Source organism: Aureicoccus marinus, assembly GCF_002954325.1.
GTDB classification, from domain to species: Bacteria; Bacteroidota; Bacteroidia; order Flavobacteriales; family Flavobacteriaceae; genus Aureicoccus; species Aureicoccus marinus.
Genome location: NZ_MQVX01000001.1, coordinates 532,381 through 647,723 on the forward strand (window position 1 = coordinate 532,381; position 115,343 = coordinate 647,723).

Annotated in this window: 101 protein-coding genes, 8 pseudogenes and 1 riboswitch (2 of these 110 only partly in view); of the genes and pseudogenes, 42 read left to right on the forward strand and 67 right to left on the reverse strand. The window is 46.2% G+C overall.

Annotated elements, in window-relative coordinates; translation table 11 throughout:
* Positions 1-290: the 5' portion of a hypothetical protein gene (locus BST99_RS02525; protein ID WP_105000400.1), read on the reverse strand. The gene continues 85 nt to the left of window position 1, outside the view; the window shows 290 of its 375 coding nt (coding positions 1-290); its start codon is at positions 288-290; its stop codon lies off the left edge, out of view.
* Positions 291-332: 42 nt separating this feature from the next.
* Positions 333-942: pseudogene (locus BST99_RS02530) on the reverse strand (FMN-binding negative transcriptional regulator).
* A 127-nt stretch (positions 943-1,069) separates the two neighbouring features.
* On the opposite strand from BST99_RS02530, the gene BST99_RS02535 reads away from it, so the two are divergent.
* The 6 genes from BST99_RS02535 (at position 1,070) to BST99_RS02560 (ending at position 4,892) form a co-directional block, all read left to right on the forward strand.
* The gene (locus BST99_RS02535; RefSeq protein WP_105000401.1) at positions 1,070-1,702 is read left to right on the forward strand and encodes a tetratricopeptide repeat protein; all 633 of its coding nucleotides are present in this window, start codon (positions 1,070-1,072) and stop codon (positions 1,700-1,702) included.
* Positions 1,703-1,763: 61 nt separating this feature from the next.
* A complete protein-coding gene (locus BST99_RS02540) occupies positions 1,764-3,062 on the forward strand; it encodes a 2TM domain-containing protein (protein WP_105000402.1) in 1,299 nt (432 codons plus the stop codon).
* Positions 3,063-3,175: 113 nt separating this feature from the next.
* Positions 3,176-3,454: a 2TM domain-containing protein gene (locus BST99_RS02545; RefSeq protein ID WP_105000403.1), complete on the forward strand. Its 279-nt coding sequence runs from the start codon at positions 3,176-3,178 to the stop codon at positions 3,452-3,454.
* Between the two features lie 29 nt (positions 3,455-3,483).
* Positions 3,484-3,786 (forward strand): 2TM domain-containing protein, encoded by a 303-nt coding sequence (locus BST99_RS02550; protein ID WP_105000404.1) that lies wholly within the window; start codon positions 3,484-3,486, stop codon positions 3,784-3,786.
* Between the two features lie 2 nt (positions 3,787-3,788).
* Positions 3,789-4,118, forward strand: a complete 330-nt coding sequence (locus tag BST99_RS02555) for a 2TM domain-containing protein (RefSeq protein WP_105000405.1) — start codon at positions 3,789-3,791, stop codon at positions 4,116-4,118.
* 18 nt (positions 4,119-4,136) lie between these two features.
* Positions 4,137-4,892, forward strand: coding sequence for a LytR/AlgR family response regulator transcription factor (locus BST99_RS02560; RefSeq protein ID WP_105000406.1), 756 nt, complete (start codon positions 4,137-4,139; stop codon positions 4,890-4,892).
* Positions 4,893-4,968: 76 nt separating this feature from the next.
* On the opposite strand, the gene BST99_RS02565 is transcribed toward BST99_RS02560, so the two are convergent.
* From BST99_RS02565 to BST99_RS02600, 8 genes are all read right to left on the reverse strand, one after another.
* Positions 4,969-6,186: an LETM1-related biofilm-associated protein gene (locus BST99_RS02565; protein WP_105000407.1), complete on the reverse strand. Its 1,218-nt coding sequence runs from the start codon at positions 6,184-6,186 to the stop codon at positions 4,969-4,971.
* 65 nt (positions 6,187-6,251) lie between these two features.
* Positions 6,252-7,064, reverse strand: a complete 813-nt coding sequence (locus BST99_RS02570; RefSeq protein WP_105000408.1) for a DUF547 domain-containing protein — start codon at positions 7,062-7,064, stop codon at positions 6,252-6,254.
* 113 nt (positions 7,065-7,177) lie between these two features.
* Entirely contained in the window at positions 7,178-7,357 is a 180-nt protein-coding gene (locus tag BST99_RS02575; RefSeq protein WP_105000409.1) for a hypothetical protein, read from the reverse strand.
* Between the two features lie 20 nt (positions 7,358-7,377).
* The gene (locus tag BST99_RS02580) at positions 7,378-7,962 is read right to left on the reverse strand and encodes a cysteine hydrolase family protein (protein ID WP_105000410.1); all 585 of its coding nucleotides are present in this window, start codon (positions 7,960-7,962) and stop codon (positions 7,378-7,380) included.
* A gap of 67 nt (positions 7,963-8,029) precedes the next feature.
* A complete protein-coding gene (locus tag BST99_RS02585) occupies positions 8,030-8,533 on the reverse strand; it encodes a porin family protein (RefSeq protein ID WP_105000411.1) in 504 nt (167 codons plus the stop codon).
* 45 nt (positions 8,534-8,578) lie between these two features.
* Positions 8,579-9,799: a bifunctional alpha/beta hydrolase/OsmC family protein gene (locus tag BST99_RS02590; RefSeq protein ID WP_105000412.1), complete on the reverse strand. Its 1,221-nt coding sequence runs from the start codon at positions 9,797-9,799 to the stop codon at positions 8,579-8,581.
* A gap of 50 nt (positions 9,800-9,849) precedes the next feature.
* A complete protein-coding gene (locus tag BST99_RS02595) occupies positions 9,850-10,563 on the reverse strand; it encodes a DUF2490 domain-containing protein (RefSeq protein ID WP_105000413.1) in 714 nt (237 codons plus the stop codon).
* 3 nt (positions 10,564-10,566) lie between these two features.
* On the reverse strand, positions 10,567-13,755 hold the full coding sequence (locus BST99_RS02600) for a WD40/YVTN/BNR-like repeat-containing protein (protein WP_105000414.1): 3,189 nt from the start codon (positions 13,753-13,755) through the stop codon (positions 10,567-10,569).
* A gap of 86 nt (positions 13,756-13,841) precedes the next feature.
* Between BST99_RS02600 and BST99_RS02605 the strand changes: the two genes are divergently transcribed.
* Positions 13,842-17,252: a ThuA domain-containing protein gene (locus tag BST99_RS02605; protein WP_105002408.1), complete on the forward strand. Its 3,411-nt coding sequence runs from the start codon at positions 13,842-13,844 to the stop codon at positions 17,250-17,252.
* Positions 17,253-17,254: 2 nt separating this feature from the next.
* Here the strand turns inward: BST99_RS02605 and BST99_RS02610 are convergent, their stop codons facing one another.
* Genes BST99_RS02610 through BST99_RS02640 form a run of 8 tightly spaced genes read right to left on the reverse strand, consistent with a single transcriptional unit; the run spans position 17,255 to position 25,628 of the window.
* Complete coding sequence (locus tag BST99_RS02610) at positions 17,255-17,713, reverse strand: hypothetical protein (RefSeq protein ID WP_105000415.1); 459 nt, start codon at positions 17,711-17,713, stop codon at positions 17,255-17,257.
* 3 nt (positions 17,714-17,716) lie between these two features.
* Complete coding sequence (locus BST99_RS02615; RefSeq protein WP_105000416.1) at positions 17,717-19,375, reverse strand: M1 family metallopeptidase; 1,659 nt, start codon at positions 19,373-19,375, stop codon at positions 17,717-17,719.
* A 36-nt stretch (positions 19,376-19,411) separates the two neighbouring features.
* Positions 19,412-20,233, reverse strand: coding sequence for a dienelactone hydrolase family protein (locus tag BST99_RS02620; protein WP_105000417.1), 822 nt, complete (start codon positions 20,231-20,233; stop codon positions 19,412-19,414).
* 1 nt (position 20,234) lies between these two features.
* Positions 20,235-21,596 carry a M28 family peptidase gene (locus BST99_RS02625; protein WP_105000418.1) on the reverse strand — a complete coding sequence of 454 codons (1,362 nt, stop codon included), beginning with the start codon at positions 21,594-21,596 and terminating at the stop codon, positions 20,235-20,237.
* 18 nt (positions 21,597-21,614) lie between these two features.
* Positions 21,615-22,226 (reverse strand): TMEM175 family protein, encoded by a 612-nt coding sequence (locus BST99_RS02630; protein ID WP_105000419.1) that lies wholly within the window; start codon positions 22,224-22,226, stop codon positions 21,615-21,617.
* A 19-nt stretch (positions 22,227-22,245) separates the two neighbouring features.
* A complete protein-coding gene (locus BST99_RS02635) occupies positions 22,246-23,232 on the reverse strand; it encodes a nuclear transport factor 2 family protein (protein WP_219843803.1) in 987 nt (328 codons plus the stop codon).
* 7 nt (positions 23,233-23,239) lie between these two features.
* Positions 23,240-23,416, reverse strand: a complete 177-nt coding sequence (locus tag BST99_RS14270) for a hypothetical protein (RefSeq protein WP_181044133.1) — start codon at positions 23,414-23,416, stop codon at positions 23,240-23,242.
* Positions 23,409-25,628, reverse strand: coding sequence for a bifunctional alpha,alpha-trehalose-phosphate synthase (UDP-forming)/trehalose-phosphatase (locus tag BST99_RS02640; protein ID WP_105000420.1), 2,220 nt, complete (start codon positions 25,626-25,628; stop codon positions 23,409-23,411). The genes BST99_RS14270 and BST99_RS02640 overlap by 8 nt, the downstream gene beginning before the upstream one ends.
* A 98-nt stretch (positions 25,629-25,726) precedes the next feature.
* Here BST99_RS02640 and BST99_RS02645 point away from each other — a divergent pair.
* A pseudogene (locus tag BST99_RS02645) lies at positions 25,727-27,525 on the forward strand (glycoside hydrolase family 15 protein).
* On the opposite strand, the gene BST99_RS02650 reads toward BST99_RS02645, so the two are convergent.
* From BST99_RS02650 to BST99_RS02725, 16 genes and pseudogenes are all read right to left on the reverse strand, one after another.
* Complete coding sequence (locus tag BST99_RS02650) at positions 27,526-28,959, reverse strand: pyridoxal phosphate-dependent decarboxylase family protein (protein ID WP_105002410.1); 1,434 nt, start codon at positions 28,957-28,959, stop codon at positions 27,526-27,528.
* A gap of 91 nt (positions 28,960-29,050) precedes the next feature.
* The gene (locus tag BST99_RS02655) at positions 29,051-30,871 is read right to left on the reverse strand and encodes an acyl-CoA dehydrogenase family protein (RefSeq protein WP_105000421.1); all 1,821 of its coding nucleotides are present in this window, start codon (positions 30,869-30,871) and stop codon (positions 29,051-29,053) included.
* 47 nt (positions 30,872-30,918) lie between these two features.
* Positions 30,919-32,109 (reverse strand): acetyl-CoA C-acyltransferase, encoded by a 1,191-nt coding sequence (locus BST99_RS02660; RefSeq protein ID WP_105000422.1) that lies wholly within the window; start codon positions 32,107-32,109, stop codon positions 30,919-30,921.
* A gap of 26 nt (positions 32,110-32,135) precedes the next feature.
* Positions 32,136-34,541: a 3-hydroxyacyl-CoA dehydrogenase/enoyl-CoA hydratase family protein gene (locus BST99_RS02665; protein ID WP_105000423.1), complete on the reverse strand. Its 2,406-nt coding sequence runs from the start codon at positions 34,539-34,541 to the stop codon at positions 32,136-32,138.
* Between the two features lie 12 nt (positions 34,542-34,553).
* Positions 34,554-35,024, reverse strand: coding sequence for a MarR family winged helix-turn-helix transcriptional regulator (locus BST99_RS02670; RefSeq protein ID WP_105000424.1), 471 nt, complete (start codon positions 35,022-35,024; stop codon positions 34,554-34,556).
* Positions 35,025-35,122: 98 nt separating this feature from the next.
* On the reverse strand, positions 35,123-36,904 hold the full coding sequence (locus BST99_RS02675) for an AMP-dependent synthetase/ligase (protein ID WP_105000425.1): 1,782 nt from the start codon (positions 36,902-36,904) through the stop codon (positions 35,123-35,125).
* A 152-nt stretch (positions 36,905-37,056) separates the two neighbouring features.
* The gene (gene purL, locus BST99_RS02680; protein WP_105000426.1) at positions 37,057-40,734 is read right to left on the reverse strand and encodes a phosphoribosylformylglycinamidine synthase; all 3,678 of its coding nucleotides are present in this window, start codon (positions 40,732-40,734) and stop codon (positions 37,057-37,059) included.
* A 67-nt stretch (positions 40,735-40,801) separates the two neighbouring features.
* Positions 40,802-42,016 carry an RsmB/NOP family class I SAM-dependent RNA methyltransferase gene (locus tag BST99_RS02685; protein WP_105000427.1) on the reverse strand — a complete coding sequence of 405 codons (1,215 nt, stop codon included), beginning with the start codon at positions 42,014-42,016 and terminating at the stop codon, positions 40,802-40,804.
* A 106-nt stretch (positions 42,017-42,122) separates the two neighbouring features.
* Positions 42,123-42,473, reverse strand: a complete 351-nt coding sequence (locus tag BST99_RS02690) for a DUF6515 family protein (RefSeq protein ID WP_105000428.1) — start codon at positions 42,471-42,473, stop codon at positions 42,123-42,125.
* Between the two features lie 109 nt (positions 42,474-42,582).
* Complete coding sequence (locus tag BST99_RS02695) at positions 42,583-43,026, reverse strand: hypothetical protein (RefSeq protein WP_105000429.1); 444 nt, start codon at positions 43,024-43,026, stop codon at positions 42,583-42,585.
* Positions 43,010-43,519, reverse strand: coding sequence for a hypothetical protein (locus BST99_RS02700; RefSeq protein ID WP_105000430.1), 510 nt, complete (start codon positions 43,517-43,519; stop codon positions 43,010-43,012). The genes BST99_RS02695 and BST99_RS02700 overlap by 17 nt, the downstream gene beginning before the upstream one ends.
* Before the next feature lie 27 nt (positions 43,520-43,546).
* Positions 43,547-44,107: an RNA polymerase sigma factor gene (locus tag BST99_RS02705; protein ID WP_105000431.1), complete on the reverse strand. Its 561-nt coding sequence runs from the start codon at positions 44,105-44,107 to the stop codon at positions 43,547-43,549.
* Positions 44,108-44,198: 91 nt separating this feature from the next.
* A complete protein-coding gene (locus BST99_RS02710; protein ID WP_317046101.1) occupies positions 44,199-46,004 on the reverse strand; it encodes an ABC transporter ATP-binding protein in 1,806 nt (601 codons plus the stop codon).
* A 12-nt stretch (positions 46,005-46,016) separates the two neighbouring features.
* Positions 46,017-47,737: pseudogene (locus BST99_RS02715) on the reverse strand (phospho-sugar mutase).
* Between the two features lie 46 nt (positions 47,738-47,783).
* Positions 47,784-48,793: pseudogene (locus tag BST99_RS02720) on the reverse strand (glycosyltransferase family 2 protein).
* A 54-nt stretch (positions 48,794-48,847) separates the two neighbouring features.
* Positions 48,848-49,357, reverse strand: coding sequence for a DUF4199 domain-containing protein (locus BST99_RS02725; protein WP_105000432.1), 510 nt, complete (start codon positions 49,355-49,357; stop codon positions 48,848-48,850).
* Positions 49,358-49,514: 157 nt separating this feature from the next.
* Here BST99_RS02725 and BST99_RS02730 point away from each other — a divergent pair, with 157 nt between their 5' ends.
* From BST99_RS02730 to mtaB, 3 genes and pseudogenes are all read left to right on the forward strand, one after another.
* Positions 49,515-49,766, forward strand: coding sequence for a type B 50S ribosomal protein L31 (locus BST99_RS02730; protein ID WP_105000433.1), 252 nt, complete (start codon positions 49,515-49,517; stop codon positions 49,764-49,766).
* Between the two features lie 83 nt (positions 49,767-49,849).
* A complete protein-coding gene (locus BST99_RS02735) occupies positions 49,850-51,022 on the forward strand; it encodes a GlmU family protein (protein WP_105000434.1) in 1,173 nt (390 codons plus the stop codon).
* A gap of 8 nt (positions 51,023-51,030) precedes the next feature.
* Positions 51,031-52,379, forward strand: a pseudogene (mtaB, locus tag BST99_RS02740) (tRNA (N(6)-L-threonylcarbamoyladenosine(37)-C(2))-methylthiotransferase MtaB).
* Positions 52,380-52,446: 67 nt separating this feature from the next.
* Here the strand turns inward: mtaB and BST99_RS02745 are convergent.
* Entirely contained in the window at positions 52,447-52,740 is a 294-nt protein-coding gene (locus BST99_RS02745; protein WP_105002411.1) for a GNAT family N-acetyltransferase, read from the reverse strand.
* 160 nt (positions 52,741-52,900) lie between these two features.
* Between BST99_RS02745 and BST99_RS02750 the strand changes: the two genes are divergently transcribed.
* Positions 52,901-53,617, forward strand: coding sequence for an alpha/beta hydrolase (locus tag BST99_RS02750; RefSeq protein ID WP_105000435.1), 717 nt, complete (start codon positions 52,901-52,903; stop codon positions 53,615-53,617).
* A 52-nt stretch (positions 53,618-53,669) separates the two neighbouring features.
* Complete coding sequence (locus tag BST99_RS02755; RefSeq protein WP_105000436.1) at positions 53,670-54,635, forward strand: lytic transglycosylase domain-containing protein; 966 nt, start codon at positions 53,670-53,672, stop codon at positions 54,633-54,635.
* Here the strand turns inward: BST99_RS02755 and BST99_RS02760 are convergent.
* Complete coding sequence (locus BST99_RS02760) at positions 54,632-55,168, reverse strand: hypothetical protein (protein ID WP_105000437.1); 537 nt, start codon at positions 55,166-55,168, stop codon at positions 54,632-54,634. The two genes, BST99_RS02755 and BST99_RS02760, sit on opposite strands and share 4 nt — an antisense overlap.
* 46 nt (positions 55,169-55,214) lie before the next feature.
* Entirely contained in the window at positions 55,215-55,730 is a 516-nt protein-coding gene (locus BST99_RS02765) for a hypothetical protein (RefSeq protein WP_105000438.1), read from the reverse strand.
* A 177-nt stretch (positions 55,731-55,907) separates the two neighbouring features.
* Here BST99_RS02765 and rpmH point away from each other — a divergent pair.
* Positions 55,908-56,065, forward strand: a pseudogene (gene rpmH / locus BST99_RS02770) (50S ribosomal protein L34).
* Between the two features lie 123 nt (positions 56,066-56,188).
* A complete protein-coding gene (gene carB / locus BST99_RS02775) occupies positions 56,189-59,041 on the forward strand; it encodes a carbamoyl-phosphate synthase large subunit (RefSeq protein WP_105000439.1) in 2,853 nt (950 codons plus the stop codon).
* A 9-nt stretch (positions 59,042-59,050) separates the two neighbouring features.
* Here carB and BST99_RS02780 read toward each other — a convergent pair whose 3' ends face one another.
* The 3 genes from BST99_RS02780 to gndA form a co-directional block, all read right to left on the reverse strand.
* Complete coding sequence (locus tag BST99_RS02780; protein ID WP_105000440.1) at positions 59,051-59,998, reverse strand: hypothetical protein; 948 nt, start codon at positions 59,996-59,998, stop codon at positions 59,051-59,053.
* Positions 59,999-60,069: 71 nt separating this feature from the next.
* Complete coding sequence (locus BST99_RS14865) at positions 60,070-60,522, reverse strand: NADP(+)-dependent, decarboxylating phosphogluconate dehydrogenase (protein ID WP_317046102.1); 453 nt, start codon at positions 60,520-60,522, stop codon at positions 60,070-60,072.
* 5 nt (positions 60,523-60,527) lie between these two features.
* On the reverse strand, positions 60,528-61,484 hold the full coding sequence (gene gndA, locus BST99_RS02785) for an NADP-dependent phosphogluconate dehydrogenase (RefSeq protein WP_317046103.1): 957 nt from the start codon (positions 61,482-61,484) through the stop codon (positions 60,528-60,530).
* A 106-nt stretch (positions 61,485-61,590) separates the two neighbouring features.
* Between gndA and zwf the strand changes: the two genes are divergently transcribed.
* Both zwf and pgl read left to right on the forward strand, forming a co-directional pair.
* On the forward strand, positions 61,591-63,129 hold the full coding sequence (gene zwf / locus BST99_RS02790) for a glucose-6-phosphate dehydrogenase (RefSeq protein WP_394335600.1): 1,539 nt from the start codon (positions 61,591-61,593) through the stop codon (positions 63,127-63,129).
* Between the two features lie 7 nt (positions 63,130-63,136).
* Positions 63,137-63,859 carry a 6-phosphogluconolactonase gene (gene pgl / locus BST99_RS02795; RefSeq protein WP_105000441.1) on the forward strand — a complete coding sequence of 241 codons (723 nt, stop codon included), beginning with the start codon at positions 63,137-63,139 and terminating at the stop codon, positions 63,857-63,859.
* Here the strand turns inward: pgl and BST99_RS02800 are convergent.
* Genes BST99_RS02800 through BST99_RS02820 form a run of 5 tightly spaced genes read right to left on the reverse strand, consistent with a single transcriptional unit; the run spans position 63,856 to position 68,612 of the window.
* Complete coding sequence (locus BST99_RS02800) at positions 63,856-64,245, reverse strand: 6-phosphogluconate dehydrogenase (protein WP_105000442.1); 390 nt, start codon at positions 64,243-64,245, stop codon at positions 63,856-63,858. The genes pgl and BST99_RS02800 overlap by 4 nt on opposite strands.
* Positions 64,246-64,254: 9 nt before the next feature.
* Positions 64,255-65,619, reverse strand: a complete 1,365-nt coding sequence (rmuC, locus tag BST99_RS02805; RefSeq protein ID WP_105000443.1) for a DNA recombination protein RmuC — start codon at positions 65,617-65,619, stop codon at positions 64,255-64,257.
* 33 nt (positions 65,620-65,652) lie between these two features.
* Positions 65,653-66,414: an ABC transporter ATP-binding protein gene (locus BST99_RS02810; protein WP_105000444.1), complete on the reverse strand. Its 762-nt coding sequence runs from the start codon at positions 66,412-66,414 to the stop codon at positions 65,653-65,655.
* A gap of 24 nt (positions 66,415-66,438) precedes the next feature.
* Positions 66,439-67,461 (reverse strand): iron ABC transporter permease, encoded by a 1,023-nt coding sequence (locus tag BST99_RS02815; protein ID WP_105000445.1) that lies wholly within the window; start codon positions 67,459-67,461, stop codon positions 66,439-66,441.
* Entirely contained in the window at positions 67,458-68,612 is a 1,155-nt protein-coding gene (locus BST99_RS02820; protein WP_105000446.1) for an ABC transporter substrate-binding protein, read from the reverse strand. Before BST99_RS02820 ends, BST99_RS02815 begins: the two co-directional genes overlap by 4 nt.
* Before the next feature lie 46 nt (positions 68,613-68,658).
* Positions 68,659-68,871, forward strand: a riboswitch (cobalamin riboswitch).
* Positions 68,872-68,935: 64 nt separating this feature from the next.
* Between BST99_RS02820 and BST99_RS02825 the strand changes: the two genes are divergently transcribed.
* Positions 68,936-69,910, forward strand: a complete 975-nt coding sequence (locus BST99_RS02825; RefSeq protein ID WP_105000447.1) for a TonB-dependent receptor — start codon at positions 68,936-68,938, stop codon at positions 69,908-69,910.
* Positions 69,907-70,827, forward strand: a complete 921-nt coding sequence (locus tag BST99_RS02830; RefSeq protein WP_181044134.1) for a TonB-dependent receptor domain-containing protein — start codon at positions 69,907-69,909, stop codon at positions 70,825-70,827. The genes BST99_RS02825 and BST99_RS02830 overlap by 4 nt, the downstream gene beginning before the upstream one ends.
* Positions 70,828-70,858: 31 nt before the next feature.
* Here BST99_RS02830 and BST99_RS02835 read toward each other — a convergent pair whose 3' ends face one another.
* Positions 70,859-72,319, reverse strand: a complete 1,461-nt coding sequence (locus tag BST99_RS02835; RefSeq protein ID WP_105000448.1) for a S41 family peptidase — start codon at positions 72,317-72,319, stop codon at positions 70,859-70,861.
* A gap of 267 nt (positions 72,320-72,586) precedes the next feature.
* Between BST99_RS02835 and BST99_RS02845 the strand changes: the two genes are divergently transcribed.
* The 5 genes from BST99_RS02845 to BST99_RS02865 all read left to right on the forward strand — a co-directional run bounded on the left by BST99_RS02845 (position 72,587) and on the right by BST99_RS02865 (position 75,642).
* Positions 72,587-73,096 (forward strand): RNA polymerase sigma factor, encoded by a 510-nt coding sequence (locus BST99_RS02845; protein ID WP_105000450.1) that lies wholly within the window; start codon positions 72,587-72,589, stop codon positions 73,094-73,096.
* Positions 73,083-73,523: a hypothetical protein gene (locus tag BST99_RS02850; protein ID WP_105000451.1), complete on the forward strand. Its 441-nt coding sequence runs from the start codon at positions 73,083-73,085 to the stop codon at positions 73,521-73,523. The genes BST99_RS02845 and BST99_RS02850 overlap by 14 nt, the downstream gene beginning before the upstream one ends.
* A gap of 10 nt (positions 73,524-73,533) precedes the next feature.
* Positions 73,534-74,073 carry a DUF4252 domain-containing protein gene (locus tag BST99_RS02855; protein WP_105000452.1) on the forward strand — a complete coding sequence of 180 codons (540 nt, stop codon included), beginning with the start codon at positions 73,534-73,536 and terminating at the stop codon, positions 74,071-74,073.
* A gap of 101 nt (positions 74,074-74,174) precedes the next feature.
* On the forward strand, positions 74,175-74,714 hold the full coding sequence (locus BST99_RS02860) for a DUF4252 domain-containing protein (protein WP_105000453.1): 540 nt from the start codon (positions 74,175-74,177) through the stop codon (positions 74,712-74,714).
* A 112-nt stretch (positions 74,715-74,826) separates the two neighbouring features.
* Positions 74,827-75,642 carry a mechanosensitive ion channel family protein gene (locus tag BST99_RS02865; protein WP_105000454.1) on the forward strand — a complete coding sequence of 272 codons (816 nt, stop codon included), beginning with the start codon at positions 74,827-74,829 and terminating at the stop codon, positions 75,640-75,642.
* Between the two features lie 22 nt (positions 75,643-75,664).
* Here BST99_RS02865 and purB read toward each other — a convergent pair whose 3' ends face one another.
* Both purB and BST99_RS02875 read right to left on the reverse strand, forming a co-directional pair.
* Entirely contained in the window at positions 75,665-77,008 is a 1,344-nt protein-coding gene (gene purB / locus BST99_RS02870; protein WP_105000455.1) for an adenylosuccinate lyase, read from the reverse strand.
* A gap of 43 nt (positions 77,009-77,051) precedes the next feature.
* The gene (locus BST99_RS02875) at positions 77,052-77,426 is read right to left on the reverse strand and encodes a hypothetical protein (protein ID WP_105000456.1); all 375 of its coding nucleotides are present in this window, start codon (positions 77,424-77,426) and stop codon (positions 77,052-77,054) included.
* Between the two features lie 247 nt (positions 77,427-77,673).
* Between BST99_RS02875 and BST99_RS02880 the strand changes: the two genes are divergently transcribed.
* Positions 77,674-78,150: a heme-binding domain-containing protein gene (locus BST99_RS02880; protein ID WP_105000457.1), complete on the forward strand. Its 477-nt coding sequence runs from the start codon at positions 77,674-77,676 to the stop codon at positions 78,148-78,150.
* Positions 78,151-78,157: 7 nt separating this feature from the next.
* Here BST99_RS02880 and BST99_RS02885 read toward each other — a convergent pair whose 3' ends face one another.
* Complete coding sequence (locus BST99_RS02885) at positions 78,158-78,853, reverse strand: SIR2 family NAD-dependent protein deacylase (RefSeq protein WP_105000458.1); 696 nt, start codon at positions 78,851-78,853, stop codon at positions 78,158-78,160.
* Between the two features lie 47 nt (positions 78,854-78,900).
* On the opposite strand from BST99_RS02885, the gene BST99_RS02890 reads away from it, so the two are divergent.
* Complete coding sequence (locus BST99_RS02890) at positions 78,901-79,581, forward strand: TrmH family RNA methyltransferase (RefSeq protein ID WP_245916165.1); 681 nt, start codon at positions 78,901-78,903, stop codon at positions 79,579-79,581.
* 37 nt (positions 79,582-79,618) lie between these two features.
* Complete coding sequence (locus BST99_RS02895) at positions 79,619-80,146, forward strand: SRPBCC family protein (protein WP_105000459.1); 528 nt, start codon at positions 79,619-79,621, stop codon at positions 80,144-80,146.
* Position 80,147: 1 nt separating this feature from the next.
* Here the strand turns inward: BST99_RS02895 and BST99_RS02900 are convergent, their stop codons facing one another.
* The 4 genes from BST99_RS02900 to rdgB form a co-directional block, all read right to left on the reverse strand.
* Positions 80,148-81,863 (reverse strand): alpha-amylase family glycosyl hydrolase, encoded by a 1,716-nt coding sequence (locus BST99_RS02900; RefSeq protein ID WP_105000460.1) that lies wholly within the window; start codon positions 81,861-81,863, stop codon positions 80,148-80,150.
* Between the two features lie 76 nt (positions 81,864-81,939).
* On the reverse strand, positions 81,940-82,728 hold the full coding sequence (locus BST99_RS02905; protein ID WP_105000461.1) for a carboxypeptidase-like regulatory domain-containing protein: 789 nt from the start codon (positions 82,726-82,728) through the stop codon (positions 81,940-81,942).
* A gap of 66 nt (positions 82,729-82,794) precedes the next feature.
* The gene (locus BST99_RS02910; RefSeq protein WP_105000462.1) at positions 82,795-84,543 is read right to left on the reverse strand and encodes a DEAD/DEAH box helicase; all 1,749 of its coding nucleotides are present in this window, start codon (positions 84,541-84,543) and stop codon (positions 82,795-82,797) included.
* A gap of 66 nt (positions 84,544-84,609) precedes the next feature.
* Positions 84,610-85,191: an RdgB/HAM1 family non-canonical purine NTP pyrophosphatase gene (gene rdgB, locus BST99_RS02915; protein ID WP_105000463.1), complete on the reverse strand. Its 582-nt coding sequence runs from the start codon at positions 85,189-85,191 to the stop codon at positions 84,610-84,612.
* Positions 85,192-85,512: 321 nt separating this feature from the next.
* Here rdgB and BST99_RS02920 point away from each other — a divergent pair, with 321 nt between their 5' ends.
* The 3 genes from BST99_RS02920 (at position 85,513) to BST99_RS02930 (ending at position 89,977) form a co-directional block, all read left to right on the forward strand.
* Positions 85,513-86,868, forward strand: a complete 1,356-nt coding sequence (locus BST99_RS02920) for a coiled-coil domain-containing protein (protein WP_105000464.1) — start codon at positions 85,513-85,515, stop codon at positions 86,866-86,868.
* A 106-nt stretch (positions 86,869-86,974) separates the two neighbouring features.
* Entirely contained in the window at positions 86,975-88,858 is a 1,884-nt protein-coding gene (serA, locus tag BST99_RS02925) for a phosphoglycerate dehydrogenase (protein WP_105000465.1), read from the forward strand.
* A gap of 186 nt (positions 88,859-89,044) precedes the next feature.
* Positions 89,045-89,977 (forward strand): type IV pili methyl-accepting chemotaxis transducer N-terminal domain-containing protein, encoded by a 933-nt coding sequence (locus BST99_RS02930; RefSeq protein WP_181044135.1) that lies wholly within the window; start codon positions 89,045-89,047, stop codon positions 89,975-89,977.
* Here the strand turns inward: BST99_RS02930 and rlmH are convergent.
* Positions 89,946-90,416 (reverse strand): 23S rRNA (pseudouridine(1915)-N(3))-methyltransferase RlmH, encoded by a 471-nt coding sequence (rlmH, locus tag BST99_RS02935; RefSeq protein WP_105000467.1) that lies wholly within the window; start codon positions 90,414-90,416, stop codon positions 89,946-89,948. The two genes, BST99_RS02930 and rlmH, sit on opposite strands and share 32 nt — an antisense overlap.
* 90 nt (positions 90,417-90,506) lie before the next feature.
* Between rlmH and nadC the strand changes: the two genes are divergently transcribed.
* Genes nadC through priA form a run of 4 tightly spaced genes read left to right on the forward strand, consistent with a single transcriptional unit; the run spans position 90,507 to position 95,243 of the window.
* Positions 90,507-91,364 (forward strand): carboxylating nicotinate-nucleotide diphosphorylase, encoded by an 858-nt coding sequence (nadC, locus tag BST99_RS02940; RefSeq protein ID WP_105002415.1) that lies wholly within the window; start codon positions 90,507-90,509, stop codon positions 91,362-91,364.
* Positions 91,365-92,342: a YihY/virulence factor BrkB family protein gene (locus tag BST99_RS02945; RefSeq protein WP_105000468.1), complete on the forward strand. Its 978-nt coding sequence runs from the start codon at positions 91,365-91,367 to the stop codon at positions 92,340-92,342. It begins immediately after the preceding gene.
* Complete coding sequence (locus tag BST99_RS02950; protein ID WP_105000469.1) at positions 92,339-92,761, forward strand: DUF2147 domain-containing protein; 423 nt, start codon at positions 92,339-92,341, stop codon at positions 92,759-92,761. Before BST99_RS02945 ends, BST99_RS02950 begins: the two co-directional genes overlap by 4 nt.
* 13 nt (positions 92,762-92,774) lie before the next feature.
* On the forward strand, positions 92,775-95,243 hold the full coding sequence (gene priA, locus BST99_RS02955; protein WP_105000470.1) for a replication restart helicase PriA: 2,469 nt from the start codon (positions 92,775-92,777) through the stop codon (positions 95,241-95,243).
* Positions 95,244-95,282: 39 nt separating this feature from the next.
* Here the strand turns inward: priA and BST99_RS02960 are convergent, their stop codons facing one another.
* Positions 95,283-95,975 carry a LytR/AlgR family response regulator transcription factor gene (locus tag BST99_RS02960; RefSeq protein ID WP_105000471.1) on the reverse strand — a complete coding sequence of 231 codons (693 nt, stop codon included), beginning with the start codon at positions 95,973-95,975 and terminating at the stop codon, positions 95,283-95,285.
* 367 nt (positions 95,976-96,342) lie between these two features.
* Between BST99_RS02960 and rpsF the strand changes: the two genes are divergently transcribed.
* From rpsF to hisS, 5 genes are all read left to right on the forward strand, one after another.
* Positions 96,343-96,678 (forward strand): 30S ribosomal protein S6, encoded by a 336-nt coding sequence (gene rpsF / locus BST99_RS02965; protein ID WP_105000472.1) that lies wholly within the window; start codon positions 96,343-96,345, stop codon positions 96,676-96,678.
* On the forward strand, positions 96,679-96,975 hold the full coding sequence (gene rpsR, locus BST99_RS02970; RefSeq protein ID WP_105000473.1) for a 30S ribosomal protein S18: 297 nt from the start codon (positions 96,679-96,681) through the stop codon (positions 96,973-96,975).
* Between the two features lie 15 nt (positions 96,976-96,990).
* A complete protein-coding gene (rplI, locus tag BST99_RS02975; RefSeq protein ID WP_105000474.1) occupies positions 96,991-97,443 on the forward strand; it encodes a 50S ribosomal protein L9 in 453 nt (150 codons plus the stop codon).
* A gap of 72 nt (positions 97,444-97,515) precedes the next feature.
* Positions 97,516-97,986 carry a DUF6495 family protein gene (locus BST99_RS02980; RefSeq protein ID WP_105000475.1) on the forward strand — a complete coding sequence of 157 codons (471 nt, stop codon included), beginning with the start codon at positions 97,516-97,518 and terminating at the stop codon, positions 97,984-97,986.
* Positions 97,987-98,010: 24 nt separating this feature from the next.
* Positions 98,011-99,405, forward strand: coding sequence for a histidine--tRNA ligase (gene hisS / locus BST99_RS02985; RefSeq protein ID WP_105000476.1), 1,395 nt, complete (start codon positions 98,011-98,013; stop codon positions 99,403-99,405).
* On the opposite strand, the gene BST99_RS02990 is transcribed toward hisS, so the two are convergent.
* Entirely contained in the window at positions 99,383-99,940 is a 558-nt protein-coding gene (locus tag BST99_RS02990) for an NUDIX hydrolase (RefSeq protein WP_105000477.1), read from the reverse strand. The two genes, hisS and BST99_RS02990, sit on opposite strands and share 23 nt — an antisense overlap.
* A 12-nt stretch (positions 99,941-99,952) precedes the next feature.
* Positions 99,953-101,038 carry a M42 family metallopeptidase gene (locus BST99_RS02995; protein WP_245916166.1) on the reverse strand — a complete coding sequence of 362 codons (1,086 nt, stop codon included), beginning with the start codon at positions 101,036-101,038 and terminating at the stop codon, positions 99,953-99,955.
* Positions 101,039-101,154: 116 nt separating this feature from the next.
* Here BST99_RS02995 and BST99_RS03000 point away from each other — a divergent pair, with 116 nt between their 5' ends.
* Positions 101,155-101,835, forward strand: coding sequence for a DUF4294 domain-containing protein (locus tag BST99_RS03000; protein WP_105000478.1), 681 nt, complete (start codon positions 101,155-101,157; stop codon positions 101,833-101,835).
* Positions 101,836-101,852: 17 nt separating this feature from the next.
* Here the strand turns inward: BST99_RS03000 and BST99_RS03005 are convergent, their stop codons facing one another.
* Complete coding sequence (locus tag BST99_RS03005) at positions 101,853-102,080, reverse strand: DUF6095 family protein (RefSeq protein ID WP_105000479.1); 228 nt, start codon at positions 102,078-102,080, stop codon at positions 101,853-101,855.
* 50 nt (positions 102,081-102,130) lie between these two features.
* On the opposite strand from BST99_RS03005, the gene BST99_RS03010 reads away from it, so the two are divergent.
* Positions 102,131-103,483, forward strand: a complete 1,353-nt coding sequence (locus BST99_RS03010) for a GntP family permease (protein ID WP_105000480.1) — start codon at positions 102,131-102,133, stop codon at positions 103,481-103,483.
* On the opposite strand, the gene BST99_RS03015 is transcribed toward BST99_RS03010, so the two are convergent.
* The 9 genes and pseudogenes from BST99_RS03015 to BST99_RS03055 all read right to left on the reverse strand — a co-directional run bounded on the left by BST99_RS03015 (position 103,467) and on the right by BST99_RS03055 (position 114,868).
* A complete protein-coding gene (locus BST99_RS03015; protein WP_105000481.1) occupies positions 103,467-104,333 on the reverse strand; it encodes a DUF4249 family protein in 867 nt (288 codons plus the stop codon). The two genes, BST99_RS03010 and BST99_RS03015, sit on opposite strands and share 17 nt — an antisense overlap.
* Positions 104,334-104,336: 3 nt before the next feature.
* Positions 104,337-106,736 (reverse strand): TonB-dependent receptor, encoded by a 2,400-nt coding sequence (locus BST99_RS03020; RefSeq protein ID WP_394335601.1) that lies wholly within the window; start codon positions 106,734-106,736, stop codon positions 104,337-104,339.
* Positions 106,737-106,939: 203 nt separating this feature from the next.
* Positions 106,940-109,166: pseudogene (locus tag BST99_RS03025) on the reverse strand (NADP-dependent isocitrate dehydrogenase).
* Positions 109,167-109,598: 432 nt separating this feature from the next.
* Positions 109,599-109,949, reverse strand: a complete 351-nt coding sequence (gene rplS, locus BST99_RS03030) for a 50S ribosomal protein L19 (protein ID WP_105000483.1) — start codon at positions 109,947-109,949, stop codon at positions 109,599-109,601.
* Between the two features lie 98 nt (positions 109,950-110,047).
* A pseudogene (gene trmD / locus BST99_RS03035) lies at positions 110,048-110,727 on the reverse strand (tRNA (guanosine(37)-N1)-methyltransferase TrmD).
* A 20-nt stretch (positions 110,728-110,747) separates the two neighbouring features.
* Complete coding sequence (locus BST99_RS03040) at positions 110,748-111,200, reverse strand: GNAT family N-acetyltransferase (RefSeq protein WP_105000484.1); 453 nt, start codon at positions 111,198-111,200, stop codon at positions 110,748-110,750.
* 17 nt (positions 111,201-111,217) lie between these two features.
* Positions 111,218-111,820: a tRNA (guanine-N1)-methyltransferase gene (locus BST99_RS03045; RefSeq protein ID WP_146106183.1), complete on the reverse strand. Its 603-nt coding sequence runs from the start codon at positions 111,818-111,820 to the stop codon at positions 111,218-111,220.
* Between the two features lie 76 nt (positions 111,821-111,896).
* Positions 111,897-113,345, reverse strand: coding sequence for a glyceraldehyde-3-phosphate dehydrogenase (locus tag BST99_RS03050; protein WP_105000486.1), 1,449 nt, complete (start codon positions 113,343-113,345; stop codon positions 111,897-111,899).
* A 143-nt stretch (positions 113,346-113,488) separates the two neighbouring features.
* Positions 113,489-114,868 (reverse strand): trypsin-like peptidase domain-containing protein, encoded by a 1,380-nt coding sequence (locus tag BST99_RS03055; RefSeq protein WP_105000487.1) that lies wholly within the window; start codon positions 114,866-114,868, stop codon positions 113,489-113,491.
* 127 nt (positions 114,869-114,995) lie between these two features.
* Between BST99_RS03055 and dapF the strand changes: the two genes are divergently transcribed.
* Positions 114,996-115,343: the 5' portion of a diaminopimelate epimerase gene (gene dapF / locus BST99_RS03060; protein ID WP_105000488.1), read on the forward strand. Its footprint extends 459 nt past the window's final position; only the first 348 of its 807 coding nucleotides appear in the window; its start codon is at positions 114,996-114,998; the stop codon falls past the right edge of the window.

Sequence of the window (115,343 nt, forward strand, 5' to 3'; positions counted from 1 at the left end):
ACAATATAAATGATCCGCATATCGCTTTTCAGGTTGGTGTTTTGTATGGCGTGAGCCAAATAGAAGACGAGGCTGCTAATTGAAAGCAGGGCAACCAAAAGAATTGCAATAAAGAAAGGAGAAATCGTCGCGAGAACTTCCCGAGCAGTTGGCTCTGACCCAGAAGCTTCCCAAACTTCGGCACTGCCAATTAAATCATAGATAAAATAAAAATACCCTCCGAGCATGGCGAATAGGGCAATTAAAGGTGCGATGGCGAAAAAAGCTTGCCAAAATTTACTGTGTAACATGATTGGTTGTTTTTAATACATGTCGCGCTTAGGCAGATTTTGTTACGATTTGGATTGATTTCTGATGGCTTGGGCGATTTCCAAACTGTTTTGATCCTTTCTTTTTTCGAGCTGGCGTATGATTTCTGCCTGGTCTTTTTGGCGGGTCTGAGAGAGTTTGGAGACCGCCTGAATTTCATTGATTTCAATTTCAAAACCAATTACACCTCGGACTTGCCTCAGGGTACGGTCCGAAAACTGACTGAGGTCAATTGGTTTTTCTTCCCCTTGCTCGTGCCGCTCCACAAGGCGATGGAGGGAGGCCATGGTTTCTTCTTCAGTCAGGGTATTGAGTTGACCGTATAGATGGACGGCTTGGTAATCCCAGGTCGGAACCTCTTCTTCCTGGTACCAGGAAGAACTGATGTAGGTATGTGGCCCTTGAAAAATAACCAGTACATCGCGTGTCTCGGTCCACTGTTCGCCGATCGGGTTGGCTCGCGCGATATGACCGACCAGAAGATTTTTTCCATCTCTTTCTTCCCATTCAAAGGAGATGAACGGCCCAAAGCTTATTGAGCAGTTGATCGACGAGTATGCCAAAGGGGTACTGTTTTATCCAGGTTTTAATCTCTGCGGAATCTTTCTCGATATAGGCTTTTGGGATGTACATAGGGGTTTTGAGCTTGAATACTTGAAATTAACGATTCGGTAGCAGAAAGAGACAGTTCGGTCAGAAATCCTGGGTGCTCTTTAGTCATAGAACGACTTTTGCGCATCATCAATCAAAAAACAACAGCATGAAAAATCAATTCTATCTATTCTTCCTCCTGGCCACCTTGAGCCTAAGCCCTGTCCTCGCACAAACAGCCTATGACAAAGGCATGCAAAAAGCATTTACCCTTTGGCAAGAAGGGAAAGAGGTCGACGCGGCTAATCTCTTTGAGCGTATCGCCCAGGCCGAAATGGACAACTGGCTGCCTCATTATTATGTTTCGACCATCAACACCATTCATTCCTTTGGAATCAAGGACGAGAAACAATTGATGCAGCAACTCCAAAAAGCCCAGGAGTACTTAGATATTGCCAAGCGGCTTTCTCCGGACAACGCCGAAATCCTTGTACAGCAAGCCATGATCAATACGGCCTATATTGCCTATGACGGGCAAACCTATGGCATGACTCTATCCGGAAAGAATACCCAACTCTACAGCAAAGCGCTGCAATTGGACCCTGAAAACCCCCGGGTCATTCTTTCTAAGGCTGAATGGGATATGGGAAGTGCTCGCTATTTTGGGAAGGACACAGCGCCCTACTGCGCCGACGTCGAAAAGGCCATTGGACTTTTTAGTACTTTTAAACCAGCCGAAAAATACGCACCGTCTTATGGAGAAGAACGGGCCAAACAGGTTTTAGAAGCGTGTAAAAGTTAATATCGAGGCCGTGAATAGGAATACACGTTCATACCGTTTTATAAGATTACTGCTGACAGGAATGTTAGTCGGTATGGTGATAGGTGCTGTCTTCATTGGGCTTCGGTTAATCAATGGAGGGGAAATCGCCTTAAACGGAAAACTATTCCAAGAAATCGGATACTACATCTATTATTCCCTTATTCTTACAGTGATCAACAGTACTTATTTTGACTATGTAAACGAACAAGTGAAGTGGGGTAAATTAGCGAAATACCGACTTGTACTTTCTGCATTGGGTGGAATAGGGCTGACCATGATCGGTATTGTATTTGCGCGCACAACTATTCATCTTGTCTTTGAGGGTAGGAGCTGGCAAGCGTTTGTGGAGGGAGAAAGGGCTATCTTCTACGTTGTTGCCTTACTGATCACTTTTGTGGTTTCGCTCTTTTTCCATGCCATCTATTTTTACAAACGTTGGCAAGAGAAAAAAGTGAAGGAGCAGAAGATCATCGCGGGTTCTGCCTCCGCGCGTTTTGATGCCCTGAAGAATCAACTGGATCCTCATTTTTTGTTTAACAGCCTCAATGTGTTGACCAGCCTAATTGATGAAGATCCCAAACAAGCCCAGCGCTTTACTACCTCCCTTTCTAAAGTATACCGCTACGTACTGGAGCAAAAAAATAAAGACCTGGTGACTGTCGAGGAGGAGCTCGCTTTTGCCAGAACCTATGCGCGCTTACTTAAAATGCGCTTTGAGGACGGTCTGCATTTCGAAATCCCGGATAGTGTCAGTAATCCCGAGGCCAAAATTGTACCTCTTTCACTGCAATTACTATTAGAAAATGCAGTAAAACACAATGTGGTCACCTCTTCCAGACCTCTCTCCTTAAAGGTGTATGAAGAAGGAGATCTGCTGGTGGTTAGTAACAACCTGCAAGAGAAAGAAGTCGTGAAAAAAAGCAGTGGTGTTGGTCTGCAGAATATTCAGCAACGCTACCGCATCCTCTCTAATCGGGAAGTTTTAATTGATAAAAGTTCAAGTGATTTTAAAGTGCACTTACCTGTTTTAACACAGCAGATTAAGGTCGTTGAGAGTCAAGAAGAACATATTGAGGAAAAGCGCTACCTCAAAGCCAAGGAGCGCGTAGATGCCATCAAGGGATTCTATGGGAACTTGGCTTCCTACCTGGTGGTGATCCCTTTTCTTTGGTGGCTCAACAGTCGTACGACCTCATTTGTGTGGGCAATTTTCCCCACAATTGGTTGGGGAATGGGGCTTTTGGTACACGCTTTGGAAGCCTTTGATGCTCATCCACTTTGGGGTAAAAGATGGGAAGAGCGAAAGATTAAAGAGCTCATGGACAAAGAAGATTTTTAGGCCCTGAGACGCGCTATAACAATTGAATCCACATTTCCTACAGTTGGGTGAACTCTTTTCGAAATTATGAACTGTCTTTTGGACATTTGAAGTGTAATCAAAAAACAGAAATCATGGAAAACATAAACGACCTTCGTTACCGATCCGCTAAAGAGAGAGTGGAGTGCTTGCGATCTTTTTACGGCAGCTTGTTTTGGTACTGCCTTATCATTCCTCTACTGGCCTTTATCAACTACAGAACATCGAGCTTTATGTGGTTTGTCTTTCCGGCAATTGGCTGGGGGATCGGACTGGTAGCGCACGGCCTGAGAGCTTACGGATACAACCCCCTCTTTGGAAAGAACTGGGAAGAAAGAAAAATTAAAGAATTTATGAATAAAGACCGTTACTAGGGTCTTTCTCCTTTAGAATATCCACAACCATGGACAACAACAGAGAAAGTAAATTGATGCGCGCTAAGGAGCGTGTAGAGGAATTAAAGAAGTTTTACAGCCACCTGACCACCTATGTGCTGGTCATCTCCGGATTGGCCGCCCTGAACTATTGGACCAATGGGTTTGCCTATATGTGGTTCCTCTGGGCTGCTTTTGGCTGGGGAATTGGTATAGCGAGCCATGCCATAGGAACTTTTCGATTGAATCCCTTTTTCGGAAAGAACTGGGAGGAGCGCAAGATCAAGCAGTTTATGGACGAAGACAAGAACTCAACCGATAAGTGGAGCTAGTGATGGAGACAACCAACCAAAACAAAGTCTATGCTTACGCTCGGGCGCGCAAGCGCGTACAAGACATCAAAGAGTTTTACCACCATTTGTTCTTTTACCTGCTGTTCAATATGCCATTGCTGGTTTTTGCTGAGCAAATTGCGGACTTGTTGCGAGCAACCGTATTCGACGATCCCGAATTCGGGAAATGGATTGAGTTAAACATGTACATCACTCCCTTGTTTTGGGGTATTGGGCTGCTATTTCATGGGCTTTATACCTTTATCTTTAAGGGTAGAATCCTCAAAAATTGGGAGGAAAAGCAAATTCAGAAATACCTGGACCAAGAATAAACCTAGATACCTCAAGCTGTGAAAGCCATCATTATTGAAGACGAAAAGCCCGCGGCACGCCGTCTTAGCCGCCTTTTAGACGAACTGAATGTCGAAACCAGCGCCATGCTGCATTCTGTAGAAGAAAGTATTCGCTGGTTCCAGGACAACCCTCACCCGGATCTTATTTTTTTGGACATTCAGTTGTCGGATGGACTTTCCTTCGAAATCTTTGAGCATGTCGAAGTCAAAAGCCCAATCGTCTTTACCACGGCCTATGATGAATATGCTTTACAGGCTTTTAAACTCAACAGCATCGATTACTTGCTCAAACCGATAGATGATGAAGAATTGGAGGCTGCCGTCAAGCAATACAAGAACTACAACCAAAACACCAAGGGGATCGGTGTAGATTTCGAGGATATCAAGAAGCTTTTAGTCAATCCAGTAGAGCGAGAATACAAAAAACGCTTTACAGCCAAATTGGGGCAGCACATCAAAATTATTCAGACCGATGAGGTGAGTTGTTTTTACAGCGAAAACAAAGGAACCTATGCCGCAACCACCAGTGGACGTAACTATCTTTTGGACACCACATTAGAGCAATTGGAGGAGGAGCTCCAGCCGAAAACCTTTTTTCGGGTAAGTCGAAAATTTTATGTGCACATCGATCACATCGAAGACATCATTTCGTACACGAATTCGCGGCTTCAGCTCAAGCTAAGAGGCTTTAAAGAGCACGAAGTTATCGTAAGTAGAGAGCGTGTGAAGGATTTTAAGCTTTGGATTGAGTGAAAAATTCTAAGTGTCTGAAAAACAAATGCTTTAAAAAAAAATAAAAGCTGGTATAGAAATTTCTTATAGTGGCTTTTTAGGCTTCTGAGTCGCTTTTTTCTAGCGGCGGATCGTCCAATCTGTTTTCATCAAAAGCCGAGGGCAGTAATTTTGGAATAAGGCTGATTGCAATGGGCAATAAGACAGCCCCTCCTGGAAGGATAAAGATAGCAAAAGACGGGATGGTTTTAAAAATATCCAACAATTGTTCTTGTACCTTTTTCTTCTCTTCCACAGTCAATTCTCGTTGGGTGGATTGCCTCAATAAATCGATAAGCTCCCGACTTTCGAGAAGCTCTTTTTTAAGACGTTTAGAATTCCGCTTGAGCAGTCGGCGAACATTCTTAGTCACTCCTTCAAAAAAGTTAGAAGCCAGGTTTTTGGATTTCAGGTAGGGTACTTTGGCATAGTTTTCCTCGAAAAAGGTATTGACCTCCTGAAGACGTCGTGAGATTTCTTTTTCTGACTTAAGTAGTTCCCCTCCAATCCCGTGAATAAAGGCCGATTCCTGTTTTTCCAGGGTTTTGTCTTCCCATACGGTCAGACATGCCATATCAAACAGGTATTCCAATTCCCATTCTGAAAAGTTTTCCCGAATAAGCTCTTTGTAGCTCACATCCAGCTCTATAATATCCAGCTGAATAAAACTCAGAGAGGAAGACAGCATCTTGATCAACTTTAAATCGTGGTTTCCTACGTCCTTGGAGTAAAGAGCGTGGTAAGCCAGGTTGATACTGACATATTCCAGTAGTTGGGCATGAACCTGAACGGAGACTTCACCCCGCAGGTAGCCCATATAGATCAAAACATCAATGTAGAGTAGAGCATTGGTCAGGTTGTTACCAAAAGCTTTATTGAAGACATTCCCGCCCAGGTATATTCTGGAATCCAGTAATTTCTCGAGTTGTACTCCATCCTTGTGCCCATCTAGAATCTTCTGGGTTTGTTTTAAATTGGCGATCCCCATCTCCAGGTAAAAATCAAATAGAGAAGAAATAAATTCGTCGAGAGAGGTAGAATCCTCTGCCAGGGTAAAGCAGAAGTAGAGTGCTGCTAATAAATTGACCTTGGCCGTTTCATCTTCGGTCAGAGGATGGGAAGAAGCAATAAAGGGCAGGGGCGCGATATGCACCCCGTAAACAAAACCCGTTTTCTTCAATTCCTCGTACAGCGGGTCATACGACTCGTAGCGATCGGCTTGCTCAACCAGAATCTGGCCCAGCTTGGTTACCCATCCCGTTGCAGAAGGATTCATTGCTTTATTGAGGTTTTGCAGGCTGAAATTACAAGTATTTCGTTTGCAATGGAACTATTCCTCCCTTAATTCGGTAAAATATAGTTGTTGAGGTCCAGGGTCCAGTCGTAGTTTCGGTAACTGAGTTTAACCCTACTTTTTTGAGGAATGAGCTTTTGTTCTTTTAGGATTTTTCGAATACCATTCTTTCCACCAAAATCTCCGCGGAACCAGCTAAAGAGGGAGGTGACTTTGGCCGTGTTAGAAGCCTTGTCAAAAATTGTCGTTTTGGTCAGGTAGGCCCGGGTTTGTTCCTGTAGCTGGGTTTCCAGGGTTTCTGGGGTGTAAACGGCTACCGGAGGACAGTCCTTGGCTCCACAATTCAACGCAAAATGAGCTCTGTAATCCACTTGATTTACCCGGTTTTGGCGCTCAAAATTTTCCGGAAACCAGGTTCTGAAATACCCCAGTCCGTATTCCCATTGGGATTTGCGAATCAGGCCGTGTTCTACTTCGGCAAAACTCAATTGAAGCCCAGCGACCGAAATAAGTCTTTTCTTAAAAAAGTCAGAGCGGACGGCCGGTTCGTAGTATTCCGGATGCGCACGCAGCGCTGTGATGATATTGGCGTTATAGAGGTTGATCCAAAAGGCCATTTTTTTCTTATCGGTATCCAAATGAAGGTGCAGGGATTCCGCGTCTAGTTCCTCAAGGGAGCGCTGTAAATCCTGGCTGTTTTCATTTCTCAAGACGGCCAGCAGGAGTTCTTTACTCAATGTGTTGGGATTCACCTTTGCAGTATTCAAAAGGGAGGTATCGTCGGGGATTTCGGTTTTACAAGCGATGGTCGCTAGAACGACAAACAGAAGAAAAAGCAAATTCTTTAAGGTATTGAGCATAAACTAGGGATTGGTTTGAACCATTAGGGTATAGGTCGAAGCCGGGAACCATACCTTTCAAATGCTGAAAATCTCTTTGGTTTTAGTGGTGAAAATCCTTTCAAGAGATCACTTTATTTTTTCGGAGGCTTTTGCAAGCTTATACCCGAAAAGAAGAAAACGGCGCCCAGAATTCCGACGACGATCAATTTTTTAATCTCTTCGGTGTCGTTGATGATCATGACGGCCGTATAGATGAGGCCAACAATTCCAATAATGGCGAGGAATGCGCCGAATATTTTGGGTATATCCATGACCGAAAATTAATGAAATTTTATGTGTTGACCATAGGAAATTCCCCACGGTTTATTCCTTCTATAATCTCATCTGTTGTGCTTAATTCGGCAAACTCCCCCTTCAGGCTGGCCAAAGTAACCCGGTGTACAGTAGGGGCATCGATGGTTAGACCTTCTGCATCCACTTGGTCAAAAGCCGCAGTCGCATCGCTCACCAGGGTGCAGTGAAACCCTAAATTATTCGCCATTCGCACATTCGTAGAAACACAATGGTTGGCTGTAATTCCAGCGAAAACCAGTTTTTGAATCCCTTTCTCTTTTAAATCTTGTTCCAGGGGATTTTCAATAAAGCCCGAATGCACTGTTTTGAGGTAGACCGTTTCCTCAGGACTGGGTTCCACAGCGGAATGAGGTTTCTTGCCGTCTTTGGATTTGTGTAGAGGAGAAAGCGGGTTTTCGGAATGGTGGTGAATGTGGAACACAGGCCATCCCACTTGTCGCCAGGTCTTCAGGAGTCTTCCTGCATTGATTTCGGCTTGGGGGTTGTTGCGTTCCCCGCCATAGTAGGCCTTTTCAATAAAACCCTGTTGAATATCGATAAGAACCAGCGCTGGAAATTTCATAGCCTAAAAGTACACAAAGAAAAAGGAGACCTCCATGGGTCTCCTTTCTATAGCTGTTGTTGAGATTCTAGAACGAAAATGTTCCTCCTAGACCTAAGGTGCAGAGATTGGGATCATCCAAAACGATGGAAGTACGAGGTCCCAGACTGAAACTTTCGCAAATTTGGAAGTTGTACCCCGCCTCTAAATAAAGTCCGGCATAATCCGAATTATCAGCTGTCGCGAAGGTGTATCCTGCACGGCCAAAGACTTCACCATCGACGTTGTTAAAAATATCGGCTGGAATGTAGGCATCTAACGAAAAGGTCAGAAAGCTTTCTCCCTCAAAGGGCTCATTGTCTAAAATGGTGTGGTATTCGGCTCGGAACCCATAATCAAAGCCCTCAGAGTGGTTGATGCGGTATCCAATTCCGATTCCGTAGGAGAAATCAAAAAAATCTGCAAAGTCTCCCTGCAGGGTGTTAAAGCTGGCGTTTAAAAAGAGCGCATTGCGGTCTTCATAGGACACTTTTTCTTGTCCGTAGGCCGAAATTGCCAGCAGACACACGGCTGCGAATAAAAAATTCTTCATTTTCAATTGGTGTTTTGATTCCCCTGAAGATAAAGAAATTATCGCTTATTCATCTAAAGCTGACAGCACCTGAGTAGGGCTCAAGAGGGTTTTGTGGACCGGACAGCGGTCGGCTATCTCCAGGAGCCTCGACTTTTGTTCTTCACGGAGTGGCCCCCTTAAAATGATGCGTTTTTTAAACGTGTCGATTTTCGCCGAATCCTTTTCACAATCAGCACAATCCTGTGCGTGGTCTCGACCGTAAGAGGTGTGAACCTCCACATTTTCTAAAGGCCACCCTTTTCTTTTGGCGTACATCTGCAGCGTCATGACGGTACAAGCCGTAAGGCCAGCGGTCAACAGTTCGTAGGGAGAAGGGCCAAAATCATTCCCTCCGTAGTGTTCTGGTTCATCGGCGGTCAAGAAGTGGTTCCCTACTTTCATGGAGGTAGTAAAGCCATCTTCCGCCTCCAGGCTACCCACCACCTGTTCTTTCGTTTTGAGTGCGTCCGGTTTACTGTCTTCTATGCTCAGATAGCGCTGAGCCCAGCTGCCAATGACCTGTCCGGCGTAGAGCGAGTCTTTTTTGTTGTTGAGTAAGTGATCCGCACCATCCAGAGAAACAAAGCTCTTGGGGTGATGAGCGGCAACATAAATTTCTTCCGCGTTTTTGATGCCTACGGTATCGTCTTGCGGAGAGTGTAAAATCAACAAGGGCTTCCGAAGGGATTTGGCAGCCTCACCAAGGCTCTGTCTTTCGAGATCCTCCACAAACTGTTTCTTGATGGTGAAGGGTCTGCCTGCCAATCGGACCTCTGCCTTCCCTGAGGATTCAATTTCTTCTAAGCTGGATTGAAATAAGTGCTTGACATGAGTAGGGTGGGAAGGGGCGCCTATGGTGGCCAGAGCTTCCAGAGAAGGCAACTGAGCAGCGGCAAAAATAACCGCTGCCCCTCCCAGGGAATGTCCGACCAATAACTGAGGTGCTGTGTATTCCTGTTCTAGAAACCGGGCGGCCGCAAGGAGGTCTTCTACATTGCCCGAAAAATTCGTTTTGGCGAAGTCCCCTTCGCTTTCTCCCAATCCGGTGAAATCAAAACGCAAAACTCCGAAGCCTTTATCCGTGAGCGCTTTACAGATGTTGCGGACGGCCTGCAGATTCTTATTACAGGTGAAGCAATGCGCAAAGAGGGCAAAACTGTGCGGGTAGCGATCGGCAGGAAGCTCGAGGCGGCCGGATAAATCCTGGCTCGAGGCATTTTTAAAAACGACTTTTTGTACACTCATCCTTGGGTTCTTTTATCAATGGATAGGTAGTCGAACCAGCCGGGGTGAACTTACTTCTTGCGGAAATCCGGATTGAAGAAGAACCCAACCTGATAACGATCAAAATTGGCCCCACTAAAGTGATTTTTTAAGTAACCCAATTGCACACTGGCATTTTCAGTAATACGAATACCCAGTGCTCCGTAAAGGCGGTTTTGATCGAAAAGAGGTTCCTGCAAATTGACAAACACTTCGTCATAGAAATTTAAAAAGAAGGTGTTGGTCAAAGGCAGGGTCACCTGTAAACGATAACGCGCGCGGTGTTTGGTATCTGTGGTGTTCAAGTCGGTATTCTCAATAAATCGCTGCTCGAGACGGTAACGGTGTTCAAATAAGAATTCCCCCACCTTATTGGTTAAAATAAGCTGCTCAAAAATCCGGTGTTCCAGGATTTCGTTCCCGTTAAAGAAGCCGTCTTCCAACCCCTGCTCCATAAAGGTGGGATCCGTATCGATATAGGCATAACCTGCAGTCAGGATGGCATTCGGTTTGACGTGAAAGTTAATCCCGGTCCGAAGCAACATTTGGTTAAAGTTCCCTTCGGTTTGGTAATAGCGAAATTGGGCTTCTGTGTGCAGACTTATCTTGTCTGACAGCCGGTTCATTCCAAAGTACATATACCAAATTCCGTCTTCGGCCTGGGGGTCGGTTGCGCCTCCAATAGCTTGAGAAAATACGGATCCGGAAAAAAGTAAAGCGAGTAAGAGAGTAAGTTGGTTTTTCATGAATTACCAGGTGAATTTTTTGAGTTTAGTAAATGGGTTGATGTTCAGAGCTTCGATTGATTCGCGATAAACCGGCCATTTTTCCTTGTAAAAGCTACGTGTACTGTTTAAGGCTTTATCGACTGCCTCTTTGGCAAATTTCATCAAGCGCCTTTCGGTTTCTGTGATACCTTGTTGTCTTGACCCGATATAGCCCGAAGCTGTTCCAAGACGACGCACCACATTCATTTCTGGGTTTCGTGTAATTCCCTGGCGCTTATCGACCTTTCCGAGATAGAGCGCCATTTGTTCATCTATGGCCTTGACAATCTCTTTGCTCGATTTGATCTGCTCCTTATACTTCTCTTTGTCCAGTGCACTGAGTTGCTTTTGCAAGCTCTCTGCCGTTTTCTTGCTTTCGGCGAGCATACGGGTAACATCTGCGACTGTTTGGGTAAGCTCATCCAATTCTTTCCCGCTCTCGTAGATCTCTTTCAAGCCAGGAAGAGAGTGCTGAATTCTGGGATCCAGTGCAACCTCTACGCGGGTCTCCACTTCCTGATCACCATATTTCAGTTTCACGTTATAGGTGCCCGGCAGTACATCACGTCCGCGAGGTTCACGTGTACGTTTGCGGACAGTACGGGAAGGACGATCCGGTCCTTTTTCAGTCATATCCCAATAAACACGGTGGAAGCCTGCCTTCTTCGGAGTCTTGATTTTAAAGGATCGGATTTGCTTGTCTCCTTGATAAACCGTGAAGAAAAGAGAATCTTTTTTCACTTTCTTGGAACCCTCTTCTACCTTCTTATCCTTTTTCTTCCCGGCAGATTTAGCCGCTCCTTCTTTTAGGTAAAAGGTAATCATAGCTCCTCCGCGGCGGTTGGTTCCACTGTAGAGTGCATCCCCACCAAAGCGACTCCCTGTAGCCTGTTGGTAGGCCGAATGGTAAGCGGTCGGGCTAGGGAAGAGCGCAACCGATTCTTGGAGCATCTCTGGTCGTCCGGCTAAAGCCCGCAGAGGACGAATATCGTCTAGCACCCAAGCAGCTCGACCAAAAGTTCCAATAATAAGATCTTGTTCTCTCGGATGAATCACAAGGTCTTTCGTGGATACCGTTGGAAAGTCTTTATTCCACTTAGTCCAATTTTCGCCTGCGTTGAGCGATAAGTACAAGCCATCATCCGTACCGAGGAACATCAGGTTGGGATTCTCCGGGTCTTCGATAACCGAAAGGGTATAGCTTTCTACATCTTGCTCATCGACAATGCGTTCCCAGCTCTTCCCATAGTTTTTGGTTCGGTAAACATAGGGTGCATAGTTATAGCGACGGTAGTCATTGGCTACCAGCAGGGCTTCTCCTTGCTTGGTCGCTGACGCCTTGATTTGAGCTATCCAGCTGCCTTTTGGGAGGTCCTTTATGTTTTTGGTTACTTCTTTCCAGCTACCACCTCCATTTTGGGTGAGGTGTACGCGGCCATCATCCGTACCTACCCAGAGCATATTGCGCTCTACAGGAGAAGGTTCAATAACCAAAATGGTACAGTGGTTTTCTGCTCCGGTGGCATCCATAGTCAGTCCGCCACTTTCACTTTGCTTCAGCTTTTCAGGATTGTTGGTTGTAAGGTCAGGAGAGATCACTTCCCAGGTCAATCCTTTATCCGTACTCTTGTGTACAAATTGACTTCCGAAGTAAACCGTGTTGTTGCTGAATGGATCTTGTCCGATTCCAGCATTCCAGTTAAAACGAAGTTGGGTATCGGCATCCGGTGGAGTCGGGCGGACCGAATAGTTGTTTCCGGTTTGCCAGTCGTACCGTGAGACAAATCCTTGTTGGCTCATCGCGTACCCATAACGGGAATCGTCTTTGTCGGGAACCACGTCAAATCCATCTCCAAAAGCGATTTCTTGCCAGTAGCTGTTGCGGATGCCTTGGGCTCTCCACACATAGGCGGGTCCTCTCCAAGAACCGTTGTCTTGCATACCGCCATAGACATTGTATGGATATTCTTCATCCACGTTAATATGGTAAAACTGAGCCACAGGCAGGTTGCCGATAAAGCGCCAGGTTTTTCCACCATCCTTGGTGATGTTCATCCCTCCATCGTTTCCGTCAATCATGAACTTACCGTTCTCAGGGTGAATCCACCAGGCATGGTGATCCGGGTGAACCCCATTAGACACCCCATAGGCCGGCATGAGCTGTCGGAAGTTTTTACCCCCGTCTTCAGAGACATTGACATAGGTAAAGATGGAGTAGACCCTGTTTTCGTTTTGGGGGTCGACATAGATTTCTGAATAGTAGAAAGGGCGGTTCCCGATATCGCTCTTGTCGTTGATCTTAGACCACTTGAATCCGCCGTCAGTAGACTTGTACAAGGCATTTTTCTTGGCTTCTACCAAGGCGTAGACCACATTGGTTTCTCCTGGAGCAATAGCAATTCCGATACGTCCGAGATCACCCTTCGGCATGCCTTCTTTGACGGTGATTTTCTTCCAATTTTCACCTCCGTCATGGGTCATGTATAGACCACTGCCTGGACCTCCAGATTTAAAAAACCAAGGGTCCCTTTTGTGCTCCCAGAGGGCTGCAAATAGTTTATTTGGGTTGCTCGGGTCCATAACCAGATCCGCGACACCTGTACGGTTGTTGGCGAAGAGAACTTTTTTCCAGCTCTTTCCTCCATCCGTAGTCTTGTATACTCCACGTTCACTGTGCTCTCCCCAAGGAGAACCGATTGCACCTACATAAACAACATCAGGATTGGTCGGATCGATCACCACCCGATGAATGTGTCTCGTTTTTTCAAGTCCCATAGACTTCCAGCTTTTTCCGCCATCCAGGGATTTGTATATTCCATAACCTCCATTTAGACTGTTTCTGGGATTTCCCTCACCGGTTCCGACCCAGATGACAGAGGGGTTGGACTGTTGAATAGCCACTGCACCAATAGAGGCGGTAAGCTCGTAGTCAAAAACAGGTTCCCATTTGATACCGCCAGAGGTCGATTTCCAAAGACCTCCTGAAGCGGTTCCGACATACATGATATCCGGATTATCTAAAACCACATCGATGGCGGTTACACGACCGCTCATACCCGCGGGTCCGATATTCCGGGGCTTAATGTCTTGAAGTAATTGGGGATCAAAGGATTGAGCGCTCAGCCCAAGACAACAAAATAAGGCGATAAAAAAGAGGAATTTTTGTCTCATAGGTGTCGGATTCGTTAGCCTTTAAAGATAAGGCATTTCAAGGGATAGTTCAGTCGGGGGGAATTGAATATCTTCAGCCTATGAATATGCGCAAACACCTTCTGATTTTCCTGATTACTGTATTGATGTTAACCGGTATTTCGTGTTCCAATAAAAGGGATACACCACCAAGAATTTTGGTCTTTTCCAAAACCATGGGGTATCGGCATAATTCCATTGGAAGCGGAATAACAGCCTTGCAAAAAATAGCAGAAGAAAAAGGTTACAGCATTGATACCACTGAGAATGCGGATCGCTTCACGGAAGAAGAACTTGAAAAATACTCTGCAGTGGTCTTTCTCAACACCACCGGGAATACCCTTGATGCCAGGCAAGAAGCGGCCTTTGAGCGCTACATCCAAGCGGGTGGGGGGTTCGTAGGAGTGCATGCCGCCACCGATACCGAGTACGATTGGAAGTGGTACGGACGACTCGTTGGAGCTTATTTTGAGTCGCATCCGCCGGGCTTGTATAAGGCTCGTTTTGAAGTGGTCAATAGGAGCTTTGGGGCAACATCTCACTTCAAAGCAAAGAGCTGGGTAAAGGAAGACGAAATGTACAACTTCAAAGAAGTACAGGCCAACAATACTGTTTTGCTCAAGGTAGACGAAAGCTCCTATCAGGGTGGAAATATGCAGGGGGATCATCCGATGAGCTGGTACAAGGAATTCGACGGGGGGCGCAGTTTTTACACGGCGCTGGGCCATACGGAATCGAGTTATACCAATCCAGAATTTCTGGCTCACCTTACTGGCGGTTTGGAATACGCGATAGGGGAGAACAAAAAATTGGATTACAGCAAGAGCCGTACTGCTTTTCCTCCAGATGCTGATCGTTTTACCAAAAGAGTGTTGCACGAAGGCCAATTTTTTGAGCCTACTGAAATGGCTTTGTTGCCCGGAGGAGAGGTACTCATTGCACAACGTCGTGGAGAGATCATGCGCTATGATCCCGAAACCAGAGAGCTGACGGAACTAGCCAAGCTAAGTGTTTATAGCAAAAGCCTGGAGAATCCCAACGTCAATGTGGAGGAAGGATTAATGGGGCTTCAGCGAGATCCGGATTACATAGAGAATCACTGGATATATGTTTTTTATTCGCCTGCTGGGGCGGAGTCCGTGAACCGACTTTCGCGTTTTCAGTACAAGGAAGGGAACTTTGACCTGGATACAGAGCAGGTCATTCTGGATGTAGGAAGTGACCGAGAAGTCTGCTGCCACACGGGTGGATCCATCGCCTTTGGACCGGACGGATTACTGTACCTCTCTACCGGTGACAACAGTACTCCTTTTGATGAACCCAATGCGCCTTATGTCAACAACGGTTATGCTCCTTTGAATGATCTTCCGGGAAAGAGCCCTTATGATGCTCGACGCAGTTCAGGAAATACGAACGATTTGAGAGGAAAGATTCTTCGGATAAGAGTAGAGGAGGACGGTAGTTATTCGATTCCCAAAGGCAACCTTTTTGCCCAAGGAAACCCAAAGGCAAGGCCCGAGATCTACACCATGGGGCACCGCAATCCTTATCGCATTTCGGTGGATCCAGTGAATGGATTCGTCTATTGGGGAGAAGTCGGTCCGGACGCACCTAATGATAATCTCGCTGCTCGTGGACCTCGTGGTTATGACGAAATCAATCAGGCTCAGGCCCCTGGTAATTTTGGTTGGCCCTTGTTTATCGGAAACAACAAGCCTTATGTTGCCTATGACTACAGCAATGGGGAAAGCGGGGAGGCCTATAACGTCAGCGCCCCTAAAAACACTTCCCGAAACAATACGGGGCTACAAGACTTACCTGCCGCTCAACCCGCGATGATTTATTATCCGTATGCGGCTTCAGGGGATTTTCCTCAATTGGAAAATGGAGCACGGAATGCCATGGCGGGCCCAGTCTTTTACAGTAAAGTCTATCCAAATTCCACCAGTTTGCCCGACTACTTTGACGGAAAACTTTTGGTTTATGATTGGATGAGGGGCTGGGTATTTACGGTTCACTTTTTTGAGGATGGGAGTTTTAAGAAAATGGAACCCTTTGCTCCACAGATCAACGTGAATGGACTCATTGATATGGAATTGGATGAGAATGGACAGTTGTACTTCTTGGAATACGGGAATGGTTGGTTCTCTCAGAATGATGATTCTGCCTTGAGTGTGATTGATTTTTACGGAGGGAACCGCCCACCCGTGGTCGATGATTTCAGTTTAAGCAAAAGCAGTGGCTTGGCACCACTTACCGTGGGAATTCGTGCGAGTGCTTCTGATCGAGAAGAGGATGCGTTAGCCTATAGCGTGGACTTTGGGGACGGAACAAGCGCAGAAGCCATTGCATTGCCTATTGAACACACCTACACCAAAGCCGGGGTTTACACCGTAAATCTAACGGTGACGGATGAGCCTGGGGATCAAGTGAGTGTTACCCAAGAGGTGATTGTTGGCAATTCCTTACCTGAAGTCAGTATTGAAGTGGTGGAAGGCAACAGTCAGTTTGCATTACCAGGCAAAGCCTTGCGATATAAGGTGAATATCGCTGATGCAGAGGACAGCGCTTCCGGCTTGAACGATGCCTTTGTATCTCTTGATTATTTTGAAAGTCCTGATGAAGTGCAACAGAACCTGGGGCACCAGGAGATGAAAGTTGAAGAACTTGGAAAGCAACTCACCCAGGAGTTGGACTGTAAAACCTGCCATAAGGTGCAGGAGGCTTCCATAGGCCCAAGCTATCTTAAAATTGCCGAAAAATACAAGGACCAAGAGAATGCTGGGGACTATCTGTTGGCCAAAATTAAACAAGGAGGAGCTGGAGTCTGGGGACCAGTGGCCATGCCAGCTCATCCCAATTTATCGCAGGCTGAGCTGCGGCAGATGGTGAGCTATATCGAGTCCCTTTCTGGAAAAGCACAAGAAGAACGCTCCAGCTTGCCCTTAGAAGGAAAATTGTCCTTGGACCCAGGCCAACCCTATGCCGTGCTTAAAGCCAGTTATACCGACAAAGGGGCTGAAGGGGCACCTTCCTTGAGTAGCAGTGCAGAACTTGTTTTAAAGCCCGCAAGGATACCGGTCGCTGACTTTGAAGCGGTTGAAGGTTTTAGCTATATGGAATTCGATGGCGCCCCTATGTACCTTTTGCCAACGGAGGAAGGGAGTTTTGAACTAAAACAAATCGATCTGACCGGAGTCAAAAAAATCCAGGTCATGTTGGCTTGGCAAAATAACTTGAGTAAGGCTGTTACGCTAAATATGATCGCTCAGAATGCCGCAGGAATCGATATGGGATCGGCCGTTACCATGAAACCGGAGGAAGTGAAAGGACGTCCTTCAGGCTTCATCGAGTTTGAGCTGCCGGATGCTTTGCGAATCGACAAGCGAGACATGAAGTGGACCTTTAAAAACGATCAAAGCGAGGTGCAAGGGCCAGTACAGGCCGTTGTCTTACAAATCATTCTCGTTGGGGAGTAGTTCTAATAAAAAGGCTCTTCTTCCTCTTTGTTTTTTAGGACAAAACGCTGGATAAGAATTTGAATCAAGGCCAGAACAAAGATGGCTAAACTGGTCATGACCATATAGCGGGAATAGGTCCAGAAAAGGGCCGATTCCTGAGGTATATTCTCAAAGTTATTGGCCCAGTTACCGCTGAGGTAGCGGCCGATAAATGGCCAGGCGGTACCTCCAAGCATGGCAAGGCGCAGGAGTAATCCATAGATAACTTCAAGTACGCGGCCGAGGTTGCCAAAAACCGTGTAAAACTGAATAACACCCCAGGGCAAAAAGATCAGGGCAAACCAGGTCATGACATTCCCTAAAGGAACATAAGGATCCTCCAACAAAGGAATGCTGATCAAGCTGCTCCCGCTAGCGAGAAGAATTCCCGTGAGGACGACCATAACCGTGGCCAACAGTAATTTGGAAGAGGCACTCATAGATTATTTTAAAGCGCGTGTTTTGATATAAAAATTATTATCAAACTCGACGTTCTCTGCCGTCGATTCACTGGACTTCCACTGTAAAGTTGGAAAGATCCATTCCCATTGATCGCCGAATTTCGCGCGAACAGGCATGTCAAAACCGTCTACAATTTCCTGGTAACGGTATTCGAGTTTACCATTGCTTAAACGGTATTCGAGCACAGGTATTTTAGTCGTTCTCAAATACTGATTAAAAAAGGCGGTTAAATCTTTTCCGGTTTTCTCGCTGATGTAGTCTTCGATTTGCTGTGTGGTTACCGTCTGGTGGTAGAACTGCTCGTTCAATCCTCTCAGAATAGACCTCCAAAGTTCATCGTCTTCAATGAGTTGGCGCAAGGTGTGAAGCAGGTTGGCTCCCTTGTAATACATGTCTCCTGAACCGGTATTGTTGACTCCGTATTGGCCGATTACGGGCTTATCATTACGGATACGCTGACGAGTACCAATCACGTAAGCTGCTGATGCTTCTTTGCCAAAATGATAATCCAGGTACAGATTTTCGCTGTAGGCCGTAAACCCTTCATGGACCCACATATCGGCAGCATCCTTATAGGTGATGTTATTGGCAAACCATTCATGGCCGGCCTCATGGATGATGATGAAATCAAATTTTAAACCCCAGCCCGTAGACGATAGATCATTGCCCAAATAGCCGTTGAGGTATTTGTTGCCATAAGTCACGGAACTTTGGTGTTCCATTCCCAGATAAGGAACTTCTACCAGCTTAAAACTGTCTTCATAAAAAGGGTAGGGGCCGAACCAGTGTTCGAAGGCTTCCATCATCATGGGAACCTGTTTGAACTGCTCTTTTGCCTTGTCCAGGTTTTCTCTTAGGACATAATAATCCAAGTCAAGTGCTCCTTTTTCTCCTTTAAAGACTTCTCCAAAGCGCACGTAATCCCCAATATTGGCATTGACCCCGTAGTTATTGATCGGGTTATTGACGAACCAGTGGTAGGTCGTTTTGTCTTTTTGTTGTTCTGTTTTGAGTAGACGTCCGTTGGCAACACCCACTAAATCCTTAGGAACGGTTAGCCTAATAGCCATACTGTCGACCTCGTCATACATATGGTCTTTATTGGGCCACCAAACACTCGCTCCTAAACCTTGGCAGGAAGTCGCCACAAAAGGTTTGCCATTGGAATCTTGTTTCCAGGAAAAACCGCCATCCCAGGGAGCGCGCACGGCCACCTTTGGGTTTCCGGCAAAGTCTACCTCAATCTCGCTATACTTTCCTGTTTTTAGTTTTTTGGGCAGAATAATAAAATGCGCATTGCCCTCTGATTCAAAGGCAATTTCTTGTCCTTTCCAACGCACCGCTGTAATTTTCATAGGGGGTTGAAGATCGATTTGCATGCGAGTCGGGCCTTTTTCTAAAGGCGTAAAACCGACTTTGTTGGTCCCAAAAATGAACTTATTTTCGGGGTCGACATCCACCGAGAGGTCGTAATAATTCAAATCCCACCATACCCGTTCCGGTGTAATGCTTCCCCTCAAGGAATCTTGGCGAGTAAATACCTGCGCATGAGCCGATGAGCACAGTAACCCAAATAGAACCAAAAGAATCCCAAAGCTTTTGTTTAAAAAAACGGATCGGGAAGGGGGGTTAAATAACATCTGCATAGCGGGCTAATATAATATTTTACGAATATTCTAGGCTTTTAGAAGGGCCAATAGGCGCTCCCAGGCCTTGTCGTGAGCGACTTTGTCAGGGCCTTCTTCCGTCTGTGCTCCTTTTCGCATAAAGGCGTGAGTAGCCTCTTCATAAATGACAGGTTCAAAGAAATGACCGAGAGAATCCATTTGGGTCTGAGTAGTCTTTAGGGTGCTGTTTACTCTGTTGTCATTTCCGCCGTAGAATCCGTAAACTGGGCAGTTGATCCGAGCTAAATCTTCGCTATTGGTTGGAGCTGTTCCGTAAAAGACAAAGGTGTTTTTGAGCTCCGTCTGGTTGGTTGCAAAACGAAATGAATTGGAACCTCCCCAGCAGAAACCAGCCACTGAAACCGTACCCGTGGAAGCGGGATCTTCTTTGATATACTCAAAAACGGCATTCAAGTCGGCTGTAACCGCATCGGGGTCCAGGTCATAAATCGCCTGTCGAGCCAAGTCGGTATTGGTAAAATCGGTGGTTTTTTCAACTCCTTCGACTGTATTCGATATGAGGTCAGGGGCGATGACCAAGTACCCTTTTTGTGCCAGTTCGTCTGCAAAGGAACGCGCCCAATCATTTAGACCTCTGTTTTCGTGAATGACCACTACTGCATCGGCTGCTTCTGAAACTTCTGGGTAAGCGACAAAGGCCTTCATCACCGTCCCGTCTTCTCTTTTAAAGTCCACCCACTCATGGTGCCTCGGGGATTCACCGAGCTCCTCTTGTTGGTTATTCTCTTTGTTTTGTTGTTTACAGCTCATAGCAAAACAGAGGCTAAGAGCAACGAAAAAGGTCTTTGAAAGGGTTTTGGTATACTGCATTTTATCTGAAAATTTTATTAGGAAAAACAACGGGGCTTTCGTGCCCGTTAGCGCTCACGGCGGAAACTCCGAAAAAGTAATTGTCAAGAACAATACCTTCGAGAATAACAGAGGTTTCTCCACTAACAAAAAGGCTATTGTCCCAGGTAGGAGAGGTGGTATCTCGCCAATAAACTCGGTAACCTACGGCCCCCTCTACTGCACTCCATTTTAAACGAACACTGGGTTCCACAATTCCTCCAATACTGACTTCTTCCGGAGCAGGAGGCGCCCAGGCCAAACTGGCCAGGCAAATTGCATTGACTGCTGTCAGTTTCTTCGCGTAGTCAAAATCGACATGTTCCAGTACGTCCCCATAGGCGATCCCGTTTTCAACACGTATATCCTGGTGCTGCTGGGTGTAATTTTCATGAGCTTCCATGATCCGGATACCAGCGAAACCCAAATCGTTAAAGGGACGGTGGTGCCCTCCACGTCCAAAGCGGTCTAAGCGATACACCATACGGGGATCCATTTCTGGCATAAAGGTTTTGGTCATCCGGTGCACGTAACGGGCCAATTGTCGAGAAATCCCATCGACTTCACCTCCGTAGAAACGGCGAGCTCTGCGTTGCCTTTCTGTTTCCGTGGGCGGTACAGGCTCCGAAAATATGCGGAATTCCCGGTTGTTAATTACCCCGTCGACCCCTTTGATGTTGCCAATCATATCGTTGTTAATGACCCCAATCAGATTCCACTCCTTATCCTTGGCGTATTGGGCCAGACCTTGGCCACCAAATAGCCCTTGTTCCTCACCCGAGAGACCGGTGTAAATAATACTGTTTTCGAATTTGTACTTGGACAGAACCCTCGCGGCCTCTATTGCGCCGGCCATTCCCGTAGCGTTGTCATTGGCTCCTGGAGAGTCAGAAGTGTAGTCGTTGGCATCACTGACTCGGGAATCGATATCTCCGCTCATCACCACGTAACGATCAGGGTACTTGCTTCCCCTTTGAATGGCGACCACATTGACCACCCAAACATCTTTGGTAATTCGTCTGCCTGTACCTTCTTTGATAAAGTTCTTTTGATAAAAGACTTCTAAGCAACCACCGCACTCTTTTGAGATGGCATCAAACTCTGCTTTGATCCACCGTCGGGCAGCGCCGATTCCTCGTGTCTGCGATACCGTATCGCTTAGGGTATGCCGGGTTCCGAACCCAGCCAGTGTGGTGATGTCTTTTTCAATACGCTCCGCAGAAACATCGTTGATTATCTCGTAAATCCTTTGGTCTGAGCGTACATCCTGTACACTTTGAGACAAGAGACTTAAAGGGAAAAAGATTAGGGCTAAAATGCCGTATTTCAAGGGGGTAGTCTTCATAATTTACCAATTAGCTTCTTATTTCTTTCCGTACCATTTCGCGTGGCCATAACAAAGAGGGCCCAGTAGACCAGAAAAGAATCCAGGAGCCCCAATTTCTATTCCTACCTTCAGACTGGCCAGGATCACGGACAAGCCAGAAACCAAGACATAGATTCCATGATGCTGGGAGTAAAACCTGTAGATTTTCCGGCTTTCTACATCGGACGTATTCTTTTTTACTCTTCGATACAGCAAAGAAAAGCACAAGAAGATACAAAGAAATCCCGCCCCGTAGAATTGAAATAGGTAAGCCAGGCCATCTCGGGTGAGGGGCTCTGTACCCATCCAGGAGTTGATCAGGGATTTTAGGGGGAAGACGTAGTAGAGAATGACAAAAAGCAAAATGGCATTGTAGGCGATGACCCAATTGTCAATATAATCTGTTCGTCTAAAGAAGTTGTAGTGTACTTTCCAGAGGGCTACCAAAACAAAGAAGCTGACTCCAAAGCTCAGAAAACTCGCCACTTTACCTTTCATCAACAGGAAGCTTTGATCCAAATCCAGCGACACCACCATCAGCGTGGCAGCGAAAGCAAAGACCGCGTCAGAGAAACCTTCAACCCGGTTGGTGTTGTGTAAAAATTTCATGGCAGGAAGAATTTAAGGCTTACCTCAAAAAGGTCACCTTGTAGATTTTACCATTGCGGACTTCGTAAATGGCTACGGCTTCAAAAGTGCGACCGTTTGCGGTTACTTCTTCTTGGTCAATCACCTTGTTCCCAAGGACCATACGGTTCACCAATTTGGCGTGAAGATCCGGGGTACGGTCGAAGTAGCCCTTGTAGTCTTTCCACATTTGTTCGCGATTACCAACGCTTAGTTGATCGGGAAAGGTGTAGAGCTTGATGTCATCGGAGTAGGTGTCCATAAAGGCTTCCAGGTCTTTTCTGTTGTAGGCATCCAATTGTGCTTGGACGACCACTTCCGGACTCGGTTCTCCGACAAAGGCAACATAATCGGTTCCTACAGCGATTCGACTGATGTTGACAACATCCTTAAAACTGGCCCAGGTACGGGCTTTTGGAGCATTGGCAAAGGGGTTCAATCGGATTAGCTTTTTACCGGAGCCATAGACCAGTTCTTTGGTTGGAAGCCAAGCGTAGTCTTCTACGGTCCCAAGCGGATAAAGGGGCTTGGCGTTGAAATTTTTTAAATCCAGGGAATAGAGTTCATTCCCGCTTTGGCTTCGCGCCACATAAGAAACGCTCTTGCGATCGGGAAGAAATTGCAAACAGCGTCCAACGTTTTTGTGTAGTACGCGTTCTTCCATCGTCTCTCGGTTAAAAAGAACCAAATCCATGCGGTTATCGACCAGGACCGTGGTCAAAAGGCGATTGGTGTCTAGCCAGAGGTAATACCCGACTTTAACATCGGGGAGTAATTCGGTGTATTTTCCAGTTTCGGTTTCGTAGGCGTACAGCATTTGCAAGCCTGTGGTGTCCAAACGAACCGCGGAATAGTTCTTACTACCAGGCATTCGCTGTGGGGAGTACTCACTGCCTCCGGGTGTGTTACTGGCCCAGACCAGGCTTTCGGCCTTGATGTCATAAACCGCTATGTCTGTTTGGCCATTGCGGGTTGAGGCAAAAACCAATTCGTTTTTAGAAGCAAAGAAGCTGATTGTCGTAACCGGGATTTTGCGAAATGTTCCTTACAGCGCTCCCTTGGGCCTTACCCGTCTCCCCATTCCAAGGGAGGATATAGAGTTCGGAATTGTTTTGCGCTGACAACATACTGACGACGGCGAGTAGTCCGGGAAGAAGTAGTTTTTTAAACATGGGCCTGAGTAAAGTGTTTTAGCAGTTCACGCACTTTTTTGGTGCCTTGAACAAAATATTTGGCTTGTGTTTTTTGAAGACCAACCTTGACAGATACCGTTGATTCCGGGAGCGATTCAAACATGAATTCGTCTGTCCAGTCATCTCCGATAGCAAAGACAAAATCAAAGGTCTTTTCCCCTAATATACGCAATGAAGCCCGACCCTTGTTGACATTGCTGCTCTTGACCTCTACCACTTTATTTCCGTTGAGTACACTGATTTCGTCATTGCCGATCAGGCTGCGCAACACGGTATTGAGTTCTGTGACCCGCTTTTCTCCAAAATCGGGATCGGTGTTCCGGTAGTGCCAAGCAAGGGAATAATTCTTTTCTTCAATAAAGGACCCTGGTGTACGGTCGACAAAAGATTCCAATACGGGTTTGATGTTTTCCATCCACTCGTTTTTCACCTGTTCCATCATCTGGAAATCCTCCCCACCACGCGAAATCCAGACCCCGTGCTCAACAATCATATTGTAGCCTTTGTGCTGGAACCAACGGCTAAAGGTGTCTTTGTCTCGTCCGCTAATTAAAAATAAAGTGGTTCCCGGTTGCTGGTGAAGACTGTCCAGGAGTTGATACAGCTCTTCATCCGGAGAGGCTTTTTGAGGATCTTTGTGGAAGCCGGTGAGTGTTCCATCGTAATCGAGAAACAGCAGTCGTTTTTGGGCACATTGGTACTGTTCCAAAACAGTCGATTGTATGGCGGAGTCGAATTTTTGGGTTACCACTTGCTCCTGTTCCTCGCTCTTTTGGTTTTTGAGTACGGACATGAATTCTTGGGCCCAGACCTCTACGTTATAGCGTTCTAAGCGTTTTTGCAAGAACATATTACGGGCCATTTGTTCTTCCTTAGGCATTTCAAACGCCCGTTTCAGGGTGTCGGCCTGTTGCTCAAAATTATTGGGGTTGATGAGCAGGGCTTCGTTCATTTCGTAAGCGGATCCCGCCATTTCGCTGAGAATCAGAACACCGGTCTTATCGGTTCGGGTGGCGATGTACTCTTTGGCGACCAGATTCATTCCATCCCTGAGAGGAGTGAGCCAAGCGATATCGCAACTGGTGTAAAGGTCGATCAGGTTTTCGAACGGCATGGAACGGTAGAAGTACCAAATGGGGGTCCAGTTAACGGTCGAAAGCTCACCATTAATACGTCCTACCAATTCATCGATCTCCTTTTTGAGCAGCATATACTGGGGTACATTGGAGCGGGAGGGTACGGCCAGTATAATCAGGCGCATCTTTTCTTTGTACTCCGGGTATTTCCTCAAAAAATATTCAAAGGCATTGATCCGTTTGGCGATACCTTTACTGTAGTCCAGGCGATCAATGGATAAAATGAGTTTAGTCCCTGGAGCTGACGCTTTGTGATCGTCCAGTTTTTTCTGCAAATCTGAGCGTTCTTTCCCTTTGAGTTGGTCATTGGCCACAGCCGCCTCGTGGAACCGTTTATAATCAATTCCCATCGGAAAAGAATCTACCTTGATAATGCGGTTGTCGAGGTAAATGTCATTGAAGTGGACGTCTAAAGAAAGTAAGCGTCTGACCGAGCTTAAAAAATGACGTTCATAATCGTAGGTATGGAAGCCAATGAGATCGGAACCGAGTAAGCCCTGAAGCACTTCTTCCCTCCAAGGCATAGTTCTGAAAATTTCATAAGAAGGAAAAGGAATGTGTAAGAAAAATCCTATTGTCGCTCCCGGGTTTTTTTCCTTGACCATTTGAGGGACCAACATGAGCTGATAATCGTGTACCCAAATGATGTCATCCGGACCACTTTGAGCCAAAATCGCATCTGCAAATTTTTGGTTCACTTGCCGGTAGGTTTCCCAAAAGGAAAGTTCGAATTCTGTGTACTCTAAGAAGTAGTGAAATAGGGGCCAAATGGTTCGGTTACTGAAACCAAAATAAAATCCGTCAACCTCCTCTTTTGTCAGTGATACCTGGGCACAACCCTGTTCTGCAAGCGCTTTGTCAATTGCAGGTACTAGGCTCTCTGGAGTGTCTTCTTCGGTCAGGCCGGACCAACCTATCCAAAGACTGTTTTTTCCGTCGTGTACCGACTTCATACCAGTGGCCAAACCACCTACACTAGGGATGGCAGACATGCCCCCATCACTAATTTGCAGTTGTACCGGTAATCTATTGGAAATAATGATAGTTTTACTCATGAAAAAGAGCCTTAGGGCAGACTAAAATGTAATAAAATTCTGATTTTTCGATTATAAAAGAACGGAGAACAGGCCTACGATAAAGCTCATTACCTATTATGGATAACCTAAATTACGGAATAATCGGCAACTGCCGAAGCGCAGCTTTGATCTCGGATACAGGTTCTTTAGACTGGTGTTGCCTACCAGAATTCGACTCCTCTTCAGTCTTCGCACGCATCTTAGATGAAGAAAACGGAGGTAGATTTGAGATCCTGGTCAAGTACAATTACGAGATTACTCAGGCGTACGAAAAGAATACGTCTATTCTTATTACCCGCTACAGTGATGGCGAGAATGTTTTTGAGATTCACGACTTCATGCCGCGATACTATAAGATCAAAGGGCATTACAACTCGCCGCCGGAAATCGTGCGTTACTTTAAACATATCTCGGGTAAACCTCGATTCTCTGTGCGCTACGATCCTCGTTTGGAATATGCCAAGGGAAAAACCAACACCCACATTAAAGAAAACTTTATTGTCAGTGTAGCCCAGCAGCAGAAGTACGACACGCTATTTTGCTATACTTCTTTCAACAAAAAGGATGTGGTCGAGGGCAAGGAAATCGAACTCACCGCCGACGGTTACTTTTTGATTTGCTACAACGAAAAGTTGTTGAAGCCTAGCACAGACAAATTACTTCTGGAGTTAGAAAGAACCAAGATTTACTGGTTGGATTGGGTAGACCGCACCCCGACCTATAAGAAATTCAATGATCAGATCATTCGCAGTGCCCTGACACTCAAAATGCTCACTTACGATAAATCCGGTGCCGTTCTGGCTGCAATTACGACGTCTCTCCCAGAAACGATTGGGGAGGTTCGTAACTGGGATTACCGTTTCTGCTGGATTCGAGATGCGTCGATGGTAATTAAAGTGGTATCGGAATTGGGCCACAAGAATTCCGCCAAGCGCTTTTTGCGATTCATTATTGATCTGATGCCGGACAAAGACGAGAAGTTGCAGATCATGTACGGTATCAACAAAGAGAAAAAACTCACCGAAAAGACCCTGGATCACTTGGAAGGGTATAAGGCTCAAGCCCAGTTCGAGTGGGTAACGCCGCTTACAAGCAAAAACAGAACGACATCTATGGGATTCTCATGGATGTGATCTACGAACAGTTGATCAAATTTGACAACGATATTGAAAACGGAGAAGAACTTTGGAGCATTACCAAGGGAATTGTCTGGATCGTCGATAAGCACTGGCGTGAGGCCGATAAGGGAATCTGGGAATTCCGCGGAGAGGACCGTCATTTCACCTTTTCAAAAGTCTTGTGTTGGGTGGCCATTGATCGTGCCCTAAAAGTGGCCAAGATTTTCGGAAAGCAAGGTAAGATTGAAAAATGGACCACTCTTGAAAAGGAGATCAAGGCGGACATTCACAAGAATGCTTGGAACCCTAATGTAGATGCTTTCGTGCAGTCTTACGGCTCCTATCACTTGGACGCCTCTGTTCTCTTGATGGAACCTTATGGCTTTATTGATGCCAAGGACCCTAAATATGTCAGTACAGTAAAAGCGATTGAAAAAGAACTTTCTAATGACGGTCTCTTATACCGTTACAAGAACGAAGATGACTTTGGGTTACCGTCCTCTTCGTTTACCATTTGCACGTTCTGGTTCATCAATGCCCTCTTCAAAATTGGAGAAGAGGACAAAGCTTTGGCCCAGTTCGAACAGCTATTGAGTTACAGCAATCACCTTGGTTTGTTCAGCGAGGACATCGATTTTAAAACCAAGAGGTTGTTGGGTAACTTCCCTCAAGCGTACTCACACTTGGCCCTTATTGAATGCGCAATTAACTTTTCTAAAAAGAAAGGAGAGCAGAAAATGCTCGAATCTATTGCTTAGTTAAGGACGTAAATGTGCTAACAGTTCTTGCAAGTGTTCCGGAGTCGTAAAAGGATTCATCAAGGTGCACCGCAAGAACTGTTTTTCTTTGAGACGGGTTTGAACAAGATAGAAACGCCCGGTTTCCAATGCCTTCTGACGAATTTGCGCATTGAGCCGATTCAGTTCTTCTTCGGTCGTATCCTCTTTTACATACCGAAAACAAACGATATTCGACTGGGGCTGCAGTCCTAATTCAAAATCGGGATCAGCCTGAATTTGCTCAGCAAAGCTTCTACCTAAATCGTATTGGCGAGTGACGTATTCGTCAAAAACCTCTATACCGTAAAGTTCCATCAACAAATACCAATGCAAGCTGGTCATGGTCTTCGTGCATTCAAAGGTTCTTTTGGCCCCGTTGTACCAGTCTTCCTCCGTTGTGTCTTCCAAAAGGTAACTGGCTTTTTGAGAAAAGGTCTGCTGGCCATCTTGCCCATTTTTGTAGAGTAGAGCAGTCGTAAGGGTAGGCATCAACATCATTTTGTGTCCGTCAATGACGACCGAGTCGGCTTGTTCTGCTCCTTTCATGAGGTATTTGTAGTCTTCCGAAAAAATGGCAGCTCCTCCATGAGCGGCGTCCACATGGAACCAAAGGCCGTATTCTTTCGCAAAGGCAGCCTGTTCTTCTAGAGGATCATATACTCCGGTAGCGGTTGAAGGTGCGCTTCCGACCAAAGCAAATACTTCAATACCCTCTGCTTTGGCTTTCTGATAGACTTCTTTTAGAGCGTTAGTATCCATAGCATAGTCCTTGGTTACGGGAACCGATAGAATACCCGCTTCTCCAAGGCCCATGATTTTCGCTGCCCTATCGACACAATAGTGAGCTTCTTCGCTCACTAAAATACCCAGCTGATTTTGAAGCCCTTCTTGCCAGGCATCATAGCTCACCCGCGATTGGCGCGCCATCAACAGTGCGGTTAGGTTGGCTAGGGTCCCTCCTGAAGTCAATAGACCTCTGCTGTTCTGGTCATAACCGATTTTCTCACAGAGTCTATCAGTAACAATGCGTTCCAGGGCGGTGGGGGCCATACCCATCTCATAAATGGCCATCCCGTTATTCAAGAGTGCGCCTAGCATAGCCGTTAAAGTGGTTGGTGGAGCGGGGGAAGTCACCTGGTGTCCAACGTAACGAGGGTGATGGGTATGAATGGTGTGGGACAGGGTATTCACGAAAAAGTCAGTCAAACTAGAACCCGTAAATCCTTTATCGGCCTGCCTGGCAAAGTCTTTCCAGAATTGAAGCTCATTTTCAGGTTTATTCCAATTCAATACCTTTTCCTGGGTTCCAGATTGTGTTTGGTCCAGGTGTGTTCCAAGCAATTCGAGTAAAGACTGTGCTTGCTCTTGAAAGCACTCACGGTCGTAAAGGCGTTCGAGTCTCGTCTGTTCCATATTGCAAAAATAAGCCATCTAAGCACCAACTGCAGACAAACAAAAAACCACGGCGACAGCCGTGGTTTAATTCTATAGCCAGGGTTAGTGTTTAGTTAATCTGGTCGAAGGTGTAGCCTTTGTTCTCGGCTACTCCCTTAGCTATTTCTGTGCGCAAGCCCACAACATTAGGGTGGTTGGTGTACTTGGTGAATCGCTTCAGTCCCATAAGCATCATACGCTGCTCGTCGCCTTCAGCAAAAGATACAATAGCTTCTTTCGCCTTGTCACTTACCACATCAACGGCGCGGTAAAGCCCCAGGCGGGTCATGGCAATCTGTGTTTTTTGACTTTCTTCTCCAAAACGCTTGACGTTCTTTTCGGTACGCAGAAGCGTAGATTCAACCAAGTAGGTTTGAATCAGGATGTCAGAAGCAGCCATCAGCAATTGTTGGTGCTTCTCGAGATCTGGACCAAATTTTTGAACGGCGCTTCCAGCAACCATCAGGAATACTTTTTTCAAGCGCTTGATCAGGTCTTTTTCTTCGGCAAATAGTTCCGAGTAGTCTGGCGTATCGAAGGAAGGAATACCCATCAGCTCTTCTCCTACAGCCGTCGCTGGTCCGAGAAGGTCTACATGTCCTTTCATGGCTTTCTTAACCAGCATACCTACCGCAAGCATACGGTTGATCTCGTTAGTCCCTTCGTAGATTCGAGAAATACGTGCATCTCTCCAGGCAGATTCCATGGGCGTATCGGCGCTGAAGCCCATACCACCAAAGATCTGAATTCCTTCATCAGAAGTTTGCTGTACGTGTTCTGAAACCGCAACCTTAAGGATAGAACATTCAATGGCGTATTCTTCTACACCTTTGAGTTCGGCTTCTTGGTGGGTGTTTCCGCTGGCCATACGAATGGCGATGCGGTCTTCAATATTTTTTGCTGCACGATAAGAGGCAGATTCACCTACGTAGCAATTGGTCGCCATTTCAGCAATCTTGGCCTGGATAGCACCAAACTCAATGATCGGGGTTTTGAACTGTACGCGTTCGCTGGCGTAGTTTACCGCTTCGTTGATCACACGGCGTTGAGCCTCTAAACAAGCGGCTGCCAACTTAATACGTCCAACGTTTAAAGCGTTCATGGCAATTTTAAATCCATTACCCCGCTCAGAAAGCATATTTTCTACCGGTACTTTGGTTTCGTTGAAGAAAACCTGACGGGTAGAGGAGGAGTGAATACCCAATTTCTTTTCTTCATCACCCAAAGTGATTCCGTTCTCTGGATCATTCTCTACAATGAAGCCCGTGATATTTTTGTCGTCACCGATACGGGCAAAGACGATAAAGAGGCTACAGAATCCCGCGTTAGAAATCCACATTTTTTGCCCGGTGATCTTGTAGTGGGTTCCGTCTTCAGAAAGGACCGCTTTGGTTTTTCCTGAATTGGCATCAGATCCCGCTCCCGGCTCGGTTAAACAGTAGGCTCCAAACCACTCTCCAGAGGCGAGCTTAGGAACGTATTTCTGTTTTTGCTCTTCTGTGCCGTACAAGGTAATCGGCATGGTTCCGATCCCGGTGTGGGCTCCAAAAGCTGTACTGAAAGATCCATTGGCTCCTGAGATGTAATCACAGACCAACATAGTAGAAACAAAGCCCATTCCCATACCGCCAAATTCTTCGGGAACAGCGATACTCAATAGTCCTAATTCTCCTGCTTTACGCATGGTCTCTTCTGTGTAGGCGTAGTCTTTCTGCTCAAAGCGTTCCCAGTGCGCCCACAATTCGCGGTCTACAAATTCCTTGGTACTCTCGCGCATCATGCGCTGTTCTTCGTTCAGGTCTTCCAAGGTAAACACGTCTTCACAAGCGGTGTCTTTTACCAGGAATTGACCTCCTCTTAAAATGTCTTTTTCTGCTACTTCTGTACTCATGCTTTTTTTATTTATTTCTCGGCGAAGCCGAACTTGGGTATGTGGGTTTAGTTTAAGAATTCAAAAATTCCTGCAGCGCCTTGGCCAGTACCTACACACATAGTTACTAAGCCGTGTTTGCCCTGCATGTTACGTTTTCTCATTTCATCGAATAGCTGAACTGAAAGTTTTGCCCCGGTACAACCGAGTGGGTGGCCTAAAGCAATGGCTCCTCCATTCACATTGATAATGTCTGGGTTCAAGTCAAGCTCTCGTATAACGGCGAGAGATTGAGAAGCGAAGGCTTCGTTCAACTCGATCAATTCCAAATCGCTTTGCTTCATCCCGGCTTGTTTCAGTGCTTTTGGCACGGCTTTAACCGGTCCGATTCCCATGATACGTGGTTCTACACCGGCTGCAGCGTAATTCACTAAACGTGCGATGGGCTCCAGATTTAATTCTTTGACCATTTCTTCGCTCATGACCAAGACAAACGCGGCTCCATCACTCATTTGAGAGGAATTCCCTGCGGTAACACTTCCTCCTGCAGCAAATACGGGCCGAAGTTTTCCGAGCACTTCCAACTTGGTATCGCGACGGGGACCTTCGTCCTGAGCGACCGTGTAGTTTTTGGTTTCCTTTTTACCTTGACCATTGACAAAGGTGTGCTCAATATCGATCGGTACAATCTGGTCTTCAAATTTCTTTTCGTCTAAGGCTTTTAGGGCCTTTTGGTGGGAGTTGAAGGCGAATTCATCCTGGTCTTCTCGGGACACCTTGAATTCTTGTGCTACCGCTTCGGCTGTGAGTCCCATGCCCCAGTAGTAATCTTCTTTTCCTTCTTTAGCCAAAGCGTAATCCGGAGTAGGTTTATACCCTCCCATTGGAATATAGCTCATACTCTCAGCTCCTCCTGCAATGATGCAGTCAGCCATCCCGCTTTGTACTTTTGCTGTGGCGATACCGATGGTTTCAAGTCCACTGGCGCAGTAGCGGTTTACCGTAACTCCTGGTACGTCTTCAATACTCAATCCCATAAGCGAGATCAGACGAGCCATATTAAGACCTTGCTCAGCCTCAGGCATGGCATTCCCGACAATAACGTCATCGATACGGGTCTTGTCAAAATCAGGCAGCTCTTTCATCATGTGTTCGATGGTTTCTGCTGCCAATTCATCCGGCCGCTTGAAGCGGAAGAGTCCTTTAGGGGCTTTTCCAACGGCGGTTCTGTAGGCTTTTACGATATATGCAGTTCTCATGATTTTTTCTCTCAGATTATAGGTTCTTAGTTGCGAAGGGGTTTACCGGTTTTCAACATATGCTGAATTCTCTCGAGTGTTTTACGCTCGGTACATAAAGACAAGAAAGCCTCACGCTCAATATCCAGCAAGTACTGCTCACTTACCAGACTCGGTTCAGAAAGATCTCCACCGGCCATAACGTAGGCCAGCTTGTTAGCGATCTTCTTATCGTGCTCAGAAATGTAGTGTCCGGCTTCCATACTGTCAGTTCCAACCAGGAACATTCCCAATGCTTGCTTCCCTAAAACCTTTACATCTTTGCGGCGCATCGGTTGGGTGTATCCGGCCTCAGCCATCAGTTTTGCGTGTGCTTTTGCAGTCGCAATTTGACGGTCTTTGTTTACCACGACAATGTCTTTTCCTTTTTGAAGGATTCCCGTGTCGAAAGCCTCGTATGCAGAGGTAGAAACTTTCGCCATCCCGATGGTCAGAAAGTGCTCTTGCAGCACATTGAGTTCCACATCATTTTTACGGAAGGTATCCGAAGCGCGAAGAGCCATTTCTTTGGATCCACCACCACCAGGAATTACCCCGACACCAAATTCGACCAATCCGATGTAGGATTCTGCCGCAGCAACAACTTTGTCAGCGTGCAAGGTGAGCTCACATCCTCCTCCTAAACACATCCCGTGTGGTGCGGAAATGGTTGGAATAGAGGAGTAGCGCATGCGCATCATGGTGTCCTGGAAGTACTTAATGGCTTGATTCAGTTCGTCGTATTCCTGTTCTACCGCCATCATAAAGATCATCCCGATGTTGGCACCAACAGAGAAGTTTGCCGCCTGATTTCCGACAACCAGTCCTTGAAAGTCTTTTTCGGCCAAGTCAATGGCGGTGTTTAGTCCGGCTAAAACGTCACCACCAATGGTGTTCATTTTAGACTGGAATTCAACATTCAAGATGCCATCTCCCAGGTCTTCCACCACAACACCACTGTTTTTAAATACCTCGTGGCTTTTGCGGATGTTATCCAGGATGATGAAGGCATCCTGTCCAGGAATTTTTTGGTGATCCTTTGCGGTAGGATCGTAGCAGTAGCTCGCCCCATTTTCTACGCTGTAGAATTGAGTGATGCCCTTACTTTTCATTTCTTCTACCCAGGCAGACGCGGTTTGACCTTCTGCTGCGATGAGATCCAATCCTTTTTCGAATCCAACGGCATCCCAAATCTGGAAAGGTCCGTGTTCCCATCCGAATCCGGCCTTCATGGCATCGTCAATCTGATAAGGCTGATCTGCGATTTCTGGAATGCGGTGCGAAACATACGCAAAGAGGGCCCCTAAAGTCTTGCGGAAGAAGGTGCCTGCTTTGTCCTTCCCGTCAACGAGTACCGGAAAACGATCGATGACCTTATCGATGGTTTTGGTTTGCTCTAAGGTGGCAAACTGCGCACGCTTTTTAGATCGGTATTCCAGGGTTTCTAAATCCAGTGATAGGATTTCTGATTTCCCTTCGGCGTTTTTTGTCTTTTTATAAAATCCTTGTCCGGTTTTACTACCCAGCCATTTGTTTTCTGACATGGTATTGATAAAACCAGGCAGTTCAAAAATGGCATGTCTTTCATCATCCGGGCAATTCTCGCGAATCCCATTGGCCACATGTACCAAGGTATCCAAGCCAACGACGTCGACAGTACGGAAAGTGGCCGATTTTGGCCTTCCGATAACCGGTCCAGTGAGTTTATCTACTTCTTCAATTGTCATATCCAACTCGCCTACGGCGTGGAAAAGACTTTGAATGCTGAAAATTCCAATGCGGTTTCCGATAAAGGCCGGAGTGTCTTTTGCAATAACGGAAGTTTTACCGAGGTACTGTTCTCCATACCCTTGCAAGAATTCAAGAACACTGGCATCAGTTTTAGGACCAGGGATGACTTCGAATAGCTTGAGGTAGCGCGCAGGGTTAAAGAAGTGTGTACCGCAGAAGTGTTTCTGAAAATCCTCGGAACGCCCTTCACTCATAAAGCGAATGGGAATCCCGGAAGTATTCGAGGTAATGAGCGTTCCCGGTTTGCGATGCTTATCCAGGTTTTCGAACACCATTTTCTTGATGTCTAATCGCTCAACCACCACCTCGATAATCCAATCTACCTCTGATACCTTGGCGATATCGTCCTCCAGGTTCCCTGTACTGATTCGAGAAGCGAACTTCTGGTGATAAATAGGAGAGGGCTTAGATTTCAAAGAGGCCTTTAGGGAGTCGTTTACCAAGCGGTTTCTCACTTGGGGAGACTCCAGGGTGAGGCCCATCGCCTCTTCCTTGGCCGTTAATTCACGCGGAACGATGTCCAATAAGAGGACTTCCACTCCGATATTAGCAAAATGACAGGCGATTCCGCTTCCCATGATTCCGGAACCGATAACTGCCACTTTTTGAATAGGTCTTTTCATTGCTATTTAGGGTTAATGCGATTTGTTGATTTGGCTCGTTTCTTCGCGAGCGGTATACACTTGTTTATCTAGAATTAAGCGATTGATGGTTTCCATGACGCGGTAAAAACTTTCCAGATCCTTATGATCGGCATGTTTTTCAACCACATCATTAAAACGCAAGACCACCTCTTTCGAGTCGGCACGTTTTTTCAATCCAAGGGGAGTCAGGTGAATGAGAACTCCGCGGCCATCGTTGGGATTCGGCTTACGAACCACATATCCTTTTTCTTCAATGTTCTTTAGAATACGGGAAAGAGAAGTGGCCTCCATACCCATTTTGGGTCCTAAAGCGGTACTAGGGGTTCCCGATTTGGGATCGATACTCAATAGGGTGAAACCGATCGCCATCGTCAACTCGTAATGTTTGGCCTCTTCATTGTACATGCGGGCCACTGCTTGCCAGGTTGCGCGTAGGGCGTAATCAATTGTGCTTGGACTCATGGATTGATTTGTGAGCCCAAAGATAGGAAAATTTATTATGCATGCATAATAAATTTATGCAAAGAAGTTTTCCTGATTACAAAAAGAAGTCTGCTGATCTAGGCTGGCGGATGACCGTAGATCTCTTCGTAAAGTCCTTGGTATTTCTGCTTGACAATTTTGCGTCGCAGTTTCATGGTTGGGGTCAGGTGGCCCCCTTCAACACTCCATACATCGGGTGTAAGGCGGAATTGTTTCACTTTCTCCCACTTGGCAAAATTCTCGTTTACCGCGTCGATCTCTTCCTGATATCGAGCGATGATTTTCGGATCAGTCACCAATTTCGCCTTGTCGCTGGTGTCGAACCCTTTTCGTTCAGCCCAGTCGTCCAAAAACTCAAAATTAGGTTGAATTAATGCCGCGGGCATTTTCTCGCCTTCTCCGACAACCATGATTTGTTCGATAAAGAGGGACTCTTTGAATTTGTTCTCGAGGACCTGAGGAGCGACATACTTTCCTCCTGAGGTTTTGAACATTTCCTTTTTACGATCCGTGATGCGCAAGAAACCGTCTTTGTCTATTTCGCCAATGTCCCCGGTATGGAAGTAACCGTCCTTAATGACTTCGGCTGTTTTTTCTGGATCCTTGTAATAACCTTGCATCACCTGGGGCCCTTTGACCAGTATTTCTCCGTCTTCGGCGATCTTGACTTCGGTCTGCCCAATAGGTTTGCCGACGGTACCAATTCTAAATCCGCCTTGACGCATATCGTTGACGGTCACTACCGGGGAGGTTTCGGTCAAGCCGTAACCTTCCATCACCCCTAATTCCGCGGCGTTGAAAATTCGGGCGAGTCGTGTTTGGAGGGCTGCACTACCTGAGGCGATCAATTCGAGATTACCACCAACACCTTCTTTCCATTTGCTGAAAATTAGTTTACGTGCCAGAGCCAGTTTGCGTTCGTAGAACCATCCGTTCTGCCCGTAAGGCTCGTATTTGAGACCAACTTCAACAGCCCAAAAGAAAAGGGACTTTTTGATCCCGGTGAGTTCTTTTCCTCTTCCGATGATCTTGTCGTAAATTTTTTCGAGGAGTCGTGGCACCGCTGTCATTACATGAGGCTTCACTTCCTTTAGGTTGTCGCTAATCGCTTCCAGACTCTCAGCGTAGTTGATGCTCACGCCCCGGTATTGGTAGAGATAGATCAGCATGCGCTCATACACGTGACACAAGGGCAAAAAGCTCAAAGCTTTTACCTTGCCACTGGCTATGGGCAAGCGAGCAGAACTCTCCAGGGCATTGCTGGTGATGTTGTGGTGAGAGAGCATTACCCCTTTCGGTACACCGGTTGTTCCTGAGGTGTAAATCAGGGTGGCTAGATCTTCCGGCTTTACGGCGTCCATACGGGCTTGTACCTCTTCCTGATTGGAAGTGTCTTCACCCATTTTCAGGACTTCCGTCCAATGTTGGCAGTTGTCCAGTTGATCGAAGCAGTACACTTCTTTAACCGTCTTAAGCTTAGGACTGATCTCCAGTATTTTTTCGAGAACCTCCGTGCAGGAGACAAAGCAATATATCGCCTCCGAGTGGTTCAGAACATATTCGTAATCCTCCTTTGAAATTGTCGGGTATATGGGGACATTTTGTGCTCCCACTTGTAATACCCCTATATCAACGATGTTCCATTCTGTTCGATTGGTCATCGAGATCACCGCAATTTTATCGTTGGGCTGAACGCCCAGACGCAGTAATCCTCGACTCAGGGCATTGGCCTTGTCGATATACTGCTGAGTGGAAAGGGCTTCCCATTTGCCGTTGTATTTGGTGACCAAAGATTCCTCTAAGGGGTAGGTCTCAAGTTGGTAATAGGGGAAATCAAATAGACGGGTTACCTGCTGCATAGTTAGTTACTAATATGAAATCGCAAAATAGCGAAAAGAGAAGAATTTTAAAAAATACATAACAAAAGCCCCGGACAATTAACTCCTTTTTAAGGGAGGCCCACCTTTATTGATAGATGTGCAATGCAATTGCCAATTACAAGAGAACCAGCTTATTGCTTTTCACACCATTCTCTGGCGTTGATAAAAGCTTGTAGCCAGGGAGAAACTTCGTCTCCACTTCTGTTATTCGGATAATGAGCCCAATTCCAAGGGAATATGGAACGCTCAATATGCGGCATAGTCACCAAATGGCGCCCACTGGTATCACAGAGCATGGCCGTATTGTAATCCGATCCATTCGGGTTGGACGGATACCCTTTGTGACCGTATTGGGCCACCAAAGAATAAGCGTTCTGCTCTTCCGGTAAATAGAACTTTCCTTCTCCGTGAGAAATCCAAACTCCCAAACGGGTTCCCGCAAGGGAAGACAACATTACCGAGGGGTTTTCCTGTACCACTACAGAAGTAAAGGCGCTTTCGTGTTTCCCGGAATCGTTGTAGGTCATTTTACCGTGTTCGTGGTGCTCCGGGTAGAGCAATTCCAATTCCATAAACAACTGACAACCATTACAGATTCCAATGGACAAGGTGTCTTCTCTCTCAAAAAAGTTTTTGAGCGCCGCCTTGGCATTGGGGTTGTACTTAAACACCCCGGCCCAACCTTTTGCACTTCCAAGAACATCCGAGTTAGAAAAGCCTCCAACAGCTCCTAAAAATTTAATACTTCTGAGGTCCTCCCGTCCACTGACAAGATCAGTCATGTGAACATCAATCACTTCAAAACCTGCGAGGTAAAGAGCATGCGCCATTTCTCTTTCGGAATTACTTCCCTTTTCACGGAGGATGGCTGCTTTTGGCTTTGCACTTCCCGTATTGCGAGCGGGGAGCTGTCCTTCAAATCCGGAAGGAAAACTGTAGTGCAGGGGCTGCTTATGAAAGGTGTTGTATCGTTCTTCTGCCAGGCGCGGCGTGGTCTGGTGTTGATCCAGAAGGAAGGAGGTTTTGTACCAGACCTGACGCATATGCGGGATCATGAGTCCCAGTTCTACGCCTTGATTTTTAATCAGGAGTTCTTCCTTTTTCTGAGGTCGCCCAATTCGGATAGCCGGAATATTCAGTTCTTGTAATAAAGCGGCATCTTGATCGGATCGCAACTGAAAGACCAGTCCGATGTTTTCAGAAAAAAGCAATTTTATGGTGTCACTTTCGCTCACCTCGGTGAAGTCTAATTGCGCACCCAGTTGGTTGTCTGCAAAACACATCTCGAGAAGAGTGGTGATTAAACCGCCTGATCCAATATCATGGCCCGCAACAACAGCTCCGGAGCGGATCATCTGCTGCACGGCATTGAACTGTTGTTTGAAGCGCTCACCACTGGCAATACTCGGCGCTTTTTCTCCGATGGCTTTTCGTATCTGAGCAAAGGAAGAACCTCCGAGTTGGTGTTCTTCTCCAGAGAGGTTGAGGTAGTAAATACTTCCCCCATCTTTTCGCAAGACGGGCTCGATCACTTGATTAATGTTATCGCAGTGGGCCGCGGCCGATATAATGACGGTTCCGGGTGCGATGACTTCTTCCTCAGCGTATTTCTGTTTCATGGATAAGGAATCCTTCCCTGTTGGGACGTTAATCCCGAGCTCTTTGGCAAAATCAGAAACGGCTTCCACGGCTTCATATAAACGGGCGTCTTCTCCGGGATTGCGGCATGGCCACATCCAGTTGGCGGAAAGGGATACCCCAGCGAGTCCTTTTTCTAATGGAGCCCATACCAGGTTGCTCAAGGCTTCCGCTATACTGTTGCGGCTTCCGGCGACAGGATCGATAAGACCAGAAACAGGGGAGTGGCCAACACTGGTCGCCAAACCATGCCCACTAGTAAAATCCAAGGCCATAACCCCGCAGTTGTTCAAGGGCAATTGCAAAGGACCAGCACATTGTTGTTTAGCCACCCGACCACCAACACAGCGGTCCACTTTATTGGTCAACCAGTCCTTACAGGCCACGGCTTCCAATTGAAGCACTTCTTCCAGATAGGTGTGAAAATCCGCTAATTCATAGGGGATTGGCGGGTATTCCATTCGTATGCTTTTGTCCTCCATGATGGTCTTTGGGGAACTTCCGAAAAAGTCACTCAAAGGCAAATCGATGGGGTGCTGTCCATCTCGGGAGGAGATAAAACTGAAGTGCTGATCTCCGGTTACTTTTCCAACCGCATAAAAGGGAGCTCTTTCCCGTTCTGCAATTCTTTCTAAGAGCGCTCTGTCTTTTGGTTCGATCAAAAGACCCATACGTTCCTGGGATTCGTTGCCGATAATTTCTTTTTCGGAGAGGGTAGGGTCTCCAACTGGTAATTTACTTACCTCGATCTTTCCACCGCTTTCTTCGACCAGTTCCGAAAGACAGTTCAAGTGACCTCCGGCTCCGTGATCGTGAATAGAGACGATGGGGTTTTCTTTGGACTCGACCAGTGCCCGAATGGCATTTGCAACCCGTTTCTGCATTTCCGGGTTGGAGCGCTGAACGGCATTGAGTTCGATAACCGAATCAAAGGCTCCTGTGTCGGCACTTGATACAGCGGCGCCACCCATTCCAATGCGGTAGTTATCGCCACCTAAAACCACGATGTCGTTGTCTTTTTGGGCTTTTCCTTTGAGGGCTTGTTCGTGCTTGCCATATCCGATCCCACCGGCGAGCATAATCACTTTATCAAAACCGAGTTTACGGCCCAATTGATGCCCATCCTCTTGGTGTTCAAAGGTCAATACGGAACCACTGATCAGAGGCTGACCGAATTTATTTCCGAAGTCAGAAGCCCCGTTGGACGCCTTAATAAGGATATCCAAGGGAGTTTGGTACAGCCAAGGACGTTCCTCCAGGTTGTCCTCCCAAGCACGCTGCTTTTCCAATCGTGAATAGGCCGTCATATAGACAGCCGTTCCCGCTAGGGGTAAAGATCCTTTTCCGCCAGCCAGGCGATCCCGAATCTCTCCCCCAGAACCCGTCGCTGCTCCGTTAAAGGGCTCCACGGTGGTGGGGAAGTTGTGGGTTTCGGCTTTTAGCGAAAGCACGGATTGAAAGGGACTTTCTTCATAGACCGAAGGACGGTCTGGGGCTGTGGGCGCAAACTGAGTGACTTCCGGTCCTTTGATAAAAGCGACATTGTCTTTATAAGCCGATACCACCTCGTTGGGGTTGTCTTGGGTGGTCTGCTTGATCAGTTGAAAAAGAGAGTAGGGGCGAGTCTGTCCATCGATAACAAACTCTCCATTGAATATTTTATGACGACAGTGCTCAGAGTTCACTTGGCTGAATCCAAAGACTTCGGAGTCCGTTAATAAACGCCCCAGACGTTTCGATACCCCGTTGAGGTAATCCACTTCTTCTTCGCTTAGTGCAAGCCCCTGTTCCTGGTTGTAGGCGGCGATATCTTCAATGGATTGAACCGGCTCTGCTTCTCTTTCGATCGTAAAAAGGGCTTGGTTCAGCTGCTTGTAGAACTGCTCCAGCATGGGGTCGAAAGAAACATCCTTTTCGTCCACTGCTCGGTATTCTTCCATTCTAGTAATGCCTTCAATCCCCATGTTCTGGGTGATCTCCGTGGCATTGGTACTCCAGGGAGTAACCATGGTGGCTCGTGGACCAACAAAAAAAGCGTCAAGAGACGCCTGTTCGATTTTTGGTTTATTGCCGAGTAGCCAGCTGAGGGCTTCGCTCTGGTTTTGAGAGAGTTCTTTATCCGTCTGAACGGCGATAACGAGGGTTGCCGGGTGGCCAAAGAAATGGATCATGAAGTAAAGTAGATCGTTGAAACGTATGGCAAAAATACAGGTTCTCTTAAAAACCCAATTGACTGTTTCAGGATTCTTTCAACAGTTTTGCCAGGAAAAAGCCATCAAAGCCCGTTTCGCTAGGAAAAAGGGTTTCTTGTTTGAGTAACTTAAAACCTTTTCCGGTCTCACTCTTTAAAAAAAGTTCAACCTGTTTTTCGTTTTCAGAGGGGAGAATAGAGCAGGTGGCGTAGGTCAGTTCTCCGCCCGTTTTTACCCAGCTGCTGTACTGTTGAAGGATCTCCTGTTGACGTTCCTGTATTTTTTTGAGGAAGTCGGGATCCAGTTTCCACTTGGTATCCGGGTTCCTTTTCAAAACGCCCAGACCGCTACAGGGTGCATCAATCAACACTTTGTCGGCACTGCCTTTGAGTTTTTTAACCACTTTAGATGAATCCAGAAGGCGGGTCTCGAGGTTGTGCACTCCGGCTCGACGACAGCGACGTTTGAGTTCCTTAAGCTTGGCAGGGAAGATATCGAGTCCAATCAGTTGCCCTTTGTTTTCCATGAGTGCGGCCAGGTGTAAACTCTTGCCTCCCGCTCCGGCACAAGCATCGATGACCTTTTCTCCTGGACGAGGATTAACCCAGTGGGCAACCCGTTGGGAATTGGCATCCTGTACCTCAAATCGTCCTTCTTTGAAGGCGTTCAGTCGAAACACATTAGCTCTTTTCGGGAGTAACACGGCCTCTGCAATTTTAGGCAGTGCCTTCGCTTCAATCTGTTCTTCTTTGAGCAGTGCAATCAAGTCTTGGCGATTTCCTTTTAGGGTGTTGGTGCGCAAAAGCAGATCGGCTTCTTTGTTGAGGGCAGCGCTTTCGGCTTCCCAGCGTTTTTCGCCCAACTCTTCCACACATCTCTGGTCCAGCCAATCCGGAAAGGATTCTCGTAAAACCCGGCTCTTGCGGGCTTCTTCGTAACGGCCCTTGATACGGCGAACAGGAGTTCCCTGGAGTTCAGGCCATTCGGGAAGGGCGTGACCTCTTAGGGTCGCCCAGACTCCAAATAAGCGGAAACAATCGCTCCGTTTATAAGGCGCTTTTACTTCGGCCAGACTTTCGTACAAGCGCCGATATCGGACCATTTCGTACAGGGTAGAGGCGATAAAGCCCCGGTCGCGGGCACCCCAGCGCTTATCTGTTTTCAGAATGCGTTCTACGGCTTTGTCCGCTTGTTCTTCTTTATTGACGATGGACTCCAGGCCTTGAATAACCGCCCAGACCAGATTTTTGTGTAACCTCATGAGCCGGCGAAGTTAGGCAAGAAATTTATTCTGGCCCTCAAGGGAAGGCAATGAAAAAGGGCTCCGGTTGTGGAGCCCTTTTGAATGAACAACAATCAAACAACTTTTATAGGGTTACCACATAAAAGTGTCCTCTTCTTTTTTGGTAAGTGATTCCTCTATAGCGGTAGTATCTCTTCCCTTTGACAACCACCACTTTTCGTGCCCTTGGCAGGGTCTTAACGCGCAGTCCAACCGGTGCTGAGGTAACGACGTACCCGCGTCGGTTGGCTCTGTACCAAACCCCATCGGCAAAATAGAATTTACTCCTTTTGTGTACGATCACTTTGGGTTTGACCAGGGCTGTCACCACGGTACCGTGCTTAGGATAAACTTTTACTACTCGAGTTTGAGCATTTACTCCCTGCATCATTCCGATGAGTAGTACGAGTATTGCCATTTGTTTCATCAGTTTCATTGTATCGTAATTTTTGGGTTTCTACTAGTAAGACTCCGGCAATTGAAAAAGGTTTAAAATAAAAAAGAGGCCAAGGGCCTCTTTTTCTTGTTTTTTGTCGATTGATATCTCAGCGATTTCTTCTGTTTTCACGGTATTGCTTGAGCAGTCGGCGTTTAAAGGCTTCTTCCGCTTGGAAGAGAAGAATGACTTTCCGAGCAGGAAGAATCTTTTTCAGGTCCACGATAAATCGACTCTCTAGTTCGTGTTTGTCCTTTTTTAAGTCTTGGTAGGCCTGCAATAAAGCCTCGGCTTCCCGGTCATTCATAGATCTTAAATCGGCCATAATACCCGTGAATCTTCTTCTTTCTTTCAGACGCACTTCTTGCATCTCGGTTTCATAGGCATTGTAGACCGGCCAAAAGGCTTGGGCTTCCTCAGTGCTCAGGGAGAGCTTTTCGGTTAAAAAGGCCACTTTGAGGCTTTTGATCTTATTTCTTGGGGTTTGGCTAAAGGCCATCAGGCTGCTGAGCAGCGCGATCACAACCAAACTGTTTTTAAAGCGCTTCATCATAGTCCAAAATTAAATCTTCTTCCATTAAGTGTTCCTGATCTTCTAGGTCGAGTTCCTGCTCCAGGTAGTCCTGAAGTTCATCCGTTTCTAAATCTGGGTTTTCGACAATGAGGGTTTCGGGGTTCCATTCCGAAGACTCACTGATTTCGAAAGCGGCGAATTCCAAATCGGCTTCTTCCCAGTATTCCTCCAGCTCACTCATGGCTAACTCAAAGTTCTGTTCGGGCTCGTTATTGGTAAAGGGAATAAGAAGGAGTAGAGCAATTCCAGCCGCAGCGGCGTACATCCATGGCTTAAACTGAATGAGGCGTCCCTGTTGGGGAAGCTTTTCCTGTAGGTGGTCACCGAAGGACTCAAAATACCCCTCCGGTACGCCAAAACCATCGTCCTCAGGAATGATGGAACTCTTCTCATCCATCCGGTCCTTGAGGCGATCCATAAAGCCTTCGAAGTATCCTTCTGGAGCTTTAAAATTAGGTACCTTCTTTTTCATTTCTCCCTCTTTTATCTTTTCGACCGACTACTCGGTGGTCAAAAAGGCTTCTATTTTCTTTACAGCATGGTGGTAGGAAGTTTTCAGCGCTCCCACCGAAGTCCCCAAAACCGCCGAAATATCGTCGTATTTCATGTTTTGGTAGTACTTCATATTGAATACCAGCTTTTGTTTTTCTGGTAGTTGAGCCAGTGCCTGTTGTAGTTTGAGCTGGATTTCATCCCCTTCAAAATACACATCGGACTCCAGTTGTTCAACCAATTTCTCCTGCAGTTCCAGGGATCCCACTCCCAGTTTCCTGCTTTTTTGTTTTAAAAAACTCAGCGACTCGTTGGTGGCAATCCGGTACATCCAGGAATACAATTTACTGTCTCCTTTGAAGCCACCAATGTTCCGGAAGACCTTGATAAAGGTATTCTGCAAGACGTCATCCGTGTCATCGTGATCAAGCACAATGCGGCGGATATGCCAGTACAGGCGTTCCTGGTAGTTGCTCACCAATTCTTCGAATGCTTTATCCCGGGTGGCGGGGTCTTGCAATAGCACCAGAAAGTCCTCTTCTGCAACCAAGGTCGTGTCGTTTTCCATTAAGACTCTTGTTTCGGAAAAAGGTTTAATCGTTGTTTGCTTTTTCTTTAAAGTATAACGACTTATCAAACAGATAGTGTCTGTAGCTCTACTAATTTCTTGTAACCGCTTTTGGTTTCATCAGTTCTTGGTGGGTACCCTGCTCAAGGATTTTGCCTTTTTCCATCACGACGATTTCGTCTGCATTTTGGATGGTCGATAGGCGGTGAGCGATCACCAAGGCTGTTTTGCCTTTCATCATTTTTTCAAGGGCTTTCTGAACCCATTGTTCACTCTCGGTATCCAAGGCTGAAGTCGCTTCGTCCAGAATCAGAATGGGAGGGTTTTTAAGGACTGCTCTTGCAATAGATAGGCGTTGGCGTTGGCCACCGCTGAGTTTCCCGCCAGCATCCCCAATACGGGTATCGTAGCCATCTGGCAATTCCATGATAAAATCGTGGGCATAGGCCACCTTGGCGGCTTCTTGAATTTCTTCCAAACTGGCCTCCGGATTGCTCAGGGCGATATTATTTCGAACGGTATCGTTGAATAAGAGGGCTTCTTGTGTCACCATTCCGATCAGGTTACGCAGGTCCCCTTTAGCGAGCTCCCGTATATCGGTTCCGTCGATCTGGATTTGCCCTTTCTGAATGTCATAAAAGCGAGCCAGAAGCTGTGCAACTGTTGATTTTCCACTCCCGGATTGTCCGACCAAGGCGACGGTTTTTCCTTTTGGAATCTGCAAATTGAAATCTTGAAGAACCGGCTCCTCATCATAAGCAAAGTCCACTCCTTTGAAAAGGATTTCATCGGAGAAGGCAGGCAGTACTTTGGGCGTCTCTGGATCGCGAACCACATTTTCGGTTTCCAAGACCTCAAAAATACGCTCGGCCGAGGCGTTTCCTTTTCGGATGTTGTAATTCACGGTGGTAATGGCCTTGACGGGATTGATGATGGTATAGAACAGACCGATATACCCCAAAAAAGCTTGTGGAGAAAGACTGCTTTCTTCGTTCAATACCAGGCTGCCTCCGAACCATAGTACGGTAATAACCACGGCTACCCCAAGGAATTCGGAGAAGGGAGAGGCCAGGCCTTTGCGCTGGAGTACGGCAATCATAATGCTTTTAAAGCGAGAAGTCGATTGCTCAAAACGTTGACGCAAAAAGGATTCAGCCCGAAAGGCTTTAATGATTTTTAATCCACCCAAGGTCTCCTCTAAAAAGGAGAGAAAGAGGCCGTTCTCTTTTTGAGCTTCCAGGGACTGTGCCTTTAATCGCTTCCCAACAGCCGAAATCAAGAATCCCGCAATGGGCAGGAAGATAAAGGCGAACAGGGTTAAACGAGGGCTCATGATCAGCATATTGATCAGCACCAAAATGATGGTGATGGGTTCACGAGCCAGGGCTTCCAAGGAATTGATAATGGAACTTTCTACTTCTTTTACATCCGCCGTCATCCTGGCCATCAAGTCCCCTTTGCGCTGTTCGCTGAAATAGGAGAGGGGCAGTCCCAGGGTTTTGTTGTAGAGCTGGTCTTGCAAGTCCTTCACCATACCAGTCCGCAAATAGGCCAAGACGTACATGGCTGCGTAGCGGAAGAGGTTTTTGAAAAAGAAAATGATCAAACTCGCCAGGCAAATAAAGGCCAAGGCAGCGACAGGACCATCTTCCAATTCTTTTTGGGTCAGAAAGAAATTCAATTGCCCTTCCACATATCCTTGAAGATTGCCTAATCCTTCATAGGCTGGTGGAGCCTCTACTTTTTCATTCGTGCCAAAGAGTATCCCCAGAGTCGGAATGAAAATGAGGATGGAGAGCACATTAAAAACGGCGTAGAGTATATTGAATCCAATATTCATAAAACCGTAAGACTTGTACGGTTTGGCAAATACCAGGATCTTTTTGAAGTAGTTCATTGAAGAAATTAACTAGCCCAGCTTGAGCTCATCCAGGATCCCCTGAATTTTCTGATCAAGCGCGCTGTTTACTTCTGCAAAATTATCAGAACTAGCCAAGGGCATATTGGTTGTAATGTAAAATTTAACTTTTGGCTCTGTACCACTTGGACGGGCCGCAATACGGGTACCGTCTTCTGTTTCGTAAATCAGGACGTTGGCCTTGGGTAAATCGATGGTTTTCGAATCCCCTGTCTGCACATTTTTAGCGGCTGACTCATTGTAATCTTCCACCCATTTCAAGGCCGAACCTTGTACACTGGCAGGCGGGTTGTTTTTGAAATCGGCAAGCATTTGCTGAATCTCTTCTGCTCCGCTCTTTCCTTTTTTGGTCAAACTGATCAATTTCTCTTTGTAGAAACCGTAGTCGATATAGCATTGAATCAATTCCTGGTAGAAGCTACTGCCTTTGGCTTTCGCGGCACTGGCAATTTCGCATGCGAGGAGGGAAGAAGTAACCGCGTCTTTATCACGGACAAAGTCTCCCACCATGTAGCCAAAGCTTTCTTCTCCTCCGCCCAAGAACTTGGAAACAGGAAAATCCTTAATCATCTTCCCAATCCATTTGAATCCGGTAAGGGCCGTCTTGAACTCAACTTCATAGTCTTTAGCCATCACCTCCAGCATGGGGGTAGAAACAATGGTCGTGGCAACGAATTCATTTCCGGCAAAACCCTTCTGCTTTTGCGCATCCAGCAGATAACGGGTCATCAATACCATGGTCTGGTTACCGTTCAGCAATTCCATTTTTCCTTGCAGGTTGCGAACCGCAATTCCGAGTCGGTCGCTGTCGGGATCGGTTCCAACCACCAGATCAGCGCCAATTTCATCCGCTTTGGCCAGCGCCATGGCCAAGGCTTCCGGTTCTTCTGGATTCGGCGATTTTACGGTAGGAAAGTTTCCGTCTGGGGTAGCCTGTTCTTCAATAACCGTTACCTGGCTAAAACCGGCACGCTTGAGTACCTCAGGAATGGCGGTGATGGAGGTACCGTGAATAGAGGTGAAAACAATTTTAAAATCGTCCTTTCCTGCGGCGTTTTGGCTACCTGCAGCTACAGAGGCTTCGAAGAAGGCCTCATCTACTTCTGTGTCGATCAGTTCAATGAGTGATTCATTCGGGCTGAATTGCACGTCCGAAAAGTACAAGGCATCGATTTCAGCAATAATAGCCTTGTCTTGTGGAGGAACAATTTGCCCGCCATCCGTCCAGTATACCTTGTACCCGTTGTATTCAGGCGGGTTGTGGGAAGCGGTCAAAACAATACCGGCATGGCATTGCAAATGTTTTACAGCAAAACTGAGTTCCGGAGTCGTTCTCAATGCCGAAAATAGGTAAACGTGGATGCCGTTGGCTGAAAGTACTTCGGCCACCGTTCTGGCCAGGGTGTCACTATTGTTTCGACAATCGAATGCGATCACCACCTTGCTTGCTCACCCGGATAGACCTTTTTGATGTAATTGCTCAGACCCTGGGTGTTCTTCCCCAGAGTGTAGCGGTTGATGCGGTTGGTTCCCACACCCATTACACCACGCATTCCTCCTGTTCCAAATTCCAGACTCTTGTAAAAACAATCTTCCAGTTCAGCGGGATCTTGCTCGATTAGCTTGTGAATTTGCTCTTGTGTTTGCTGGTCAAAGGTTGGGGTTAACCATGCTTTTGCGGCTTCCAATACCGCGGGGTTTAATGCGCTCATGGACTAAATTTAAATTGGAATATTCCCGGTTGTACGTTTTTACTACCTAAAGATATTCATTGGTTTCTTTCCGGAAGTTTATTTTTTCTGCAATGTGGTAAGCATGCCCTTTTTTGTTGTTACGGACCAAAATCTCGCCTAAAAAACCGGCTAAAAACAATTGAGTTCCCACAATCATAGCGGTCAATGAGAGATAGAATTCTGGTCTTTCGGTGATCAAGCGAATGTTGGGCAGGGCACTTCCCGCCGCTTCAGCTGCGTAATAATCCTGCATGATCATGATTTTTTCGACTCCGAGGTAGAGGGCGAAACCAAACCCGATGACGAACATCAGCGCCCCGAGGGCGCCAAAAAGGTGCATGGCTGGCGGCCAAATTTGGAAACAAACCAAATAGTAATCAGGTCCAGAAAGCCGTTGATAAAGCGCTCTGCACCAAATTTGGTGTGTCCGTATTTGCGTGCCTGGTGCTTGACGACCATTTCACCAATACGGCTGTAGCCCGCATTTTTAGCCAAAACGGGGATGTAGCGGTGCATATCTCCCGAAACTTCAATTCCCTTGGCGACATCCCTGCGAAAGGCTTTAAGTCCACAGTTAAAATCGTGCAAACGCAACCCGGACGTTTTGCGAGCAGCCCAATTAAACAATTTAGAAGGGAGGTTTTTGGCAAAGACAGGATCGTGACGCTTCTTTTTCCAGCCCGAAATCAAATCAAAACGGGATTCGGTGATCAGACGATAGAGTTCCGGAATTTCTTCCGGGTTGTCTTGAAGATCCGCATCCATGGTGATAATGACCTCTCCCTTGGCGGCTTTAAAACCGGCGTCCAGGGCTTGCGACTTCCCAAAGTTTTTACGGAAACGGATTCCCCGTACTTCGGCGTATTGTTCCGATAGACCTTGAATAACAGACCAGCTGCCATCCGTACTTCCGTCATCGATGAAGATGATCTCGTATAAAAAGCGATTGGACTGCATCACAGACGCAATCCAATCGTATAATTCTTGCAGGGATTCCTGCTCGTTTAATAAGGGAATGACAATGGAAATCTGCATAGTCCTTCTAACTTCCCCTCAAAAGTAGTACTTTTTGTACGTTCTTTCTTCTCTTTAGGCTTCCGTCTTTCGAACGACCAATCCAATGATTAGCGAAAATATTAAAGCCACGATTGCACTAACCACAATCCCAATGAGGGGGAAGAAAGGCATCAGTTTCTTTTGGAAAGCAATTCCCTGATCCAACTGTTCGCGATTGATCTCTGGGTTGTTAGCTATCGCCGTTTCACGCGCAATCTCCATAACCTTGTCAAAGAATTCAGGCTCGATGTAGTTGGCAAAAATAAATCCATAAATACCACCGAGTAGCGCACTAACGATTGCCACTCCAACTCCTGTTTTTAGAGCTTGGCCTAGAGAAACAAAACCATTATTAGCTTTTTTGAAGGCCAAAATTCCCAAAAGGATAAAAATAAACAGGAGGCCAAAGCCGACGATGTTGTTCACAGCACTTTGCTCGTAGTGCAATTCTTGCGTGTAGAGCATGAAGTTAAAGCCAATTGATACAAGCCCTAGAAAGAGACCGTATTGAAATGCGTACTTACTTGTTTTAGGTTGTTCCATGTTGTAAAAATTTTAGCGTGGTTACCCTCCTTAGTTGGGAAGGATGTATTTTTGTTACATATAAATGTAGTTTTTTTTGCCTCCAAGATTAAAATACCTTGTGTGCAATTAAAAAATAACTAAATTTGCGGCCCTAAAAGGATCAAAGAGAAAACTCATGCAAAAAGATATCCACCCTTCAAACTACAGACTAGTCGCTTTTAAAGACATGTCTAACGAAGATGTATTTATCACCAAGTCGACCGCAGAGTCTAAAGAGACGATTACGGTTGATGGCGAGGAGTACCCGCTCATCAAGCTCGAGATTTCTCGCACGTCTCACCCTTTCTACACCGGGAAGACCAAACTTATCGATACGGCGGGTCGTATTGACAAGTTCAAGAACAAGTACAAGAAATTTCAAAAGTAAATTTCGGAGGCTGACAGCCTGGAACAAAATTCAAAACTCTTGCTGCGGCAGGAGTTTTTTGTTTTAGAACGTACCTTTGGGTCATGAAAATTATTCTCGCAGACTTCGGACTTCATTCAGAATTCCTTCCATTTACTTACACAAAACCCTTGGCGGAATTGCGGATGGGCATACTGACTTTTCGTGAACGATGGGAAAAGGCTTTAGGAAAAAAGTGTGAGAGTTGGGGGCCGGAATACCTGAAAGGGAAGTATCCTTGTGCCCCTGACTCAGAAAATCTGGTTCTACGAGCAACACTTTTACCGACTCCGGCACTACTGGATAAAATCAAAGGGTTAAATCGAGGAGAGGCTCTCTATCAAGAAGATCAACTTTTGGCCTATCGAGGGGAGTGGGTTGATCATTCGGACAGCCTGAAATTGACCAAGCGAGATTTTGAAGAAGAGCTAATCTGGATCCAGAAACCCTGGGATTTGTTTTCAAAAAATGGAACGGCAATAGAGTATGACTATGAACTACTCACTGCCGGGCGTTCCTCTCAGCGACTTTCTTTTACCAATACGGTTTTGGGGGATTCTAATTTGATCTTTTTAGAAGAAGGAGCCGAAGTAGAGTGCAGTATTCTCAATACCAAGAATGGCCCGATCTATATCGGTTCAGAGGCCAAAATTATGGAGGGCAGTATTGTTCGTGGCGGGCTGGCCTTGTGCGAAGGGGCTCAACTAAAAATTGGATCAAAGATCTACGGGCCGTCCACCTTTGGTCCTTATTGCAAGGTTGGAGGGGAAGTAAACAATGCCATCCTCATGGGGTATAGCAATAAAGGGCATGAAGGGTTCCTTGGAAATTCGGTCTTGGGCGAATGGTGCAATTTAGGAGCCGACACCAATACCTCCAATCTAAAAAACAACTACGCTCCTGTACGCTTATGGGACTATGCCTCTGGGCGTTTTGCCCATACCGGTCTGCAGTTTTGTGGGTTGATGATGGGGGACCACAGCAAAGCAGGGATTAATACCATGTTCAATACGGGTACTGTAGTGGGAGTGAGTGCCAATATTTTCGGGAGTGGTTTTCCGCGCAATTTTATTCCTAGTTTTAGTTGGGGCGGAGCTTCGGGCTATACAGAGTACAAAACCAATAAAGCCTTTGAAACCGCTGAAGCCATGATGGCCAGACGCGGAGTTGAATTTGACGAGAACGAGCGAGCGATACTCGAAACCGTATTCGGGATGACCGCCCCCTACAGAACATAATAAGAATCATGTCTAAAAAAGTGGCCTTTCACACCCTGGGTTGCAAACTCAATTTTTCGGAGACTTCGACGATTGCTCGACAGACCGAGGACTTGGGATTTGAACGGGTTCCTTTTGAGGAGGTGGCAGACATGTATGTCATCAATACCTGTTCGGTGACTGAAAATGCTGATCAGCGATTCAAAACGATCGTACGTCAAGCGCACAAACGCAATCCCAAAGCCTATTTGGCGGCCATTGGCTGCTATGCGCAACTGAAGCCAGAAGAACTGGCAGCGGTTGACGGAGTTGATTTGGTGTTGGGGGCGACAGAGAAATTTAAACTCCCGCAGTACCTTAAGGAACTCCTGGAGCGTTATCCGGACGCTGAAGCCAAGGCGGAAGCCAATCCAGAAGGGCTAGGGGAGTACCACAGTTGTGGTATTGAAGAGGTTGATTCCTATCAGGGCGGATATTCCATCGGAGATCGCACACGTGCCTTCTTAAAAGTTCAGGACGCTGCGATTACAAGTGTACCTATTGTACCATTCCGCTTGCCAGAGGAATATCACGAAGTGATACCCTCGAAAGTGTTCTGGCGAAAGCCCAAGAGATTGCTGATAAGGGGGTGCCCGAAATCGTGCTGACTGGAGTGAATATTGGAGACTACGGAAAAGGGGAGTTCGGGAATAAACGGCACGAGCATACCTTTCAAGAGCTGGTTGAGGCCCTTGATGAGCAAGAAGGCATTTCTCGACTGAGAATTTCTTCTATTGAACCCAACCTCTTGTCCGACGAGACCATTTCTTTTGTGGCCCAAAGCAAACGTTTTGTGCCTCATTTTCACGTTCCCTTGCAAAGTGGGTCAGATATCATTTTAAAGAAAATGAAACGTCGCTACCTCAGCCCTTTGTACCGCAACCGGGTGGCACATATCAAAACGGCGATGCCGGACGCTTGTATCGGTGTCGATGTTATTGTCGGATTTCCAGGAGAAACAGAAGAAGAGTTTTTAAAGACCTACCACTTTTTGCACGAGCTTCCGATTTCTTACCTGCATGTGTTTCCTTATTCCGAGCGAGCGAATACCGAGGCAGCAGCCATGGAAGAGGTAGTTCCGCAAGCCGTTCGTGCAAAGCGCAGTAAAATGCTTCGCACCCTATCGGTAAAGAAAAGAAGGCAATTTTACGAAAGCCAGCTCGAGAAAACCTGGCCGGTCTTGTTTGAAGAAGAGAACAAGAAAGGATACATCTACGGCTTTAGTCCAAACTACGTAAAGCTACGGGCCCCTTGGGACCCTTCCCTGGCGGGAAGCATTCGCGATGTTCGCTTTACAGAGATCGACGAGCAAGGCCTGATGCGTGGGGAACTGGTCTAATTTATTCGTTCATTTTTGGGCATAAAAAAAGCCCCCGTTTGGAGGCTTTCTGTTCATTACAATACCCTTAGATACGAATGCCTACAGGCAACATTTCTTTGTATTGTCTATTCTTTCTCAAGAAGCCGGCAATGTGTGGACTTGTTGGTACCACTCTCATTTCTTGCTCTTGCAAATGGTGCAGAACGGCTTTGATGAAGTTTTCTTTGAAACCTTCCACTTGAATTTCCTCTGGGATAACCAACTTGGTCAAAAACACTTTTCTTTCTTGCGAGGAGTACTCAATTTTAGCCAAATGACCGTTAACGGTAGTTTCAAATTGACGCAGGAAGCTGTTGTCCTTAATCTCGATGTTGTTCATATAGTTTGTTTTAGCGCTAGCGGTTAAAAAAGAAGGCTTTCTCAAGGCCTTCTTCCCGCATTTTTCATCTCCAAAAAAAATGGACAGACGATTGCAAAAGGAGGACAAAATTAGTTAAAAAAAGGCTAATTTCCTATCCAAACTCGATGAATGCGGAGATATGGTCGATGAGGTTCCATCTGAGGATCAAAAGCCTATTCCCATCTACTGGATGCCAGGGATGGCTGCGTCTTCAAAAATCTTTGAACATATTCGGTTACCCGAAAACCAATTTCAGAACCACTTTCTGGATTGGGAGTTACCGGAACCGGGCATGGATTTGTCAGCTTATGCAGCCAAATGGGCCTCAGATATACCGGAAGGATCCGTTTTGATCGGGGTATCTTTTGGTGGGGTACTCGTGCAAGAAATGGCTGCTTTTTGCAAACCCAGGCAGGTCATTATCATCTCCAGTATTAAATCCAAAAAGGAGTTACCTCCCAAGATGTGGTTTGCTCGATATACCTCCGCCCATCGCTTGTTACCCACTCAATTGATCAACCGTCTTGACTGGGTCGCCCGCTATGCCTTTGGAGAGGCTGTTGAAAAGCGCTTAAAACTTTATGAGCGTTACCTGGGTTTGGCCGACAAACGGCATTTGGATTGGGGGATTAACGAGCTGGTCAATTGGTCAAGAGAGGAGCCTATCCCAGGCGTGGTGCATATTCACGGGACAAAGGACGCCGTTTTTCCGGCACAACACTTGGGGGAATGCTATTTGGTTGAAGGCGCAACCCATACCTTGGTCATTCATCGGGCAAAATGGCTGAATGAACGGCTTCCCGACCTGATTTTAAAGGAGAATAGGGGCAAAATGGTATCTTCGAGAACAGATTAATGTATCGGCCGTTGCCTACCCCATGTAACGGTTGTTTTAAACCTCTTGAGATATGTCACGGAATACGCCTTCTGTTAAGTCTTTTTTCGCCGGAATCGGCTTTGCTTTTGTTATTGGTAGTTTTGTTTTTGCTACCCAACAGGACCCGGTAAACAACACCCAATTAGAGGACGATAAAGAACAATCGGATCGACAAGTAGCGGATGAGTACAACATCAAGGCGATTGACATCCCCGCTGATCTCCATTTTGCAGGAGAAAAGGTTCCTTTTACGGATCCCGAAATCATGGAGCGTGTTGACCGCGAATTTTTGGTCAATACCTATTGGCAATCAAACGCTCTTTTGTTAATTAAAAGAGCGAACAAGTATTTCCCGATTATAGAGCCTATTCTGGCCAAAAATGGGATTCCTGATGACTTCAAATACCTGGCTGTTGCCGAGAGTGGTTTGACCAATGTAGTCAGTCCTGCCGGAGCGACTGGTTTCTGGCAAATTATGCGCGCCACGGGTAAGGAGTACGGACTAGAAGTCAATAAGAATGTAGATGAGCGTTACAACTTGGAAAAATCTACTCAGGTAGCCTGCGAGTATTTAAAAAAGTGGAAAGAGCGATTCGGAACCTGGACCTTGACAGCGGCTGCATACAATGCAGGTCCTAATGGAATTCAGAAGTATATGGATATCCAAAAAGCCGATAACTACTACGATTTGTTGCTCGGCGAAGAAACAGGCCGCTATGTATTCCGTATCATGGCGATCAAAGAAATTCTATCGAACCCAGAAAACTACGGTTTTCAGTTTGAGGAGGAAGACCTCTATGTACAGGTGCCCACCTTTGAAGTGCAAGTCGATTCTGCTGTGAGCAGCTGGGCCGATTTTGCGAAGCAATACGATTTGAGTTACAAGGTACTTAAGCGTCACAACCCTTGGTTGCGTCAGCCACATCTGGATAACAGCAGTGGGAAATCCTATGTCATAGAAATCCCCAAAAAGGGATACTACCGCAGCGGCTCTTAATTCCCTGTTCTGAATTCTTGTTCGATCGGGCTGTAAAGACCGTAGTATTCTCGTCTTAGTAGATCGAGATAGGCGATGATTCGTTTTCTATGAGGATGCTCTTCGTCTAACGCGTCTTTTTCCTCTTCATCAAATACGAGCAAGGCGATGTACCACTTTTGACTTCCAGAGACCGTGTAGTCTGCACCCGACGGATCTCCGCCTGCTACAGCTACAGCGAGCATCGCTCCTAATAAGAAGGCTTCTGAAGTTCGATCCCTTTCGTAAAAATTGAAGAAATAGGTTCTGTTATCTACAACGAAAGGAATAGCATCATTCATCTGCTCCTCATCCAGACTATACTTAGATTGCAGAAATTGATAGAAGGTCCCTTCGTCCTTTTTATCCTGAAAGATGAAGGCCACGTCTTTGGGCAGGCTCGAGTCCAACCGTTTGGCCTTTTGGAGTTTGTAGGTTTTTATTTTAGGCGCTGTTTTGGTCGGAAAGCAGGAGGTCAGTGTTAATAGAAGACCCCAATAAAAGAGCTTTTTCATGGTGGTGTTTGATCTGCATTAGGCGATCAAGAACCGTGCCGCCGATTTAGATTTTCTTCATCTGCTGTTGCAAGACCTTAATCTGATCGGTCAGCATATTGTTTTTATCTAGCTTTTTGGCTTCTTGCAAGAGTTGAGTAGCTTCTCTTTTACGTCTCTTCTGCATGGCGATGCCGGCAAGGCTGAGTTTGGCCATGGCGACGTCGTAATCCATATTCAGACCGAGCTTCAGTGCCTTTTTAAAATGCTTTTCGGCTTGGGTCAGGTTTTTTTGAGAAAAGAGAATACCGTGCATATAGTGGTAGTAACCTTGTTGCTTCTGGGTCAATGAAGCCTCCGGGTTTTTGATGCGGTCCAACCACTTCTGAGTTCCCTCCAAGTCCTGCTTCCGCATGCGCAAGAAGGCCAGAAGGATGATTTCATTTCTGAAATACAAGAAAATAAATATGGTAGAAAGCAGGAGTAAAGCGATACCGTTGCCGATCAGTCCTTCAACAAATTGATAGACGGCGAATCCGACGATTAGGGCAACAAGAACAAGCTTTATATTTTTGTGAAACATAGTCTCTTTTGATTCTTATGAAGTAGGAGGCAAAAATAGTGTTTTTTAAGGCGAACAAAAACGCAGATGTATTTGCGCGACTAAAAACTCTTTGTATATTTGCGCCCAGAATTTTTAGACAGAAATGGAGATTCTGATCTAGAAAACTTCTGCTCAATTTGTTAAAGAGACCATCGAATGAAAAGAACATATCAGCCTTCAAAACGTAAACGTCGCAACAAGCACGGTTTTAGAGAGCGTATGGCGTCAGCAACGGAAGAAAAGTCCTAGCGAGCAGAAGAGCTAAGGGTAGAAAGAAATTATCGGTTTCTTCTGAGCCTCGTCACAAGAAATAAATGATCGAATAAGAGATTAAAAAGGTGTTACTTTTACAGGTAGCACCTTTTTTGAACCTTTTTCAAAACTGCTTTACATAATACCCCACAATCCCTGAAAATTGGGCTTAAAACGAGTACACTATGCCGAAAAGAAAAGACCTCAACTGTATCCTCATCATTGGTTCTGGACCGATCATTATCGGACAGGCGTGTGAATTTGATTATTCCGGTTCACAGGCGCTTCGATCTCTTCGCGAAGATGGTATCGAAACGATTCTGATCAACAGCAACCCGGCGACCATTATGACGGATCCTTCAATGGCGGATCACATTTACCTGAAGCCATTGACCACAAAATCCATTATCGAAATTCTAAAGAAGCACGATAATATTGATGCTGTATTGCCAACGATGGGAGGGCAAACGGCACTGAACTTGTGTATTGAGGCAGACGAAAAAGGCATTTGGGAAGACTTCGGAGTAGAGATTATCGGTGTCGATATCGATGCGATCAACATTACAGAAGACCGCGAGAAGTTCCGCGAGTTGATGTTGAAAATTGGAATCGGGATGCCTCCTCAAGCGGCGGCAACTTCCTTCCTTAAAGGAAAAGAAATTGCTCAAGAATTCGGTTTTCCATTGGTCATCCGGGCTTCTTTTACCCTTGGGGGTGCCGGAGCTGCGATCGTCCACGATCCAGACGATTTTGATGATTTATTGAGTAATGCCCTGGAGGTTTCGCCTATTCACGAGGTGATGATCGATAAAGCCTTGATGGGGTGGAAGGAGTACGAGCTCGAGCTTTTGCGCGATAAGAATGACAACGTTGTTATTATCTGTACCATCGAGAATATGGATCCTATGGGGATTCACACGGGGGATTCCATAACGGTAGCACCAGCCATGACCCTTTCTGATCGTACCTTCCAGCGTATGCGTGATATGGCTTTGCACATGATGCGCAGTATTGGTGACTTTGCCGGAGGATGTAATGTGCAGTTCGCCGTAAGCCCTGACGAAGAAGAAGATATCATTGCTATAGAAATCAACCCTCGGGTATCTCGATCCTCAGCACTCGCTTCCAAAGCGACCGGTTATCCTATCGCAAAAATCGCCTCCAAGTTGGCCATCGGCTACACCTTGGATGAACTAAAGAACCAAATTACCCAGTCCACTTCGGCCTTGTTCGAGCCGACCCTGGATTATGTCATCGTTAAAATCCCGCGTTGGAACTTCGACAAATTTGAAGGATCTGATCGTACCCTTGGCCTTCAAATGAAATCTGTAGGGGAGGTGATGGGAATCGGAAGATCCTTCCAGGAAGCCCTCCACAAGGCCACGCAGTCCTTGGAAATCAAACGAAACGGCTTGGGAGCTGATGGTAAAGGCTATACGGATTACGAGCAAATTATACAGAAGCTGACGGTACCCAGCTGGGACCGGGTTTTTGTGATTTACGATGCCATCCAATTGGGTATTCCATTGACTCGTATTCACGAAATAACCAAAATTGATATGTGGTTCCTGAAGCAATATGAGGAACTGCATTTCTTGGAGCAGGAGATTAGCCAGCATTCCATTGAGACCCTGCCCAAGGCCCTCTTATTGGAAGCCAAGCAGAAAGGATTTGCCGATCGTCAGATCGCGCATATGCTAGAATGTTACGAAAGTGAAGTACACAAGCGCCGGATGGATCAGGGCATCAACCGGGTCTTTAAGTTGGTGGACACCTGTGCAGCAGAGTTCCAGGCGATGACTCCTTATTATTATTCTACTTTCGAAGAGGAGATTGAAACCACTGACGGTAAGCGATTTGTGGCCAACGATAGCGCGGTTACCGACCGAAAGAAGATCCTGGTTTTGGGTTCAGGCCCAAACCGTATTGGTCAAGGCATTGAGTTTGATTATTGCTGTGTCCACGGTGTATTGGCTTCTAGCGAATGCGGATACGAGACCATCATGATCAACTGTAACCCAGAAACCGTATCGACTGATTTTGATACGGCAGACAAGCTCTACTTCGAGCCGGTATTCTGGGAACATATTTACGACATTATTCTGCATGAAAAGCCCGAAGGGGTGATCGTGCAGTTGGGAGGGCAAACCGCCCTTAAACTGGCGGAGAAGCTCGATCGTTACGGGATCAAGATTATCGGAACAAGCTACCAATCTCTTGATTTAGCCGAGGATCGGGGAAGTTTCTCGAACCTCTTGAAAGAACACAACATCCCTTATCCAAAATTTGGGGTGGCCGAGACAGCCGATCAGGCCTTGGCTTTGGCTGATGAATTGAACTTCCCACTTTTGGTGCGTCCTTCCTATGTATTGGGTGGACAAGGCATGAAGATCGTCATCAACAAGGAGGATTTAGAAGCCCACGTAGTGGACTTGCTTCGCAAAATCCCAAACAATAAACTGTTGTTGGATCACTACCTGGATGGAGCGATTGAGGCCGAGGCGGATGCCATTTGCGATGGGGAAGATGTCTATATCATCGGAATCATGGAGCATATTGAGCCCTGTGGTATTCACTCCGGAGATTCGAATGCCACCTTGCCTCCTTTTAACTTAGGAGAGTTCGTACTTCAACAGATCAAGGACCACACACGTAAAATCGCTTTGGCTTTGAACACAGTTGGTTTGATCAACATCCAATTCGCGATCAAGGACGATACGGTTTATATCATTGAAGCGAACCCAAGGGCGTCGAGAACAGTTCCGTTTATCTCTAAGGCTTATGGAGAGCCCTATGTCAATTATGCGACCAAGATCATGCTTGGCGATAAAAAGCTTAAGGACTTTAACTTTAAGCCGCATTTAGATGGGTATGCGATCAAGCAGCCGGTCTTCTCTTTTAACAAGTTCCCGAATGTGAATAAGAACCTTGGACCAGAAATGAAGAGTACAGGGGAAAGTATCTTGTTCATCGATACCTTGAAGGACGATGAATTCTACAACCTCTACTCCAGAAGAAAGATGTATTTATCTAAATAGGACCAGAGTTTAGAAAACAAGAAGAAAAGAGGGAAAAGGAGGCTTAGGCTTCCTTTTCCTTTTTTTGCCGCCTTCCTCATCGGAGGAACTCAAGGTTTCTGTGATGGGTAAGGCCTGTTGGTGAAAGAGTTGCGCTCGATTTTTATAGACGTCCAACAGCTCGGTTAGACGTGTTTGCATCTCGATTTGTTGCTGCTCGATCTCCCGGTACAAATTGTGAGCCGACTTGAAGGCCGTCGAAAGTTCCAGAACCACAGGGTCTTCTTTTCCTACATGTACGAAGACTTTCTCAAGCATAGGTTTAATGAAGAAATTCTGGTGATAAGCCAGATCTTCATAGGATGCAAATTGGCTGTGGTAGGCATCGTAGATCGATTTGATTTCCTGATGACCCTCGGTGCCCGTAATAGATACAAGTTGAAGGACTTCAGATCCTCTTTTAAGCAAATCGTAGACCATCGAAAGATAGACCGATTTACGCTTCAGGTCTTCGTCTTGGGCGGCAGCCAGCAATTGACGCAGGTCTTTGTCTTGAGCGATAAAGAAATCAACAGAAGACGTCATTTCGTGATAAGCCCCCATATTTTCCTGGCCAAATTGATCGATATAGGCTTCGAAGTAGTCCTCGTTATTCAGGAGATTCGAAAGTCTTTCTAGGTGCTGTTGACTATTCGGTGCCAAGGAAGGGAAGTACAAAGGGCCTGTCTTCATTTCGCCGATCAAACGATTTAAATTTTCAAGAAATAGCTGACTTTGGCTCTGGCTGGCCCGCACAAGTCCACCTAAATAGCGCATACGGCGCCCGTCCTTTTCGGAGGCGAGGCGACTCACTTTTTGCTTGTCGAGTCTGGTCAGGAGGTAGTAAATCAAGAGCGCACTCAGGGCTCCACCAAGGGCAGCCAGGGTGTTCTTGAGAAAGTCTCGGTCAAAAAAAGATTTCCACTCCGATTTGGTCATAGAGTTTACCACTAGATTCCTAAATATAAGGAAAAGCCTCTATCTCAACAGCTAACCGATTGGTCTTTTTGTTAAATCTTAGACCATTTTGTATGGAAAGTCCCTTCTCTGTCGGTACGTTCGTAGGTGTGCGAGCCAAAATAATCGCGTTGTGCCTGAATCATATTGGTCGGCATTCTGCGGCTGGTAAAGCACTCAAAATACAAAAGAGTTGTTGACAAAGCCGGTAAAGAAATTCCGTTACTGATGCTGTAGCTCAAAAGGCTTCTGGTTGACGCAACGCAGCTTTGAACTTTGGCCACAAAAGAGGGGGCGAGTAGCAAATGTTTTAGGTGGGGTTCCTCTTGGTACGCCTGCGCGATATCTTCCAGCAGTGCCGCTCGAATGATACAGCCTTCCCTCCAGATTTTGGCAATGGCAACCATAGGCAATTCATAGCCGTATTCACTGGAAGCCTCTGCGAGCAGATGCATACCCTGCGCATAGGATACCAAGAATCCAAAATAGAGGGCCTCCTCAGCCATTTTCATCAAGTCCTTTTGATTGAGATTTTCGGGGATAGGGCGGTGGTATTTGGCATCAGCTCCTCCCTTAGGGCTTTGAGTCCACTAAGCCCCCTCATGGTAACGGCCATATCAATGGTTGGAACAGGGATGCCCAGGTCCATTGCATTTTGAGAGGTCCATTTTCCGGTGCCTTTTTGCTTGGCCTTATCCAAAATTCGGTCTATGAGGAATCCCTCTTCCAGCGGGTCCTTTTGCTGTAAAATGTCTGCGGTAATTTCGACTAAGAAGGACTGCAACCGGCCGGTATTCCACTCGCTGAATCGCTCGGACATTTCGAGATTGGTCGCATTGCTGGATTTTTTCATCAGGTCATACATCTCAGTAAGCATCTGCATCAAGGCGTATTCGATGCCATTGTGAACCATTTTGACGTAGTTGCCGGCCGACTTTTTCCCCATGTAAGCAACACAGGGTTCTCCTTCAAATTTAGCCGCTGCCGCTTCAAATACCGGTTGAATAAGCGGATAAGCTTCAGGGGATCCACCGGGCATAATACTCGGACCTTTTCGAGCACCCTCGGCTCCTCCTGAGACTCCGGCTCCCAGATAGAGGATTCCTTTTTCTTTGAGTTCTGCCTCCCGCCGATCCGTATCGGTGTAATAGGAATTTCCACCATCGATTAAGAGGTCTCCTGGACGGAGTAATGGCAAGAGGTTCGCGATGACTTGATCTACTATTTTACCTGCAGGAACCAGCATCATAATTCTTCTGGGTTGCTTCAGGGATGATACAAACTCACTCGCCTGAGTCGTTGCATTGACCCGATCCGGATTTCCACCTTCCGCTATCAGGGTGTCAACCTGCTCTTGGCTTACGTCTAAACCGGCTGCAGCAAAGTTATTGTCAGCCACATTCAGGATAAAATTGCGTCCCATAACACCCAGTCCAACCAGGCCAAAATCGTAGTGTTGTTTTTTCATCTGTCTTCCAATTGATTCCTCAGGAATGCACCGGCCTTGACCGGCTTTGTCCAAAGAGGAACCTAAAATAAACCTTATCTTCGTCGGGTACAAGCCAACGACTATTATGCCACTGTCTAAAACCGATCACCAACTCTTGGTAATCTTCGGAGCCTCAGGAGATTTGACGGCCCGAAAGCTCGTTCCAGCCCTCTTTAATTTGTACGTTGCGCGGCAACTACCCGAGAATTTTGCCGTCTTAGGCGTGAGTCGCAGCCCGATGAGTGATGAAGAATTTCGGGACCGAGTCGTGGAAAAAAGCCCCTATTTAGAGAAACGTCTCGACGATTTACGGGAAGACTATATCAAGCGGTTTTCCAGTCGCTTTTTCTATGAAGATGTCGGTGGTAGTTATGAAGATTCTTACGGCCCCTTAAAAGAACGAATTGACCGAATCAATGTGCAGATGGGGACCCGAGGCAATTATATCTTTTACCTTTCGACCCCACCGGTCCTGTACAAGACGATTGCGGCCAAATTAGCTGAGCAAGATCTGAACAAGCAGGTAGAGGGGTGGCGACGGTTGATCGTTGAAAAGCCTTTTGGTTACAGCTTGGATTCAGCCAAAGAACTCAATCAGGGATTGCAGCAGTATTTCAACGAAAAGCAGATCTACCGTATCGATCATTACTTGGGTAAAGAGACGGTGCAAAACCTCTTGGTTACGCGTTTTTCTAATTCCATCTTTGAGCCCTTGTGGAATAGAAATTACATCCACCACGTTGAAATCACCAATGCGGAACAGGTGGGTGTTGAAAAAAGAGGGGGGTACTACGATAAATCCGGTGCTGTCCGCGATATGTTCCAAAACCACCTCCTGCAAATTGTCTCCTTGGTGGTTATGGAGCCACCCATAAGCAACCGTCCTGAAGACATACGAAACGAAAAAGTAAAAGCGCTGAAGTCACTGCGGGTGATGAAAAGCGAAGAAGAACTTCATCAAAACACGATCAGGGGTCAATACGTGGCCTCTGAAGTTGATGGAGTAAAGGTCAAAGGCTACCGGGAAGAAGAAGGGGTAGACCCCATTTCGACCACAGAAACCTATGCAGCCATTAAGTTCTATGTGGACAACTGGCGCTGGGAAGGAGTTCCCTTTTACGTACGAACAGCTAAACGCATGCCGACCAAGGTGACTGAAGTGGTGATTCACTTTAAAACACCGCACCATCAGATTTTCAAGGATGTAGGTATGGACAACAAGGACAATAAGCTGATCATCCGCATTCAGCCCAACGAGGGAATGATGATCAAGTTCGGAGTTAAGGTACCCGGTCAAGGTTTTAAGGTTGAGCGGGCAAACCTCGACTTTTACTATTCCTCTTTAGCCGAAACTTATGTGATGCAGGCCTATGAACGCCTTTTGCTCGATGCCATGCAGGGGGATGCTACCCTCTATGCTCGAGCCGACGAAGTGGAAGCGGCCTGGGAATTCGTAGATCCCATTCTGGGTTATTGGAAAAAAGGAGCCAATGTAAGGATGTATGGCTATGCGGCAGGGGTTTGGGGTCCAGAGCACGCTGACGAGTTGATCGAAGGCTTGGGCTATTGGAGAAACCCCGGAGAACACTTGACTGATGACCCGGGCTATTGTGTAATTTGTTAAGCAACTCATGTTTAGAAACCGTGCGGTTTTCGCAGATAAAGAAGAACTAGCAGAGGCTTTTGCGGCCTACTTGATTCAAAGAATTCGATCCAAACGAGAGGGATTTCACCTCTGCCTTTCCGGCGGGAGTACCCCGGGCCTGACCTTTGAAATCTTGGCGGCCAATTACAAGCAGGCCGTTGCCTGGAATGATGTGCATTGGTACTGGGGGGACGAGCGCTGTGTAGCTCCCGAGGATAAGGAGAGCAATTACGGTATGACCCAGGAGAAACTGCTTTCCAGGATAGGAGTGGATCCCGAAAAGGTTCACCGTATTCAGGGAGAAGATGATCCCGCCGGCGAAGCCCTTCGTTATGGTGTGCTTTTGGACGATACTTTGCCGAAGAAAAACTTTTTGCCCTCCTTTGATCTGCTGATGTTGGGTCTGGGTGATGATGGGCATACCGCCTCTATTTTTCCACACGAAATTGACCTTTGGGAGGCTGATGACTACTGCGTTGTGGCGGAACACCCGAAGAGCGGTCAGAAGAGAATTAGCCTGAACGGAGCTTTGATTAACAACGCCGAGGAGGTTTGCTTTTTAGTTGCTGGAGAGCAAAAATCAGAGGTCATTGCGGATCTATACTTCCGAAAAGTCGGATACGATGAATACCCTTCGCACCTGGTAAGACCAACCAACGGTCAATTGCAGTGGTTCTTGGATCGGGATGCGGCGGATTACTTGCCTTAATTTTTAGATTCTGTAGCGGTTTTGCGCTTGAGGTGAGGGGAGTCTTCCAGCTCTACCTTGGTGATGTAGTACTTGGTGTCTCCTAACCAGAAGAAGGTGCCAAAGCGCTCTTTATAGGTGACTTTGACGTATTTGCCTTGATAATCAATCATGCGCTCGACCACCTCTTGGTTCTTGTCTTCGACAGAAAAAGAAAAGATCTGCGCACCAGAAATACCTTGACTGATTTCTCCTTCCCAGGTTTTGACGATCACCCCTTTGTGGCTGAATTTAATCAGCTCTCCGGACCGCACTCCCTCGCTAAAAGTAGCGTAATAGATGAAGGCAAAATAGATGCCACCGCCGATCAGGATTAAAAATAAAAGGGTAGAAACAATTCTTCTCATTTACCTGGTTTAGGACGTTAAGGTAGTGTTTTCGATTTCATCTGGCGCTTCTGGCTGTTGTTGAGCGCGATTTAAAATGGCTTCGGGCAGGGCTTTTTTTGCTTTAGCCCCCATTTGTTTGAGCTTTTGTACACTGACCACCAGGTTACCACGACCGAGTACCAGCTTGTTCATGGCGCCTTCGTATTCCTTTTTGGCATCATCCATGCGCTTGCCTACGCGGGTGAGATCGCCGACAAAGCCTTCAAACTTATCGTAGAGAGCTCCCGCCTGTCGGGCAATTTCGATGGCATTTTTACGCTGCTTTTCGTTCACCCACATGCTGTCTATCGTTCGCAAGGTCGCCAATAGGGTAGTCGGGGTCACGATCACAATATTCTTTTCGAAAGCCTTGACATAGAAGTCGTTGTTGTGGTTCATGGCCAGGGCGAAGGCAGGTTCAATGGGAACAAAGAGAAGCACAAAATCGGGGCTTTCCATTTGGTACAGATCCTCGTATTTTTTGGCCGAGAGCTGATCGATGTGCCGCTGAAGGGAAATCATGTGCTGTTTCAGTGCCTTTTGTTGATCTTCTTCGGATTCGGCATTGACATAGCGCTCGTAATCGGTTAGAGAAACCTTGGAATCGACAATCATTTTTTTGCCATCCGGCAGGTGGATGATGACATCGGGCATAAGGCGTTGGCCGTCTTCACCGATATGACTTTGCTGCACGCTGTACTCCCGGTCTTTTTCTAAGCCGGATTTTTCCAGAACACGCTCCAGAACCAACTCGCCCCAGTTCCCTTGCATCTTGCTGTCTCCTTTGAGGGCTTTGGTCAGGTTCTCCGTTTCTTTGGTCATCTTCATATTTTGAGCCTGAAGATGTTCCAGTTGTTGTTTTAGGGCTGCATGGATACCAATATTCGCCTTTTGTGTATCGTCAACTTTGGTTTCGAACTGTTTGATTTTTTCTTTTAGAGGATCCAGAATCACTTTGATATTTTTCTGGTTCTGTAGGGCAAACTTTTCGCTTTTCTCGTCTAAAATTTTCTGAGCCAGGTTTTCGAACTCCAAGGTGAACTTTTCCTGTAGCTTTTCGAGTTCTTCTTTTTGATCTTCTAGCTGTTTCACCACTCCTTCTCGGCGGAGTTCACTTTCTTGAAGTTTAAGCTTAAGCCCTTCCTGCTCCTGTAAAATCTGCTGTTTAATCTCCTCAGATTTCTGCAGTTGTCCGCGGAGTTCATCCACCTGCTTTTCTTGTTGAAGCTGCCTTTCGGCCCAGAGCCCTTCCTGCCCCTGGCCCAGCTTCTTTTGTACAAAGAATCCAAGCAGTCCTCCCAATACAAGGGTGACAAAGAGAAGCAATACAAATACGAAAGGGTCTAAGGTCATTGGGAATGAAAATTTCAATTAAAGATACCGAAATTACTGCAATTTGAATCGGCGGTTTTGCCGATCGAACTGCAGGAATTCCCGCGAAAATAGTCGGTCAAACAGGCCAGAAGCAATCCCTTCTTCAGGCGTAAAGACCGGATTGTCCTTTCCGTCCATAAACCAAATTCGATCGCTGATTTCAAGAGCCCATTCAATATCATGGGTGCTGTACAGAATGGTTTTGCCCTTCTCGCGGCAAAGTTGTTTGAGCAGACGTAGGAGTTCGGCTTTGTGCTCCAGGTCTAAATGAGTCGTGGGTTCGTCCAGAAGTATAAGCGGAGTATCCTGCACGATAGCCCGTCCCAAAAGAACCTTTTGAAGCTGCCCGTCACTCAATTCGGTGCAGTTCTTTTCTAAAAGACGATCTAAAGAAAGTAGGCTGCTTACTTCTTGAATGATGCGGTGGTCTTCGCCTTGAAGTTGCCCCCACCAATTGAGGTGGGGTTGTCTGCCTAAAGCCAAAACCTCTTTGACCAGCAGATTCGGAGCCGCATTTTTTCGGGTCAATACAAGCGAAATTAGTTGGGCTCTTTTTGCGTTGGAATAGGCACTTAACTCTTGACCATACAACCGTAATTCTCCGCTGAGTGCTGGATTTAATCCGGTTAGGGTTTTAATCAAGGTAGATTTTCCGATTCCGTTGACACCGACCAGAGCGAGGAGTTCCCCTGATTTGAATTGATGATTGAGGTTTTTAGCAACCGTAATGGAGCTCTTTCCTTTACCGGAATAGCCAATGTTTAGGTTTTGGATATCGAAAAGTGCGTTTTTTCCATCTTAAAATCGCAGTCTTTTTTGTTTGAGAACAATCCAAATAACCATAGGTGCCCCGAAAAGCGAGGTGATCGCATTGATCGGCAGTACATAGGCTGAACCGGGCCACTGAGCCAGGCTGTCACAAAGCAGCAAGATCGTACTGCCGTAAAGAAGAACTGCAGGGATCTGATACCGGTGTCCCATCTCTTTGATCTGCTGCCGCGCAATATGAGGCACAGCCAGACCGACAAAAGCAATGGGTCCTGCAAAAGCCGTGCAGCTGCCGGCCAAAAGGCCAGCGGCGATAATACAACCCAACCGAATTCGATCGGGCGAAATCCCCATGGACTGGGCGTAATCTTCTCCCAATAAAAAACCGTCTAATCCCTTGATCATCGCCAGGGCAAGTACGATTCCAACAAAGGTGAACACCAGGAGTAAAATGACTTGTGGCCAGGACATTCCTCCCAAACTGCCAAAGCTCCAAAAGATGTATTGCTGTAGGGCTTCCGAAGAAGAAAAATAAGACATCACACCGACCAAAGCAGTGGTAACACTTCCGAGCATTAAGCCTACAATAAGTAAAGAAAGGGTGTCCTGAACGTATTTGGCCATGGCTCCAACCAGTAAGAGTACTCCGAGGCTACCCATGCTGGAAGCCAATATGAGAAGCCCGCTTGAAGGGGTAACAGCACCGACGGTACTCATCAAGGCCGAACTGCCCAAAAGCAGCAGGGCGGCACCTAAGCCAGCTCCTGAACTAATGCCTAATACAAAAGGCCCTGCCAATGGATTTCTAAAAAGGGTCTGCATCAAAAGACCACAGAGTGAAAGTCCTGCTCCGGTACAAATGGCGGCTAGGGCTTTAGGTAAGCGGTAGTTCAGCAGAACATACTGAGCACTATTCAGACCTTCACCGTCGGCCCAAAGTTCGGACCACGAAAGACGGACAGATCCCATTCCCAGATTGAGAAACACACTGATCACCAATGCAGCGATCAAGGCGAGCCAGCGAATTCCCGGAGTGTGCTCAGCTTTTTTCATGGATCCAAGGGAAGAAAAAAGAAGGGTTGATAATCAGGCAGTACTTCCGGATGAAGGAGGTGAATGAGGTCTTTTAACACCACATCCGGCTGATAGGGGGCTAATTCGTAGTAGAGTACCCCACCACCTTCTCCTTTTGTTTTTGAAAAGGTGAACACCTTTTTATTTTGAAAGGCGGGTAGTGCGCTGTAGTGGACACTCGATTCTTTTAAGGCGGTATAACTGGTAAACTGACTGGGAGCCACCCAGGCTTGTGCTTTGGAACCTTTGGTTAGGACCTCTTCCAAGCTCAGGGAAAGGCTACCGGTTCCTTTTTCTTCCTTCCAGAGGTAGTCAGCACCAGCATCTCTTAAAAAAGTAGCGGCCCAGCTTTCTCCTGCGGGAGCATACCAAACATCTTTAAATACGGCTCCACTCAAGACCAGGGGTTTATTTTCTGTTGAGGAGACAAGTTCCTTAGCTTCCTTGTAGCGTTGACCAAGGGCAGTGAAGTATTCATCGGCTTCTTCTTCCTTATCCAGAAACAGCCCGAAAAAGCGAATCCATTCGGCTTTTCCTAAAGGATGCGTCTCGGTCCAGTCACCATTGAGGACCACGGGAACACCAGCTCTTTGCAGGGCCTCAAAACTTCGGTTATCGGGACCCATCCCGTAGCCGATGACCACATCGGGTTGGAGGGCGAGTACTTCTTCTACGTTCAATTGACCATTGGGGCCAATTTCTTTGATTTGTCCGTTTTTAATTCGGGTATTGGCCGCGGCGCTGGAGATGTACTTTACTCCTGGAAAGCCTACCAGTCGGTCCAAGGCACCCAGTTCTTCAAGGGCGGGGATATGGGTGGTGGAGGTAACCACAATGCGCTTCAGAGGTAATTGAACCACTCCATCGAATTCTCCTGAAGGCAGCTCAATTCCCGTATTCTCTGGTAGTACAGCATAGCGGTAGTGCACTGCTTCCCCAGGCCAGGGATTGCGAATATGAAGGATTTTGTAGCCCATGGCTTGTTCTATCTCAAAGCCTTTGGCGACTGATTCTGTCCCTGTTATTGCGGAAAGTTCCTCTTTTTTTGGGGTCTCCTGTTTACAGGAAAGGCAGATTGAACACAACAACAGGCCGAACAGAGCGAATCCGAACAGGGTATTTTTCTTCATGGCTCAAAAATAGGGCATTCTTTCGGGCGGCTCTCGGGTTTTCTTATCTTGCGGCCGTTTTGTTGGTGGAGATCGAACCCATTGTACAAGTTCGCATCTTCTTAAAAGGGAATCCCGTGAAATCCGGGAGCTGTTCCCGCAACTGTAAGCTTAGCTCTGCAAAGAGTGACTGCCACATCTGCACACCACTGTTTTAAAAAAATGGGAAGGTTGTGAGCAGGACGCGAGCCAGGAGACCTGCCAGGAAAACGCAATGAAGTTAAACTTTCGGGATAAAAGTTTTACCCAGCGTATTTCTACCCCGTTTAAACGGAAAATTTAAAATGAAAAATTCCAATTTCGTCTTGGCCGCTTTGGCCTTGACCAGCTGGAGCATGAGCGCCCAGCAACAAGAGACCGACAGTGTGAAAACTGTCAATCTCGACGAAGTGGTGGTGACCGACACCCGCTTCGAATTAAAGAGAGAACAATCCGGGAAAACCGTTATCAGGATAGGACCGGAGCAACTGGCCAGAGAACAAGGCAAGAGCGTGGCCGATGTGCTCAACCTTTACAGTGGTATTGAGGTGAATGGTGCACGATCCAATGCCTTGAGCAACCGTACTGTTTTTGTGCGAGGAGGAAACAACCGTCAGGTACTGGTGCTTATTGACGGAGTACAAGTGTCTGACCCTTCAAATCCCAATGCAGAATTTGATTTCCGTTTTCTGGACCTGAGTCAAATTGAGTCCATTGAAGTGATGAAGGGGGCGGCCAGTACGCTCTACGGAAATGCGGCAGCCACAGCAGTGATCAGTATCACCACCAAAAAGGCAGAAAAGGCTGGCTTTAGCCTAAGTGGTCAGAGTACCATGGCTACCAACCAAGATCAAGATCAGGAGGACTTTAGTCCCGCGGACTTCTCCAATTCGATTCAATTGGGGTACAAGGCCGAGCAATGGAATGCGACCCTGGCTTATTCAAATCAGTATACCGATGGACTATCCTCGGCCATCGGAGAGGAAGCGGATCTTTTAAACCGAAACAAGTTGCGAGCCCATATCGCTTTTAATCCAAGTGATCGCTGGTCGTTTGCATTGAGTAGCTTCAAGGACTATGTGCGGGGGGAATTTGATAATGGTTTTCCTATTCAAGATGCCTTCTTTGAGTTCAGCGGGCAGCAGTGGCGAAATGCTATCGAGGCCAAACACACCTATGGAGTTCAAAGGCAAGGAAGCTGGAAGCGCGGGTCTCCCATGCCAGTATTGATCGCGAATTCAGAAGTGATTTTCCTTCGGAATTTGATTCACAGACCTTGACCATTGACCTGTTCAACAAACACGAATGGACTCCTCAATTCTATACCCTGACCGGTCTGAATATCATCCGATTCAATACGATTTTTGGGGAAGAAAGCTTCGACACCTCCAATACAGATCCGTACTTCAGCTTGGTCTATATCGGGGATCAGGGGCTGAATATTCACGCGGGAACGCGTCTGAATATTCACAGTGAATACGGCTCTAATTTTATCTACCACATCAATCCATCCTACCGAATGGGGCTAGGGGAGGGTTACCTAAAATTCTTTGGGAGCATCGCTACTTCCTATATCGCTCCGAATCTCTCACAGCTCTTTGGTCCCTTTGGACCGAATCCGGAACTGGAGGCCGAAACCAATAGAACCATTGAAGTAGGACTGGAGCATTCGACCAAAAACGGTACGCGCTTGAGTGCTCTCTTTTTCAACCGACAAGAAGAAAACCGCATCAACTTCGAGACCATTAGTTTGGAACCTTTTGAAAGCCAGTACCGCAATTCAGGCTTGGAAACGGCCTTTCGGGGATTGGAGTTGGAAGGAGAATTTCCTCTAGGTGCATCTTTGGACCTATTGGCGAACTACACCTTTGTCGAACAGGATGGGGGCTTGGTTTTGCGCGTACCCAAGCACAAGTTCAATGCCCAACTGCAATGGGCCATTAACCCGAAGTCCAATGCGAGTATAGACTTTCGATATACCGGGACAAGAACGGATGTGGATTTTGGGGCTTTTGAAAATGTGGAGTTGGACGCTTATACACTGATTAACGCCTACTACAGTTATCAGTTCAATCCGCGATTTAAGGCCTTTGTACAGCTCGAAAATATCGCGAATACAGATTACGTGGAATTGGTAGACTTTACCACCAGGGGCCGAAACCTAAGGCTCGGATTGGTTTGGAACCTACTTCCTTAAAAAAAGAAAAGCCCCTCTAGGGGGGCTTTTTTTAGGGTTGAAGTTCCAATTGGGGAACCCTGATTCTCTTGTCCAAAACGCTCTTTTGAAAGAGTGGGGTATTCTGCCCGGATTCTCCCATGACCTTAGCCGGTAAGAGCACCTCAAAGCTTCGTTTGGTCGAAAGTCCTGTGATTTCTTGTAGGGCTCTTGCCAGAAGTGGTTCATCGCTTTGGCCCAGAACTCCCAAGTTGCTGATGTCTTCCGACAGGGCAATGTCTGGGGTGAAACCAGCGGTATAGTCCGAAAAGCCTACGGCATTTTCATTTCGACCCACCAAAGGCTGTAGCCCGTAAGAGTTGTCGGGATTGATGTTGCTTTCTCTATCGCTGTCGTAGATGTAGGAGTTGCCAGGATCGTCTACCAGGGTAATGGAGAATTCATTCTTTCCTCTAGTCGTTTCGCCAATCAAGATGACGTCGATATACGGATCCAGTCCATTCATGATGAGTTCACTGGCAGAGGCCGTACTGTTGGTTCCGATGACAAAAACACGGTTGAGGTTCAGGGTGTTGATGGCAATGGTTTCTTCTTCGTCAACAAATCGTGCGAAATAGTCTTCCAACTGCGCACTGTTAAACAGACCCTGAATTTTGTCATTCCAACGTTGACGCAGGTAAAGATCGTTGGTGTTTGTCCCATAAATCATGCTGGCCATCAGACGGGAAGTATTCACAGATCCTCCACCGTTATACCGCAAGTCAAGGACAAGGTCAGTAACACCATCTGCGGCGAACTGGCCAAAGGCCGAATTGAGTTGTTCGTTGAAGTCCCGGCGGAACCCGTTGTACATTAAATAGCCTATTTTCTGACCCGATACCTCCAAGGTTTGAGCAATAAAGATTGGATTTTCAAGGAGTCCTTCCTCTTTAGTCAAGGTAACTTCCTTACCGTTTGGCGTGATGGTAGTGCCATCGATATCCGCCATATTCAGGGTGTAGGTCGCGTCTGAACCGAAGAGCAAGCTGATGTAGTTACTCAGCGTAAGGGTTTGTCCATTAACCCCGGTAAAGAGTTCTCCTCTGGTGATGTCCTTTGTTGACGCATCTGAGTTAGGGATGATATAGCGCACATAACCAAAGAGTTCTTGGCTGTTAGCAAACTGAACCAATCCAAATTCCAATCCATTGCTTCTGGACACCCCGTTCAAATTGTTTACTAAAGTGGTATAGTCGGAACGAAGAAAACTGAAGCGGTCTTCGGAGAACTGAATGCTCTCAAAGAAGTCTTCCGGGGTTGCCCGTGATTGCAGCAGACTGGTATAGGAATCCGCATTGTCCAATTGACTGTCGGCTAGGACCGGTACTTCGCCTTGCCAGAAATACCAAAAATTCATTGATCTCCACATAAAGTCCTGGACCGTCACATCTTCAGGCACAACAATTTCGGAGTCATTGCTGCAGGCCGTTAGAAACAACAAGGCAGCAAAAAGGGAATAAAAGCTCTTTTTCATTTCAATTTTTAAAAAGGGGAACAAAAACTATTCTAGTTTACGGAACCTCTAATATACTTCAGAATCTTTTCTATTAAAAACAGAATATTGTAAAGTGCATTTCTACAGTAAATTACATTTGTTTCGCGCCAAAAAGATAATTTTTTTTGATACGGATGTAACAAAGAGAAGGGCTGCTCGTCATCTTTGTGAACATCAATCAAAACAACGTATCCTTGCAAAAGGAGCCGGGGGAACGAAAGTTCAGCCGGAAAGCGGTTACCAACCATGAAACAAACAGAATTCGTTAACGCAGTTTTGCCCTTTCAGGACAAACTATACCGGATGGCCAAAAGGTTATTGGTATCCCGAGAAGAGGCAGAAGATGCGACACAAGAGGTACTGCTCAAGTTGTGGTCGAAGAACGACAACTTAGAAAAGTACAAAAGTGTGGAGGCCTTTGCGATGACGATGATCAAGAACTTTTGTCTGGATCGTCTGAAGTCAAAACAAGCTTCCAACCTCAAATTGGTTCACAGCAACTACGCGGACGGAAACCGCTCTTTGCAAGCCAATTTAGAGGCCAAAGACAGCGTCTCCTGGGTGGAGCGAATTATGGAAGAGTTGCCAGAACAACAAAAGATGGTCTTGCAACTACGTGATATCGAGCAGTACGATTACGATGAGATTGCAGAGATCATGGAAATGAAGCCAACGGCAGTGCGCGTTGCCCTGTCTAGAGCTAGAAAAACAGTACGAGAAGAATTGACCAAAAAACACAGCTATGGAGTTGGTTAGAATTGAATCATTACTAGAAAAATACTTAGAGGCCCAGACTTCTGTGGCCGAAGAGAAGGAGTTGCGAGCCTATTTCTCAGGAGAAAATGTAGCCGAGCACCTGGAAGAATATCGCCCGCTCTTCGCTTATTTCATAGCCGCTCAACGTGAGAGCTATGCGTCGCCAGTACCCGCAAAACGTAAGACGACGTTCCTGTACAGATGGGTATCTGTTGCTGCGGTGGTTGCGATCAGTTTGAGTGCCTATATGGGGGGATCTATTTGGATAGGTCCTTCAGAAGCAGAGATCGCCGAAGCGCAATTGGCGCAAGCCGAAGCGCTGAAAGCCTTTGATCTGATTGCTCAGAACATGAACCGTGGGATGGACAAAATGTCTTATCTGAATGAGTTCGAAGAAGCCAAACAAAAAGTTTATAACGACAATTAAAACAAAAAGGATGAAGAAGTATATTTTAATTTTATTAGTTGCAGTACTGCCGGCCAGCGGCTTTGGGCAGTCCATGTTCGATAAATACGAAGAACGTGACGATGTGACTTCCGTGATTATCAGTAAGGGCATGTTCCGACTGATGAGCAAGGTAGGAGCGAATGTTGATGATCCAGAGGCCAAAGAGTTTATGGACATCATGAAGAACCTGACCGGATTGCGTGTGTTCACCACCGACAATGCCAGTACAGGAAAAGAGATGAACGCCTCTGTAGACAAGTACCTCAAGTCTTCTCGTTTGAGCGAGTTGATGCGAATCAAAGACAAGGATGCGAACGTGAAGTTTTACATCCGTGAGGGTAAGGACAGCGATCATGTCAGCGAACTCCTGATGTTTGTTACCGAGCTAAAGAATGTAGAAGCCGAGGGGCGCAAGTTCGAAACCGTGATTCTTTCTCTGACTGGAGATATCGATCTCAATCAGATCAGCATGATCACCGAGAAAATGAATCTGCCGGACGAGCTGAAAGAAGCTGGTAAGAACAGATAATACTACCCAAGAAACAGCGGCGGATATACCTGACTAGGCGGACAGGTGTATCTCCGCTCTTTCAATGGACATCATCAAAAAACGAATAAAACAACAAACGAATGAAACAGCTATCAACCTATGCACTTGCCTTTGTAGCCATGCTCTTGGGCTCCTGTGCCTCCCAACAAAGTCTACAGGAGTACTATGTAGACAATTCTGAAAACCCCAATTTTATCTCAGTCGATATCCCGGCGAGCGTTCTTAAATTGAACGATGCTGATTTGAGTGAAGAACAAAAAGCGGCGGTTTCTTCCCTTAAAAAGTTCAACGTTTTGGCCTTCCGTGTTCAGGAAGACAATGTCTTGGAATACAAAGCCGAAAAGACCAAAGTCAAAGAAATCCTCAAAGGGGATGATTTTGTTGAGTTGATGAAAATCAATTCTTCTTACGGTAAAGGGGTTATTAAGTACTTAGGCGAAGAAGATGCCATCGATGAGGTGATCATTTATGGTGACAGCAAAGAAAAAGGCTTTGCTTTGATTCGTGTGCTGGGTAATGATATGAACCCTGCCCACATTATGCAATTGATGCAAGCCATTCAAAAATCAGATTTCGACGGGGAAGGTCTTGGAGAGATCGGAGAGTTTTTGAAGGGGTAACCCGCACAACAAATTAGTTTTAAAAGCCCCGAAGGTGTCTTATCCTTCGGGGCTTTTTTGCTATGTGACCTTCCTGTTACTTTTGTATCAAACACATAAATCAATAACACTTATGGAGAATACAGAAAAATGGATTAATCAGGGGATTGAGTTTATAACAGACTACGGACCTAAAGTACTTGGGGCCTTACTCATCTTTATCATCGGTTCTTGGGTAATCGGGAAAATTATCCGCACCCTAAAGGTCGTCATGTTAAAAAGTAACTACGACCAAACCCTTCAATCCTTTCTGGCCAATCTAGCCTCCTGGGCCCTAAAGATCATGCTCATCCTGGTGGTGATCTCGCGCCTTGGAGTCGATGTGACCACCTTCGCTGCAGTCATTGCGGCTGCTGGTCTGGCCGTTGGTCTGGCCTTACAAGGATCCTTGTCGAACTTTGCCGGGGGAGTGCTCATCATGATATTTAGACCCTACAAGATGGGAGACCTTATTGAGGCACAAGGGGTTTTGGGAGTCGTTAAAGAAATTCAGATTTTCACTACCCAACTCGTCACTCCTGAAAATAAACTGGCGATTGTTCCCAATGGGCCCATGGCCAACGGAAACATTGTCAATTACACGGCCGAAGGAAAGATCCGGGTCGATACCGTCATTGGAGTAGGGTATGGCGAAGACATCAAAAAGACCAAAGAGGTTTTGATGGAGGTTCTAACTTCAAATACCCAGGTACTTGCAGATCCAGCTCCTTCTGTCAATGTGGTTGAATTGGCCGATAGCAGCGTCAATTTTGCCGTACGTCCTTTTTGCAAACCGGAAGACTATTGGGATGTCTATTTTGCTACCTACGAAGGGTGTAAACTCGCTTTGGACAAGGCTGGTATCGAAATTCCTTACCCGCATCAAGTCGAAATTCACAAGCAAGCCTAAAGTCGTTTTGTAAACGAAACAATTAGACCCCGGTATAGTTAGCCGGGGTTATTTTTTTGAGCTCCTCCTTGATGGCCTCCGAAACGTCCAATCCTTCGATAAAACGGTGAATCGAATCTTTATCGATTCTTGAATTGGTTCGGGTTAGGGCCTTTAAGGCTTCATAGGGCTGGGGGTACTGTTCTCTTCTCAAGACCGTCTGGATCGCTTCGGCCACTACTGCCCAATTGGCTTCAAGGTCTCTTTCAATGGCTTCTGCATTGAGTACCAACTTACCTAGTCCTTTTCGGGTAGATTGAAATCCGATTATGGTATGCGCAAAGGGAACCCCTGCATTGCGCAAGACTGTGCTGTCGGTTAAATCTCGTTGTAAACGACTTATCGGCAACTTTGCTGCCAGGTATGTGAAGACGGCATTGGCCATTCCCAGGTTGCCTTCCGAGTTTTCAAAATCAATGGGATTCACCTTATGGGGCATAGCTGACGAACCGACTTCCCCTTCGCGTATCTTCTGTTTGAAGTAGTCCATGGAAATATAGGTCCAGATATCGCGATCCAAATCGATGAGGATGGTGTTGATGCGTTTAAGGGCATCAAAGAGCGCTGCCATATGGTCGTAGTGCTCTATTTGCGTGGTCGGAAAGGAATAGTGCAAACCGAGCTTCTCCTGTACAAAGGAGCGCGCAAATTCTTCCCACTTGATTTCCGGGTAAGCCAGGTGATGGGCGTTGAAGTTCCCTGTGGCCCCTCCGAACTTGGCGGCACAAGGAATGTCGTTCAGCAAATCAAATTGCTGATTGAGTCGCTCCACAAAAACTGCAAACTCTTTCCCTAAACGAGTAGGGGAGGCGGGCTGCCCATGGGTACGGGCGAGCATAGGAACCCCTTCCCATTCCGTAGCCAAAGCTTGCAACTCACTCTTAAGCTCCAAATAGACTGGAACATAAACGGCGCCCAAAGCTTCTTTAATCGAAAGTGGAATAGCGGTGTTATTGATGTCCTGAGAGGTCAATCCAAAATGAACGAATTCGGAATATTCGGTGAGTTCCAAACGGGAGAATTCCTCTTTGATGAAGTATTCTACCGCCTTGACATCGTGGTTGGTGGTTTTTTCAATCCTCTTGATCTTCTCTGCGTCCTCCGCACTGAACTTTCGGTAGACATCGCGTAGGGCTTCAAATTGGTCTGCCGGAAAACCTTGGAGTTGAGGCAAGGGCAATTCGCATAAGGCAATAAAATACTCGATTTCGACCTGTAAGCGGTACTTGATCAAGGCCTCTTCGGAAAAAAAAGGAGCCAAATCGGCGGTTACTCTTCGGTATCTCCCATCGATTGGGGATAAGGCATTTAATGAAGTCAAAGACATGGATCACCCATTTTGAAGGCGCAAAGATAAAAATCTTCTGCTACTAAGCTTTCCTTTTGCGCAGAGCGGTGATGGTCTTTTTTCCACGATTTTGAAAGCCTGCGGAAGAACGGGGGAGTTGGTTTTCAATGACGGCAGCCAATTCGGTATTGACCCAGGGAACGTCTTCCCCCAGGTAGTAGAGACCGGTCATCGCAAAAACCTTCACGGCTACCTTTTGCGGGCCGATAAGCCAGTCAAAAAGATTCTGGGCCAATAATTCCAGGTGTTCTTCCTTGATGGCTTTTTTCCATAAAGGGTGCTGCTCCTTCCAGCGGCGAATACACACCAGTTCACAAATTTTCGCGAAAGACCGCAGCACGGAAGGGTTTTTGATCTGTCCTAACTGAGTGACAAACCGGTCCCAGAGCGGGAGCAATAGTTCGGTATTTAAACGGAGGGCCCCATCGAATATCCAGGCGGCCTGAAAAGCGGCTTTGGGATTATCGTGTTAGCACATCTCGAGAAGGGAAGGAAGCACTTCGGGATGGCTGAGAAAGTCTTGAATGAGCTCAAGTCGCGTCTCTACTGTGATTAGGCCAGAAATTAATGTTTTTTCAAGAGTGTTTTTCCGCACAAAATTTTATCTTCGTAATCCTCGGGCAATTGAGAACACTAGTCATTTCATGAAATTAGCAAAAAAACTGGTTATTCTGGCGCTGGTCATCCTAGCCGCTATGCAACTTTACAGACCGCAAAAGAACACGGCAGAAGGAGATTATGTCGCTGCTTTTGAGGCAGAAACCCAACCTTCTGAAGAGGTTAAAGCGATTTTAAAAACCAGTTGTTACGATTGTCATAGTGCCAATACCGAATACCCTTGGTACAATAATGTCGCCCCCATCTCGTATTGGTTGGAACAACATATTCAGGAAGGTAAAGAGCACCTGGATTTTTCGGCCTGGGAAACCTATTCCAACAAGAAGAAAGACCACAAACTCGAGGAATTAATCGAGGAGGTGAGAGAAGGAGAAATGCCTTTGTCTGAATACACCTGGACACACCGCGAAGCGCGTCTGACCGAACAACAGATTAACCTTCTGCTCGAATGGGCGGAGAAAGCGCGCGAACCATACCAAATAGCGGAACTTCCCCGACGTTAAACTCTATCTATTTATTTAATTGTTCCTCTACCCAGAGGGGTACTCCCTGGGCTGCCGACGTACTGCGAACGTCTATGCGGTGCATTAGTTCTACCGGTACCTGCGGATTGGGGTCAATAAAGGTAATGCTGGCTTCTGGCGGAGCAAAATGAACGAGACTGGCGGCCGGATAAACCTGCATGGAGGTCCCCACGATCAGTATGTGATCGGCTTGCTGTACCCAGGTAGCGGCACGATTCATCTCTGAAACATCTTCCCCGAACCAAACGATATGTGGGCGTAGAGATGCTCCATCCGGGCCTTTGTCTTCTGGGCCGAGTTCTCCTTCCCAATCCAAAACCAGATCCGGGTTTTTGGTACTTCGAACTTTCATCAATTCTCCATGTAAATGAAGGACCTGCAGGCTTCCTCCTCTTTCGTGAAGATTGTCTACGTTTTGGGTAACGATTTGAACAAACTTCTGCTTTTCTAATCGCGCCAAAGCCTCGTGCCCTGCATTGGGCTGAGCTTCTTTGAGCTGCAAACGCCTCTGGTTGTAGAAGCGGTGAACGGTGAGCGGATCTCGCGCGAAGGCCTCCGGAGTGGCTACTTCCATAACATTATGGCCTTCCCATAGTCCACCGGCGTCCCGAAAGGTTTTTAAACCACTGTCAGCGCTCATCCCAGCACCACTGAGGATTACATAGCGTTCTTTGTTTTCCATAAGAGAAAGATACGTCAAAACACGAAGGAGAAATAGTAAATTGGGGCATGATTGATCAAGACTTACTTCTCTACTTGCAAGACGGGTTTTTAACCGAACAACGCCGTTTGCGATTTGAGGAGGTGATGAACAAGCGCAGTTACTTTTTGACGGTGGTAGCGGAGGACGTCTTTCAAATGCACAACACCAGTGCAGTACTTCGGTCTTGTGACGCTTTCGGTATTCAGAGGTTCTATGCTATTGAGGATAGGTTTGGCAGTGAACTCGACAAAAATATTGCCATGGGAGCCGAAAAATGGGTAGAGGTAGAGCGTTTTTCAACCGCGAGTGAATGTGCACAGCACCTTAAGCAAGAAGGCTTCACTTTGGTAGCGACTTCTCCTGAGGTGCCCTTGAAATTTCAAGGACAAAAACCTTTATATTTTCTTCAGGACTATAGGGTAGAAGGTCCAACCGCTGTGCTTTTTGGCACTGAAAAAGAAGGCCTCAGTGAGGAACTCCTGGAAACAGCAGATCACTACCTCGAAATTCCTATGCAGGGATTTACCGAGAGTTTCAATATCTCGGTGGCTGCGGCCCTGGTCCTCTATGAGCTCAGTTCTCAAATGAGAAGCAGCGATTTGCCTTGGAAACTAAAGGATGAGGAAAAAGCCAAATTGCGTTGGGAATGGACCTGCAAATCCATCAAGGATGTGGAGGCGATTATCGAACGCTACCGCGGAAAATAATCTTTCGTATTTTAGAATAACCAATTAATAGATGATAATGAGTATATTAATTTATATCGTCACGGGATTGATCATGTTGTTTTTGATCCTCGTGATTCTCGCTCCCAAAGGATATGACGTCTCGAGATCCATCGTCGTGGATCGCTCTAAAGCGGAGGTTTATCACCACTTAAAATCCTTGAAAAATCAGGACAACTGGTCCCCCTGGTCCAAGAAGGATCCGAATATGAAAAAGGAATTCCATGGAGAGGACGGAACTGTAGGTTCCATGACGGCTTGGGAAGGAAACAAAGAGGTGGGTTCCGGTGAACAAGAAATAACCGCGCTGCAAAAGAATGAACGCATCGAATCCAAATTACGCTTTTTAAAACCCTGGAAGTCGGAATCGGATTGTTATTTCCAACTACACGAAACCGAAGATCAAAAAACCAAGGTCACCTGGGGCTTTACCGGACAAAATGCCTTCCCCTTGAGTATTATGATGCTCTTTATGAGCATGGATAAGATGGTGGGACCCGACTTTGAAGAAGGCTTACAAGGATTAAAGAACCATCTCGAAAACTGATCTATTCCTCCCCGACGGGCTCTTCTACCAATTCCAACAGAACCGTGGAGTAGGGGCTATCGATCTCAACACTACCCTTTTGAACCATGACTTCTGTCTCGGAGTACACGTCAAACAGAGCCGTGCCATCACCGAAAAAGCCTTGAACTGATAGCGTTTTTTTGCCGGCAGGTAAATCTAAACCAACCACGACTTTGTCTCGGACGTCTTCCGTTCTGTAGGTTCTTGAAAACACATAAGGCTTTTCTGAAATCATCTTGTGTTTTCCGGCACCAACAGCGGGGTGGTTTCTTCTAAACTGCCCAAGCTTTTGGTAGTGCGAATGAACGGCTTGCGCTGTAGAATCTCTCGCCAAGGCTTCCCAGTTCATACTTGAACGCAAATGAGCATCTCCTGCAGCACCTTCAATTTGAAGCGGCCGCAGGCTTTCGTCCCCGTAATAGATCTGCGAAACTCCCGGTGTCAGAAGAAGCATATTGGCCGAACGCATACCTTGTTTGCGCTCCGGATCAAAGGGAGCTCCGTCATCATGAGAACTCAAGTAATTCATTACACTGGCCCCTTTAAACTTGGTGTTGAGGAGTTTACTGTATTTTGAGAAGACTGTTTCGTAGTCTTTCGCTGCATCGTACTTCAGTTCAAAATTGATCAGGCTATTAAAGCCATAATTGAAGTAGTCGACCTTTTTATCCCCAAAATCAAAGTCGCGACCTCCAGAAATACCGTAGCCGTAGACTTCGCCAACCATAAAAAAGGGCGTGTTGTCCAAAACCTTGTAAGGATGTTTCTTTTTCCAGGTTTCAAAGGCGTAATCCGCTTCTTTTCTCAAATCGGTCCAGGCTTCCTCATTGACGTGTTTAACTGTATCAACGCGGTATCCATCTACACCAAATTCGTGAATGTAGTCCGTCAACCATTTAATCACATAATAACGCGGGGCTCTGGGATAGCCTGTACGGTCAAAAAAGACTTGTAGCTCATCCAATTCTTTAGAAAGGCGCCCTTCCTTTTTCCATTTGGCTAAAAGGGCATCCGGCAACTCGACAGCTTCATCAGACTCGGTCAGGATATCCGGTAAGTTGGCTACCAGGGTACAAGCCGTAGTTCCGTCGTAGTTTGTGAAATCGCATCTGGGATCTGTTCGAACCCAGTCAGAAGGCCAGACCGGATCTTCCTCTGTAACAGGCCCTGTGTGATTTAAGACCACATCCAAAAGAACGCGTATTCCTTTTTTATGAGCCGCATCCACCAATTTTCGCAGTTCTTCAGGATTACCGAACTGAGGGTCGATTTTGGTCCAGTCCTTGGTCCAGTAGCCGTGGTATCCGTAGGTGTTCCCTGTCCCTTCATCGGTAGAGCCGTGGATTTGTTCAACAATAGGGGTGAACCAGATTGCATTCACACCGAGATCTGTAAAGTAACCGGAATTGATTTTCTCTAAAATTCCAGCAATGTTACCCCCTTCAAAGCCGCGGAGAACAGCAGTCGAATCAGGGCGATTGATTTGCTCGGTTTCTGGGGTTGCGCTTGCTCCTTCACTAAAACGATCCGTCAGTAAAAAATAGACGTTGGCCGCTTTCCAGTCAAAGGGGATATCGGGTCGGTTTTGGTCTTGTACTTCCAGGGTTACCTCTGGGGTTTCATCATTTGTGGAATTGTTGTTCTGGCAAGCCAGCAAAAAGAAAGAAAAGCAGAAGGCGAAAAACCATTTTCTCATTACCGAAGATTTTGGTTAAATCTACGCAATGCAAGTCGAAGAAAAAACAGGAACAATCAGAAAGATAAGGGATGTATTAGTTGCGATTAAGGACTTTGTATTCCTCGTAGCACGTACTCATGGCATCCAAAATCTGCAAATCGTTAGCCGTCTTTATGAACGACTGCGAATAGTTGCAGTTGATCAGAATATCATCGATATCCATTCGATCCAATTGCAGTAACTCCGTTAGGGTAGCTCGATCAAACTTGGAAGCGAGTAGATCACGGATTTTGTCATCTTCCTTGATCTTGCGAAGTTTCCTCATTTGAGCGGGCTTTTTACCGAAGAGGTTCCTCAATAGATCAGCTGGATTAAGGATGGCCCCAAGTACTTTAGTTACCGCGCTGGGGTTCTTCGTTCCAGCTTCGTAACTGGCATTAAGTCCAGATATACTGTATTGGTAGGCCGTATTTACGGGCAGGTACTTGACATCGACTTCCAAATAACCGGTGAGTTGGTAGGGACGTACAATGACTTCTTCCAGCGCTAAGGCCAATTCAGTAAGAGAAATCTCGGTTCCTTCAAAACGCAGCATATCGTTGGTTACTCGCACCTTCTGGGACTTATACCCCAAATAAGTCAGGTAAAGCGTATCGTTAACTGCTGCTCGCATTTGAAAATTTCCTTCCGCATCGGTTACTGTACCAACGACTTGATTCAAGTTGATGATGTGGACATTTTCGAGTGGGAGGTCGGTTTCAGAATCCAATACTTTTGCTTCGAAACGATCTGCAGCGCCCTGCTCTGATGTCACCTGAGCCCAAGTTGGTACACTGAACGACAGAAGTAGAAGAGCAGATATACCAGTAAGATGTTTTTTCATAGTCCTAAGCAAAATACAACCCTAGAATCAGAAATAAGGCCTATCAAGCCTCATTTTAAGAGCAAGTTAACTAATAAAAACCCTTCGGTTTATTTTTCTTCTTTCCTTTGGATTTCGTGTTTTTAGGTTTGCCTCCTTTGGAATGGCGAAAGCTCCCTTGCCCTTGCGGTGTACTTTTTTCTTGCCTCCTGAGCCACCCCGTCGGTTTCTCGGACCTGAACTAGAAACTTCGACATTGACCTTGCGTCCTTTGTGGGTACAGTTCTCGAAGGCTTCGAGTACAATGTCTTTAAATTGTTCTTCGGTGTTGAAAAAGGCAAAGCTATCTTTCGGTTCAACACGAAATACGTCGTCTTTTTCGAGTTGGGTCTGCTTGCGTATAAAGTCCTTAAGACTCATCCAATCAAAGCCATCTCTTTCGCCCACATTGATGAAGTAACGCACTTTTCCTCGGCCTTCGGATTGGTCCTGGAATTCGCTGTTATCAGATAAACTTTCGTTCCACTGACCGGCTTTTTTGTAATAGTTAAAAAAGCGACTGAACTCTACAGAGACCAGTTTACGAATCAAATCCTCTCGATCGAGACCTTCGAGTACGTCGAAAATCGCGGGTAGAAATGGCTCGGATTCGGCTTGAATCTCGGTGTTCTTGATGTTGTTCGCTAGGTGGTACAATTGAATTTCGCAGATTTCCATGCCATTGGGGATATTCCGCATCTGGAATGACTGCCCGATAATACGCTCGATCTGGCTTATTTTCTTTTGCTCGCTTCGGGTAATGAGCACCATGGAGATCCCTGATTTACCGGCACGTCCGGTCCGCCCACTGCGGTGTGTATAGGTTTCGATCTCGTCGGGTAATTGGTAGTGGATGACGTGGGTGATATCGTCCACATCAATACCGCGGGCCGCCACATCGGTAGCCACCAACATCTGTATTTGTTTTTTGCGGAAAGCCGTCATCACTAAATCTCGTTGGTTCTGACTCAGGTCTCCGTGAAGGGCCCCGGCATTGTAACCATCTTCAATTAGTTTTTCTGCCACTTTTTGGGTGTCTCGCTTGGTGCGACAAAAAATAACAGAGAAGATCCCGGGATTGGCATCGGCTAAGCGTTTTAGCGCAGGGTAGCGGTCGCGAGCACCTATTTTGTAGTATTCGTGTTGTACCGTTATGGCCCCGGCATTCTTCGCACCCACGGTAATTTCCGCCGGTTTGCGCATGAATTTTTTGGCAATCTGGGCCACCTCCTTAGGCATGGTTGCAGAAAATAACCACGTTAGCTTGTCCTGAGGGGTATGAGACAAAATATCCTTGATGTCCTCATAGAACCCCATGTTGAGCATTTCGTCTGCCTCGTCAAGGACACAGTATTCGATGTGGTTGATATTCACCATTCCACGACCGATCATGTCTTTCATGCGTCCAGGAGTTGCCACCAGAATTTGAGCCCCTCGCTTTACACTCTTGGCTTGTTCCTGAATACTGGCTCCACCGTAAATGGCTACGGTATGCAGTCCTTTGACGTACTTGGAGTAGTGTTTGAGCTCCTGTGTTATCTGCAAGCAGAGCTCACGGGTAGGAGATAGAATAAGACCCTGGGTCGTGCGGCTATTCGGATCTATACGCTGAATCATCGGAAATCCGAAGGCAGCTGTTTTTCCGGTACCTGTCTGGGCTAAGGCGACCAAATCGGTCTCCTTCTCCAGCAGGAGTGGAATGGCTTTTTCTTGAACTTCTGAGGGGGTGGTGAATCCGAGGTCTTCTATAGCCTGGAGAAGGGGCAGGTCGAGCCCCAATTGCTGAAATGCAGTCATTTATATGAAAAGGTAGCCCGAAGCTGTTGGCCGCAAAGGTAAGTCGAATTTATTCAAGGCAGCCCTCTATTCTTCCATAGTTTCAATAAACTCGAGGAACTGCTGTAGGGCTTTACTGCGGTGCGAAAGGGATTTTTTAACTTCGGAGCTCAATTCTCCAAAAGTCTGCTCCTTATTTTCGGGGACGAATACAGGGTCATAGCCAAATCCATTCGTTCCTTTGGGCTGGTCGATGATCTTTCCTTTTACCTCCCCCTTGAAGTATTTGATCTCTGCGCCATGGACCCAAGCCAGTACGGTTTCAAAACGGGCGGCCCGATTTTCTGTGTTTTCCAGCGCTCTAAGCAGCTTAACTATGTTGTCCTGATCTGTGGCATTTTCGCCGGCATAACGAGCAGAATACACACCCGGTGCACCATTAAGGGCATCTACCAAGAGACCGCTATCATCGGCTAGGGCAGGTAAATTGGTGAATTCGGCCAGTGTTTTTGCTTTGATCAATGCATTTTGCTGTAAAGTGGTGCCGGTTTCTTCTATGGGAAGGGTCCAATTCACATCGCTTGGATTGAGGATTTCGAAGTGTTCCGGAAGAAGTTCCAAAAGCTCTTTTCGCTTCTTGGGATTTTGGGTGGCCAAAACAATTTTCATGAACGAAAGATAAGGGAAATAGGGCGGCAAATTTCCTCTGGTTTTCGAAAGAAATTCCCCGCAAATTTTTCCTGAAATAATTCCGCTCAATTCTTGGATTAGACGGCTGATTTTGTGTATATTTCAAGTCGCCTATAGAAGTAATCTTCCAAGGCGAAAAGGGTGCGAATTTTCACGATAACAGGTAGGATTTTGACGATGATTGGACCAGCTTTTGGTTAGCTAAATCAAATCGACTACATTTCTGTTCTATTCTGGTTTGACAGAAAAAAAACGCTCATTCATCAATCAGTAAAACGTATAATTAGTTAGAGAGGGGTAATGGAAATTTTGACAAGTAATCCACTGGCGGCCGTAATTGTTGCAGGACTCGCAGGCCTATTCCTAGGCTGGGCCATGGCGCAATTCAAAAGAAGAAAATTAGAAAGACAATTCAAGGAACTCGAAACAGAGGCCTATGTGCCCCTGAGGACGAGTTACGAATCGCTTCAACGCGATCACGTTTACCTGGACGAAGAGAACGAGCGCCTCAAGTCAGCGCTAGATGAAGCTCAGGCAGAACAAGAAAAGGCTGCAGGCAAACTCGAGGGTCTCAAAGGCCAGTCGGATGCGGTGATCAACGACTGGAAGTCCAAAGTAGATCGCATGAACGAGGACTTGGAGTCCAAGGAAAGTGCGCTTAAAAACGAGAAGGAAAAGTGGATTGAGGAGCAGAAGGTCTTTTCGGAAACTTTGAGCCAAAAAGAAAAAGAGCTTCAGGAAAAAATTGAAGAGTTGCAACAATCACAAGTGCGCAACCGCGACCTTGAGCAAGCATTGGAGAAGCAGAAAGAAGAGGCAGAGAACATGCTGGAGCAATGGGAAAAGAAATTTACCGAACTCAATAGCGCTTATTCTCAGTACAAAGACCACACGGAAGGTAACAAAGAAGGCTTACAGGAAAAGTACGAGGCCCTTACCCAACAATTCGAGAACTACAAAAGAGAACGCGAAGGCCAGATGTCGGACTGGGAGCGCAAGTTCAATATGCTCAACGCAGAGTTTACGGAATACAAACGCAACGCAGAAGAGAACCGACAGGATTGGGCTGCCCGCTACAATGGTCTGCAGCAGGAGTTCCAGAATTACAAATTCAACCGTGAAGGCGGGATGATCTCTGATTGGGAACAAAAATTCCTCGAAGTCAATGCACAGTTTGGGGACTATAAGAAGAAGGCCGAGGGAGAGCGTGTCGGGTTGGTACAAAAATACAACGCCGTATTGCGTCAACTCAATACTTTGAAGCAAGGGTCAACGGACCTCAACCCAAGTTCAGATTGGGAGCAGAAGTTCAATTCGCTGAATGCAGAATACACTGCCCTTAAAGAAAACAAAGAACCACAAGGCAACGGGTATACCAATGGTTTTAACGGCATTAACCGCACGTCTGAATGGGAATTTAAATACCGTCAACTGAGCAATGAATTTGAAGAGTTCAAGCAGGAGATGGAACGCAAATTATCAGAGAAACCAAGAGAGATCGAAGTGATCAAAGAAGTGCCTGTTGAGGTGGTGAAGGAGGTCGAGGTTGTACGCACTCCTAACCTGGAGGAACTGCAGCGATTACTGGCTCAGGCGGGTACGGTAGAGGTTTCTCGTCGGGTAGCGCGTGACTCGGGAAAAGAGGCTGGTAGCTAGGCGATCCCAGCCCCTCTGATCCCAAGCCTCTTTAAGAGCTGTAAACCAACTTGATTACTAGGGTTTTTTATTTACTTTTGGCTGCTTAGACCGAAGTACAGCGCTTGTGAAAACACAATATGTTTTTGACTTCGACAGCACCATAACCCGGGTCGAAGCACTTGATTTACTGGCCGAAATTAGCCTGGCAGGGCGTTCGGATAAAGAAGAGAGGATACGCAAAATCAGCAGTATCACAGATTTAGGTATCGATGGAGACATCTCTTTTACAGAGTCCCTTCAACGCCGGGTGGTATTGCTTGAGGCGCGACAGGATCACTTGCCCGTACTTATCGAACAACTTCGCGGAAGGGTTTCCAAATCAATAGAAGAGAACAAGGAGTTTTTCGAGAACTTTCGCGATCAGATCTACATCATCTCTTGTGGATTTAAGGAATTTATTGACCCCATTATGGAGGCTTATTCGATTCCTTCTGACCGTATTTATGCCAATACATTCGCTTTTAGTGAGGAGGGAGAAATTGTCGGTTTTGATCAGGACAACTACCTGGCATCTCACAACGGTAAAATTGAGTGCCTAAGGCAACTTCAGTTGCAAGGTGAGGTCCAAGTGATTGGAGACGGTTATAGTGATTATGTAATGAGAGAAGCCGGAGTGGCACAGAAGTTCTTTGCCTATACCGAAAATGTTTCTCGTCAAAAGGCAACAGCCAATGCCGATCATATTGCTCCGAACTTAGATGAATTTTTATTTGTGAACGATTTGCCCAGAAACCTCTCTTATCCCAAGAATAGAATCAAGATTCTGTTGTTAGAAAATATTCATTCCGACGCCTTTGAACGACTTTCTGTTGAAGGCTTTAGTGTCGAAACAGTCAGTCATAGCTTACCTGAAGCCGAATTGATTGAAAAAATCAAAGGTGTGCATGTTCTTGGTATTCGCTCCAAAACGCAGGTGACACAAAATGTATTACAAGCAGCGGATCGACTGCTGGCTGTTGGCGCCTTCTGTATCGGAACCAAGCAAATTGATTTGGAAGCTTGTAAAGAAAGAGGCGTGATCGTTTTTAACGCTCCTTATTCCAATACCCGTTCGGTGGTCGAGTTGGCTCTAGGTCATATTATCATGTTAATGCGCTCCATCTTTACCCGTAGTACCGAAATGCATGAGGGTCACTGGCAAAAAACAGCAGTTAACGCCAGGGAAGTACGAGGAAAAGTATTGGGCATTGTCGGCTATGGGAATATCGGAAAGCAGCTTTCTGTTCTGGCCGAAGCCGTGGGCATGAAGGTCGTGTTTTACGATTTGGAAGATAAATTGGCGCTGGGTAATGCACAAAAGGTTTTTGATATCAAAGACCTCCTGGCACAATCTGATGCCGTTTCTCTGCATGTAGACGATCATCCCGAGAATAAGAACCTCATTGGAGAGAAGGAGTTGGCTCTAATGAAACCGGGTTCTTTTTTGATCAATCTTTCGCGCGGATTTGTTGTTGATTTGCCCGCTTTAAAAAAGAGTTTGGAATCTGGCCACCTCGGGGGAGCAGCTTTGGATGTTTACCCCTCTGAACCCCGTTCCAATGGTGCTTTTGTGACGGAGTTGGCTGGGGTGCCCCATGTGATCTTAACACCCCATATTGGTGGTAGTACCGAAGAGGCTCAACGCGATATTGCCGATTTTGTTCCAGGAAAAATCATGGACTACATCAACTCAGGAAACACGGTAGATGCGGTCAACTTCCCTAATATTCGACTTCCTAAACAGCAGAATGCTCATCGTTTCTTGCACATTCACCAGAATGTACCAGGAATCATGGCCGAAATCAACCAGGTTTTGGCTAAATATGAGATGAATATCAGTGGCCAGTATTTATCGACAGATAACAAGGTGGGTTATGTGATTACAGATCTCGATAAGGAGTACAACAAAGATGTTATTCAAGCCCTTCGTGAGATTGAACACACGATAAAGTTCAGGGTCCTTTATTAGCGATTAGAAGAGGCTGAACTACAACACTTAAGAGGCTAACTCTGTCTTTAGGGAGTTTCACAACAATTTTCTGTCCAGCACATGATCCCGGGGTATCTTTCCACAAAAGAAAGAGCTATAGTGTCTCGGCTAAAATCAGTAATCCAGTTTTTTAAGCAGTGGAAGAAGCCTTGGAAGAGGGCTGTGTTGTTTTGGACATCCACCAAAAAGGAGTATAAGACCTATTATTTGGTGGCTCTATCCATTCTGATTCTGACTATGGCCAACCAGAGTATCATGCAATACGCCCTAGCTAAACAACGAGATGATGCTCTTGTTGTAAATCTCGCAGGACGTCAGAGGAGTCTCAGTCAGCAGTTGGTCAACGAGCTGTATGCGTGCCAGTACCACAAGTGTGATTATTCGGATTTAAAACTCACTTGGAATAATTTGGTTTCGACCCATGAAGCCTTGCAAAAGGGAAATGAGCGCTTGGGTTTACGGCCGTTAAACAGCGAGCAGATCCAGGCCAAATTCAATCAATTGCAAGTAGTCCTCGATCGGATTGCTCTTCACATTGGGGATTTGAATAATCCGCAGCAAATCAACTTTGACTTACTTCGGGCCGATACGGACGAGTTCTATTTGATTATGGATGGTATTGTCTTGGATTTTCAACTAAAGAGTGAAAAAGATATCCGCACCATCCGCTTAATTGAATTGCAACTGGCCGCCTTTTCTATTCTCATTGTACTTTTTGAGATCTTCTATATTGTCATTCCTATACTGCGGCACAATGAGGGACAGAGTGATAAACTTCGCCAAATCGCCTGGCACCAATCGCACGCATTTTCTTCTCACATGAAGAACATTCGGGATTTAGAATACGTGCTTAAAGTCGAAAAGAATCCTGAACGAAGAGAGGAGATCTACGGATTTATCCAAAATGAACTCTCCGCTCTGGAAGGGGTTTCCAGTCATATGAATGATGCGCTTAACAGTAATGACACAACGCCCGAAATCTCTCTAAAGATACTTTGGAATCGGATAGAGAATCTTCTCGAGAAAATGGGACTCATTCAAAAAGAGGATCTCAGCCATGTAGAAATCACTCATGATGATAAGGTTCGTTCCGAATAATGGTAAAGGCCCGATAGAGTTGTTCGATAAAAAATAAGCGAACCATCTGGTGTGAAAAGGTCATCCGAGACAGTGAAATCTTGGAATCAGCTCGTTGGTAGATTTGCTCATCAAAACCGTAAGGTCCACCCACCAGAAAAACCAATCGCTTGGTTCCCTGAATCATTTTCGACTCCAACTGGGCTGACCACTCAACCGATCGAAACTCTTTTCCTTTTTCATCCAATAAAATCACCTGATCGGGAGGACTTAATTTTTTGAGAATCAATTCTGCTTCTGCGCTTTTTTGCTGGGCAGGGCTAAGGTTCTTCCTTTTGACATCAGGTAGTTCTATACGTTCAAAGCGAATGTAGTGACGCAATCTTTTTTCGTAATCCTCCAATAGACTGGAGATTTCTTTTGAATCTGTTTTCCCGACGCAGAGTAGACTTATAATCATGAGTCATCTTTTGCTCAAAAGTAGTATTCCTGCTTAAACTAAGGACTGCACTTTTTGCTACCTTCGTTTACACCAAAGAAGATGACTTTTATGATTAGTGAAGAACAATTCCAGGCCGAACTCGACCGCATCATACACACCTCCTTACAGGAAGATATTGGAGAAGGAGACCACAGCTCTCTGGCTTGTATCCCAGCAGAGGCGGTAGGGATGGCGAAGTTACTGGTCAAGGATGAAGGAATTTTGGCCGGCGTAGATTTTGCCAAACAGGTTTTTCAGGCGGTGGATACAGATTTAAAGATGGAAACCGTTCTAAAGGATGGCGCAGAGGTGAGCTATGGAGACATTGCTTTTTATGTCAAAGGTCGATCGCGTTCGCTTTTGATGGCTGAGCGCTTAGTGCTCAATTCTATGCAACGGATGAGCGCGGTGGCAACCAAGACCCATTCCTACGTCAAATTACTGGAAGGTACCTCTACTAAATTGCTGGACACCCGAAAAACCACTCCCGGTATTCGTGCATTGGAGAAGTGGGCCGTCCGAATTGGAGGAGGCGAAAATCACCGGTTTGCGCTTTACGATATGATCATGCTAAAAGACAACCACATCGATTTTGCCGGTAGTATTTCACAGGCTATTTCCCAAACCAAGAACTACCTGGAAGAGCTGGGCAAACCACTGAAAATCATCGTTGAGGCTCGTAATTTACAGGAAGTCGAAGAAATTTTGGAATGTGGCGGTGTGTATCGTATTTTGTTGGACAACTTTGATTATCCTATGACACGTGAAGCGGTGAAGATGATCGGTAATCAAAGTCTAACCGAATCTTCCGGAGGCATCACAAAAGAGGCCCTTCGGAAGTATGCCTTATGTGGAGTAAACTACATTTCGTCTGGGTCCTTGACCCATTCGGTTCACAATCTTGATCTAAGCCTAAAAGCCGTATAGATGTCAGAAGCCGTAGAAGCCCGATTAGAACAAATTCCGGTAGTCAATGCGTTGGCCCGCTTGTGTAAGCGTATTCGTATTCCTGGTTTTGAAGGACTATCGCTTTACGATCTGCTCGAAATTTATATCTACGGAATTGTCAAAGGAACCCTGTCTAGTCGGGCGAGTTCTATTGCTTTTAGTCTCTTCATGGCCCTCTTTCCTCTGATTATTTTCTTGGTCACCTTGCTTCCCTTTTTGTCTCCCTTCGTCGGGGAACACAATGGTGAGAGTTTTGACCAGGTTTTTTTGGGCTTCTTGGAATCCTTCTTGCCAGATGCCTCGGCGAATTATTTCGCGGAGATCTATGAGGGGATCAAAAGCCAAAAGAGAGATGGCCTTTTGTCCACTACTTTTCTCTTGTCCATCTTTTTGGTGGCCAACGGAGTCAATGCTATTTTCGGGAGTTTCAATAACTCCTACCATGTCGAATTTGGGCGGGGTTTCTTCCGACAGTACCTCTACGCTTTGGTGGTGGGCTTAATCCTATCGGTGGGCTTAATCGTCGGTGCCATGGCTTTCTTGTATTTCGAAATCTACGCGGTGGAGCCCTTTAGTGAATACCTGGGCAAAGCCTTTAGTATTGCAGAAGGTACGGCAGACAACTACGGTGTTGTATTAGCCAAAGTGTTGTTTTTCATGATCCTGAGTTACTTGACAGCGGCCATTCTGTACTTTTTTGGGACGACCAAAGGGGATCGGGCCCGCTTTTTTTCGCCTGGAGCTTTGATGACGACTTTACTCTTTGTTTTGACCTCTTATTTATTTGGGGTATACGTAGAAAAATTCGCGAGATACAATGAACTCTACGGCGCACTGGGAGGGCTTTTGATCCTGATGCTTTACATTTGGTTAAACTCAAATATCTTACTTTTGGGCTTCGAAATGAATGCCACAATCAAAACCCTTCGTAAAGACGCTCGCTTTTCGAAATCATGAGAGTTTTACCCTTTCTTTTCTTTTTTTCTGTTCTTTTTTCCGTCCAAGGCCAAAGTATTGAAGGCCTATGGCAAACCATTGACGACCAGACCGGGGAGGCCAAGGCGGTAGTGAAAGTCTATAAGAAAAGTGGCTTGCTCTATGGCGAAATCCAAGAAATTGTGGTCAAAGGCAAAGAAAACGCCCGGTGCGAAAAATGCCGTGGCCAATTAAAAAACAAACCCTTGGTAGGGCTGTTCACCATCAACGGATTTAAGGAGGTCGAGGGCTTTTACAAAGGGAAGCAGTTGTTTGACCCAGAACAGGGAAAATCATTTAGAGGGAAGGTATGGCTAGATCCTGATAACACCAACCGCTTAAAGGTTCGGGGCTATTTGGGCTTTTTGTACCGAACCCAAACCTGGATTCGCCTGAGATAGAATCCCTTTACACATGCCAAACTTTGTAGATGTCATTTTGCCCCTCGCCATTGAGAGGGCCTATACGTATCGCGTCCCGGACGGGCCTGATTTTGACGTTCTCAAAGCACAAAAGAGAGGAGTGCGTGTTAGTGTGCCTTTTGGTAAAAGAAAGCTCTACACCGCTTTAACCTATCGTTTTCACCAGGAACCGCCTGGAGCATATCAAGCCAAGGAAGTTCTGGAAGTACTCGATGAGGAACCCCTGGTCTCTGAGCAACAATGGATCCATTGGCAATGGATTGCAGACTACTACCTCTGTACCCTTGGGGAGGTGATGAAATCAGCTCTCCCGAGTGCATTTTTATTACAGAGCGAAACCCAAATCATTTTGAATCCGGAAGAGCTGGTTTTGCCAGAAGATCTGAATGATGAAGAGTATTTGATCTGGGATGCACTTAAGATTCGCGAAAGGCTCGAGATTGCAGAACTCTCAGAAATTACAGGCCGAAAACGTCCCTTAAAAGCTATTGAGAAGCTCCTGCAGCAAAAGAAGGTCCTCTTGGAGGAAGACCTCAAGGCGAAATACAGCACCAAGAAGGAGAGAAGGTTAGGCCTGGGTGTAGACTATCAATTGGATTCAGGTCTGGAGCGCTTACTTCAGGACCTGGAAAGAGCACCTAAGCAAAAAGAAATCTTAATGCAGTTCTTCCAGATGCAGGGAGGGAGTCAAGAAGGTGTTCCTCGGGTCCAATTACTCAAACGAAGTACAGCTGGAGCTGCTTCTCTCAAGTCGTTGATTGATAAAGGAATACTACAGGAATTTGAGGTGGATGTGGATCGATTGCCCTTAAGAAGCAATAGAGGACCAGAAGCCGTAGTGGAGCTAAGTCCTAAACAACAAGAAGTACTTGAAACTATTAAGCGGGGAATAGAAGAAGGCAGGCCAGCTCTTCTTCATGGGGTGACGGCCTCCGGTAAAACAGAAGTCTTCGTCAAATTGGCAGAAGAAGTCATTGAGCAAGGGAAACAAGTACTCTATCTGGTCCCCGAAATAGCCCTAACCGTCCAATTGATTGAACGATTAAAGCGGTACCTCGGCGGAAAGGTAGTGGTCTATCATTCCCGCTTCTCCCGAAATGAGCAGGTAGAACTCTGGTTAAAGACCCACGCGGGAGGGGAGCAAGTATCCGTAATCGTTGGAGCTCGTTCGTCTCTTTTCTTGCCTTTTAAGAATTTGGGACTTATTGTCGTAGATGAAGAGCACGAAAGTAGTTTTAAGCAGTTTGATCCAGCTCCTCGATACCACGGTAGGGATGCAGCGGTTTACCTGGCTCACATTCATCGTTGTGGTATTGTGCTGGGTTCAGCCACTCCGAGCCTCGAAAGCTACTTCAATGCCCAGAACAACAAATACCTGTACACGGCGCTTTTAGAACGCTACAGACCTGTTGCTATGCCGGAGATCCAGATGATCTCCCTAAAAGAGGCCCAACGGAAAAAACAAATGAAGGGGCATTTTAGCCCTGTTCTTTACGAGGCCATTCAAGACCGCCTTGCCCGAAAAGAGCAAATCATTCTGTTTCAAAACAGAAGAGGATATTCTCCTGTATTGGAATGTACAGTCTGTGGACACAGCCCAGGCTGCCCTAACTGCGATGTCAAATTGACCTATCACCAGAACCGCAATCAATTGCGGTGTCACTACTGCGGATTTAAATCACCCGTCCCTAAACAGTGCGAAGCTTGTGGAACACCAGGGGCTTTGCCCAAGGGATTGGGGACCCAACAGGTAGAAGAGGAGGTGAAGGAGTTCTTTCCGGAGGCCAGAGTACAACGAATGGACCAGGATACCACCCGCGGTAAAACGAGTCTACAAAAAATAGTTCGACAGTTTGAACAGCAGGAGATCGATATCCTTATAGGGACGCAAATGGTCACCAAAGGCCTGGATTTTGAGCGATTAGGCCTTGTGGGGGTTATGAATGCGGATAGTTTGATGAATTTTCCGGATTACAGGGCGCATGAACGGGCTTTTCAGTTGTTGATGCAAGTCGCAGGGCGAGCGGGTCGTGCCTACGGTCAAGGCCAAGTACTTATTCAGACCTACCAGCCTGAACACCCCTTACTGCAACAACTCAGTATGTATCAATACTTGCCTTTTTACGAACAGCAACTACGAGAAAGGCAACAGTTTGCCTATCCGCCTTTTGTGCGACTTGTTAAACTCAGCCTTAAATCAAGAGACTACAACAAGGTTATTGAGGGAGCACGATGGATGGGAGAAGCTTTGAGACAACTCAAAGGCTGTACTGTTTTAGGACCGGAGTTTCCCTTAATTCCGAGGATCCGCAACCAATATATTCAGCAAATCTTGGTGAAGTCGGCTCCAGGCTCATCTACCGCTCAAACAAAACAAAGCGTGAAAAGAATTGTGCATTCCTTTCACGCTATTGCTGCTTTTCGCAGTATTCGGTTGGTATTTGATGTTGATCATATCTGAGGAAGTGACCAGCACATTCCTCCTTTAACCCCCATAGTATTATACGTTAGCCAGGGCTTCCGCCAACTCGCTCTTTTTGTTGCGACTCAATGGAATCTGACGTCCGCCAACTTCAACATTCTTGCTGTTGAATTTTTCGATCTTCTCCAGGTTCACAATATAGGACTTGTGAATTCGCAAGAACTTTTCGGCAGGAAGTTGCTTTTCAAAGGATTTCATCGTCGATAAAATCACAATGTTTGCTTCGTCGGTCACCAGCTTGATGTAATCACCAAGGGCTTCAATCCATTTGATGTCATTGAGGATAACCTTACGTTTTTTAAGGTTACTCTTAACGAAGATGTGCTCTTCGTCCTCATCTGTTTTGTGCATTTGCTCGTACTTACCAACTGCACGGCGTACAGAGGCTTCAAAACGGGCAAGTGTGATGGGTTTGTGTAGGTAATCCGTCACATCGTAATCAAACGCCTTTAATGCGTAGTCCGGCTTTCCGGTAATCAAGATTACTTGAGGGGGATTTTCAAGGGCTTCCAGCAAGTCAAAACCATTAATGATCGGCATTTCAACATCGAGGAAAATCAAGTCTACCTCGTTGTTTTTCAAGCCGTTCTTGGCTTCTATGGCGTTGCTGTACTCCGCCACTAGGGTCAGATGCGGATGATTGTTGACCAATTTCGCCACTGCCATGCGCTGCATGGACGAGTCATCAACAATGATACTTTTAAGCTTCATAGATGGGGTGATTTGTGGGGTTAAATCATCGCTAAACTACACAAAATCCTCGATAAACGGCAACAAAAGATGTCAACTGGGCCTAGGGTGTTGTGTATTGTCGAATTAGCAGGATTAAACGAAAAAACCGCCATTTCTGTCATCCTTTTTTGGCTTATTCTCGACAAAATCGACCGAAAAGCACCTCATAATATACAAAACGTTTCTTATATGCAGGTATTATCCCTTGCCAGGCAATGGAAAGTCTTATTAATTTGCATTCTCCTCTTACCTAAATTATTAGCGGAAATCTTCCGCCTTTTTTTGGTTAGCCTCATAAAATGATTAATTTTGCCGACCTTAAAAAGTTAACTGATATAACATTTTTATGAATCATTACGAAACTGTTTTCATTCTGAATCCCGTTCTATCTGATCAGCAGATAGAGGAAACAGTCAAGAAGTTTGAGGATTACCTCAAGAAAAATGGAGGCAAGATGGTCTCTAAGGAAAACTGGGGGCTAAAGAAATTGGCCTACCCAATCCAGAATAAGAAGAGTGGTTTTTACCACCTTTTTGAATTCACTGCTCCCGGTGAGGCGATCGGTGGATACGAACTGGAATTCCGCAGAGACGAACGCATCATGCGCTTTTTGACTGTCAAGTTAGACAAGCACGCCATTGAATGGGCGGAAAAAAGAAGAACTAAACTTAAAACTGCCTAGATGTCATCCATTGAGCAACAAGCAAAATCGAAGAAAGATGGAGAGATTCGCTATCTAACTCCGTTAAATATTGAAACCCAAAAGCAGAAGAAATACTGCCGTTTCAAAAAATCAGGCATCAAGTACATCGATTACAAGGATCCTGATTTCTTGATGAAGTTGGTAAACGAACAAGGAAGAATTCTTCCCCGTAGATTGACCGGTACTTCTTTGAAATATCAAAGAAAAGCGGCCCAAGCGATCAAGCGTGCTCGTCACCTTGCCTTGATGCCGTATGTTGGGGACATGTTGAAATAATAGAAGGACGAACAAATGGAATTGATTTTAAAACAGGACGTCCAAGATCTAGGATTTAAAGACGACATTGTAACGGTAAAGAACGGCTACGGACGAAACTACCTGATTCCTCAGGGCTTGGCTGAATTGGCAACACCATCAGCAAAGAAAGTTTTGGCCGAAAATTTGAAACAAAGAGCTCACAAAGAGAAGCAACTGATCGCAGAGGCCCAAGAGGTGGCTGACAAGCTTAAAGCGATGGAGATCAAAATTGCGGCTAAAGTGGGTGCTGGAGATAAATTATTTGGATCAGTGACGCACATTGATTTGGCCGAAGCGATCCAAAAAGAAGGCGAGATGATCGATCGTAAGTACATCAACATCCAAGGTGGTTCCGTGAAGCGCGTTGGACCTTACCAAGCGAAAATTCGCTTACATCGTGAAGTGGTACTTGATTTCCCATTCGAGGTGATCGCTGAGGCCAAATAATCTTCAAGTGAACAAAGATCAAAAGGCCGTGTGAGAACATGGCCTTTTTTTGTACCCTAAATTAAAAGCCAAGTGAAGTATACCCGCTTGACCAAAGAGCAGCTCGAAGAACTGCACCCGGAATTCATCAATTTTTTGGCCACCCAGTCCATTACGGCTGAGGAGTGGAAATCTATTAAGGAGGAAAAACCTGCGGTAGCAGAAGAACAGTTGGATGTCTTCAGTGATTTGATCTGGGAAGGGGTGTTGCAACGGGTTGAATTTCTCGAGAAAATTGAACCACTTCAGATGCACCTTTTTTCCATGGCCGAAAAAGAGATGCGCTTAATCTCCGTGCGATTGCGTCAACCAGAGATTGACTTGACCACCCAGGAAGGGTTTCAGTGGTTCAAGAAAAATTACCTGGCCGATTCCGTGGAGTATTTGACCGCAAGCAAGAGCTACGGGGAAGATCCAAAGGTTGATATTTTTGGTTTGATACAACAGGGCGCGGTCATCACGAAAGGAGATCTCTTCAATTGGTTTGACGAGATAATCCAGTAATTTTATAGGCCGATACGCATTACTATGGGGCAAAAGCCGAATATTTCTAAAGGAACCAGAGACTTTAATCCAGAACAGGTTCGCCGCCGTGACTACCTCATGGGGGTCATTCGCAAGCATTTTCAGTCCTTTGGTTTTCAACCTATCGAAACCCCCAGCTTTGAGCAACTATCCACTTTGATGGGGCAGTATGGGGAGGAAGGAGACCGGTTGATTTTCAAAATTTTGAACTCTGGAGATTACCTCTCCAAAGCCAATGAAAAAGCGCTGGACGAGCGTGATTCAAGAGGCTTGCTGAGCAGTATTTCTGAAAAGGCCCTGCGCTATGACTTGACGGTACCTTTTGCACGCTATGTGGTCATGCACCAGAACGAGTTGACCTTGCCATTTAAACGGTATCAAATTCAGCCGGTCTGGAGAGCGGATCGTCCTCAGAAAGGTCGTTTCCGTGAGTTTTACCAGTGCGATGCCGATGTTGTCGGTTCTAATTCCCTTTGGCAAGAAGTAGAATTACTGCAGATTTACGATGCAGTTTTTACGGAGCTCGGTATGCCTTCGATAAAGGTGAAGCTGAATCATAGGCGATTACTGGCCGGAATTGCTCAACTTATCGGAGAAGAAAAGAATGTGGTCGCCTTTACGGTAGCGCTTGATAAACTGGATAAAATCGGCAGGGAAGGCGTCGAAAAAGAAATGCTTTCGAAAGGGATCGATGCTGAGGCCTTAGCAAAGCTTGCCCCCGTATTTGAACTGCAGGGAACAGGCTTGGAGAAATTGGCTTCTTTAGCGGATATGTGTCCTAAGGACTCTCCGGCTCAGCAAGGGATTGAGGATTTAAAATTCCTCTACCAAACCCTAAATGGTTTACAACTAAAAACCATCAGCTTAGACATCGATCTGACGCTGGCAAGAGGCCTCCATTATTATACCGGAGTCATTTTTGAAGTATCGGCACCGGAAGGAGTGAAGATGGGTTCTATCGGAGGAGGTGGCCGTTATGACGACCTCACCGGGCAGTTCGGTTTAAAAGACTTGAGTGGAGTCGGAATTTCCTTTGGCCTTGATAGAATCTATCTTGTTTTAGAAGAACTCTGCTTGTTCCCAGAGGCTTTGGACAACACCCTTGAGGTACTCGCCCTGAACCTGGGAGAGGAAGAAGCCATGAGTGCAATGAAACTGCTTGGGGTGTTCAGGGCTGCTGGATTATCGGCAGAGCTTTATCCGCAGGTCGCGAGAATGCAGAAGCAATTCAAGTACGCCGATAAAAGAGGTGCCCAATGGGTTTTAATTCTCGGGACAGAAGAACGCGAACAGAACCGTTTTTTACTCAAGGACATGGCTAAAGGGGAGCAGCATGAATTCGCACTGGATTCAGACCAGGGGTTAAAGCATTTACTCAAAGTGCTTCGCAACGATTAGCAAAACGATACAGTTTTTTATAGTAATTGGGATGATGACTGACCCAGCAATTGGGTTGTTCTTGCCATTCGGAGAGCAATTGCTTCGGGCGGACAAATCGCAATTCACTGACTTCTTCTTTTTGAGGGACTAAAGTCCCGAAATCAATCTTTCCGGAGTACCCAAAGATTTGGTTGTATTCTCGGTCAATAAGGTTAGGAGGGTAGTGGTTCTCCGAAACATGAACACCCAAATAACGCAGTTCACTCTGCTCTACAGACAAGGCAGTTTCTTCCTCTAATTCTCGAACGGCAGCCTCTAGAAGAAATTCTCCGGCTCCGATGTGACCTGCGGCCGAAAAATCCCAAAGCCCCGGATTCATCTGTTTATCTTCTGCGCGTTTTTGGCAGAGTAGTCCCAGCTGTGGATCGCAAACCCAAAGGTGAACGGTGGCATGCCAGAGTCCCTCTTGATGCGCTTGCTTCTTTGGCCTAATCAGGCCACTCCTCAGACCTGCAGGAGTCAGTACGTCCAGTAATTCCTCCTTGTCGGCCATAGCGGCATTAAATTAATCGAAATAGCTAAAAGTCTCGCCGGTCTGAATATTTTGCAATGTCTGGTAGATCAAACGGATGACGTTTTCAAGGTCTTCGCGGTGAACCGTTTCGACGGTGGTGTGCATATAACGCAAGGGCAAGGAGATCAATGCTGACGCTACACCACCATTACTGTAGGCGAAGGCATCCGTATCAGTTCCTGTATAACGAGACGAAGCCAGTCGCTGGAAAGGAATATCGTTATTTTCTGCGGTTTCCAAAATACGCTCACGCAACCTGTTCTGGATGGCAGGGGCATAAGAAACAACAGGACCTCTTCCAATAGCCGTATCACCCTCTTTCTTCTGCTCAATCATCGGCGTTGTGGTATCGTGACATACATCGGTGACAATGGCCACGTTGGGTTTGATGCGTTGGGTGATCATTTCCGCTCCGCGCAGCCCAATTTCTTCCTGAACAGAATTGGTGATGTATAAACCGAAAGGGAGTTTGATGTTGTTTTCGTGCAGCAGGCGGCCCACTTCGGCAATCATAAAACCACCAGCGCGGTTGTCCAGTGCACGGCAAACAAATTTATCTTTATTCAGGACCTGAAATTCATCAGGGTAGGTAATTACACAGCCTACATGGACGCCCATGGCTTCCACCTCTTCCTTGTCCTTGGCCCCGATATCAATAAAGATGTTATCGAGCTTCGGGGGTTGTTCCTTTTCTCCTTTTCGCGTGTGAATCGCAGGCCAACCAAAAACACCTTTGACAATACCATTTTTGGTGTGGATGTTTACCCATTTGGAAGGAGCGATTTGGTGATCAGAACCTCCGTTTCGAATCACATAAATCAGGCCCTTGTCTGTGATGTAATTGACGTACCAGGAGATCTCATCCGAGTGGGCCTCAATAACGACTTTATACTCTGCTTCAGGATTAATCACCGCAACGGCTGTTCCGTAAGTATCGGTGATGAACTTATCCACATAGGGTTTGAGGTAATCCATCCAGATCTTTTGGCCTTCCCATTCATAACCCGTTGGTGAAGCGTTATTCAGGTATTTTTCCAAAAATGCCATGGACTTTTCGTTCAACAGAGACGTAGACATAGATATTGAGTTTTATTTATGTGAAGAAGAACAAACTTAACAATTATCACCTTGAATTAATAGTAAAGCCCCCCGCGATTTTTTAAATTTGGAACTGTTTTTGTGGCTGTTTTCTCATGAAAAAATACCTCCTTCTCCTTTGTTTTAGTGTCGGCTTGATAGCTCAGGCCCAGGTTGTCGAAAATGACAGCTTGACGGATTACATGGTTAAAATGCCACAAGACTCTCTGTTTTCCAGCTCTATACCCCTTGATGAGGTCTACCTCTTTGGTAAGCTGGAATTCGCAGACAGAAAGGAACGCCTGCGCTATTACGTTCTTCGGCGCAAGACCTTGAAGGTGTATCCCTATGCGAAATTAGCCGCTGATCGCTTGGTTGAACTCAATGATAGTTTGAAGAAGATCACCAAGTCCCGAAAAAGAAAAAAGTACACCAAAGAAGTGCAGAAGTACATTGAGGGAGAGTTTTCGGAGGAACTGAAAAAATTGACCCGTACCGAGGGTCAGATCCTGATCAAGCTTATACATCGTCAAACCGGCAAAACGGCTTTTGAGCTGGTTAAAGAATTGCGAAGTGGGTGGAGAGCTTTCTGGTACAGTACCACTGCAAGGGCGTTTAAAATTCGGATGAAGGAAGAGTTTCAGCCGGAACTCATTCACGAAGACTATTTAATCGAAGATATCTTACAGCGGGCCTTTGCCTATAACCGCTTGGAGCGCCAAAAATCCAAGCTCAATTATGACTACGCGAGTTTGAGTAACAAATGGAAGAAAGCCCTTCCAAAGGCTCCGGAATAAATAAAGGAAACTTCCGTTTATTTTTTCTTGCCGAAGAAAGCGTCTACTACTGTTTTCACACCGACAAAACCCAGGACTATTGCAGCAATAGCCAAAGATAACCCCAATACGAGTACGGGCCAGAACCATTGGTGAGTGGTATTTTTGAAGGCTTGCGAGAGCACCAGTGGCCCCGCTACCATACAAGGTAGACTGATCAATAGGCGTTGGAAGCCTTTTACCAAGAGAGCGCGATCGGTGTGCATAATGTAAAATTACCTATATTTTCGATCTTCAGGACCCTAACATTCCTTTTATGCCCTATTCTTTACTCGTCATTGTCTCTTTGGTGGCCTTGATCATATTTTGCAGTCTTCGCCTAAAATGGCACCCGGTATTTAGTCTGTTGACAGCTGCTCTCTTAGGAGGATTGGTCCTGGGGTTAAATCCAAAGGAATTAAGTAAGACCATCGCAGCAGGCTTTGGTTCCACCCTGGGAAGTATCGGTTTGGTTATTGCCCTAGGAACCGTCATTGGTCACTATTTGGAACAAACGGGAGGCACGCGCTATATCGCAGATAAATTACTACAGTGGACCGGTCCAGCGAGGGCTCCGTGGGCACTAAACATTGCGGGGTTTGTCATCTCTATACCGGTTTTTTGTGACTCTGGCTTTATCGTGCTATCCCCGCTGACCAAATCTCTGGCTCAACGGTCGAACTGGTCCCGCTTGGTTTTAAGCATTGCTTTAGCAACGGGCCTGTATGCCGCTCATGTATTTGTTCCACCGACACCCGGTCCTTTGGCTGCAGCTGCCTTGCTCGACGCCAACTTGGGATTATTACTGGGATGGGGGCTCGTCGTTGGATTAATAGCAGCCACCACGGGTTATCTCTGGGCACATTACGGATTATCTTCTCAAAAGGCAAAAGAAGATTTACAGGAACTTAAGAGCGAAGAACTAATTCAATCGTCCCATTCGGCTGGAGGAACGGGTCATTTTTTGCCGGTCCTGATCCCCGTCCTACTTATCGGCTTGGGATCCGTGGCCAATTGGCCGGGAAGCGCCTTGGAATCTGCTGGAATGTTTACCTTCGTGTTGCAATTCCTGGGATCTCCTGTAATAGCTTTGGGTGTTGGCTTGTTGTTTAGTTTTCTTCTAGCAAAACGCTATGCGGTGAAAGAACAGCAATCTTGGATTCTGAAGGCATTTGAACAAGCTGGGGTTATTCTCTTGGTCACCGGAACGGGTGGAGCCTTTGGAGCTGTACTAAAGACCGTCGATTTGGCTTCCATGCTTCCCTTGTCAGGGGATTCGGCCTGGGGAGCCCTGTTGGTCTTTTTTGCTTTGGCCGCCCTTTTGAAATCGGCCCAGGGATCTTCTACGGTGGCCATCTTAACGGTGAGCTCGATCGCAGCACCTTTACTAGGGGAAGTGGGATTGGCTAACTCTCTTGGCCGGGTGTGTGCGGTATTGGCTATCGGTGCTGGGGCGATGACTGTTTCTCATGTAAACGACAGTTATTTCTGGGTGGTGAACCAGTTTAGTGGCTTGACGGTCAAACAAAGCTTGAGGTCCCTGACACTGGCCACTGGATTACAAGGCGTGGTGAGTATTGCCTGTGTAATCGCTCTTTACTTGGTTCTGGGATCTACTTTTGAATCGTGAGGTTGGCTTTGAACTCCTGTACGACCGCAAAGTACCCCAACGGAAATACGTCCGGTTGAGAAACATTATCAACCACTTGATCATTGTCCAAATCGGTGACATCGAAGATGTTCCCCCTTACCGTAGCAACTGGGGTCTCAAAGATACCACCGTCGTTTTGTGTCTGTTCAATAAGCAGGGTCATGTAGTCGAAAAAGCCTTGATCGGCGCCCATAATACTCACCTGCAGCTCTTGACCAGTCTCCAATTCTTCATCATAGAAATAAGAAAACTCAAAGGTTTGCCCATTGAAGAATTGATCCTGAACGGTTAAGAATTCGCTGAAACCAAAATCAAAGACATAGAAATTTTCTTGATCTGCTGTGTCCGTAATCTCGACAATGACCTCGGTATCGTCTTCACTAAAAAGGGTATCATCTCCTTGTTCCAAGCGATTGATTTCTACACTGGGAACAAATTCAGTTCGAGCAAAGTAAAGTCGATTTTCGTGTTCGATTTGTAAAATTAGTGGCCCCGAAAGGAGGGTGTCTACCGGAAAAGGTTCCGGATCTTGATAGATCCCTGAACCGGGCTCCGTTTCTTCCAGCACCATGAATTCTTGTCCAGTTCCGTTCTCATTCAAAGCGGCCAAGGTCATTTGGGTGATATTGGAAACCGGCTGCACTCCATCGAAGAAGGAGGCGGTTTGCGTTACCCGAATTTCCGGTTGAATAAAGGCTTGACGGGTGTCTACTCGAATGATGGCATCAATAACTAGGCGAGGAGCTTCAGAAGGCACCTCCACTTCAATGACATCTTCACAAGCCGTGACAACACCGGCTAACAATACTAAGGCTAGAATACGGCGCATAGCTTAGAATTTAAAGTTATAAGTGACTGAGGGTATGATTCCAAAAATCGAAGTCCTGATCGCTTCGTTGGCTCCCGTTTCATTGTTTTGTCGGAAGTTGATGGAAGCTGCATTCATGCGGTTGTAGGCATTGTATATACTGAATACCCATTCGCCCTGAAAGGAGCTGCCCGGTTTTTGTTTGGTCAGCAGCTTGGCGGATAAGTCCAAACGGTGGTAGTCTGGTAGTCTTTCCTGGTTTCTGAAACCATAAATCGGCACACTCAGGCCTTGAAATTCAAACTGGCCCACCGGATAATTGGTGGGTTGACCAGTCTGGTAGACAAAGTTGGCATTCAAACTGAATCGTGGACTGAGTTCTAAATTTCCGAAAAGGGAAAGGTCGTGGGTCTTATCGAAAGGAGTGACGTACCATTCGCCCCGGTTTATTCCCGTTTCTAAGCCGGATCGACCGTTATCAATACCCAGGTCGCGACCCGGAGTCCTTTGTTCTGAACGAGACAAGGTATAGGCTAACCAGCCGGTAAAAGAACCGGTATTTTTTCGAAGCAAAAACTCCAAGCCGTAGGCGCGGGCTTCTCCATTGAGAATCACCCGTTCAATGGCTTCATTAGCGATAAGGTCAGCCCCGTCTATGTAGTCGATTCGGTTATCTATATCCTTATAAAACCCTTCTATTTCAAGGGAATAAGCTCCGTCATTAATATTTCGGAAATACCCCGCCGCATATTGATTTACCAACTGGGGCTCTACAAAAGGACCACTGGGCGTCCAAACGTCCAAAGGAGTAGGGGAGCTGGTATTAGAGAGCAAATGCAGGTACTGGGCCATTCGGGTGGCACTGGCTTTTATGGCTGTTTTTCCGTTAAAACTCCACGAAACCGAAAGGCGAGGTTCCCAATTGAAGAAGCGTTTTAAACTTCCGCCTCGACCGGGACTCAAGGTATCGATCGGTGTGGCCTCTTGGTATACCAATAGAAAGGGATCAAACTCTACTGGATTATCATTCTCATAGGTAAAGAACTCTTCTTGACCTAGTCGATCAAAATGGGAAGCACGTATACCGTAGTTGACGCTGAGCCCCTCTGTAATTTCTTGTTCTATATCGATATAAGCGGCGGTCTCGTTGGCATATTTTTTAGTCAATTGCTCTTGAATAATTCCAGAGTCTGCTCGGTTGGGTTCGATTTCGCCAGGATTAAAGACATAGTAAATGTTATTTAACCCATAGTTGATCTGTAATTTGTCATTGACATAATGCTTTAAGTCGTACTTTAAATTGAAATTCTGAATTCCTGAATTCCAGCGGAAACCGACGAAATCCAATTCCAGACCGTAGTAGTAATCGGAATAGATCAACGATAGGTTAGAAAAGAGACGATCTGAAAAGAGGTGCGTCCAACGCAGGTTACCTACGGCATTGCCGTACTCGTTGATAAAGCGTTCGTTAATGCTGAATAAATCCCGGCCAAAGTAGCCCGAGATATACAGGTTGTTGCGCTCGTTGAGCTTGAAGTTCAGCTTCGTATTTAAATCGTAAAAATAAGCTCGGTTGTCAATATCAAAGAGGGGTAGAAACAAATGCGCATAAGAACCGCGACCTCCAACCAAAAAGGAGCTTTTATTCTTATTGATCGGTCCTTCCATTAAAAGGCGGCTGGCCACGGCACCAATACCTCCTTGAACTTTAAGTTCTTTGCTGTTTCCTTCTTTCTGAAAAATTTCAAGAACAGAAGAAACACGGCCACCATATCGGGCAGGAATACCTCCTTTGTAAAGTTTGATGTCCTTGATCGCATCTGGGTTAAAAACAGAAAAGAAGCCAAACAAGTGGGAGGAATTAAAAATGATGGCTTCGTCCAACAGGATCAGGTTTTGATCGGTCGCACCTCCCCGAACGTTGAATCCTGAAGAGGCTTCTCCGGCATTGGTAACTCCGGGAAGCAACACCAGCGATTTAATCACATCTGCCTCTCCCAGAACAACTGGGATTTGTTTTATAGTACTCACAGCCAAGGTGTTTACACTCATTTGAGGTTTGCGGATATCCAGTTTTTCAACATCTTCGGTTACCACGACTTCCTCCAGTTGTTCCGCCGCTTCATCCATAAAGAGGTTAAGGCTAACATTCTTATCGAGTTCAATGGTTCGTCTAATGTCTTGAAACCCCAAGGAACTAATCCATACTGCATATTCGCCAGCCGGAAGAGTGATGGAATAGAATCCGTACTCGTTGGTCGTGGTTCCGGTTTGGAGTTCGGGGATGGCAATGGTCGCGCCGATTAAGGTTTCGTTACTAGCCGCTTCTCGAATAGTACCGCTCAGTGTAAAACGTTCTTGCGCTTGTGTCATGTTGGGCAATATGCATAAGGCAAATAAGCCCAACACCAAGATATTTCTCATGCTTGGCCGCAGAGAATGAGTAAAGTGTTGCATTGTCAAATGGTGATCATTAATTTGGCAAACAAAGCTTTAGACCAAATTAATGCTCCATTGAAAGAAATCAGCGGGCATGACCTTCAAAGAAGTCGATTAGTGCTAAATGGTCTTCCTCTAAGGTAAAGAAAGATGGTCTAACCTCCTTGAAATTAACAGTTCCTTAAAGTCTAGGCTTTAGAAAAGGATTCTAAGGCCTTATTCAAGGTTTTACTGGGACGCATGGCTATTGCCGTTTTCTCCGGATCGGGGTGGTAATAGCCGCCGATATCCATCGCCTCGCCTTGCGCTTGAATTAACTCTTCGAGTATAATCGTTGAGTTTGTGGTTAGGTCTTGAGCCAGAGAACTGAATTTTTCGGCCAGTTCAGCGTTAGCAGTCTGTTTGGCCAATTCTTCGGCCCAGTACATAGCCAAATAGAAGTGGCTGCCTCTATTGTCCAATTCGTTCACCTTGCGAGAGGGTGATCGGTCTTCGATCAAGAAATGCTCCGTCGCTTTTCCCAAGGCATCAGCCAGGGCGGCGGCTACAGGATTGTCGTATTTTTCGGCATAGTGTTCTAATGACACTTCCAGGGCGAGGAATTCCCCCAATGAATCCCAACGAAGGTGGCCTTCTTCCAAGAATTGCTCAACGTGCTTTGGCGCAGAACCACCGGCTCCGGTTTCGAATAAGCCTCCTCCATTCATCAGAGGAACAATCGAGAGCATTTTGGCACTGGTGCCTACCTCCAAAATAGGGAAGAGATCCGTAAGGTAATCCCGAAGAACGTTTCCAGTCACCGAAATAGTGTCTAATCCTTGGTGAATACGCTCTAACGTGAATCCGGTCGCTTCTACTGGAGAAAGAATATGAATTTCTAATCCACTGGTGTCTTCTTCTGGCAAATAGGCATTGACCTTTTCAATAAGCTCTGCATCGTGAGCTCTGTTCTTATCTAGCCAGAAAACCGCAGGTGTTTGCGTAGTACGTGCTCTTTTGACCGCCAGTTGAATCCAGTTTTTAATCGGGGCATCCTTTACCTGGCACATTCTCCAGATATCTCCTTCCTCCGCGGCATGCTCCAAATGCACCTCCTGTATCTTGGCGAATAACCTGAACGGTCCCCGCTGCACTTAGCTCAAAGGTTTTGTCGTGAGAGCCGTACTCCTCGGCTTTTTGGGCCATGAGTCCAACATTGGGTACAGTGCCCATGGTGCGCGGATCCAAAGCGCCGTTCTTTTTACAAAAATCAATAGTGGCTTGGTAAATACCTGAATAACTGCTATCCGGGATAAGGGCCTTGGTATCTTCCAGCTCTCCGGCCGTGTTCCACATCTGACCGGAGTTGCGAATCATGGCAGGCATGGAAGCGTCGATGATGACATCACTAGGGACATGCAAGTTGGTTATTCCTTTATCAGAATTGACCATTGCCAATTGAGGGCCATTGTCCAGCTGCTTGTTAATCGCCGCAAGGATGGCTTTCTTCTTTGGGTGATCGGATTCCTCTAATCGGATCAACATGCTTTCCAATCCATTGTTTGGGTTGACCCCGATTTCTTCCAGTTCAGAGCCAAAATCAGCATACAATTCTTGGAAGTACGTTTGGAAGACGTGACCAAAAATGATGGGGTCAGAGACCTTCATCATGGTTGCCTTCAGGTGAAGAGACAAAAGAATATTGTTGGCCTTCGCTTCTGCGATTTCTTTTTGCAAGAAAGCCAAAAGGGCCTTTTTGCTCATTATTGTAGAATCGATGATCTCACCGGCTTGAAGAGCTATGCCTGATTTTAGTACTTGACGTTCTCCATTTACCTTGACCAAAACAATGTCAACAACCTGCGCTTCTTTTAGGGTAATGGACTTTTCGTTTGAACGAAAATCTCCAGAGCTCATGGTCGCCACATGGGTATTGGAATTGGAAGACCAAGCCCCCATACGGTGTGGGTTTTGCTTGGCGTAATTCTTTACCGGTTTCGGTGCACGTCGGTCGGAGTTACCTTCTCGAAGTACTGGATTGACAGCGCTACCCTTAACGCTATCGTAGCGTTTTTTAATTTCTTCTTCTTGCGCATTAGCAGGTTCGTCCGGATAATTCGGTAAGCCGAATCCTTGACCTTGCAGTTCCGCAATGGCTTCCTTCAGCTGAGGAATGGAAGCACTGATATTGGGTAGCTTGATGATATTCGCATCCGCTGTCTTGGCTACAGCCCCCAATTCGCTCAACGCGTTATTTACTTTTTGGTCCTCTGAAAGAAAATCAGGAAAAACAGCTAAAACGCGTGCCGCTAGGGAAATATCACGTGTTTCAATCTGAATACCAGCGGTTTGAGTATATGCCTTAACAATAGGTAAAAAGGAATAAGTGGCAAGAGCAGGAGCTTCGTCTGTCTTTGTGTAAAGAATAGAGGCCATTAACGGTTGTTTTTAAGCGGTGCAAATATACAACATTTGCCGCGCCTTTTGGGTAGGAATTGCGGCTTAAGCCCCATAAATAAAAGGAAAAGCCATACGCACGGGATTGAACACGAGCATATGGCTTTTGAAAGAGGCCTTGCCTCTTCTGGAATAGTCCTCACCTAAGCTCTTACCATAGTAAGTTAAAGTTTGGACTATCGGTTACGAAGAACTTTTGATTCTTGTCAGGAGATACTACATGGGTACTCCGCTCACAGACCAAAATCTTCTGAAGTGTTGATCACCCTACTAGGTTGACCACTAAATCTTACAGCAATTTAGAGAAAAATACTCTTCGCAAAAGGAAAAGAAATTAACTAGAAATAAACAGCTTATCCACAAGTGTTATAAACAATTGTGAACAGCAAAAATGAAAATGCAGAGTGTGGGTTACTTGCGAACCTCTTTGATACGGGCTTTCTTACCCGTAAGTCCTCGGAAGTAGAAGATACGAGCGCGACGTACTTTACCTTTCTTGTTGATCTCAATCTTTTGAAGTGCCGGCATATTGATAGGGAAGATACGTTCTACACCTACCGTTCCTGACATCTTACGGATTGTAAAGGTTTCGGTCGCTCCGCTACCACGACGTTGAATAACCACCCCTTTGAAGAACTGGGTTCTGGTTTTTTCACCTTCCTTAATTTCGTAGTATACTGTAATGGTGTCTCCCGCTGAGAATTCAGGAAAGTCTTTTTTCTCTACAAATTGTTCTTCTACGAAATTGATCAAAGAATCCATGGTCGTCTATTTTTCGAAGCACCGAAGTGCGGCTTAATCTTAAATTGACTGCAAAATTAATTCTTTATTTTAATACGGCAACCTTTTTTTGAATGATTTCACTCCTTATCGAGTAAATCTGGTCGTCGTTCTTGCGTCCTTTTTAAGGCTTGTTCTTCTCGCCAGGCATCAATCTTGGGTGTATTCCCACTGAGGAGTATTTCGGGAACCTTCCAATCCTTGTATTCAGCAGGGCGGGTATACACAGGTGGAGCGAGTAATCCATCCTGAAAACTGTCCGTCAGGGCAGAGGTTTCGTCATTCATCACCCCCGGAATCAAACGAATAATACTATCAGATACGACGCCGCGGCCAACTCTCCTCCAGAAAGAACATAATCTCCAATCGAAATTTCGTGGGTAATCACATGATCCCTTAACCGTTGATCGACCCCTTTATAATGTCCACAGAGAAGGATGATGTTTTCAAAAAGACTATAGCTGTTGGCATCACTTTGTTCCCAGGGTTTTCCGTCCGGGGTAAGATAGGCCACCGCCTGATACTCTCGTTGACTTTTGAGTTCTTCAATGCATCGGTCCAAAGGCTCTATCATCATCACCATACCGGCTCCACCGCCAAAAGCGTAGTCATCTACCTGCCGGTAATTACCGGTTGCATAGTCCCTGGGATTGTGAAAGTGAATTTCCACCAATTCATTTTGGATAGCCCGTTGAAGAATGGAGGCTTCGAACGGACTCTGAATCAGTTCAGGAAGTAAGGTGATGATATCGATACGCATAGTGCAGTGCTGAAATCGCTCTAGTTCTTTTCCGGATTAGTCCAAAAATAGTGAAGCATCGCTTCGTCTTTGATCCAACCCAGGGATTCGTACAATTTCTGAGCCGGATTGTCGAGGGCTGTTTCTAAAGACAAACCTTTATTCTTTTCAAAGATACAGTGTGTCTTAGCTTCTTCCAGCAGTGCTTTTGCCACTCCTTTATTCCGGTAATCGGGATGCACAAAAAGATCATTCAGAATTAGCAGGGGTTTTAGGCTAACCGTAGAATAACTGGAGTAGAGCTGGGTAAAACCCACGGGCTTCCCTTCATAGGTTCCTATAAAGATGACGGAATCCTTCTTTTGTAACCGCTCTTTGAGAAAGCGCTTGCAGTTTTTTTTATTGGAATCCTGGCCGTAAAACAGCCGGTATTCATGAAGGAGCTCGGTAAGCTCTTTCAAAAAATCTGGAGTCGCCCTGCGGATTCCGATCATAAACTGGACAAGCTAGGTTATTTCTTCTTCTTGTTGTTGCGTTCGTCCAGCAATTCTCTGCTCAGCTTTTGTTCTCTGTCCAACGCCCATCTGCGGTGTTGTTCAAATTCTTGTTCCATTTCTTCCAAGGCGGACTTGGCTTGTTGAGTGAGGAAATTGCTGTTTCTAAATTTAAAAATAAAAAACAACAGGCCTCCGAGAAGACTTAGAATCAAGGTCCAGCTGATCACCCGGTAAGATGATTTCGTGCTTGGAATACCCAAAAAGGCCATGGAGTTTTTTTCTTTCTCCAGGGTTACATTGGTTTGCGTTATCGCGTTATACAGGGCCTGTACAGAATCGGTTTTTTGAATTTGAGCACTCAATTGCTTGTCCAAACTGCGTCGGTGTGCTGTCGCCTTGTCCATAGAGTCTTGAATAACCTCCTTAAATCCAATTAGTTGCAACTCGCGAATGGTCCGGTAGCGAACCCCGCGGTTTTTATACAAACTGTTCTTTTGGGTCATCAAGGAGTCCAATTGTTCCGTTAAGCTCTTAGGAGCCACAGATACTTGTTCCTGGGCGTGGAGTGGTGCGCTAAGGGCCAAGAAGAGTAGACCCAAAAACATGGGGTATTTCATAGGTAATCGATTTAGAGCAGAGCGAAGGTAGTCGTTTCTATAGAATCACCAAAGATAGGTAGGCTTACTTTAACGTCTAGTAGTACGTAAATCTCCTCACTTTTGCGATGTACTTGGCCAGTCGAATCACCTGGTGCGAATACCCGTATTCGTTGTCGTACCAGATATAAAGCACCAATTGTTTCCCATCCTGAGAGACCAAAGTCGCCTTGCTGTCATAAATAGAAGGCGCTGAGGCACCAACAATGTCAGAAGAAACGAGTTCGTTGCTCAAGGAGTACTTGATCTGCTCTACCAAATCGCCCTCCAGGGCATACTTCTTTAGTAAAGTATTAACCGTTTCTTTGGTGGTCTTTTTCTTCACCTCCAAATTCAAGATGGCCAAAGAACCATTCGGTACAGGAACGCGGATGGCATTGGAAGTCAATTTGCCTTCTAAAACAGGCAGGGCTTTTGAAACAGCTTTTCCCGCACCCGTTTCTGTGATCACCATATTCAAGGCCGCTGCACGTCCACGTCTGTACTTACTGTGCATATTATCGACCAGGTTTTGGTCATTGGTGTAGGCGTGAATGGTCTCGATATGTCCTTTTTGAATACCCAAAGAATCCTCGATCACCTTGAGTACTGGGGTAATCGCATTGGTGGTGCAAGAAGCTGCGGAGTAGATCTTGTGGTCTTCCGGCGGGAAGTTCATTTGGTTTACCCCGTGAACAATATTGGGGATCTCTTTCCCCGGAGCGGTAAGGAGAACCTTGCCAGCTCCTTTGGCTTCCAAATGACGCGAAAGGGCTTTTTTATCGCGGAAGGCTCCGCTGTTATCAATAATGAGGGCGTTGAAAATCCCGTATGCGGTGTAGTCAATGGTTTCTGGTGCAGAGGATGAAATCAGATAGACGGTGGTTCCGTTGATGACCAGCGCCTTCTTTTTCTTGTCTACTTCCACTGTGCCGCTAAAAGGACCGTGCACGGAATCTGTGCGCAAAAGGGCTGCACGCTTCTCCATATTGTCAGGAGTCAGTTCACCGCGCAAGACAATGGCACGGAGACGCATTTGGTTGCCTTTTCCTGTTTTGGCCATGAGTTCTCGGGCAAGAATTCGACCAATCCGTCCAAAGCCATACAGGACGACATCTTTGGGTTGAATCTCTTTGGATTTTTCTGCGCCTTTAAGCTTTTCTAATACGAAGGCTTTGACATTGAGATGCGTGTGGTCTTGGGAGTGGTATTCGTAAGTGAGCTTTCCGATATCCAGTTTAGCAGGAGGGAGGCTAATGTCATTAATCGCCCGCAGGATTTCTACAGAATCAAAAATCGAAATCGGCTTTTGAACAAATTCTCCCGCATATTCGTGCAGGTGGATAATGTCGCTCACATTGAGATCGATGACCTGATTTTTGAACAATACGATCTCGATGGATTTGTCGTACCAGAGATCGCTGGTAATTTTAATGAATTCTGTTGAAGCTTTTCTTCTGTCGGCCTGAAAGGCCAATTCCTTCTCGTAATTAGAAAGATCGCTCATAAAAGATGAAAAAAGGGTTAGATTTTCGATGGCAAAAGTACTTGTTTCAAACGTTTTCGTAAAATATTTCGTGTAAAGAAAACCCCAGCCTTTAAGCCGGGGTTTTATTTCTTCTTCTGGACTGTTAGAAGCCCGTGAATTATCTACTGGATTAAACGTTCTCGATCTCCATCCTTATTAATGAAGGTAATGGATCGAAGCTCGTATTGTGATAGTCCTGACATAATGCGATTGGCGTCCTCAATATTTCGGATAGGCTCATCATTCACTTCTACAATGACTTTATTGAGAAAGCTTTCTCTTTGGTTTCTGGCAATAGCGACGACTTTCACGCCTTTGCTGACCCCAAAGGTTTTGCGATCGCTTTGGGTTAGGTTCTTTACCCGTAGACCCAAAGAGTTGATGTCTACATAAGAGGCCTTTTTAAGCGTAACCGGCAAATTGAGAACCTTTCCTTCCCGTTCGAGACTAACTTCAATCTGATCTCCAGGTCGTTTGGAGGCCAAGTAACCCGTCAGTTCTTCAAATTTACGGACCTGAATTTCGTCCACCCCTTTGATAATATCGCCTTCTTGTAGTCCGGCCTCGTCGGCCCCCGATTCTTCTTCAACTGTAGAGACGTAAACGCCTTCAATTTCATTCAAGCCTAGCTCAATTGCTCTGGTCGTATTAAGTCGGGGAGCACTAATACCCAATAGTCCTTTTTGAACATTTCCAAATTCCATGAGGTCTTCAACGACTTTCTTGGCAATATTAGAAGGGACGGCAAAAGAGTAACCCACATAGGATCCCGTTTGAGAGGTGATCGCAGTATTGATACCAATAAGATCCCCATTGGTGTTGACTAGGGCTCCACCGCTATTTCCCGGATTAACAGCTGCATCCGTCTGAATGAACGACTGGTTTCGAACACGGGACAAAGAGCGCGCTTTGGCACTGATAATACCTGCGGTAACCGTAGAAGTTAGGTTGAAAGGGTTCCCAACAGCGAGCACCCATTCGCCGATTTGAGCCTGATCGGAATTTCCAAAGGCCAAATAGGGCAGGTCTTCTTCCGCATCAATCTTTAGAAGCGCAATATCGGTATTGGGATCGGCTCCGATGATTTCGGCTTCGTAGATTTTGTTGTTGTTCAGCGTAACCTGTAGTTGTACGGATTTGTCAATCACGTGGTTGTTGGTGACAATGTATCCATCAGGAGATATAATGACACCTGAACCAGTGCCTACTTGAGGACGCTGACGTGCTTGGTTTCCGTACCAAAAGTCAAGAAGCCCTCCAGAACCACTGTTGCCAGCGGTGACGTTTTTTACGTGCACAACAGCATGCACTGTTTTTTGGGCAGCGATCGTAAAGTCGGCCCCGGAATTGTTGGCGACTCCCGCGCGGGTTGGGACAAATGAACTTTGGTCATCTGTACCGATAAAGCGATAAGTGGGTTGATCAAAAAAGAGTTTATAGGCCCCTAGCGTGACGGCTCCCGCCAAAAGGGCGACCAAGAATAATCCGGCTGCTTTTTTCATGGGAAATTAATTTATAGTAATGAATACTGTTAAAATTAAATTTTCCATTGGATCCTTCTCTTTTGTTTAACGCTGCTTTAACTGTCAAAAATTCCTTAAAGATTCCCAGTATCTTTGCAGTCCAAGCATGGCAACAATAGACTTTTTCAAATACCAGGGGGCCGGAAATGACTTTGTGATCGTTCGTCCCGAGTTCAATAAAGCAGTTAAAGACAAGACAGCTTTGATTGAGCGTTTGTGTGATCGCCGCTTTGGAATCGGAGCTGATGGTCTGATTCTATGGGAAAAAGGCCAAGAGGAGGGAGAAGATTTTCAGATGGTTTACTACAATTCCGATGGGAGAGAAAGCACCCTATGCGGGAATGGAGGGCGCTGTATTGCTGCTTTTGCTTTTCAGGTGCAGGAATTACCCCAAAGCATGCAGTTCACAGCCATCGATGGTCCACATCAGGCCGAAGTCGAGGAGCAATCGCCC

Coding starts and splice junctions, on each gene's coding strand:
- BST99_RS02535 (WP_105000401.1), top strand. CDS start 1,070: ATGAAAAATCAATTCTATCTATTCTTCCTCCTGGCCACCTTGAGCCTA.
- BST99_RS02540 (WP_105000402.1), top strand. CDS start 1,764: ATGTTAGTCGGTATGGTGATAGGTGCTGTCTTCATTGGGCTTCGGTTA.
- BST99_RS02545 (WP_105000403.1), top strand. CDS start 3,176: ATGGAAAACATAAACGACCTTCGTTACCGATCCGCTAAAGAGAGAGTG.
- BST99_RS02550 (WP_105000404.1), top strand. CDS start 3,484: ATGGACAACAACAGAGAAAGTAAATTGATGCGCGCTAAGGAGCGTGTA.
- BST99_RS02555 (WP_105000405.1), top strand. CDS start 3,789: ATGGAGACAACCAACCAAAACAAAGTCTATGCTTACGCTCGGGCGCGC.
- BST99_RS02565 (WP_105000407.1), bottom strand. CDS start 6,186: ATGAATCCTTCTGCAACGGGATGGGTAACCAAGCTGGGCCAGATTCTG.
- BST99_RS02570 (WP_105000408.1), bottom strand. CDS start 7,064: ATGCTCAATACCTTAAAGAATTTGCTTTTTCTTCTGTTTGTCGTTCTA.
- BST99_RS02575 (WP_105000409.1), bottom strand. CDS start 7,357: ATGGATATACCCAAAATATTCGGCGCATTCCTCGCCATTATTGGAATT.
- BST99_RS02580 (WP_105000410.1), bottom strand. CDS start 7,962: ATGAAATTTCCAGCGCTGGTTCTTATCGATATTCAACAGGGTTTTATT.
- BST99_RS02585 (WP_105000411.1), bottom strand. CDS start 8,533: ATGAAGAATTTTTTATTCGCAGCCGTGTGTCTGCTGGCAATTTCGGCC.
- BST99_RS02590 (WP_105000412.1), bottom strand. CDS start 9,799: ATGAGTGTACAAAAAGTCGTTTTTAAAAATGCCTCGAGCCAGGATTTA.
- BST99_RS02595 (WP_105000413.1), bottom strand. CDS start 10,563: ATGAAAAACCAACTTACTCTCTTACTCGCTTTACTTTTTTCCGGATCC.
- BST99_RS02600 (WP_105000414.1), bottom strand. CDS start 13,755: ATGAGACAAAAATTCCTCTTTTTTATCGCCTTATTTTGTTGTCTTGGG.
- BST99_RS02605 (WP_105002408.1), top strand. CDS start 13,842: ATGCGCAAACACCTTCTGATTTTCCTGATTACTGTATTGATGTTAACC.
- BST99_RS02610 (WP_105000415.1), bottom strand. CDS start 17,713: ATGAGTGCCTCTTCCAAATTACTGTTGGCCACGGTTATGGTCGTCCTC.
- BST99_RS02615 (WP_105000416.1), bottom strand. CDS start 19,375: ATGTTATTTAACCCCCCTTCCCGATCCGTTTTTTTAAACAAAAGCTTT.
- BST99_RS02620 (WP_105000417.1), bottom strand. CDS start 20,233: ATGCAGTATACCAAAACCCTTTCAAAGACCTTTTTCGTTGCTCTTAGC.
- BST99_RS02625 (WP_105000418.1), bottom strand. CDS start 21,596: ATGAAGACTACCCCCTTGAAATACGGCATTTTAGCCCTAATCTTTTTC.
- BST99_RS02630 (WP_105000419.1), bottom strand. CDS start 22,226: ATGAAATTTTTACACAACACCAACCGGGTTGAAGGTTTCTCTGACGCG.
- BST99_RS14270 (WP_181044133.1), bottom strand. CDS start 23,416: ATGTTTAAAAAACTACTTCTTCCCGGACTACTCGCCGTCGTCAGTATG.
- BST99_RS02640 (WP_105000420.1), bottom strand. CDS start 25,628: ATGAGTAAAACTATCATTATTTCCAATAGATTACCGGTACAACTGCAA.
- BST99_RS02650 (WP_105002410.1), bottom strand. CDS start 28,959: ATGGAACAGACGAGACTCGAACGCCTTTACGACCGTGAGTGCTTTCAA.
- BST99_RS02655 (WP_105000421.1), bottom strand. CDS start 30,871: ATGAGTACAGAAGTAGCAGAAAAAGACATTTTAAGAGGAGGTCAATTC.
- BST99_RS02660 (WP_105000422.1), bottom strand. CDS start 32,109: ATGAGAACTGCATATATCGTAAAAGCCTACAGAACCGCCGTTGGAAAA.
- BST99_RS02665 (WP_105000423.1), bottom strand. CDS start 34,541: ATGAAAAGACCTATTCAAAAAGTGGCAGTTATCGGTTCCGGAATCATG.
- BST99_RS02670 (WP_105000424.1), bottom strand. CDS start 35,024: ATGAGTCCAAGCACAATTGATTACGCCCTACGCGCAACCTGGCAAGCA.
- BST99_RS02675 (WP_105000425.1), bottom strand. CDS start 36,904: ATGCAGCAGGTAACCCGTCTATTTGATTTCCCCTATTACCAACTTGAG.
- purL (WP_105000426.1), bottom strand. CDS start 40,734: ATGATCCATTTCTTTGGCCACCCGGCAACCCTCGTTATCGCCGTTCAG.
- BST99_RS02685 (WP_105000427.1), bottom strand. CDS start 42,016: ATGAGGTTACACAAAAATCTGGTCTGGGCGGTTATTCAAGGCCTGGAG.
- BST99_RS02690 (WP_105000428.1), bottom strand. CDS start 42,473: ATGAAACTGATGAAACAAATGGCAATACTCGTACTACTCATCGGAATG.
- BST99_RS02695 (WP_105000429.1), bottom strand. CDS start 43,026: ATGATGAAGCGCTTTAAAAACAGTTTGGTTGTGATCGCGCTGCTCAGC.
- BST99_RS02700 (WP_105000430.1), bottom strand. CDS start 43,519: ATGAAAAAGAAGGTACCTAATTTTAAAGCTCCAGAAGGATACTTCGAA.
- BST99_RS02705 (WP_105000431.1), bottom strand. CDS start 44,107: ATGGAAAACGACACGACCTTGGTTGCAGAAGAGGACTTTCTGGTGCTA.
- BST99_RS02710 (WP_317046101.1), bottom strand. CDS start 46,004: ATGAACTACTTCAAAAAGATCCTGGTATTTGCCAAACCGTACAAGTCT.
- BST99_RS02725 (WP_105000432.1), bottom strand. CDS start 49,357: ATGGAACAACCTAAAACAAGTAAGTACGCATTTCAATACGGTCTCTTT.
- BST99_RS02730 (WP_105000433.1), top strand. CDS start 49,515: ATGCAAAAAGATATCCACCCTTCAAACTACAGACTAGTCGCTTTTAAA.
- BST99_RS02735 (WP_105000434.1), top strand. CDS start 49,850: ATGAAAATTATTCTCGCAGACTTCGGACTTCATTCAGAATTCCTTCCA.
- BST99_RS02745 (WP_105002411.1), bottom strand. CDS start 52,740: ATGAACAACATCGAGATTAAGGACAACAGCTTCCTGCGTCAATTTGAA.
- BST99_RS02750 (WP_105000435.1), top strand. CDS start 52,901: ATGGTCGATGAGGTTCCATCTGAGGATCAAAAGCCTATTCCCATCTAC.
- BST99_RS02755 (WP_105000436.1), top strand. CDS start 53,670: ATGTCACGGAATACGCCTTCTGTTAAGTCTTTTTTCGCCGGAATCGGC.
- BST99_RS02760 (WP_105000437.1), bottom strand. CDS start 55,168: ATGAAAAAGCTCTTTTATTGGGGTCTTCTATTAACACTGACCTCCTGC.
- BST99_RS02765 (WP_105000438.1), bottom strand. CDS start 55,730: ATGTTTCACAAAAATATAAAGCTTGTTCTTGTTGCCCTAATCGTCGGA.
- carB (WP_105000439.1), top strand. CDS start 56,189: ATGCCGAAAAGAAAAGACCTCAACTGTATCCTCATCATTGGTTCTGGA.
- BST99_RS02780 (WP_105000440.1), bottom strand. CDS start 59,998: ATGACCAAATCGGAGTGGAAATCTTTTTTTGACCGAGACTTTCTCAAG.
- BST99_RS14865 (WP_317046102.1), bottom strand. CDS start 60,522: ATGGCTGAGGAGGCCCTCTATTTTGGATTCTTGGTATCCTATGCGCAG.
- gndA (WP_317046103.1), bottom strand. CDS start 61,484: ATGAAAAAACAACACTACGATTTTGGCCTGGTTGGACTGGGTGTTATG.
- zwf (WP_394335600.1), top strand. CDS start 61,591: ATGCCACTGTCTAAAACCGATCACCAACTCTTGGTAATCTTCGGAGCC.
- pgl (WP_105000441.1), top strand. CDS start 63,137: ATGTTTAGAAACCGTGCGGTTTTCGCAGATAAAGAAGAACTAGCAGAG.
- BST99_RS02800 (WP_105000442.1), bottom strand. CDS start 64,245: ATGAGAAGAATTGTTTCTACCCTTTTATTTTTAATCCTGATCGGCGGT.
- rmuC (WP_105000443.1), bottom strand. CDS start 65,619: ATGACCTTAGACCCTTTCGTATTTGTATTGCTTCTCTTTGTCACCCTT.
- BST99_RS02815 (WP_105000445.1), bottom strand. CDS start 67,461: ATGAAAAAAGCTGAGCACACTCCGGGAATTCGCTGGCTCGCCTTGATC.
- BST99_RS02820 (WP_105000446.1), bottom strand. CDS start 68,612: ATGAAGAAAAATACCCTGTTCGGATTCGCTCTGTTCGGCCTGTTGTTG.
- BST99_RS02825 (WP_105000447.1), top strand. CDS start 68,936: ATGAAAAATTCCAATTTCGTCTTGGCCGCTTTGGCCTTGACCAGCTGG.
- BST99_RS02835 (WP_105000448.1), bottom strand. CDS start 72,319: ATGAAAAAGAGCTTTTATTCCCTTTTTGCTGCCTTGTTGTTTCTAACG.
- BST99_RS02845 (WP_105000450.1), top strand. CDS start 72,587: ATGAAACAAACAGAATTCGTTAACGCAGTTTTGCCCTTTCAGGACAAA.
- BST99_RS02850 (WP_105000451.1), top strand. CDS start 73,083: ATGGAGTTGGTTAGAATTGAATCATTACTAGAAAAATACTTAGAGGCC.
- BST99_RS02855 (WP_105000452.1), top strand. CDS start 73,534: ATGAAGAAGTATATTTTAATTTTATTAGTTGCAGTACTGCCGGCCAGC.
- BST99_RS02860 (WP_105000453.1), top strand. CDS start 74,175: ATGAAACAGCTATCAACCTATGCACTTGCCTTTGTAGCCATGCTCTTG.
- BST99_RS02865 (WP_105000454.1), top strand. CDS start 74,827: ATGGAGAATACAGAAAAATGGATTAATCAGGGGATTGAGTTTATAACA.
- purB (WP_105000455.1), bottom strand. CDS start 77,008: ATGTCTTTGACTTCATTAAATGCCTTATCCCCAATCGATGGGAGATAC.
- BST99_RS02880 (WP_105000457.1), top strand. CDS start 77,674: ATGAAATTAGCAAAAAAACTGGTTATTCTGGCGCTGGTCATCCTAGCC.
- BST99_RS02885 (WP_105000458.1), bottom strand. CDS start 78,853: ATGGAAAACAAAGAACGCTATGTAATCCTCAGTGGTGCTGGGATGAGC.
- BST99_RS02890 (WP_245916165.1), top strand. CDS start 78,901: ATGATTGATCAAGACTTACTTCTCTACTTGCAAGACGGGTTTTTAACC.
- BST99_RS02895 (WP_105000459.1), top strand. CDS start 79,619: ATGAGTATATTAATTTATATCGTCACGGGATTGATCATGTTGTTTTTG.
- BST99_RS02900 (WP_105000460.1), bottom strand. CDS start 81,863: ATGAGAAAATGGTTTTTCGCCTTCTGCTTTTCTTTCTTTTTGCTGGCT.
- BST99_RS02905 (WP_105000461.1), bottom strand. CDS start 82,728: ATGAAAAAACATCTTACTGGTATATCTGCTCTTCTACTTCTGTCGTTC.
- BST99_RS02910 (WP_105000462.1), bottom strand. CDS start 84,543: ATGACTGCATTTCAGCAATTGGGGCTCGACCTGCCCCTTCTCCAGGCT.
- rdgB (WP_105000463.1), bottom strand. CDS start 85,191: ATGAAAATTGTTTTGGCCACCCAAAATCCCAAGAAGCGAAAAGAGCTT.
- BST99_RS02920 (WP_105000464.1), top strand. CDS start 85,513: ATGGAAATTTTGACAAGTAATCCACTGGCGGCCGTAATTGTTGCAGGA.
- rlmH (WP_105000467.1), bottom strand. CDS start 90,416: ATGATTATAAGTCTACTCTGCGTCGGGAAAACAGATTCAAAAGAAATC.
- nadC (WP_105002415.1), top strand. CDS start 90,507: ATGATTAGTGAAGAACAATTCCAGGCCGAACTCGACCGCATCATACAC.
- BST99_RS02945 (WP_105000468.1), top strand. CDS start 91,365: ATGTCAGAAGCCGTAGAAGCCCGATTAGAACAAATTCCGGTAGTCAAT.
- BST99_RS02950 (WP_105000469.1), top strand. CDS start 92,339: ATGAGAGTTTTACCCTTTCTTTTCTTTTTTTCTGTTCTTTTTTCCGTC.
- priA (WP_105000470.1), top strand. CDS start 92,775: ATGCCAAACTTTGTAGATGTCATTTTGCCCCTCGCCATTGAGAGGGCC.
- BST99_RS02960 (WP_105000471.1), bottom strand. CDS start 95,975: ATGAAGCTTAAAAGTATCATTGTTGATGACTCGTCCATGCAGCGCATG.
- rpsF (WP_105000472.1), top strand. CDS start 96,343: ATGAATCATTACGAAACTGTTTTCATTCTGAATCCCGTTCTATCTGAT.
- rpsR (WP_105000473.1), top strand. CDS start 96,679: ATGTCATCCATTGAGCAACAAGCAAAATCGAAGAAAGATGGAGAGATT.
- rplI (WP_105000474.1), top strand. CDS start 96,991: ATGGAATTGATTTTAAAACAGGACGTCCAAGATCTAGGATTTAAAGAC.
- hisS (WP_105000476.1), top strand. CDS start 98,011: ATGGGGCAAAAGCCGAATATTTCTAAAGGAACCAGAGACTTTAATCCA.
- BST99_RS02990 (WP_105000477.1), bottom strand. CDS start 99,940: ATGGCCGACAAGGAGGAATTACTGGACGTACTGACTCCTGCAGGTCTG.
- BST99_RS02995 (WP_245916166.1), bottom strand. CDS start 101,038: ATGTCTACGTCTCTGTTGAACGAAAAGTCCATGGCATTTTTGGAAAAA.
- BST99_RS03000 (WP_105000478.1), top strand. CDS start 101,155: ATGAAAAAATACCTCCTTCTCCTTTGTTTTAGTGTCGGCTTGATAGCT.
- BST99_RS03005 (WP_105000479.1), bottom strand. CDS start 102,080: ATGCACACCGATCGCGCTCTCTTGGTAAAAGGCTTCCAACGCCTATTG.
- BST99_RS03010 (WP_105000480.1), top strand. CDS start 102,131: ATGCCCTATTCTTTACTCGTCATTGTCTCTTTGGTGGCCTTGATCATA.
- BST99_RS03015 (WP_105000481.1), bottom strand. CDS start 104,333: ATGCGCCGTATTCTAGCCTTAGTATTGTTAGCCGGTGTTGTCACGGCT.
- BST99_RS03020 (WP_394335601.1), bottom strand. CDS start 106,736: ATGAGAAATATCTTGGTGTTGGGCTTATTTGCCTTATGCATATTGCCC.
- rplS (WP_105000483.1), bottom strand. CDS start 109,949: ATGGATTCTTTGATCAATTTCGTAGAAGAACAATTTGTAGAGAAAAAA.
- BST99_RS03040 (WP_105000484.1), bottom strand. CDS start 111,200: ATGATCGGAATCCGCAGGGCGACTCCAGATTTTTTGAAAGAGCTTACC.
- BST99_RS03045 (WP_146106183.1), bottom strand. CDS start 111,820: ATGAAATACCCCATGTTTTTGGGTCTACTCTTCTTGGCCCTTAGCGCA.
- BST99_RS03050 (WP_105000486.1), bottom strand. CDS start 113,345: ATGAGCGATCTTTCTAATTACGAGAAGGAATTGGCCTTTCAGGCCGAC.
- BST99_RS03055 (WP_105000487.1), bottom strand. CDS start 114,868: ATGAAAAAAGCAGCCGGATTATTCTTGGTCGCCCTTTTGGCGGGAGCC.